The organism is Neisseria sp. P0008.S004 (genome assembly GCF_051962755.1).
GTDB lineage: Bacteria > Pseudomonadota > Gammaproteobacteria > Burkholderiales > Neisseriaceae > Neisseria > Neisseria subflava_A.
Genome location: NZ_JBQCUZ010000001.1, coordinates 1 through 115,343 on the forward strand (window position 1 = coordinate 1; position 115,343 = coordinate 115,343).

102 protein-coding genes, 2 tRNA genes, 2 pseudogenes and 1 riboswitch (1 of these 107 running past the window's edge) are annotated in these 115,343 nt (G+C 48.9%); of the genes and pseudogenes, 55 read left to right on the forward strand and 51 right to left on the reverse strand.

Features of this window, described 5'->3' with window-relative positions; genetic code table 11:
* The 10 genes from ACTHSW_RS00005 to ACTHSW_RS00050 all read right to left on the reverse strand — a co-directional run.
* Positions 1-2,225 (reverse strand): ESPR-type extended signal peptide-containing protein (locus tag ACTHSW_RS00005; RefSeq protein ID WP_440373721.1); only part of this gene is annotated, 2,225 nt, incomplete at its 3' end.
* A gap of 765 nt (positions 2,226-2,990) precedes the next feature.
* On the reverse strand, positions 2,991-3,272 hold the full coding sequence (locus tag ACTHSW_RS00010; RefSeq protein WP_083315937.1) for a hypothetical protein: 282 nt from the start codon (positions 3,270-3,272) through the stop codon (positions 2,991-2,993).
* Between the two features lie 47 nt (positions 3,273-3,319).
* Positions 3,320-4,900, reverse strand: a complete 1,581-nt coding sequence (gene purH, locus ACTHSW_RS00015; protein WP_070712166.1) for a bifunctional phosphoribosylaminoimidazolecarboxamide formyltransferase/IMP cyclohydrolase — start codon at positions 4,898-4,900, stop codon at positions 3,320-3,322.
* A gap of 277 nt (positions 4,901-5,177) precedes the next feature.
* The gene (locus tag ACTHSW_RS00020) at positions 5,178-6,053 is read right to left on the reverse strand and encodes a DMT family transporter (RefSeq protein ID WP_440373722.1); all 876 of its coding nucleotides are present in this window, start codon (positions 6,051-6,053) and stop codon (positions 5,178-5,180) included.
* Between the two features lie 180 nt (positions 6,054-6,233).
* Complete coding sequence (locus ACTHSW_RS00025; RefSeq protein ID WP_070459344.1) at positions 6,234-6,473, reverse strand: Fis family transcriptional regulator; 240 nt, start codon at positions 6,471-6,473, stop codon at positions 6,234-6,236.
* A 69-nt stretch (positions 6,474-6,542) separates the two neighbouring features.
* Positions 6,543-7,547 carry a tRNA dihydrouridine synthase DusB gene (gene dusB / locus ACTHSW_RS00030; RefSeq protein ID WP_440373723.1) on the reverse strand — a complete coding sequence of 335 codons (1,005 nt, stop codon included), beginning with the start codon at positions 7,545-7,547 and terminating at the stop codon, positions 6,543-6,545.
* Between the two features lie 131 nt (positions 7,548-7,678).
* Positions 7,679-8,329: a site-2 protease family protein gene (locus ACTHSW_RS00035; protein WP_371509514.1), complete on the reverse strand. Its 651-nt coding sequence runs from the start codon at positions 8,327-8,329 to the stop codon at positions 7,679-7,681.
* Positions 8,330-8,400: 71 nt separating this feature from the next.
* On the reverse strand, positions 8,401-9,645 hold the full coding sequence (locus ACTHSW_RS00040) for a hypothetical protein (protein WP_440373724.1): 1,245 nt from the start codon (positions 9,643-9,645) through the stop codon (positions 8,401-8,403).
* 210 nt (positions 9,646-9,855) lie between these two features.
* Positions 9,856-11,274, reverse strand: coding sequence for a type I glutamate--ammonia ligase (gene glnA, locus ACTHSW_RS00045; RefSeq protein ID WP_049328869.1), 1,419 nt, complete (start codon positions 11,272-11,274; stop codon positions 9,856-9,858).
* A 238-nt stretch (positions 11,275-11,512) separates the two neighbouring features.
* Positions 11,513-11,902, reverse strand: coding sequence for a surface-adhesin E family protein (locus tag ACTHSW_RS00050; RefSeq protein WP_440373725.1), 390 nt, complete (start codon positions 11,900-11,902; stop codon positions 11,513-11,515).
* Positions 11,903-12,092: 190 nt separating this feature from the next.
* Between ACTHSW_RS00050 and aroE the strand changes: the two genes are divergently transcribed.
* The 11 genes and pseudogenes from aroE (at position 12,093) to ACTHSW_RS00105 (ending at position 20,549) form a co-directional block, all read left to right on the forward strand.
* A complete protein-coding gene (gene aroE / locus ACTHSW_RS00055; RefSeq protein WP_440373726.1) occupies positions 12,093-12,902 on the forward strand; it encodes a shikimate dehydrogenase in 810 nt (269 codons plus the stop codon).
* A 2-nt stretch (positions 12,903-12,904) separates the two neighbouring features.
* On the forward strand, positions 12,905-13,606 hold the full coding sequence (gene mtgA, locus ACTHSW_RS00060) for a monofunctional biosynthetic peptidoglycan transglycosylase (RefSeq protein ID WP_003684244.1): 702 nt from the start codon (positions 12,905-12,907) through the stop codon (positions 13,604-13,606).
* A 133-nt stretch (positions 13,607-13,739) separates the two neighbouring features.
* On the forward strand, positions 13,740-13,958 hold the full coding sequence (locus ACTHSW_RS00065) for a hypothetical protein (protein WP_070459355.1): 219 nt from the start codon (positions 13,740-13,742) through the stop codon (positions 13,956-13,958).
* Positions 13,955-14,869 (forward strand): annotated as a pseudogene (locus ACTHSW_RS00070) (rolling circle replication-associated protein). Before ACTHSW_RS00065 ends, ACTHSW_RS00070 begins: the two are co-directional and overlap by 4 nt.
* A 20-nt stretch (positions 14,870-14,889) precedes the next feature.
* Positions 14,890-15,159, forward strand: a complete 270-nt coding sequence (locus ACTHSW_RS00075; RefSeq protein WP_070459358.1) for a hypothetical protein — start codon at positions 14,890-14,892, stop codon at positions 15,157-15,159.
* A gap of 87 nt (positions 15,160-15,246) precedes the next feature.
* Entirely contained in the window at positions 15,247-15,468 is a 222-nt protein-coding gene (locus ACTHSW_RS00080) for a hypothetical protein (protein ID WP_070459361.1), read from the forward strand.
* Between the two features lie 8 nt (positions 15,469-15,476).
* Complete coding sequence (locus ACTHSW_RS00085; RefSeq protein WP_070459364.1) at positions 15,477-15,779, forward strand: hypothetical protein; 303 nt, start codon at positions 15,477-15,479, stop codon at positions 15,777-15,779.
* On the forward strand, positions 15,769-17,565 hold the full coding sequence (locus tag ACTHSW_RS00090; RefSeq protein ID WP_070459367.1) for a virulence factor TspB C-terminal domain-related protein: 1,797 nt from the start codon (positions 15,769-15,771) through the stop codon (positions 17,563-17,565). Before ACTHSW_RS00085 ends, ACTHSW_RS00090 begins: the two co-directional genes overlap by 11 nt.
* 1 nt (position 17,566) lies before the next feature.
* Positions 17,567-17,848 carry a DUF2523 family protein gene (locus ACTHSW_RS00095; RefSeq protein WP_070459371.1) on the forward strand — a complete coding sequence of 94 codons (282 nt, stop codon included), beginning with the start codon at positions 17,567-17,569 and terminating at the stop codon, positions 17,846-17,848.
* 9 nt (positions 17,849-17,857) lie between these two features.
* Positions 17,858-19,030: a zonular occludens toxin domain-containing protein gene (locus ACTHSW_RS00100; protein WP_070459374.1), complete on the forward strand. Its 1,173-nt coding sequence runs from the start codon at positions 17,858-17,860 to the stop codon at positions 19,028-19,030.
* A 571-nt stretch (positions 19,031-19,601) separates the two neighbouring features.
* On the forward strand, positions 19,602-20,549 hold the full coding sequence (locus tag ACTHSW_RS00105) for an IS110 family transposase (RefSeq protein ID WP_070459379.1): 948 nt from the start codon (positions 19,602-19,604) through the stop codon (positions 20,547-20,549).
* A gap of 166 nt (positions 20,550-20,715) precedes the next feature.
* On the opposite strand, the gene pncB is transcribed toward ACTHSW_RS00105, so the two are convergent.
* Both pncB and ACTHSW_RS00115 read right to left on the reverse strand, forming a co-directional pair.
* Positions 20,716-21,936, reverse strand: coding sequence for a nicotinate phosphoribosyltransferase (gene pncB, locus ACTHSW_RS00110; protein WP_070459382.1), 1,221 nt, complete (start codon positions 21,934-21,936; stop codon positions 20,716-20,718).
* Positions 21,937-22,032: 96 nt separating this feature from the next.
* Positions 22,033-23,328 (reverse strand): M23 family metallopeptidase, encoded by a 1,296-nt coding sequence (locus tag ACTHSW_RS00115; protein ID WP_070459385.1) that lies wholly within the window; start codon positions 23,326-23,328, stop codon positions 22,033-22,035.
* A 363-nt stretch (positions 23,329-23,691) separates the two neighbouring features.
* On the opposite strand from ACTHSW_RS00115, the gene ACTHSW_RS00120 reads away from it, so the two are divergent.
* Complete coding sequence (locus ACTHSW_RS00120) at positions 23,692-24,672, forward strand: hypothetical protein (RefSeq protein ID WP_070459388.1); 981 nt, start codon at positions 23,692-23,694, stop codon at positions 24,670-24,672.
* 6 nt (positions 24,673-24,678) lie between these two features.
* On the opposite strand, the gene rfaQ is transcribed toward ACTHSW_RS00120, so the two are convergent.
* Positions 24,679-25,761 (reverse strand): putative lipopolysaccharide heptosyltransferase III, encoded by a 1,083-nt coding sequence (gene rfaQ / locus ACTHSW_RS00125; RefSeq protein ID WP_070459391.1) that lies wholly within the window; start codon positions 25,759-25,761, stop codon positions 24,679-24,681.
* 147 nt (positions 25,762-25,908) lie between these two features.
* Positions 25,909-25,953, forward strand: a riboswitch (PreQ1 riboswitch).
* 3 nt (positions 25,954-25,956) lie between these two features.
* Between rfaQ and queF the strand changes: the two genes are divergently transcribed.
* Together queF and ACTHSW_RS00135 are read left to right on the forward strand one after the other, a co-directional pair.
* Complete coding sequence (queF, locus tag ACTHSW_RS00130) at positions 25,957-26,430, forward strand: preQ(1) synthase (RefSeq protein WP_003748427.1); 474 nt, start codon at positions 25,957-25,959, stop codon at positions 26,428-26,430.
* A gap of 101 nt (positions 26,431-26,531) precedes the next feature.
* The gene (locus tag ACTHSW_RS00135; RefSeq protein WP_003748425.1) at positions 26,532-27,209 is read left to right on the forward strand and encodes a 7-cyano-7-deazaguanine/7-aminomethyl-7-deazaguanine transporter; all 678 of its coding nucleotides are present in this window, start codon (positions 26,532-26,534) and stop codon (positions 27,207-27,209) included.
* Positions 27,210-27,277: 68 nt separating this feature from the next.
* Here ACTHSW_RS00135 and ubiM read toward each other — a convergent pair whose 3' ends face one another.
* The 3 genes from ubiM to rplU all read right to left on the reverse strand — a co-directional run bounded on the left by ubiM (position 27,278) and on the right by rplU (position 29,345).
* Entirely contained in the window at positions 27,278-28,462 is a 1,185-nt protein-coding gene (ubiM, locus tag ACTHSW_RS00140) for a 5-demethoxyubiquinol-8 5-hydroxylase UbiM (protein ID WP_070459397.1), read from the reverse strand.
* A gap of 274 nt (positions 28,463-28,736) precedes the next feature.
* Positions 28,737-29,009, reverse strand: a complete 273-nt coding sequence (rpmA, locus tag ACTHSW_RS00145; RefSeq protein WP_002212328.1) for a 50S ribosomal protein L27 — start codon at positions 29,007-29,009, stop codon at positions 28,737-28,739.
* A 27-nt stretch (positions 29,010-29,036) separates the two neighbouring features.
* Entirely contained in the window at positions 29,037-29,345 is a 309-nt protein-coding gene (gene rplU / locus ACTHSW_RS00150) for a 50S ribosomal protein L21 (RefSeq protein WP_002216394.1), read from the reverse strand.
* A gap of 262 nt (positions 29,346-29,607) precedes the next feature.
* Here rplU and ispB point away from each other — a divergent pair, with 262 nt between their 5' ends.
* The 3 genes from ispB (at position 29,608) to ACTHSW_RS00165 (ending at position 31,126) form a co-directional block, all read left to right on the forward strand.
* Complete coding sequence (ispB, locus tag ACTHSW_RS00155; RefSeq protein ID WP_070459401.1) at positions 29,608-30,582, forward strand: octaprenyl diphosphate synthase; 975 nt, start codon at positions 29,608-29,610, stop codon at positions 30,580-30,582.
* Between the two features lie 4 nt (positions 30,583-30,586).
* Entirely contained in the window at positions 30,587-31,033 is a 447-nt protein-coding gene (locus ACTHSW_RS00160) for a DUF441 domain-containing protein (protein WP_063076159.1), read from the forward strand.
* 18 nt (positions 31,034-31,051) lie between these two features.
* Positions 31,052-31,126: transfer RNA gene (locus tag ACTHSW_RS00165), tRNA-Arg, on the forward strand.
* A 103-nt stretch (positions 31,127-31,229) separates the two neighbouring features.
* On the opposite strand, the gene ACTHSW_RS00170 is transcribed toward ACTHSW_RS00165, so the two are convergent.
* Together ACTHSW_RS00170 and ACTHSW_RS00175 are read right to left on the reverse strand one after the other, a co-directional pair.
* Positions 31,230-32,387, reverse strand: coding sequence for an NnrS family protein (locus ACTHSW_RS00170; protein WP_070459404.1), 1,158 nt, complete (start codon positions 32,385-32,387; stop codon positions 31,230-31,232).
* Positions 32,388-32,473: 86 nt separating this feature from the next.
* Positions 32,474-32,854 carry a hemerythrin domain-containing protein gene (locus ACTHSW_RS00175; protein ID WP_070459407.1) on the reverse strand — a complete coding sequence of 127 codons (381 nt, stop codon included), beginning with the start codon at positions 32,852-32,854 and terminating at the stop codon, positions 32,474-32,476.
* A gap of 146 nt (positions 32,855-33,000) precedes the next feature.
* Between ACTHSW_RS00175 and ACTHSW_RS00180 the strand changes: the two genes are divergently transcribed.
* Positions 33,001-33,459 carry an RrF2 family transcriptional regulator gene (locus ACTHSW_RS00180; RefSeq protein ID WP_049328858.1) on the forward strand — a complete coding sequence of 153 codons (459 nt, stop codon included), beginning with the start codon at positions 33,001-33,003 and terminating at the stop codon, positions 33,457-33,459.
* A 514-nt stretch (positions 33,460-33,973) separates the two neighbouring features.
* On the opposite strand, the gene ACTHSW_RS00185 is transcribed toward ACTHSW_RS00180, so the two are convergent.
* From ACTHSW_RS00185 to ACTHSW_RS00220, 8 genes are all read right to left on the reverse strand, one after another.
* A tRNA-Ile gene (locus ACTHSW_RS00185) sits at positions 33,974-34,049 on the reverse strand.
* Between the two features lie 93 nt (positions 34,050-34,142).
* Positions 34,143-34,994: a dihydropteroate synthase gene (gene folP, locus ACTHSW_RS00190; RefSeq protein ID WP_070459410.1), complete on the reverse strand. Its 852-nt coding sequence runs from the start codon at positions 34,992-34,994 to the stop codon at positions 34,143-34,145.
* An 84-nt stretch (positions 34,995-35,078) separates the two neighbouring features.
* Complete coding sequence (locus ACTHSW_RS00195) at positions 35,079-36,740, reverse strand: electron transfer flavoprotein-ubiquinone oxidoreductase (RefSeq protein ID WP_440373727.1); 1,662 nt, start codon at positions 36,738-36,740, stop codon at positions 35,079-35,081.
* 132 nt (positions 36,741-36,872) lie between these two features.
* Positions 36,873-37,307, reverse strand: coding sequence for an ExbD/TolR family protein (locus ACTHSW_RS00200; RefSeq protein ID WP_049328855.1), 435 nt, complete (start codon positions 37,305-37,307; stop codon positions 36,873-36,875).
* A 3-nt stretch (positions 37,308-37,310) separates the two neighbouring features.
* Complete coding sequence (locus ACTHSW_RS00205; RefSeq protein ID WP_049328854.1) at positions 37,311-37,970, reverse strand: MotA/TolQ/ExbB proton channel family protein; 660 nt, start codon at positions 37,968-37,970, stop codon at positions 37,311-37,313.
* Positions 37,971-38,072: 102 nt separating this feature from the next.
* The gene (locus ACTHSW_RS00210; RefSeq protein ID WP_070459416.1) at positions 38,073-39,020 is read right to left on the reverse strand and encodes an energy transducer TonB; all 948 of its coding nucleotides are present in this window, start codon (positions 39,018-39,020) and stop codon (positions 38,073-38,075) included.
* A 352-nt stretch (positions 39,021-39,372) separates the two neighbouring features.
* The gene (locus tag ACTHSW_RS00215) at positions 39,373-40,266 is read right to left on the reverse strand and encodes a tyrosine recombinase XerC (RefSeq protein WP_070459419.1); all 894 of its coding nucleotides are present in this window, start codon (positions 40,264-40,266) and stop codon (positions 39,373-39,375) included.
* 1 nt (position 40,267) lies between these two features.
* The gene (locus tag ACTHSW_RS00220; protein ID WP_070459421.1) at positions 40,268-40,696 is read right to left on the reverse strand and encodes an acyl-CoA thioesterase; all 429 of its coding nucleotides are present in this window, start codon (positions 40,694-40,696) and stop codon (positions 40,268-40,270) included.
* Positions 40,697-40,846: 150 nt separating this feature from the next.
* Here ACTHSW_RS00220 and fba point away from each other — a divergent pair, with 150 nt between their 5' ends.
* Positions 40,847-41,911, forward strand: coding sequence for a class II fructose-bisphosphate aldolase (fba, locus tag ACTHSW_RS00225; protein ID WP_003686828.1), 1,065 nt, complete (start codon positions 40,847-40,849; stop codon positions 41,909-41,911).
* A 128-nt stretch (positions 41,912-42,039) separates the two neighbouring features.
* A complete protein-coding gene (locus tag ACTHSW_RS00230; RefSeq protein ID WP_070459424.1) occupies positions 42,040-42,969 on the forward strand; it encodes a glycosyltransferase family 2 protein in 930 nt (309 codons plus the stop codon).
* A 65-nt stretch (positions 42,970-43,034) separates the two neighbouring features.
* Here the strand turns inward: ACTHSW_RS00230 and ACTHSW_RS00235 are convergent, their stop codons facing one another.
* On the reverse strand, positions 43,035-44,711 hold the full coding sequence (locus ACTHSW_RS00235) for a formate--tetrahydrofolate ligase (protein ID WP_070459427.1): 1,677 nt from the start codon (positions 44,709-44,711) through the stop codon (positions 43,035-43,037).
* A 179-nt stretch (positions 44,712-44,890) separates the two neighbouring features.
* Between ACTHSW_RS00235 and ACTHSW_RS00240 the strand changes: the two genes are divergently transcribed.
* Positions 44,891-45,322, forward strand: a complete 432-nt coding sequence (locus ACTHSW_RS00240) for an EamA family transporter (protein ID WP_003680126.1) — start codon at positions 44,891-44,893, stop codon at positions 45,320-45,322.
* Between the two features lie 75 nt (positions 45,323-45,397).
* On the opposite strand, the gene ACTHSW_RS00245 is transcribed toward ACTHSW_RS00240, so the two are convergent.
* A complete protein-coding gene (locus ACTHSW_RS00245; protein WP_070459430.1) occupies positions 45,398-46,540 on the reverse strand; it encodes an extracellular solute-binding protein in 1,143 nt (380 codons plus the stop codon).
* A gap of 308 nt (positions 46,541-46,848) precedes the next feature.
* Here ACTHSW_RS00245 and rpsT point away from each other — a divergent pair, with 308 nt between their 5' ends.
* From rpsT to lpxH, 6 genes are all read left to right on the forward strand, one after another.
* Positions 46,849-47,112, forward strand: a complete 264-nt coding sequence (gene rpsT / locus ACTHSW_RS00250; protein WP_002212556.1) for a 30S ribosomal protein S20 — start codon at positions 46,849-46,851, stop codon at positions 47,110-47,112.
* Between the two features lie 167 nt (positions 47,113-47,279).
* Entirely contained in the window at positions 47,280-48,419 is a 1,140-nt protein-coding gene (locus tag ACTHSW_RS00255) for a phospholipase A (RefSeq protein WP_070459433.1), read from the forward strand.
* 151 nt (positions 48,420-48,570) lie between these two features.
* Entirely contained in the window at positions 48,571-49,272 is a 702-nt protein-coding gene (locus ACTHSW_RS00260) for a DUF502 domain-containing protein (protein WP_070459792.1), read from the forward strand.
* A gap of 66 nt (positions 49,273-49,338) precedes the next feature.
* On the forward strand, positions 49,339-51,147 hold the full coding sequence (gene aspS, locus ACTHSW_RS00265; RefSeq protein WP_070459436.1) for an aspartate--tRNA ligase: 1,809 nt from the start codon (positions 49,339-49,341) through the stop codon (positions 51,145-51,147).
* 239 nt (positions 51,148-51,386) lie between these two features.
* Positions 51,387-52,772, forward strand: a complete 1,386-nt coding sequence (locus ACTHSW_RS00270; protein ID WP_440373728.1) for a PIG-L deacetylase family protein — start codon at positions 51,387-51,389, stop codon at positions 52,770-52,772.
* Between the two features lie 148 nt (positions 52,773-52,920).
* Entirely contained in the window at positions 52,921-53,631 is a 711-nt protein-coding gene (gene lpxH, locus ACTHSW_RS00275; RefSeq protein WP_440373748.1) for a UDP-2,3-diacylglucosamine diphosphatase, read from the forward strand.
* A gap of 71 nt (positions 53,632-53,702) precedes the next feature.
* Here the strand turns inward: lpxH and serB are convergent, their stop codons facing one another.
* The gene (gene serB, locus ACTHSW_RS00280; protein ID WP_083290021.1) at positions 53,703-54,533 is read right to left on the reverse strand and encodes a phosphoserine phosphatase SerB; all 831 of its coding nucleotides are present in this window, start codon (positions 54,531-54,533) and stop codon (positions 53,703-53,705) included.
* A 311-nt stretch (positions 54,534-54,844) separates the two neighbouring features.
* Here serB and ACTHSW_RS00285 point away from each other — a divergent pair, with 311 nt between their 5' ends.
* Positions 54,845-57,058: a TonB-dependent siderophore receptor gene (locus tag ACTHSW_RS00285; RefSeq protein WP_070459441.1), complete on the forward strand. Its 2,214-nt coding sequence runs from the start codon at positions 54,845-54,847 to the stop codon at positions 57,056-57,058.
* A 430-nt stretch (positions 57,059-57,488) separates the two neighbouring features.
* Entirely contained in the window at positions 57,489-59,696 is a 2,208-nt protein-coding gene (locus ACTHSW_RS00290) for a TonB-dependent siderophore receptor (protein ID WP_070459444.1), read from the forward strand.
* Between the two features lie 4 nt (positions 59,697-59,700).
* Here ACTHSW_RS00290 and ACTHSW_RS00295 read toward each other — a convergent pair.
* A pseudogene (locus ACTHSW_RS00295) lies at positions 59,701-59,832 on the reverse strand (IS5/IS1182 family transposase); the annotation flags it as partial.
* Positions 59,833-59,878: 46 nt separating this feature from the next.
* Between ACTHSW_RS00295 and ACTHSW_RS00300 the strand changes: the two are divergent.
* Positions 59,879-61,582, forward strand: a complete 1,704-nt coding sequence (locus ACTHSW_RS00300; RefSeq protein ID WP_107810962.1) for an ABC transporter ATP-binding protein/permease — start codon at positions 59,879-59,881, stop codon at positions 61,580-61,582.
* Between the two features lie 382 nt (positions 61,583-61,964).
* Positions 61,965-63,011 (forward strand): N-acetyl-gamma-glutamyl-phosphate reductase, encoded by a 1,047-nt coding sequence (argC, locus tag ACTHSW_RS00305; RefSeq protein WP_070459450.1) that lies wholly within the window; start codon positions 61,965-61,967, stop codon positions 63,009-63,011.
* Positions 63,012-63,087: 76 nt separating this feature from the next.
* Here argC and ACTHSW_RS00310 read toward each other — a convergent pair whose 3' ends face one another.
* A complete protein-coding gene (locus ACTHSW_RS00310; protein WP_003680156.1) occupies positions 63,088-63,363 on the reverse strand; it encodes a hypothetical protein in 276 nt (91 codons plus the stop codon).
* 261 nt (positions 63,364-63,624) lie between these two features.
* On the opposite strand from ACTHSW_RS00310, the gene ACTHSW_RS00315 reads away from it, so the two are divergent.
* From ACTHSW_RS00315 to ACTHSW_RS00325, 3 genes are all read left to right on the forward strand, one after another.
* Positions 63,625-64,311 (forward strand): S24 family peptidase, encoded by a 687-nt coding sequence (locus tag ACTHSW_RS00315; protein WP_003680158.1) that lies wholly within the window; start codon positions 63,625-63,627, stop codon positions 64,309-64,311.
* Between the two features lie 132 nt (positions 64,312-64,443).
* Positions 64,444-64,782 (forward strand): iron-sulfur cluster insertion protein ErpA, encoded by a 339-nt coding sequence (erpA, locus tag ACTHSW_RS00320; RefSeq protein WP_003680162.1) that lies wholly within the window; start codon positions 64,444-64,446, stop codon positions 64,780-64,782.
* A gap of 336 nt (positions 64,783-65,118) precedes the next feature.
* The gene (locus ACTHSW_RS00325; protein ID WP_070459453.1) at positions 65,119-65,793 is read left to right on the forward strand and encodes a hypothetical protein; all 675 of its coding nucleotides are present in this window, start codon (positions 65,119-65,121) and stop codon (positions 65,791-65,793) included.
* Between the two features lie 79 nt (positions 65,794-65,872).
* Here ACTHSW_RS00325 and ACTHSW_RS00330 read toward each other — a convergent pair whose 3' ends face one another.
* Positions 65,873-68,062, reverse strand: coding sequence for a primosomal protein N' (locus tag ACTHSW_RS00330; RefSeq protein WP_070459456.1), 2,190 nt, complete (start codon positions 68,060-68,062; stop codon positions 65,873-65,875).
* A gap of 135 nt (positions 68,063-68,197) precedes the next feature.
* Here ACTHSW_RS00330 and ACTHSW_RS00335 point away from each other — a divergent pair, with 135 nt between their 5' ends.
* Complete coding sequence (locus ACTHSW_RS00335; protein WP_107810961.1) at positions 68,198-68,989, forward strand: DsbC family protein; 792 nt, start codon at positions 68,198-68,200, stop codon at positions 68,987-68,989.
* 139 nt (positions 68,990-69,128) lie between these two features.
* On the opposite strand, the gene ACTHSW_RS00340 is transcribed toward ACTHSW_RS00335, so the two are convergent.
* The 7 genes from ACTHSW_RS00340 to ACTHSW_RS00370 form a co-directional block, all read right to left on the reverse strand.
* Positions 69,129-69,812: a 2,3-diphosphoglycerate-dependent phosphoglycerate mutase gene (locus ACTHSW_RS00340; RefSeq protein WP_070459462.1), complete on the reverse strand. Its 684-nt coding sequence runs from the start codon at positions 69,810-69,812 to the stop codon at positions 69,129-69,131.
* Between the two features lie 102 nt (positions 69,813-69,914).
* Positions 69,915-70,667 (reverse strand): class I SAM-dependent methyltransferase, encoded by a 753-nt coding sequence (locus tag ACTHSW_RS00345; RefSeq protein ID WP_070459465.1) that lies wholly within the window; start codon positions 70,665-70,667, stop codon positions 69,915-69,917.
* 48 nt (positions 70,668-70,715) lie between these two features.
* On the reverse strand, positions 70,716-72,344 hold the full coding sequence (locus ACTHSW_RS00350; RefSeq protein WP_107810960.1) for a sigma-54-dependent transcriptional regulator: 1,629 nt from the start codon (positions 72,342-72,344) through the stop codon (positions 70,716-70,718).
* Positions 72,337-73,923: a two-component system sensor histidine kinase NtrB gene (locus ACTHSW_RS00355; RefSeq protein ID WP_070459470.1), complete on the reverse strand. Its 1,587-nt coding sequence runs from the start codon at positions 73,921-73,923 to the stop codon at positions 72,337-72,339. Before ACTHSW_RS00355 ends, ACTHSW_RS00350 begins: the two co-directional genes overlap by 8 nt.
* A gap of 69 nt (positions 73,924-73,992) precedes the next feature.
* Entirely contained in the window at positions 73,993-76,296 is a 2,304-nt protein-coding gene (parC, locus tag ACTHSW_RS00360; RefSeq protein WP_107768731.1) for a DNA topoisomerase IV subunit A, read from the reverse strand.
* Between the two features lie 208 nt (positions 76,297-76,504).
* Entirely contained in the window at positions 76,505-77,827 is a 1,323-nt protein-coding gene (locus tag ACTHSW_RS00365) for an MFS transporter (RefSeq protein ID WP_070765650.1), read from the reverse strand.
* A gap of 195 nt (positions 77,828-78,022) precedes the next feature.
* A complete protein-coding gene (locus ACTHSW_RS00370; RefSeq protein WP_070765649.1) occupies positions 78,023-79,066 on the reverse strand; it encodes a LacI family DNA-binding transcriptional regulator in 1,044 nt (347 codons plus the stop codon).
* Positions 79,067-79,317: 251 nt separating this feature from the next.
* On the opposite strand from ACTHSW_RS00370, the gene pgi reads away from it, so the two are divergent.
* Positions 79,318-80,958 (forward strand): glucose-6-phosphate isomerase, encoded by a 1,641-nt coding sequence (gene pgi, locus ACTHSW_RS00375; protein ID WP_070765648.1) that lies wholly within the window; start codon positions 79,318-79,320, stop codon positions 80,956-80,958.
* Between the two features lie 171 nt (positions 80,959-81,129).
* Here pgi and ftnA (ACTHSW_RS00380) read toward each other — a convergent pair whose 3' ends face one another.
* Together ftnA (ACTHSW_RS00380) and ftnA (ACTHSW_RS00385) are read right to left on the reverse strand one after the other, a co-directional pair.
* Positions 81,130-81,627 carry a non-heme ferritin gene (gene ftnA, locus ACTHSW_RS00380; protein WP_003686798.1) on the reverse strand — a complete coding sequence of 166 codons (498 nt, stop codon included), beginning with the start codon at positions 81,625-81,627 and terminating at the stop codon, positions 81,130-81,132.
* 16 nt (positions 81,628-81,643) lie between these two features.
* Positions 81,644-82,129: a non-heme ferritin gene (ftnA, locus tag ACTHSW_RS00385; protein ID WP_003686837.1), complete on the reverse strand. Its 486-nt coding sequence runs from the start codon at positions 82,127-82,129 to the stop codon at positions 81,644-81,646.
* A 910-nt stretch (positions 82,130-83,039) separates the two neighbouring features.
* Here ftnA (ACTHSW_RS00385) and ACTHSW_RS00390 point away from each other — a divergent pair.
* Together ACTHSW_RS00390 and ACTHSW_RS00395 are read left to right on the forward strand one after the other, a co-directional pair.
* Entirely contained in the window at positions 83,040-83,213 is a 174-nt protein-coding gene (locus ACTHSW_RS00390; protein WP_225905495.1) for a hypothetical protein, read from the forward strand.
* A gap of 261 nt (positions 83,214-83,474) precedes the next feature.
* On the forward strand, positions 83,475-84,752 hold the full coding sequence (locus tag ACTHSW_RS00395) for an AmpG family muropeptide MFS transporter (RefSeq protein WP_234395504.1): 1,278 nt from the start codon (positions 83,475-83,477) through the stop codon (positions 84,750-84,752).
* Between the two features lie 73 nt (positions 84,753-84,825).
* On the opposite strand, the gene hpf is transcribed toward ACTHSW_RS00395, so the two are convergent.
* The 7 genes from hpf to ACTHSW_RS00430 all read right to left on the reverse strand — a co-directional run bounded on the left by hpf (position 84,826) and on the right by ACTHSW_RS00430 (position 90,201).
* The gene (gene hpf / locus ACTHSW_RS00400) at positions 84,826-85,140 is read right to left on the reverse strand and encodes a ribosome hibernation-promoting factor, HPF/YfiA family (protein ID WP_003686778.1); all 315 of its coding nucleotides are present in this window, start codon (positions 85,138-85,140) and stop codon (positions 84,826-84,828) included.
* Between the two features lie 49 nt (positions 85,141-85,189).
* Positions 85,190-86,545 carry an RNA polymerase factor sigma-54 gene (rpoN, locus tag ACTHSW_RS00405; protein ID WP_107810551.1) on the reverse strand — a complete coding sequence of 452 codons (1,356 nt, stop codon included), beginning with the start codon at positions 86,543-86,545 and terminating at the stop codon, positions 85,190-85,192.
* 184 nt (positions 86,546-86,729) lie between these two features.
* Positions 86,730-87,464: an LPS export ABC transporter ATP-binding protein gene (lptB, locus tag ACTHSW_RS00410; protein ID WP_070459483.1), complete on the reverse strand. Its 735-nt coding sequence runs from the start codon at positions 87,462-87,464 to the stop codon at positions 86,730-86,732.
* Between the two features lie 70 nt (positions 87,465-87,534).
* Positions 87,535-88,065, reverse strand: coding sequence for a lipopolysaccharide transport periplasmic protein LptA (gene lptA / locus ACTHSW_RS00415; protein WP_003748337.1), 531 nt, complete (start codon positions 88,063-88,065; stop codon positions 87,535-87,537).
* Positions 88,046-88,627 (reverse strand): LPS export ABC transporter periplasmic protein LptC, encoded by a 582-nt coding sequence (gene lptC / locus ACTHSW_RS00420; protein ID WP_003686789.1) that lies wholly within the window; start codon positions 88,625-88,627, stop codon positions 88,046-88,048. Before lptC ends, lptA begins: the two co-directional genes overlap by 20 nt.
* A complete protein-coding gene (locus tag ACTHSW_RS00425) occupies positions 88,624-89,160 on the reverse strand; it encodes a KdsC family phosphatase (RefSeq protein ID WP_300480735.1) in 537 nt (178 codons plus the stop codon). The genes lptC and ACTHSW_RS00425 overlap by 4 nt, the downstream gene beginning before the upstream one ends.
* A gap of 66 nt (positions 89,161-89,226) precedes the next feature.
* Positions 89,227-90,201 carry a KpsF/GutQ family sugar-phosphate isomerase gene (locus ACTHSW_RS00430; protein WP_440373729.1) on the reverse strand — a complete coding sequence of 325 codons (975 nt, stop codon included), beginning with the start codon at positions 90,199-90,201 and terminating at the stop codon, positions 89,227-89,229.
* Between the two features lie 134 nt (positions 90,202-90,335).
* On the opposite strand from ACTHSW_RS00430, the gene tal reads away from it, so the two are divergent.
* From tal to ACTHSW_RS00445, 3 genes are all read left to right on the forward strand, one after another.
* Positions 90,336-91,391 carry a transaldolase gene (tal, locus tag ACTHSW_RS00435; protein WP_440373730.1) on the forward strand — a complete coding sequence of 352 codons (1,056 nt, stop codon included), beginning with the start codon at positions 90,336-90,338 and terminating at the stop codon, positions 91,389-91,391.
* A 152-nt stretch (positions 91,392-91,543) separates the two neighbouring features.
* The gene (gene gluQRS / locus ACTHSW_RS00440; protein WP_070459492.1) at positions 91,544-92,431 is read left to right on the forward strand and encodes a tRNA glutamyl-Q(34) synthetase GluQRS; all 888 of its coding nucleotides are present in this window, start codon (positions 91,544-91,546) and stop codon (positions 92,429-92,431) included.
* Positions 92,432-92,669: 238 nt separating this feature from the next.
* Positions 92,670-93,404, forward strand: a complete 735-nt coding sequence (locus ACTHSW_RS00445; protein WP_070459495.1) for a LytR/AlgR family response regulator transcription factor — start codon at positions 92,670-92,672, stop codon at positions 93,402-93,404.
* 276 nt (positions 93,405-93,680) lie between these two features.
* Here ACTHSW_RS00445 and pilC read toward each other — a convergent pair whose 3' ends face one another.
* Positions 93,681-97,241: a PilC family type IV pilus tip adhesin gene (gene pilC / locus ACTHSW_RS00450; RefSeq protein ID WP_070459498.1), complete on the reverse strand. Its 3,561-nt coding sequence runs from the start codon at positions 97,239-97,241 to the stop codon at positions 93,681-93,683.
* 480 nt (positions 97,242-97,721) lie between these two features.
* Here pilC and carA point away from each other — a divergent pair, with 480 nt between their 5' ends.
* The 14 genes from carA to ispH all read left to right on the forward strand — a co-directional run bounded on the left by carA (position 97,722) and on the right by ispH (position 113,409).
* Positions 97,722-98,852: a glutamine-hydrolyzing carbamoyl-phosphate synthase small subunit gene (carA, locus tag ACTHSW_RS00455; protein ID WP_070459501.1), complete on the forward strand. Its 1,131-nt coding sequence runs from the start codon at positions 97,722-97,724 to the stop codon at positions 98,850-98,852.
* Positions 98,853-98,944: 92 nt separating this feature from the next.
* Positions 98,945-99,202: a SemiSWEET family transporter gene (locus tag ACTHSW_RS00460; RefSeq protein WP_003748323.1), complete on the forward strand. Its 258-nt coding sequence runs from the start codon at positions 98,945-98,947 to the stop codon at positions 99,200-99,202.
* A 56-nt stretch (positions 99,203-99,258) separates the two neighbouring features.
* Positions 99,259-100,518, forward strand: coding sequence for an endonuclease NucS (locus ACTHSW_RS00465; protein WP_049322554.1), 1,260 nt, complete (start codon positions 99,259-99,261; stop codon positions 100,516-100,518).
* Positions 100,519-100,557: 39 nt separating this feature from the next.
* Positions 100,558-103,773: a carbamoyl-phosphate synthase large subunit gene (gene carB, locus ACTHSW_RS00470; protein WP_070873723.1), complete on the forward strand. Its 3,216-nt coding sequence runs from the start codon at positions 100,558-100,560 to the stop codon at positions 103,771-103,773.
* 91 nt (positions 103,774-103,864) lie between these two features.
* Positions 103,865-104,632: a nucleotidyltransferase domain-containing protein gene (locus ACTHSW_RS00475; protein ID WP_440373731.1), complete on the forward strand. Its 768-nt coding sequence runs from the start codon at positions 103,865-103,867 to the stop codon at positions 104,630-104,632.
* Between the two features lie 14 nt (positions 104,633-104,646).
* Complete coding sequence (locus ACTHSW_RS00480) at positions 104,647-105,708, forward strand: DNA polymerase beta superfamily protein (protein ID WP_107868024.1); 1,062 nt, start codon at positions 104,647-104,649, stop codon at positions 105,706-105,708.
* A gap of 392 nt (positions 105,709-106,100) precedes the next feature.
* The gene (pilB, locus tag ACTHSW_RS00485) at positions 106,101-107,780 is read left to right on the forward strand and encodes a type IV-A pilus assembly ATPase PilB (RefSeq protein ID WP_070824176.1); all 1,680 of its coding nucleotides are present in this window, start codon (positions 106,101-106,103) and stop codon (positions 107,778-107,780) included.
* 78 nt (positions 107,781-107,858) lie between these two features.
* Positions 107,859-109,100, forward strand: coding sequence for a type II secretion system F family protein (locus ACTHSW_RS00490; protein ID WP_440373732.1), 1,242 nt, complete (start codon positions 107,859-107,861; stop codon positions 109,098-109,100).
* 1 nt (position 109,101) lies between these two features.
* The gene (locus tag ACTHSW_RS00495) at positions 109,102-109,989 is read left to right on the forward strand and encodes a prepilin peptidase (protein ID WP_440373733.1); all 888 of its coding nucleotides are present in this window, start codon (positions 109,102-109,104) and stop codon (positions 109,987-109,989) included.
* Positions 109,989-110,609, forward strand: coding sequence for a dephospho-CoA kinase (gene coaE, locus ACTHSW_RS00500; RefSeq protein ID WP_440373734.1), 621 nt, complete (start codon positions 109,989-109,991; stop codon positions 110,607-110,609). The genes ACTHSW_RS00495 and coaE overlap by 1 nt, the downstream gene beginning before the upstream one ends.
* Entirely contained in the window at positions 110,606-110,788 is a 183-nt protein-coding gene (yacG, locus tag ACTHSW_RS00505) for a DNA gyrase inhibitor YacG (protein ID WP_440373735.1), read from the forward strand. The genes coaE and yacG overlap by 4 nt, the downstream gene beginning before the upstream one ends.
* Before the next feature lie 81 nt (positions 110,789-110,869).
* Complete coding sequence (gene glyQ / locus ACTHSW_RS00510) at positions 110,870-111,769, forward strand: glycine--tRNA ligase subunit alpha (protein ID WP_003685919.1); 900 nt, start codon at positions 110,870-110,872, stop codon at positions 111,767-111,769.
* Positions 111,770-111,920: 151 nt separating this feature from the next.
* Complete coding sequence (gene lspA / locus ACTHSW_RS00515) at positions 111,921-112,427, forward strand: signal peptidase II (RefSeq protein ID WP_440373736.1); 507 nt, start codon at positions 111,921-111,923, stop codon at positions 112,425-112,427.
* Between the two features lie 13 nt (positions 112,428-112,440).
* Positions 112,441-113,409: a 4-hydroxy-3-methylbut-2-enyl diphosphate reductase gene (gene ispH, locus ACTHSW_RS00520; RefSeq protein WP_440373737.1), complete on the forward strand. Its 969-nt coding sequence runs from the start codon at positions 112,441-112,443 to the stop codon at positions 113,407-113,409.
* 119 nt (positions 113,410-113,528) lie between these two features.
* On the opposite strand, the gene ftsZ is transcribed toward ispH, so the two are convergent.
* The gene (gene ftsZ / locus ACTHSW_RS00525) at positions 113,529-114,728 is read right to left on the reverse strand and encodes a cell division protein FtsZ (protein WP_440373738.1); all 1,200 of its coding nucleotides are present in this window, start codon (positions 114,726-114,728) and stop codon (positions 113,529-113,531) included.
* 253 nt (positions 114,729-114,981) lie between these two features.
* Positions 114,982-115,343: the 3' end of a cell division protein FtsA gene (gene ftsA / locus ACTHSW_RS00530; RefSeq protein WP_070459535.1), read on the reverse strand. The gene runs 886 nt beyond the window's last position; the window shows 362 of its 1,248 coding nt (coding positions 887-1,248); its start codon lies off the right edge, out of view; its stop codon occupies positions 114,982-114,984.

Here is a 115,343-nt window from a genome sequence, read left to right on the forward strand (position 1 = left end):
CCGGCTTCACCTTGGTCACCTTTGTCGCCTTTTTCGCCTTTAGCGCCGGCTTCACCTTGGTCACCTTTGTCGCCTTTTTCGCCTTTAGCACCGGCTTCACCTTGGTCACCTTTGTCGCCTTTTTCGCCTTTAGCGCCGGCTTCACCTTGGTCACCTTTGTCGCCTTTTTCGCCTTTAGCACCGGCTACACCTTGGTCACCTTTGTCGCCTTTAGCGCCAGTAGCACCGTCTTTACCATCTTTACCGTTTTTACCGTCTTTAACGATGGTAGTAGTCACTGAGCCATCATCTAAATTAGTAATAGTAATAGTGTGAGTACCGTTTTCGTTATTATCTTCAACTCCAACAGCTAAGCCGCGAGCGCTATCACCTTTTTCGCCGGTATCGCCTTTAGGGCCAGCAGGACCAGCATCACCTTTTTCGCCTTTAGGGCCAGCAGGACCAGCATCACCTTTTTCGCCTTTAGCACCACCACCTACTACGCTCAGGGTGTATTCGTTAGTGCCGTTTGAAGTCATTTTCAGACCTTCACCAGCGATCAGTTTCAGGGTGTTATTGGCATTTGATTTAGGATCGTATCTGTATGTACCTGCAGCTGGTGAGCTACCGCTACCATCGTGGCCTTGGAATACAAATGGATTCAGATTTTCGATGCGGCTTGCTACGGCGAACAATTGAGAGCCGTTGATTGCATCGGTAGAAGTTTGAGAAATACGGCCTGCGGCAACGTTTTGGATTTGACGTTCTTTACCTGCAGAACCTACAGACAATACTGCGCCGTCATTTAAACCACTGGTTGCGCCTGCAAAACCACCGTAAGTGTAGCCGCGAACAGTACCGCTGCTAGTAGGTACGAAGTTGCTGGTTGTAGAACCGTTACCCAGAGCTACGCTGTTTTCGATAGTAGATTTAGCTTCAGTACCCAAAGCCAGAGTGTTTCTAGCTGTTGCTTGAGCATCGTTACCCAGAGCAGTTGCATATTCACCGCCATTGGCTTGAGCGCCACGGCCTAATGCAATCGCTTGCGTAGAAGCAGCGTTACTTTGTACACCCAATGCTACCGCGTATTGAGCACTTGCTTTAGCAGCAGGACCGAAGGCAGAAGCAGAAATGCCGTCAGCGACAGAACCGCGACCGATTGCTACGGCAGAACCTTTTTTAGCTTGAGCATCGCCACCCAATGCTACCGCACCGTTTGCCAGGGCTTGAGAACGTTGACCGATGGCAGTTGCTACGATACCGGTTGCTTGAGCATTAGTACCGATTGCCATAGCTGAACCGGCATTATTAGCACCCACAACACCATCACCATCAGCACCAGTAGAGGTACCATCAGCTTTTGCTTCAAAACCTACAGCAACGTCAGCAGCTTGGCTAGCAACTGCGTCATTACCATGAGCGACAGAGTTATTACCCAAAGCTTTTGCTGTAAAACCTGTTGCGAGAGATTGCTCGCCACTTGCTGTAGAACCAGCACCTGTTGCAATAGCTCGAGTACCGGTAGCAGTAGCACGCAAACCAACAGCAACCGCATTGGTAGCACTTGCAGTCGTATTTTTACCAACAGCTACAGCATTATTACCAGCTGCAGCAGACTCATAACCAACAGAAACTGCAGAAGAACCAGAAGCATTAGATGATTTACCTACGGCAATAGTAGCCTGACCAGATGCTTTTGATCCAGAACCAAAAGCAAGAGACTCGCCACCACTAGCATTTGCTTGCTTACCAATAGCTACGTCCATATCTTTGCCTGATGTTGCTTTTGTACCGATCGCAACAGAGTCAATAGACTGATTAGTTGCACCAAAACCAACTGCAACACCATTTTCTTGAATTGCTTTTGCATCTTTACCAATAGCTACTGATTTATCACCAGTACCAGTCGCACTAGAACCAATCGCAATTGCGTCATGAGAGACTACATTATTACCGTTGTTTCTGTAAGTATTTGCGCCAGTACCGATATTGATATTGCCAATACCTTGATTGGTACCAATGACATTCCCGGTATTATCTGATTTAATGGTAATCGTACTAGCAGATGTTTCCACACCTGCTTGAGCAGCACTAGAAGCCATCAAAGCACCTGCCGCTGCAACTGCAGCAGCTACGGCTTTACGCTTGTCAGAAGCGGATTTTTTGCCGTGTGCATGGCTGATCTCGGAAACCGCGGTCCATGTCTGGGTCGCGTGGTTCCAAATGACTTTAAAGACTTTATTCATATCGATTTTCCTGTAAGGGGTTTGATTTCTTTTGGGACGTGTTGCTCGGCTGTAAACTGCCTGTCCACACATTTGCCGCATTTCAGAGTTTCCCCTTTATGCGGTTTCATGCCGTAATCTCGTGTATGCAATTCCCGTGCCAAAAGTCTCTACTCGGCCGAATAGCAGCTAAAAGCCTGTTTTATGGGATTTTATGCTGATACATTTTGGGAAGCTTGTGAAGTTTGGGAAACGATGTGCCGTTTTTTGTCAGCTTGTTTCTTAACAAGTCACTTTTTGTCAACTTCCTTCAATGCATTCGGAATCCTTGTCCAAATTTTATATGCGTTTGGTTTCGCAAATCAACTCTTCCGATAAAGTGTTATTTTTTCGCTCTCAACGGTAATCCCCGTTAGATTTACTTGTTGCTTTATTTAAACGCTTTTTCTAGCTATTTGATTTTACGTTTTTATTCTTAAACAATAATGATTATTAAATAATATATGATTTAGATAGTTTCTATTGTAATAGATTTGAATATTGGATTTATTTAGGTAATTAATGAAATTTGTATTGAAAATTGGTTTGAAACGTGTAATGGCTTTGCATAGCCTGTTTTTAGACGGCCTTGACCTTTCCTAACATATAAATAGTGCGCAAATGACACGAATTTATGCGCTATTAAGCCGATAGATAACATTAAAAAGGCAAGTGTAAAACTTGCCTTTACGTTTGGGATTTGTTTGTGCTCTATTGTAGAAAACTGTGTTGTTTTTTCAGACGGCCTTACCAACGGAACGTTTGGGTCACGCCTGCGGAAGCGCCGTTGTTGCCGGCATAGCCGTAGCCACCGGTATGACTGGAGGCGCAGGCGGTGAGTGCGGCAAGGGCGAGGATGAGGAGGATGTGTTTCATGTTTCTTGCTCTGAGTGGGTTGGTTTTAACTTGGGCGGCATTGTGTTGCTGCATGAATCGGGCTGGCTGGAGCTTGGTTGCTTTGTCCTGATTTACAGTTAGGCCGCTAAATTGTTTGATGATTGAAGAAGGCCGTCTGAAAACGGGTTTCATGATATTGAAACTTTGTTTTCAGACGGCCTTTATTTTATATCAGCTTATTAGTGGCGGAAATGACGGATGCCGGTGACGACCATGGCGATGCCGTGTTCGTCCGCCGCGTCAAAGACTTCTTGGTCGCGCATGGAGCCTGCGGGATGGATGATGGCTTTGATGCCCTGCTCGGCAATGACATCTACGCCGTCACGGAATGGGAAGAAGGCATCGGAAGCGGCACATGCGCCGTTGAGGTCGAGATTGGCATCTTGCGCTTTGCGGGCGGCGATGCGGGTGCTGTCCACGCGGCTCATTTGGCCTGCGCCGATGCCGTAGGTTTGACCGCCTTTGCCGAAGACGATGGCGTTGGATTTGACGTATTTTGCGACGTTCCATACAAACATCAGGTCGTTCCATTCTTGCTCGGTCGGTTGGCGTTTGGAGACGACTTTCAAATCGGCGCGGCTGAGGCGGTGGATGTCGGGGGTTTGTACCAACAGTCCGCCGCCGACGCGTTTGAGTTCAAAGTGGTTGGCACCTGCTTCAAGCGGCACTTCCAATACGCGCACGTTTTTCTTGGCGGCGGCGATTTCGAGGGCTTCGGCGGTGAACTTCGGCGCCATGAGGACTTCCATAAATTGGTTGTCGGTAATTTGTTTGACGGTTTCGCCGTCAACTTCGCGGTTGAAGGCAATGATGCCGCCGAATGCGCTGGTGGTGTCGGTGGCGTAAGCGAGTTTGTATGCATCCAAGGTATTGGAGGCGATGGCTACGCCGCACGGATTGGCGTGTTTCACAATCACGCAGGCTGGCGCGTCAAAGGATTTGACGGCTTCCCATGCGGCATCGGCATCGGCGATGTTGTTGTAAGACAATTCTTTGCCTTGCAGCTGTTTGTAGGCGGAAAGGCTGCCCGCGGCTGGGTAAATATCGCGGTAGAACGCGGCGCGTTGGTGCGGATTTTCGCCGTAGCGCATATCTTGCACTTTAATCCAGCTTTGGTTGAACTGGCTCGGGAATTCGCCGATTTGGGGCTGGCCGCTCAAGACGTCGTCTGAAAGCGAGGTCAGGTAGTTGGAAATCATGCCGTCGTATTGGGCGGTATGGCTGAATGCTTTGCGTGAGAGGTTGAAACGGGTTTTGTCGCTCAATGCGCCGTTGTTGGCTTCGAGTTCGACGGCGATGGCCGGGAAATCGGCGGTATCGGTAACGATGGCGACGTGTTTCCAGTTTTTCGCGGCAGAACGCACCATGGTCGGGCCGCCGATGTCGATGTTTTCAATCGCGTCTTCCAGCGTGCAGTTTGGTTTGGCGATGGTGGCGGCGAAGGGGTAGAGGTTGACGCACACGAGGTCGATGTTGCCGATGCCGTGTTCTTCCATCTTGGCGACGTGTTCGTCCAAATCGCGACGGCCGAGGATACCGCCGTGGATTTTCGGATGCAGGGTTTTCACGCGGCCGTCGAGCATTTCGGGAAAGCCGGTATAGTCGGCAACTTCGATAACGGGAACGCCTGCATCAGCCAAGAGTTTTGCTGTACCGCCGGTAGAGAGAATTTCAACACCGAGCTTGGTCAGGGTTTGGGCAAATTCGACTGCGCCTGTCTTGTCGGATAGGCTGATCAGGGCGCGTTTGATGGAAGACATTTGGATTTCCTTTGTTGAAGGTTTAATCAGTATGGGATGAAATTTCAGGGCGGTATTATCCTCCAGTTTCGCATTTTTGGCAGTAGGTTTTTACAAATATTGTTAACAATTTTATTGCAAAAGGCCGTCTGAAACTTGGTTTCAGACGGCCTTTTGCTTTTACCTATTTAAATCCCATTTTCTTTTAAAAGTAGGGAAATAATGTGTTTCATAGAAATTTTCCCAAAATGTTTTATTGAAAATAATACTGCTTACTTGAGGCCGTCTGAAACCGTTTTCAGACGGCCTTTTTATGTTTGTTGCTCACACGCGTCAGCATACCGGCGACAAAAGTGGACGCAATAACGACGGTAATGCCCATCGCAGACATGGTACTTAAATGTTCGCCCAAAATTAACACCGCCATGATAACGCCGATGACCGGCTCAAGCGAGATCAGTAGGCCGGAGACGTTGGCAGGGACTGTGTTCATGCCTTTGTTCCACAACAGATAGGCAAGCCAACTGCAACCAATCCCCATATACAAAACCGACAGCGTACCGCCCCATGACCAATTGATTTGATAACTGTCTGCCAACACCAGCGAAAACGGCAGGCACAACACCGCCGCCACCGCCATGGAAACCGCGGTAAATGCAGGCGCACCAATACGGACAATCATCTGCTGGCTCGGACGTATCACGCCTGCAAAACCGAATCCTGCAAGTAAAATCAGCAAACAGCCGAACCAGTCAATCGTACCGCCCTCTTCCGCGCCGCCCATTACCATCATGCCCACGCCGGCAAACGCCACCGCGCAGCAAATCCAGTGGTAAAGTTTGGCTTTGTCGTTGAAGAAGAAATGACCGACAAAGACCACCAGCAAAGGCTCCAACCCCACCATGGTAACCGCGCTGGCGGCAGATGTATATTTCAAACCGATAAACTGGAGCATCAAAACGACAACGTAGTTGACAAAGGAAATCCACAACAACGGCTTCCATTCGCTCCGCGGAATCCTGCCCAAATGACGGCGGCACGACGGCAGCACCATCAATGCGGCAATCAACAATCGCGCCTCAACCATCAGCGTCGGATCGAGCATCTCGTAGGAATATTTGGCAGCGATAAACGAGCTGCCCCAGATTAACAGTGCGAGTATTTGGTAAAGCATGGTTCAACTCATGGTAAAAAAATTAATCGTTTCTTCTCTGGTCTTCAGACGGCCTGAAGCCTTTTCAAGCTGTTTTTATTTTGATTGTGTCAACAAATCCAAAAATATCCAACTAATGGATGAATGACCCGGCCGGCTCTTTCATGATAGGTAGGCAGCAATGCACCCTATTCCTCTCTATTACAACAAACCATGCTGCTGCAGCTTTTTACGCAGGGTATTGCGGTTTAACCCCAAAATGGCCGCCGCTTTAGATTGGTTGCCGCCGCATTGTTCCATCACGCAAATTAGCATCGGCTTTTCGACTTGGTGCAACACCATATCGTACACGCCGCAAGGTTCCGTACCATCCAAGTCTTTGAAGTATTGTCGTAAGTTTTGTTCAATACATTGCGCAATGTCAGTAGTCGTTTGATTCATCGTGATGTCTTTCTTTGAGTTTGTTTTTAAATAGATTTATTTTTAGATGATGAGGCCGTCTGAAACTCTTCAGCTTTCCCGATAGTGACACACCCAGCGGTCGGTTTTCTCTGAAAGCGTCTCAAGATAGGCGGCAAGGGTGTCGTATTGTGCTGCGGTGCTGTCCAAGCGGTTGATTTCCCGGCGTGTTTGTTCGCCTTCGGGCATTTCGTCGATGTACCAGCCGATGTGTTTTCGGGCGATGCGTACTCCGGCCACTTCGCCATAAAATTCATGCATGGCGCGGATGTGGTTCAAAATGGTGGTATTGCATTCTGCCAAGCTTAAGGCCGGAGGCAAAACGCCGTATTCGGCGTAATGTTTTAAATCACGGAAAAGCCACGGCCTGCCTTGTGCGCCGCGCCCTATCATGATGCCGTCGGCGGCGGTTTGCTTGAGGACGGCGGCGGCTTTTTGCGGCGAGGTAATATCGCCGTTGACCCAAACGGGAATGTTCAGACGGCCTTTGGTTTCGGCAATCAGTTCGTAACGCGCTTCGCCTTTGTACATCTGCGTACGGGTGCGGCCATGGATGGCAAGGGCTGCGATGCCTGATTCTTCGGCGATTTTGGCAATGGTCGGCAAGTTTTGATGTTCGTCATGCCAGCCTAGACGGGTTTTGAGGGTAACGGGTACGTCCACCGCGTTGACAACGGCTTCCAAGATTTCGGCAACCAAAGGCTCGTTTTGCATCAATGCGCTGCCTGCCTGCACATTGCAAACTTTTTTAGCCGGACAGCCCATATTGATGTCAATCACCTGTGCGCCCAAGCCGACGTTATACCGCGCGGCTTCCGCCATCTGCTGCGGATCGCTGCCGGCAATCTGCACGGCCACCACTCCGCCCTCGCCTTCAAAATCGCTGCGGCGCAAGGTTTTTTTGGTATGACGCAAGCTCGGATCGCTGGTCAGCATTTCGCATACTGTCCACCCCGCGCCAAACTCGCGGCAAATCCGGCGGAACGGTTTGTCCGTAATGCCTGCCATGGGGGCAAGTGCGATGGGGTTGTCAATGAAATAGCCGCCGATGTGCATGATGTGTGCGCCGAATTGAAAGGGCTGAAATTGTACAATTTTTAAGCAATTTTTCCAATCGTATTTACATGTTGCACAATGAAAAAGGCCGTCTGAAACTGAGTTTCAGACGGCCTTTTCAGCCAAAACATTTAAATAAACAACATAACAACCATCTGCACTGCTGCCTGAATCATGGCGATAATCGGCCAAATCAGTTTGGCCAGCAGGCCGGTAAACAACAGGATCAGGATAATCCATGTGCCGTATGGCTCGATTTTACGGAATTGCATGGACTGTTTGGCGTTAAGGAAGGTATCGATAAAAATACCGCCGTCCCAAGGCAAAATCGGAATCAGGCTGAATGCGACCCAAATCGAGTTCACCATCACGCCGTAACCGGCCATCTGCACCAACGGCGCTTGATAAGACTCAGGCACATACGCGGCAAGTACGACGACAAAACCCCAAAAGAACGCCAAAATCAGATTGGCAATCGGACCTGAAATCGACACCCAACGCCACGCACGGCGCGGATCGCGGAAATTGCGCGAATCGATGGGCATAGGACGCGCCCAGCCGAACAGAAAACTGCCAATCATCAGACACACCAGCGGCACGACAATCGTACCGACAGGATCGATGTGTGGCAGCGGATTGAGGGTCAAACGCCCGAACTGCTCGCCGGTATGGTCGCCCCAATACCGCGCCGTATAACCGCGTGCCACTTCGCGCACGGTAATGGCCAACAACACGGGCAATACTGCCAGCAAAAATACGCCTAAATCAAAATTTGCAAACATGGTTTTCCTTATCAAATATGCCGTCTGAAAACAAAAATATCCTTAAATATCCTTTCAGACGGCCTGAGGCTTTAATCTTCCTGTTTTTTGTCCGAACCGAAAAACTCTTTCAGCTCTCGCCAAGTAATGCCTTTACCTTGCGGATTAAATTTGAAGACTGGTTTGCCGTAATTGCTGTACACGTTGTCGCCGATAATATTGATGGCCTTATGCGTACCGTTAATTTGTATATACATGCGGGAAGCCAAAATACGGCCTTTGCGGTCAAGATAATAGTCGACAACAGGATTGTTACCGGATATACGCTGGAAGCTAAGTGGCTGGTTATCACTTATGCTGACAAACATACTGAAAAATTCCCGCGCATTTTTATAATCTTCTTCTGTTGACCCTGGTTGAGGCGTTTTCTGTAATTTCGACAATTCTTCATCAAAAGCCTTAGCCACTGCCTTCATTACGACAGAATCATACTCCGGTTTCATGACATGACGTACACGATAGCGTGCATGCTTTGCCTTACCAAAGGCATCCATTTCTTTAAATACATATGCATTGGCAGGCATAGCCTTATTGGCACTCAAAAAAGCACGTACTCCCGCCTCTGCAATATGATCAAAAGGCATACGTTTCGAATCACCGATTTCTTTCAAACTCAATTTTAAAGGTTCTTTGATTAAACGTTTACCGATTTTCTCATCGGTGTACACACTAATAATGGCAGCAACACTGGCAGGCGGATCCATATAAATTTCCCATTTTTCCGCATCCAGTTTCATAGGAAGTTTGATACTAAGTTTTTCATTGTGGTTGTTGATGGCCAATTCAGGAATCATCTCAAACTGACGCGTTGATAGGTCAACAGCTACCTCATAATTCAGATGAACCCCTTCCATGTAACTGGATATGGCAGGATATTTATCCAGATAATCAACGGCAACTTGTGCGATATTGCCGTCCGGCAAGGCATCAAGCATTGCATTGCGGAACTCAGCCTCTTCTCGTTCAGAAAACTCCTGCTTCAAAGCAGCGTCGTCTTCTTGAGCAACCTCCATAGAGGCTGCCGCCTCCCCCTCTTTGGCTTTGGCATCCTCTGCTTTCGCTTCGGTTTTCTTTTCCACCTTTTCATCTGCCAATACAGCTTCAGCCAATGGGCTGATATATACTTGAGAGCTGCCTGTGATGTTAAAGCTGTGGTCTTCTTTTAAAATACGGTCATTGGAAATCGACATGACCTCGTGCGCGGTTTTGTGATCCAAATTACTGCACGCGCTCAAACCAAATGCCGCAGCAATGGCCAAACCAATTATCTTCTTCATTCTGCCCAACCTTTTTGACGAAATGATTTTATTAGCACAATTTAACACAAGGAACTGATTCCATAAAGGCTTTCAAACAGCATGATTCATTGCTTCTCGCTATCATGCCCAATTCGAGCACCCTATCTATTTTAAGCCTAAAGGCCGTCTGAAACTTCAAATCCAGTTTCAGACGGCCTTTGATTTCCTATTTAAAATGCCTCAGCTGTTTTACAGGCTGTAATACATTTCAAATTCCAGAGGATGAGGCGCCATGCGGATGCGGCGGACATCTTCCTCTTTGAAGGCGATGTAGCTATCGATCCAGTCTTTGCTGAATACGCCGCCGCGCAGGAGGAATTCGTGGTCGGCTTTGAGGGCGGCCAGTGCTTCTTCCAAAGAAGCGCAAACGGTAGGCACCAATGCATCTTCTTCCGGAGGCAGGTCGTACAGGTTTTTATCGGCAGGGTCGCCCGGATGGATTTTGTTTTGAATACCGTCCAAACCGGCCATCAACAAAGCGGCAAACGCCAAGTATGGGTTGGCGGTCGGATCAGGGAAACGCGCTTCGATGCGGCGTGCCTTGCTACTGTTCACGGACGGAATACGGATGGAAGCGGAACGGTTTTTGGCGGAATATGCCAGTTTGGTCGGTGCTTCAAAGTGCGGCACGAGGCGTTTGTAGGAGTTGGTGGACGGATTAGTAATCGCGTTCAGGGCTTTGGCGTGTTTGATGATGCCGCCGATGTAATAAAGGGCGGTATCGGACAAACCGGCATAGCCGTCGCCTGAGAACAGGTTTTGACCGTCTTTCCAAATGGATTGGTGAACGTGCATACCGCTGCCGTTGTCGCCCATGATGGGTTTAGGCATGAAGGTGGCGGTTTTGCCGAAGTTGTGGGCAACGTTTTGAATCACATATTTCATGTCTTGGGTTTGGTCGGCGCGTTTAACCAAAGTAGCAAAACGGGTGCCGATTTCCATTTGGCTGCCGGTACCGACTTCGGCGTGATGCACTTCCACTTCGATGCCGAGTTCTTCCAAAACGTTCACCATGGCAGAACGCAGGTCTTGGCCGCAGTCAATCGGCGCAACAGGTGCGTAACCGCCTTTGACGGTCGGGCGGTGGCCGGTATTTTGACCGTCCATGTGCAGGCCGCTTGACCATGCGCCGCTTTCGGAAGTGATTTCGTAACGGGTTTTGTGCATATCGGTTTCAAATTCTACGCCGTCAAAAACGAAGAATTCAGGCTCAGGGCCGAAATAGGCAGTGTCACCGATACCGGAAGATTTCAAATAGGCTTCGGCGCGGCGTGCGATAGAGCGAGGGTCGCGGTCATAGCCTTGGCCGTCGGCCGGATCGATAACGTCGCAGGTAAAGACAACGGTGGTATCGTCGTAGAAAGGATCAACAAAGGCTGTAGACGCATCGGGACGCAACTGCATATCGGAAGCCTGAATACCTTTCCAACCGCCGATGGACGAACCGTCAAACGCTTGACCGTTTTCGAACCATTCTTCGGGATCGTCGAGGACGATGCGGGCGGGGATAGTAAAGTGGTGCTGCTTGCCTTTGGTATCGGTAAAGCGCAAATCTACGAAGCGGGCTTCGCTTTCTTCAATCAGTTTTACAGCGTCTTTGATGGACATCTTCAGCTCCTGAGGGAATAGGTTTAAGTTGTTATTCTACCACGGTAAGGCCGTCTGAAATACATCAGGGCACCCGTTTTTACGCAATGAAATATAGTTTCAGACGGCAAGATTGTCAACAATATGCTTCAGTTTGTCTGTTCAAAAGCGGAATGCCCGCCCTTTTGTCCGAATGCCGACAAAACAGATGCCGTCTGAAAGCAGTTCAGACGGCATCTGTTGTTTGGTTTGAAAACGGTCAGCGGGGATCGTGGTTGCAGACAAATTTGTACACACTCTCTCCACCCGTACCGGGAATAACATAACTCCATTCGGCATAGGATGGTGTATAAGAACCGATAGGGTTTTCCGATTCGGAATACCACGTTACTGTCAAAGCCCTAAAACGTTTACCACTGCAATCCATTTCTTCCAACGCTTTAGCTGTATTATAAAATTTTCCATTGCTAATCATCTTTTTCGGCTTGGCGTACCTTGTTTCAAACCATGCACTATTGTCCGTACGGCTGTCTGCATCACCAAATATGGTAGTATTGTTACTGTTAATACCTAGCAACACCCAATCTTCCGCCACCGCCGGCGTTGCCAACCCTAATGCAAATACTGCCAAGCACAACATCTTTTTCATGTCCGTCCCTTTCGTCCTTATCAACAAAATAAAGTTAAATTGTAAAAAAATAAAGTTAAATTGTAAAAAAATGACTTTTTTTCAAGAAACAAACATTCCATCATGCTACCTGACAACCGTTTCAGACGACATCGTTTCCATCTGTACGCCACCGTTATAAAATAGCCGTCCCGTCTTTTGGAACACGACCATGACTACCCTCCCCCGTTACGCCGTTTTCGGCAATCCCGTTGCACACAGTAAATCGCCGCAAATCCATCAACAGTTTGCGCTGCAGGAAGGCGCGGCTATCGAATATGGGCGCATTTGTGCCGAAATCGGTGGTTTTGCCGAGGCTGTTGCGGCGTTTCGTGCTGAGGGCGGGCAAGGTGCGAATGTAACCGTTCCGTTCAAGCAGGAAGCTTTTGCGCTGGCGGACGAACATTCCGACCGCGCCTTGGCTGCCGGCGCGGTCAATACGCTGGTGTGGTTGGAAGACGGCAGAATACGCGGCGACAATACCGACGGTATCGGTTTGGCCAACGACATCACGCAGGTTAAAAACATTGCCATTGAAGGCAAAACCATTTTGCTTTTGGGTGCAGGCGGCGCGGTGCGCGGCGTGATTCCGGTTTTGAAAGAACACCGCCCTGCCCGTATCGTCATTGCCAACCGTACCCATGCCAAAGCCGAGGAATTGGCGCGGCTTTTCGGCATTGAAGCCGTCCCGATGGCGGATTTGAACGGCGGTTTTGATATCATCATCAACGGCACGTCCGGCGGCTTGAGCGGTCAGCTTCCTGCCGTCAGCCCTGAAATTTTCCGCAACTGCCGCCTTGCCTACGATATGGTTTACGGCGACGCGGCGCAGACATTTTTGAACTTTGCCCAAAGCAACGACGCGGCCGAAGTTTCAGACGGCCTGGGCATGCTGGTCGGTCAGGCTGCCGCCTCCTACCATATTTGGCGCGGATTTACACCCGATATCCGCCCTGTTATCGAATACATGAAAGCCCTGTAACCATGTTCCGCATCATTAAATGGCTGATTGCCCTGCCCATCGGCATCTTCATTTTCTTCAACGCTTATGTGTACGGCAACATCATTACCTACCGCGCCGTCGCACCTAGCAAAACCGCCTTCATGTCCATGCGCATGAGCCAGTTTGCAAAAGAAGGCCGCGATGTCGAGCTGGACTACCGCTGGGTGCCTTACGACCAAATCTCCGTCAACCTCAAAAAAGCCCTGATTGCTTCCGAAGATGCCAACTTTGCCGAACACAGCGGCTTTGACTGGAACGGCATCAAATACGCTATGAAACGCAATAAGCAAAGCGGCGAAGTCAAAGCCGGCGGTTCGACCATCAGCCAGCAACTGGCGAAAAACCTGTTTCTCAACGAAAGCCGCAGCTACATCCGCAAAGGTGAAGAAGCGGCGATTACCGCGATGATGGAAGCCGTTACCGACAAAGACCGCATTTTTGAGCTGTATCTGAACTCAATCGAATGGCACTACGGCGTATTCGGCGCGGAAGCGGCGTCCCAGTATTTCTACAAGAAACCTGCCTCCGCCCTCACACGCCAACAAGCCGCCAAGCTCACAGCACGCGTTCCGGCTCCTCTGTTTTACGCAGACCACCCTAAGAGCAAACGGATGCACAACAAAACCAATATCATCCTGCGCCGCATGGGTTCGGCAGAATTGCCCGAAAGTGATATGGATTAATTAAAAAGGCCGTCTGAATATTTCAGACGGCCTTATATATTGCACTTATATATTGCACTCCGTTAAGGGAGTGTAAATTACAAAACAAACCCCTTGACAAGTTCCGATTAACCGAATTTTCAAGGGGTCTGAAATGTCAACATTTGCCTACTACACAATTACACCGCAACCTGAAAAAAATCCCGTTGCCTACATCTTCCGCCTGTTTTCCGAGACCTGCGGAACCATCGATTGCTTGGAAACCAGAGCTTTTCCTATCCGCAATCCCAACAATCCCCAAATCACTTATGGCGAAGCCGATTTATACGGTCAATTAAGCGTATCCGCACTGATGGCGGAGGTGCAATCATGAATCGTTCAGCTTCAGCAAGCGCGGAACGCGCTCTTCCTTGTCTAAATAGTAACAACTGCATTGAGGCAGAAAACCTTAATAAAAACAATGCAAAGCAAATTCCGATTGGTTACGAAAAATACCTGCCGAACACAGCAAAACCCGAATTCAACGAATTTTCCACCTCACACAAGAAATCCGCCGCCGCCCTTGAGATGAATGTACGCCAGTTCATCGAAGTTTTCGGAATTGAAAAGGTTGGATTCCTTACCCTTACATTTGCCGACGACGTATAAGACGTCAAAGAGGCAAGCCGCCGCTTTCACAGCCTGCGCACAAACTTTCTTAAAAAACATTTCGAACATTATGTCTGCGTATACGAGCGCATGAAAAGCGGTCGTATTCATTTCCATCTGATTGTGAACACACGCGAAGACATTCGCCGCGGCCTGAATTTTAAGCAAATTCAAGCCCGAAACTACACATCAGCAAACAAAGCACTCCGTCAGCTTTGGCAAATTCTTCGTGAAAACATGGATAAATACGGTTTCGGCCGTTCCGAACTTTTGCCGGTAAAGACCAACAGCAAAGGCTTGGCAAGATATGTGGCCAAATACATTTCAAAACACATTAACAGCAGACTTCCTGAAGACAAAGGCTATCGCCTGATTCGTACAACCATCGACAAAAAAAGTCTGTGGAAGATTGCAAACAGCAATTTTTCGTTTGTAAGTGCTGGTTCGCGCCTATGGCGCGAGAAGCTCCAGAAATGGATTATCTGCATTGAGCCATATTTAAAACAGTATGCAAAACATGAATTTAACAGAGAACTCAAAGCCATTACAGAAGAAAACTACAACCGTATTTTATCCAGCTTAATTAGCCCGAAATGGGCGTTTTATAACCGAGAAACCATCATCAATATGCCCTAAGTTGGCAGAAAGGAAACATCATGTCTCAAGAAACCGAACGCAAACAAGGTATTTTCGTCATTGCCGCATTTGACCGGATGTTCGCACGAGAACGCAAAAACCAAGACGGCACATTCAGCAAGACCCACTATGTCGGTTTGATTATCCGTTCAGATACAGAAACCCGCCTTTGCGAAGTTCGCACAAAACATCCAGAAAAGTACGAGCATTACAAACCGCAGCAAATCGTCTCAATGCAAGTGTTTCCTCGTGCATTTAAAGACAACATCTACTATTCGGACGAAGCATAAACCAGTTTCAGGGGTTCGGCGGTGTTCCCTGAATTGACCCCGAAACACCGCCACAACCATTTTTTTAACTCCATAAAGGAAAATATCATGAGTATTAAAACCAAATTTCAAAAAGCAGCCGCTTTTGTAACCGTTGCAGCATTGCCAGTATTAGCATTCGCAGAAGATAACGGCATGGTCGAAGCCGCTAAAACAGAATTGGGCTCATTGAAATCGGGCATTATTGCCGTCGGCGCGGTTGCCGTTGCTTTGGCCGTTGCCGCCGTTTCCATTAGTGTTATCAAATCCGCAGTGAAACGCTCTGCATAAGGTGCAACATGGGTTATCAGGTCGGCAGAATCTGTCATGAAACGGCAGAGCAGGCAACAAACGAAGTGATGACTCAAGTCGTACCGACCATAGACAAAGACGGGGTGTTGCATCACCCCGTTTTTAACGGACAGACTTGGACTTATAACGAACAGACCGTAAAACTTCAATTTCCGCAGTGCGACAGCATGAAATATTACCGTCTCGGCGAACAAATCGGCACACAGATGATGTATGCCATGATTGCCGTCTTTGCCGTTGTCGTTATTGTGAAACTGGTTTTATGGCAGAGAGAAAGAAATGAAGAATGACACCCGAATCAGCATTTTTATTGGGTATGGTAAAGCCCCTAACATTAGCCGTCTTTTTGTATGTCTTGGCTCGCTCTTGGTCGTAGAGCAGGCATGGGCAGAAGTAGGATTACCGCCGCCGGGACAACATCAAAACGCAGGCTTTCCGAGTGACCAAGCCTTGCAACGTCGTGGCTACGATCCAAAAACAGGCGTTTGGAAGGTTGACGTACAAAACAACGGCAAACCGACCGTAAACAAAGACGGTGGAACATACAACGGAAGTCAAAACAAGACTGTAACCGTTACGGGAAAGTACGGCGAAACTGGCAAAATGTATACAACTGTTAATCAAAGAGTTGGTACAAGCGCAATTCAGAAAACTGCTACGGGTGTATGGTTTGGCTCATCAATTGCAAATGCTTTAAGTAAAAATGGATCATATGTAGCAACTCAGTTAAGAGCTGGAAATTATAAGTCAGCATTTGAAGGTTCGGTACTTGCTTTAGGAGATTTCGGAAATAATCTATTTGGTGGATTGCCTGAATCAATTGTGAATTTAGGGCGATCTTTAGGGTTAGTAAATAATCCATCACAGCAACAATATAGAGATGCAGCAGAAAGATTTTATGCAGCACAACGCCAAGCAGAAGCCGAAGGAAACTACCAAAAAGCAGTAGCACAAGCAGCAGCTGGAAAAGCAGCAGAAGCAGCACAAAAAGCGCAACAACAAGACCAACAAAAGAAAGAAGAACAGAAGAAAGACGAAGAAGCAAAAAAGAATCGAATGATTAAATATCAATTGATAGTAAATATAAATGGCAGTTATCAAAATTATGTTTTCTATTCTAAATTTGGAATTAATTTAAATGGTTCAAAAAGTAATTCTTTGGACGTCTTTTCTGATAATCTAGGCCGTTTTTCTTCTCATGTTGATATTGACATTCCTAATTCATCACCATCAAGGATTACTGTTAGCACTCCATCAGATAAACGTGTCTATGTTTATTACAATACATATAAAGAAGGTACAGTTCCAGAATCAGAAAAAGAGAAGATTGCACAAAATCAAAGCCAAGTAAAACCTGAAGATTTCATGCTGACACAAAAAGAAATGTTAGACATTCTCAAGCGTATGCTTGAAAACAATCAGACAAACCATGCCGAGTTGATGAACCAACTGGCAAAAATGGGCGTTATGAATCAATCTGCCGAGCCAAGCACATTTAGCCCTGATACCGCACTTAGTGCGCCATATACCCCTGAAGGTAGTAGCACCCCTCAACAAACAAGATTCAAAATGAATCAAGATGGCACTGTAGGCGTTGATTATGTTCCGCGTCCAGATTTAAAGCCAAACAGTCCAGAAGCACCGAATAAGCCCGAAAAGACAACACCGAGCAGACAGGAGAGTCCAGACACGCCAAACGCACCAAATAGCCCGAATTCGCCAAATACACCGAATCAGCCGAACAATCCGACAGGGCAGCAAAATCAAAACGAAGAGAATCAGAAACAAGATTTTTGTAAGCAGAACCCGAATACTGCTCAATGTATTTTGGGAGGAAAGTCGGAAGATATTAAACTACCTGAACAGACCATAGACCTGAATTTCAAGCCTTTGGACGTGTTCCAGTCTGACGGGAAGTGTCCCGCTCCCCGCTCCGTAGATTTCGGTGCATTGGGACAGGTAGAGTTCAGCTATGACCCGTTGTGCGACTTGGCGCGCAAGCTGCGCCCCATCTTCATCGCAATATGCGTGCTGACATGTGCCTATTTTGTCTATGAATCCGTAAAGGAATTGTGAAATGAACTGGGCATCATTGATAACAGGCGTCCTCATGTCCGTAGCAGGGCGCATACTGACCGCCGTAGGTTTGAGTTTTATTTCAGTAACAGGACTGAATGCTTTGCAGGATTATTTCATTAACGAAATAAGCCGTAGTATCGGCGGTTTCCCCGACGAAGCCTTGCAAATACTGTATATAGCGGGATTCGGTGTCATTCTGAATTGGATATTTGGTGCGTTCAGCTTCGTAATATCCCTAAAAGGCTTTAAAAAACTGTCTACCATCATTCAGTCGAAATAGGAAGAAAACATGTTATATCTGTTAACAGGCGTACCGGGTTCGGGCAAAACCCTGAAAGTCGTTTCCATGCTTGCCAAGCAAAAAGACTTTATGAATCGTCCGCTTTATGTAGACGGCATTCTTGACCTGAAAATACCACATGAAGAAATACCAGAAGGAGAAAGCATTCAGACATGGCCGAAGTGGGCACCGCCGGGCGCGATTATCGTTGTTGACGAATGCCAACGCATATTCCGCCCACGTCCTAGCGGTTCGAAAGTACCTGACTACGTCGCCGAACTTGAAACACATAGACACCGTGGTCTTGATTTCCTCTTGATAACTCAACATCCCCGTCTGATAGACGTCCATTTGCGCGGACTGATAGAACACCACACCCATTTCGGCAAGACTAATTTAGGACTGCGCCGTAAGCTCGAATGGACGACAGGCGGCGCAAAAGACCCTGAAAGCAGGGCAAACATCAGGGAAGCCCTAATCAGCGTGTATAGGCTTGATAAAAGCGTGTATGGGCTGTACAAGTCCGCTGAAGAACACACCAAAATCAGAACCAAGCGCAGCAAGGTTCTTTATCTGATACCCATCGCAATAGCCTTGCTTGGTGGAGGTTTGTATTATTTCTCATCCTTTTGGAAAAATATGGAAAAACCAATAATAGAGGGACAAACGGCACAGGCACACATTGCCGCGTCAGCGGCAAGCCCCGAAGCGCAGGCGGCAGCCGCTCCCGCGGCGGACGACGGCGCAGCGGGGCAGTACGCAGCAGCAAAGGTGCAAACGCCGTCCGAACCGCCCAAGCCTCATTTGACAGAAGAAGACTATCAGCCCCGTATCGCAGAACGCCCCGAAACCGCCCCTATATACGACGGCATGAACAAAGCCGTAAAAGTCATGCCTTGGCCGTCCGCGTGCGTAAAAAGCGATAATGGCTGTAATTGCTATACAGACCAAGGGTCTAAAATTTCAGAAATTAGCAAAAAAACCTGTTTAAGCTATATTAAAGATGGCTTGCCCTTCAACCCTTATAAAACTAAACAAAACGAAGCATTAACGGCTGATTCAAATTCATCAGTATCAGAAAAACCGCAAGTCTTGACAATGGGTGGAAAGAGTCCGCAGAATTTAATGTATGACGGATACGAAGATAAAGCCCTAAGTAATGAGGGCGGAAAAATAAATTAGGGAAACGATGAACGCATTAGAATTTGTTATTTCGTGTTTGGTTGTTTATGCAATAATTCACATCCATAGAAAGCATGGCACGGCTTATTTCAAAATGTTGATTAAGGAATTTGGCATTTTTATTTTCGGTCTTGCTATTATTTTTCTTGTATTATGCGCAGCAGGGGTCTTAATGTTCGCAGTCCAATCGCACACCTAACCACAAGTCAGGGGGAGGACGTCCAGAAAGATTTGTAAAGACAGCTTTATCGTCTTTATAAATCTTTTTGGATACCCCTTGACGCTAGCCAACCCTAAAACGCTAGGGCAAAGGGGTGGGGTGGTTTTTTTACCCCACCCCCTGCCACGTGGCGAACGTCGCCGAAGGCAAAAACATTTAAAGCCCCAAGCCCTGAACGTGAAACCAGCATTTTCAGGGCTTGGCGTTTGACGAAACACCAAGCAAAGCCCGTGACTTCGTAAGTACGGCACAGCCACAAGGCTGTAACAAAGATTGAAGCACGGGTCTTCTAATAACCTGAATTTGAACACTATCTAGGGCAAAAAGCCCGTATTCATAAGGCAAAACCCCATGTACTTAGGCATAGACGTATCGAAATTAACAATAGATTGCTGTCTGATTTCAGACGGCCTTTTTTTTGAGCGTAAGTTCAAAAACAGCCAGGCCGGATTTCAAGACCTGAAAGACTGGCTAAAAGAAAACGGCGCAACAGAAAGGCTTCATTGCTGCTGCGAAGCAACAGGGAAATACTACGAAGCAGCAGCTGAATATTTGAGCAAATACTACCGAATGAGTGTAGAGAACCCACGTAAAATAAAAGGTTTCGGGACAGCCGTTTTACAAAGAACCAAAACAGACCGTCAAGACGCAAAAACTATAGCCCAATACTGCAAAGCACTAGAACCCCGACCGTGGCAGAAACCCACCGAAGCACAAACCAAACTGCGAGAACTGACACGATACCAACACCGTCTGAAACGCCAAAAAGCAGCCGAACAAACCAAACTCCAAACCGCCCCCGCCTACCTGCTCCCACTGATACAGTCCACCATTACCCATCTTCAACAGCAAATCAAAGCCGTTCAAAACCAACTGAACCAGTTTCACAAAGACAATCCCGACTACAAAATCCAAAAAGAGCGCCTGAAAACCATCACAGGCATAGGCGAAGCAGCGGCCAATAGCCTTTTATCAGTTCTGACCCAAACGGACCGGTTCAAGACCGCAGCGCAATTTGTAGCCTACCTAGGCTTAGACCCCAAGGAAAACCAGTCAGGAACAAGCCTAAAAGGCAGACCGCGTATTTCTAAGCTGGGCAATACCCATTTGCGAACAACCTTGTTTATTCCGGCTATGCACGCATACCGAAGCAGCACCTTTGCCAAGTATGTAAGCCGACTACAAAAGAACGGCAAAAGGCCGAAAGTGATAATTGTCGCACTCATGCGGAAACTGGCGGTAATAGCGTTCACACTTTTGAAGAACGGCCAAGATTTTCAAGTGGAAAGATATAAATGAAAAATTAAACCTGGTTTTCGCCGGCGATTTTTAATTTACTAAATAAAAAAATAAAACGCAAAACCATTTAATATCAAACAAAACACCCTGAACAAATCAGGGTGCGTATTATTGCAACTTTAAGAAATGTAAAGTTTATTGACTGTGAAATACACTATCTTTGTTTTTAGGCTTTCTCTTCCGGCTCAGGTACGTCAAACACTTGGCGCAGGTAAGCGAGGAAGGTGTTGTTGGTGGTCATGGTTTTGCCCGGGGAGTCGGAGAGCTTGGCGACGGATTGGCCGTTACACTCGACGAGCTTCAAGACAATGTTCAAAGGCGTGTGTCCCAAATCGTTGGTCAGGTTGGTACCGATACCGAAACTGGTTTTGAAACGGTCTTTGAAGTATTGGTGCAACGCCCATGAACGCTCAATATCGAGGCCGTCTGAAAAGGTCAGCATTTTGGTGCGGCTGTCGATTTTGAGTTTTTTGTAATGCTCGTAGGCTTTGTCGCCCCAAACATAAGGATCGCCGCTGTCGTGGCGCAGGCCGTCGAAGAGTTTGGCAAAGTACAGGTCGAAGTCGCGCAAGAAGGCATCCATGCCGACTACGTCGGTCAGGGCGATACCGAGGTCGCCGCGGTATTCGTGCACCCAACTTTCCAGCGCGGCTTTTTGGAAATTGCGCAAACGTACGTCCAAGGCTTGGAAGGCTTGGAGGAACTCGTGCGCCATGGTGCCGATGGGTGTGATGCCGATTTTTTTGGCCAGATAAACGTTGCTGGTACCGCGCACGATATCGGGAGCAGCTTCCAGCAAGGTGCGGATAACGTGTTCCTGCCATGCGAGGGTGTAGCGGCGGCGCGTGCCGAAATCGGAAATAAGGAACGGCGGATCATTTGGATTTTGTGTAGCTGCAATTTCTTTCAGCTGTTGCGCTTTGGCCTGCAAACGGCGCTCGCCTTCTTCGATGACGGCAGGCGTTTCCAAGCTGCGGAAATAGAGTTCGTTGACGATGGCAAGAATGAAAATCTCGAAGAACATCGCCTGTATCATCGGGCCTTCGATGCGGATGTTCAGACGGCCTTGGTCATCAGGGCTGACTTGGACGAAGCGGCGTTGGAGTTGGAAAAGTTCGAGATAATCGACAAAATCGCTTTTGATAAAACGCAGGCTGCGCAGATAGGCAAGTTCGTCATGGGTAAAGCGCAGCTGGCACAGGGAGTCGAGTTCGCGTTCCAAGTCTTCTTGAATATCGGCCAGCGGATACACCATCTCTTTGTTTCGACAGCGGAATTCGTAGAGGCTGTGGGTTTGCGGGAATTGGTGCAACACGACTTGCAGCATGGTGAATTTGTACAGGTCGGTATCAAGCAGGGATTGGATAATGGGCTGATAAGCAGACATAAGTTTTCTCTGAGTAAACGTAGGCTTGATGAGGATATCGATTTTAATAGGAAAGGCCGTCTGAAAGAAATCTTATTCAGACGGCCTTTACCTTATTTAATCCAGCTGCGCTACGGAAACCGGCAAAGAGCGGATGGTAGACAACATCGTGCTGGCATCTTTTTGCTGTTTGCGGAACGCGGCCATATTGGTCGGGGTCAATTTCGGCGTCGGCAAGGCGACGGTAGTCGGGTTGACCGGCTGGCCGTTGACACGTGCTTCGTAGTGCAGGTGCGGACCGGTCGAACGGCCGCTTGTACCCACAAAACCAATCACTTCGCCGGCGCGGACTCTGCCGTCGGCAGGGCTGAATGCGCTCATGTGGCCGTACAGGGTCTCCACACCGTTGGCATGGCGAATCATCACGGTATTGCCGTAACCGCCTTTCCAACCTTTGAAAATCACTTCGCCGTCGGCAGCGGCCTTAATCGGCGTACCGGTCGGCGCGGCATAGTCGATACCGGTGTGCATACGGACGGTATGCAGAACCGGGTGGACACGGTAGCCGAACGGAGAAGAAATGCGCGTGTATGCAACAGGCTCGGTATTAAAGCCTTCTTTTTGTTGCAGGGACTTACCGTTTTGGTCGTAGTAGCTACCGCTTTCTTCGTCGCCTTTGCCTTGGCTGTAATAATAGGCTTGATAAGTTTTGCCGTCTTTAACCACTTCAGCTGCCAAAATATCGCCGACCGCCATTTGCTGGCCGCGGAAATACATGCTGTTGTACAAAAGACGCACGGTATCGCCTTCGCCCAAGTCACTCATATTGAACGAATCGGCAAAGATTTCTTTGAGCTGGATATACACTTCGGAAGGAATTTCGGCACGGAGCATATCGCCGATGGCGGATGTGCGGATTTGCACGGAGCGCAGGGTCGGCATGGTTTTCATGTCAATTTCGGCATTGGAAATGCGCCATTTGCCTTTGACTTTTTCCAAAGCCACCAAGTTGCGTTCCAATTCTTCATCGGTAAAGAATTGAACGTCGGTCACTTGGCCTGAAGAGTCGATGCGGATGTTGACGGATTGGTTGGTCCGCAGGTTTTTCATGTCGAGGTTGGCATTGTTTTTCGCCATGATTTGCTTGATGTCTTCTTGGTTGACACCCATGCGCGTCAAAACGTCTGCCAAAGAGTCGCCGGCTTGGACGGCTTCTTGCGCCCAATAGCTGGATTGATAGGTATTGGTTTCCACATAAACGGCAGGCAGCTCTTCGGAAATACGCTCGACTTTGAAATCGGTCTGTGCAGGTTGAGGGTAGGTAATGGCGTATGCGGTCATGATGCCTGAAGCCGGCAGCAGAAACGCTAAGAGGGTTGCTTTAAATCGAGTGGAATATTTGTTTTTAATCACGCGTTATCCTTAATGGGGCGGTCTGTTTTTTGAGGTTTGCAGAATGCCGGCACATCCGGTCTGCCGCGACCGCCTGCTGGTTTAAACAGTTTTGGGGATAAAGGACTTTGAGTCTTTTTTCCGATCTGAAAATCAGGTTTTCATTCGGAATAAATGAGGTCGTGTTTGAGATTGACGTTATTATCAGGGCTATTGTGTTGATTTACACCCTGTTTTTCTGAAATTTACGCCACGCATTCTAGCATGACAGCCCGTTTTTTCCAAACCGACCGTCTGAACGGCTCTTTTTCAGGGCGTGAGGGCAAGGTTCCGAAACGCATCATTTGTCGCGTAAAATAACGGTTTTCCTATCTATTTGCGCTTATGAAGCTGACCCTCGCCCTCCCCTCGCTCAACCGCTTTGCCGACGAATCCGTGCCTGCGCTTGCCTTACCTGCTTTTAACCATCTTTTGCGTTACGGCATATTACGCAAAGAAACACTCAAGCCGTCTGAATTTTACGGACGCCATTTGTGGAGCGGCAGCCTTATTGCCCAAGTGCAACGTTTACGCCACACAAACCAAAAACGCGCGGCCGCTTTTGCCTCTCCGGTTTGGCAACAAATGGGCATGCACCATGTCAACATTATCAGCGGCGAGTTTATCGGCATCCCAAAAGAGGAGGCTCAGCGGTTATGTGCGGATTTGTCGGCGTTTTATCAAGATAAAGATTGGCAATTCGAGCCGCTTTGCGAAAGTATGTGGCTGCTCAGTATGTCGAAGATTGAAGATTGGGGCGCGGAATGTGTTTTGGATGTGTGCGGGCAGCCGGAAATGGACGGTCAGGCACATGGCGAAGATGCGGTGTCTTGGTTGGCCATGCAGACGGAAATCCAAATGTTTCTCCACACGCATCCGATTAACCAAGCGCGTGAACAACAAGGCTTTCCGGAAATCAACGGTTTATGGCTGTGGAATGACGCGGACGGTACACAGTCTGCGGATATTGTCGCTTCAGACAGCGCATGGGCGCGTTTTTCAGATACGCCCAAAATCAATGCACCATACGATTTGAAGGCTTGGTTTGAGATGGTTCAAGAAACAGGCAGCACAGTTTCAGACGGCCTTATCTTTTTGGACGACTTGGTTTCCACCTTGCAGACAGGCGATGTTTGGGCATACAAAGATATTTTGGAAAGCTGGGAAACCCGTTGGTTTGCGCCTTTATGGGACGCACTCGCTTCAGGCCGTCTGAAAACCGTGTGCATTGCCACAGACGGCGAAAACGGCGGCACGCTGGAAATCGGCCGCCGTTCCAAATGGGCATTTTGGCGCAAAGCTAAACCGTTTAACGGATCGTGGTAAGCGGTTTTAAGCCTCCAACGCCTCCAATTTGGCAGAAATTTTATCCCACACATCCTGCAACGGAATCGCTCTCAACAGACGTGTCGGATCGTTAGTGTCGATACTGTCAGGATGCGGTAATTCGGCATAATCGCCGGCATAAATGACTTCGGCCTGCTCGGAATACGGACGCCATTTATCCACCCATGACGCGCCAAACAAAGCAATTTGCGGTTTATCCAAAGCAGCAGCGATGTGCATCGGTGCAGAATCGACACCGACAAACAGTTTGGCTCCCTCAATGGCCGCCGCCAATTCACGCAGGCTCAAGCATCCGGACAACACATATACTTTTCTGCCTTCCGGAATATTCAGACGGCCTATAATTTCCTGAAGCATGTATTGTTCGACAGTGTCGGGAGAAGCAGTCAACACGACATTCTGCCCGCTGTTGAGCAGAAGCTGTACGATGGCGGCATTCTTGCCGTCTTCCCAACATTTGAAATGCCAACGCGCACCCGGGTGCAACAACACATAATCTTCGCCGCTCCAACCCTGCTCACGCAATTTCTGCCGCATGCTTTCCCTTGCATCTTGCGCCACCCAAAGGCGTACTTTCGCATCGGCCACGTCTTCCGGCTGGATAAGCGGCGCAAGGATATTCAATTGGTTCTCAACGATATGATGGCTGGTATCAAGCTCATGGTTGATAAAATCATGACAGAAACGCCACCAGAATCCGTCACGCTTGATGCAGTCCAAACCCACGCTGCAACGGGCGCACAGTTTGGCGATTACCGCCGCGCGCCATTGATCGGACAGGTTGAAAGCCCAGTCATAATCACGCGCCTTCAGCTTTGAAAAAAGGTTTTTCTCACATGCCAACTGCTTGAATACGCCCAGCTTCTTCCAATTTCGATCAATGGTAAAAATCTGCGTAATCTGCGGATTATCGGCAATCAGCTGCTCCGTACCGGCGTATACCAGCATATCGATTTCGCAATCGGGGAAACGGGTTTTCAGCGCATCGACCACCGGCGTGCTCAAAAGCACATCGCCATGATGGCGCAATTTGATGATCAGAATACGTTTGGGTTGGGCTAAAGACATACAAAACTTTCAGACGGCCTGTTGATTGGCTGCTATTGTAAAGCGGAAAACAGGTTTCATAAAATACAAAACAGGCCGTCTGAAACCTATCCTGCTGATTCATCGCTATAAAATCCGCACAAGCCATGCAATTTATATTACAATCCGCACCCCGTGGTTCGAAAACCTCCCACATTAAAAAACTAAGGAAACCTCATGTCCCGCAACAACGAAGAGCTGCAAGGCATCTCCCTTTTGGGCAACCAGAAAACCCAATACCCAAGCGAATACGCGCCTGAAATTTTGGAAGCGTTCGACAACAAACATCCCGACAACGACTATTTCGTCAAATTCGTCTGCCCCGAATTCACCAGCCTCTGCCCGATGACCGGCCAGCCCGACTTTGCCACCATCTACATCCGCTACATCCCCCATATCAAAATGGTGGAAAGCAAATCACTGAAACTCTATCTCTTCAGCTTCCGCAACCACGGCGACTTCCATGAAGACTGCGTCAACATCATCATGAAAGACCTCATCGCCCTGATGGATCCGAAATACATCGAAGTATTCGGCGAATTCACACCACGCGGCGGCATCGCCATTCATCCGTTTGCCAACTACGGCAAAGCAGGCACAGAGTTTGAAGCTTTGGCACGCAAACGCCTGTTTGAGCACGATGCACAATAATCCCGTTCAGACGGCCTAACCGCCCTTTTTATTGCGAGACTTTCTCTATTGCACGGTCTCGCAGGGCTTCATGCCGTCTGAAAAACTTCCGAAAGATTTCTATGTACGAATTTACCGCCGCACAGCAGAAGAAAGCGCTCTTCTGGCTGGTGCTTTTCCATATTTTTATTATTGCCGCCAGCAACTATCTGGTACAGTTCCCCTTTCAAATTTTCGGTATCTTTACCACTTGGGGCGCATTTTCCTTCCCCTTTATCTTCCTCGCTACCGACCTGACCGTGCGCATTTTCGGCGCACCATTGGCGAGACGGATTATTTTTTGGGTGATGTTCCCCGCCCTGCTGCTCTCTTACGTCTTCTCCGTCCTCTTTCATGACGGCAACTGGACAGGCTGGGCATCTTTGGCCGAATTTAACACCTTCGTCGGCCGTATCGCATTGGCCAGCTTTTCCGCCTATGCGCTCGGGCAAATCCTCGATATTTTCGTGTTCAACAGATTACGCCGTCTGAAATCATGGTGGATTGCCCCCACAGCTTCTACCGTTGTCGGCAACGCTTTGGACACGCTGGTGTTTTTCGCCGTTGCCTTTTATGCGAGCAACGATGAATTTATGGCGGCAAACTGGCAGGGCATCGCATTTGTCGATTATCTGTTCAAACTCGCCATCTGCACACTCTTCTTCCTGCCTGCCTACGGCATCGTATTGAGCATCTTGACCAAAAAACTGACTTCCTTAAACGTCCGCCAAGAAATGCCCGAATCGGTTTTAGCCAAATAAACAATAGATAAAAAACAAGGCCGTCTGAAACTGTAATCGTTCAGACGGCCTTTTATGTTTTCAAATGATTAACCGGTCAATTGTTTGGTAATCAGTTTTTTCAGCGGCGGGAAGTTATTGCTTGCACGCAATACCAAACCGCGCAGCAGTTTCGCCGGAGCAGTTTCATTGGTAAAGAGTTTCAGCAACATATTGGTGCCGTGGTAAATCGGATGGGCGTGGAACATATGCTTGGTACTGTATTTTTCCAGCAGGCTCTTCGCACCAATATCCTGACCGCGTTGCTCGGCTTCAAGCACCAATTTAGCCAAAAGATCGGCACTTGCCAGACCCAAGTTGAAACCGTGCGCAGTAACCGGATGCATACCGACCGCGGCATCGCCGATCAGCGCGCTGCGTTTGCCATAGAAACGTTGGGCAATCATACCGACCAAAGGATAATTGTGAATAGTGCTAACCAATTCCATATCGCCCAAACGGCCTTTGAGTTGCTCTTTCACGCTGGCTGCCAATTCTTCCGGCGACATGTTTTTAATCGTTTCGGCTTTATCGCTGTCTACCGTAATCACTGTATTGGTCAAGTGTTCTTCCAAAGGCAGCAACGCAATGGTGCGGCCGTAATGGAAGCATTCATATGCGGTATGCAGGTTGGACAAAGTATGCTTCATGCGGCACACAAACATGGTACGGCTGTAATCGTGCATATCGGAAGAAATGCCCAATTGACGGCGTGTTTGCGAGAAACGGCTATCGGCGGCCAACAACAGACGGCCGGTCAATACTTCGCCGCTTTCCAAAATAACTTGCGCCTCATCGTCAGAAGTTTTGACTTCTTTAACATTGGTGCCGGCCAGGATTTTCACGTTGTCCAATTTGGACACGACTTCATAAGCGGCTTTGCGGATATTGTGGTTGGAGATCAAATAGCCCAAGCAGTCCGCAGGCTCGCCACGCGCCTGAGTCGGTTGCGGGAAGTGGAGTTGGTAATCGGAATGACCGTTCAACACTTTGGCATCGCGCAAAGGATAAATTTCGTCTTTTGGAATCAAATCCCACATACCCAATCGCTGCATGATTTCACGCGACAGATGCGTCAGTGCGATTTCACGGCCGTCATACGGCGGATTTTGCAACACTTCTAAAGGACTTCTTTCAATCAGGGTTATGTTCAAACCGCTTCCGGCCAACTCTGCGGCAAAACTTAATCCGGCAGGGCCTGCGCCGACGACGAGAATATCACTGTGTAAGCTCATGGGAGGAATTCCTTGTATTCAACTGATACGGATTTTTTCAGACGGCCTTAAGTTTACTGTGTTTAGCTACATGAGGGTAAATCAAAGGCATTTGATAGATTATATAGAAAGAGTCAATAGAATAAAACAAAGGCCATCGATTATAAGCACGTTTTTACTTTGGCCTTAATATAAATCAACCTTCACGACATACAGATTTTATCAAACAGACAAAACAGTCTGACAAACAAAAACCGCATTCCGAAAAGGAATGCGGCTTTCAATCGTAAAACGATTATTCTTCAGAACCGGTGTAAGGACGGATGCTGACGGTTTTACGGTTCAGCGCGCCTTTGGTTTTGAATTCAACGTAACCGTCGACTTTAGCAAACAAAGTGTGGTCTTTGCCCATGCCTACGTTGTCACCTGCGTGGAATTTAGTACCACGTTGACGAACGATGATAGAGCCTGCCGGAATCAGCTCGTTGCCGTAGGCTTTAACGCCCAAACGTTTGGCTTCTGAATCGCGACCGTTGCGGGTGCTACCGCCTGCTTTTTTACTTGCCATTTGTAATACTCCTGAACTTACTTGAAATTAGGCGATTGCCACGATTTCGATTTGGGTGAAATTTTGGCGATGGCCTTGGCGTTTTTGGTAGTGTTTGCGACGACGCATTTTGAAAATACGTACTTTCTCGCCACGACCATGAGCAACGACTTTAGCTGTTACTTTTGCGCCTTCGATAAAAGGTGCGCCTACTTTTACAGATTCGCCGTCAGCAATCATCAAAACTTCAGTCAGTTCGATTTGGCTGTCGAGTTCGGCTGGTATCTGTTCTACTTTCAATTTTTCGCCAACGGAAACTTTGTATTGTTTACCGCCGGTTTTTACGACCGCGTACATACTCAACTCCATGAGAATTAGGTTAACATTCCGCACACCATGTGCGAAACGAGCTATTCTATTTCTATTTGCCTGTTTTGTCAAAATTTATTTTATTTACAAGTGAAAAGGCCGTCTGAAAGATATGTTGCATGCTTTTTAACTGATATAATCACGCGCTGGATTGCTGATATCTTTATGTAACGTTATTACCCCGACCGAATGTACGGGTTTAAACAGATTCATTGGAGCCCCGCTCCGTTTTGTCAACAGAGAATGTTTTATGTTCGAAAACCTGCCTTACTTCCAACGCCACCTGCCCGATGACCTTGCCAAAGTTAATGCGGTCATCAACCAAGCTGTTCAATCTGATGTTGCGCTGATTTCGCAAATCGGCACATACATCATCAGCGCGGGCGGTAAGCGCCTGCGTCCGATTATTACCATTTTGGCAGGCAAAGCAGTCGGGCATGACGATGAAAAACTGTACTCGCTGGCAGCAATGGTGGAATTCATCCACACCTCCACCCTCCTACACGACGATGTCGTCGATGAAAGCGATTTACGCCGCGGTCGTAAAACGGCAAACAACCTCTTCGGCAACGCGGCGGCTGTTTTGGTCGGCGACTTCCTCTATACACGCGCCTTCCAACTGATGGTTGGTTCGGGCAGTATGCGTATTTTGGAAGTGATGGCAGACGCGACCAACATCATCGCCGAAGGCGAAGTCATGCAGCTGATGAACATCGGCAATACGGATATTACCGAAGAGCAATACGTCCAAGTTATCCAATACAAAACAGCAAAATTGTTTGAAGCGGCAGCGCAAGTCGGCGCAATTTTGGGCAAGGCTTCCCCTGAACACGAGCAAGCCTTGAAAGACTACGGCATGTACGTCGGTACGGCTTTCCAAATCATTGACGATGTATTGGACTACTCAGGTGAAACCGAAGAAATCGGCAAAAACGTCGGCGACGATTTGGCGGAAGGCAAACCTACCCTGCCATTGATTTATCTGATGAGAAACGGCTCCGAGCAGGCAGCAAATGATGTGCGCCACGCTTTGGAAAATGCCGACCGCAGCTATTTTGAAAAAATCCACGACTATGTCGTCAACTCCGATGCTTTGCCGTATTCGATTTCCGAGGCGAAAAAAGCCGTCGACAAAGCCATCGCTTCATTGAACGTGTTGCCTGACAGCGAAGTCAAAGAAGCCATGATCCAACTGGCAAAAGAATCCTTAGCCCGAGTATCTTAATCCGATGAATTTCAGCTTTGTCCCTTTGTTTCTGGTTACGCTGATTTTTTTGGGCGTTGTCAGCAACAACAACTCGATTACGATTTCGGCGGCCGTCTTATTGCTGATGCAGCAAACCGCTTTGTCGCAATACATTCCCTTCGTGGAAAAACACGGCCTGCAAGTGGGCATCATTATACTGACCATCGGCGTATTGAGTCCGCTGGTTTCGGGCAAAATACAGATTCCGCCGCTGTCTGAGTTTCTCAATTTCAAAATGATTGCCGCCGTCCTTATCGGCATCTTCGTCGCTTGGCTTGCCGGACGCGGTGTTCCATTGATGAGCGAACAGCCTGTTTTGGTAACCGGATTATTAATCGGTACCGTCATCGGCGTTGCTTTTGTCGGCGGTATTCCGGTCGGCCCTTTGATTGCCGCCGGCTTATTGTCTTTTGTTGCCGGAAAGGTTTAAAATCCCTTCCTTTAACGCCTCGCCATAGTTCAACGGATAGAACGTATGCCTCCTAAGCGTAAAATACAGGTTCGATTCCTGTTGGCGAGGCCACAGTTTCAATAAAAGCCTTTCATACTTTGAAAAGCTTTTTTTATTATCAATAAATAAAGGCCGTCTGAAACTTTTCAGACGGCCTTTTCATTTTGCCAAACCGTTAACCCGGACGACCATCCGAACGCGGACGGATCAGCCAAGGAATATATTTCCATGCGTACAACAGCAGAGACACGGCAAACAAAGCGGCGGAGCAACGGATACTGTGCGTATATGCCGTACCGCTCACAAAGGTTGCCAAAACACGGACAACCGTTGCGGCTATCATCAACCAAAAGGCAACAGGAACCACTTTAGGCGGCGGATAAATAGAGTTGCCGGTATGGCCAAGCGCGGTTCGTGCCATCATGCCCAAAGTCAGCACGCCGATACCGCCAACGCCGATAAGGTGTACGCCCAAATTCAGGAAACTTGAAATCCAATAAGAAATACCGACAGCAATCAAGCCCAAGCCTGTAAACAGATAGCCGGCAAACAAAATCCAAAGCATAGGCTCTTTCAGTACGGCTTTATACCACCAGCGGTACACCTGCACAGTAAAAATCACACCGGCAGCCAGAGCAAACAACGCAGCCAGTCCCGGCAAAATATTATGCGCCATCATCATGGCGGTCAGCATAGGCAGCCAAAGTGAAGCGTGCGCTACCCATTGAGGGCTGGGAATTTGCGGCACATTCAGGCGCTTGGACGTAAAGAACGAGATAATCCGCATGCCGATCAAACCGATAAATCCGGCCACCATAATTAAACCGGATTGCAAACCGGTCATCAGCGCAATGGCATCAAACGGCTGCACTTTCAGATGGAAGGCGAAATGGGTGCCGCCCAAAACAAAAATAGCGAACACAGCAACATAGTTGCGCTTATTTTGAGAACGAATTACCGGCAAAGCCATGCATACCGCGCCATACCAGAAAAAGATCGTGCCGAATATGCCACTTGCCGTCGCACCCCAGCCGGGAATAAACACACATAAACGCGCAAGCAGCCAAAATGCGGTCAAACCTACCAACGCCTTACCGCGCGTGGGCGGCTGGCCAGTCCAAGTTGCCACGGCCGTCAGCAAGAATGCAATGACAACCAATCCGGCGTAGCCCCAAATCATTTCATGGGCATGCCAATACAAACCCGGCAATTCAGGCGTACCCTGATAGCCAAAGCCCCAAAGCAATATAGACAATGCGCCATACAAAGCCGCCAACGAATAAAACGGGCGGAAGGCCATTGCCCATACAGGATGTTTGAACAAATCGTTCATGGTGGTTCCTTCAATTTTTATATCATTATAAAACAGCAACAGAGGCCGTCTGAAACTTTTCAGACGGCCATCGATTCCCTTTCCTATTACACATTCTCAGGCAAAGGCAAAAAAGGTTCAATCGCAGGAAAAAGCTCGCGCTCCTCAAAACGCGCATGATCACGCAAAGTTACCGCAAAATCCTTATTCCATGATTCATTCATATATTCAGGATGAGCCATCATCGCACGCAGCTTGGCATGATCGCCTTCAAAACGCTGCCTCAACGCCGGATCAACCTTATCCCAATACGGCGCAAACATGGTTTCCTCCTCCAAAAAATGTGGCTCAAGCTCCACAAAATGAGGATCCAGCTCCGCTTGGTGGCTTTGCTCCGGCGTACGCAGGAGACGGACGCACAACGACAGCGAGCCATGATGCTCGCGGGAAAGTTCTATTAAGGCAGGGTGGCGTTTCAAGGGTTTCATAAGTTCGTTATAATGGCAACAGTTTGTCAAACTGGATTAATTCAAATGTTTCAGATATTATGAAACCCAATCCCACATAAAGTCAAACAACCCCTTACCAAACACTACCCTTTTGACATATAAGAAAAATATTCAAAGAGCCAGCTATGTATCTGACCCAACATACCGATTACGGATTGCGCGTATTGGTTTATACCGCCATTAATGATGACACCCTCGTCAATATCAGCACCATTGCCGAGACTTACAATATTTCCAAAAGCCATTTAATGAAAGTGGTTACCTCATTAGTCAAAGGCGGATTTCTGGTCAGCGTACGCGGCAAAGGCGGCGGTTTGCGCTTGGCGGATGTTCCCGAAAAAATCAACATCGGCGCAGTCGTGCGCCATCTGGAGCCGATGCAGGTTGTCGAATGCATGGGCGATAACAACGAATGCCTCATCACCCCATCCTGCCGACTGACCGGCATCATTACCGGCGCCATCAAAGCCTTCTTCAACCATTTAGATCAATACTCCCTGCAAGATCTTTTGGACAAACCAACCTACGACATACTCTATACCCCGCGTATCCCAATCAACGAAATACGCAGAATGGTTGATTAAATCTTCAGGCCGTCTGAAAAACAGTCCAGTTATATCGAAATAATCATCAGCCTCTCAATATAGGGCCATGTGGTATTACTCGGAAAAATAAAAAATGCCGTCTGAAATTAGGATTTTCAGACGGCATTGCTAATTTTAAAATAATAGAAAGATATCAACCAGAGCAAGCAAAAAGTAACTGTTCGCCATTTACTTATTCCCTAGTCAAAAAGTACGCCAAGTATCTTCCCAATCAACGTAACGGTCTTTTTCCAATACAAAATTGGGAACGTTATATACCAATCCCGGCTCAGGCGGCTGATAATCAAAATCAAATTTACCCTCAACGACTATAAGGGTGTCAATGTGATAAGCCCTTTTCAGCCTAAAAAAGCATTACCTAAATGTGCTTTAACCTTTTGTATTCATTTTATAGGTTGATTTTTATGCTGTTGTTCACATTATATTCCAACCCTTCAAAAATCAATAAATACAAAAATGCCCGAAGCCAAAAGCCTCGGGCATTTTTAATATTTGGTGGGTCCGGTGGGTTTCGAACCCACGACCAAGGGATTATGAGTCCCCTGCTCTAACCCCTGAGCTACAGACCCGTCAAGAGTAAAAGCGGATTATAGCATAACTTGTTGCTTGTTCAAGATGCCGGGCAAATGTTTCAGACGGCCTGTTGGTTTTCTATTCAGGTATTATGCCGATATGCCCAATGCTTCCCAAACTTTCAAAGCGTCCGATGTTGCTTTGACATCGTGAACACGGATGATTTGCGCGCCTCGGGCGACTGTGGCCAAAGCGGCTGCGACGCTGCCGTGTACGCGTTTAGAGGCATCTTGTTCTCCTGTCAGCTCGCCAATCATACGTTTGCGCGATACACCGATCAGAAGCGGGAATCCGGTTGCGTCCATCAACTCAGGCAAATGTTTTATCAGGGTGATGTTGTGTTGCAGGTTTTTGCCGAAACCGAAGCCGGGGTCTAACGTGATGCGTTCAGAGGCAATGCCTGCTTGAACGCATTCTGCCGCGCGTGCTTTTAAATAGCGCGCGACCTCTTCGACGACATCTTGATATTGCGGATTAAGCTGCATGGTTTTGGGCAAACCCTGCATGTGCATGAGACACACGCCTGTATTCGGCTGTTGCGCCAGCAATGCGACTGCGCCTTCATCACTCAATGCGGCAACATCGTTGATAATGTCCACGCCGCCTTGTGCCAAGGCTTTTTCCATAATCGCCGTACGGCGTGTGTCCAAACTGACGGGAACATTCCACTTGGCCACTTCCGCTAAAACCGGCTGCACCCTGGCCCATTCTTCTTCGAGAGAAACATCATCCGAACCCGGACGGGTAGATTCGCCGCCGATATCGAGAATATCCGCACCGTCTTTCAGAAGCTGCTCGGCATGTGCCAATGCTATTGGGACATTTTGCGAATAGTTGCCGCCATCGGAAAATGAATCGGGGGTCAGATTGACGATGCCCATAATTTTCGGTTTGTCTAAGGCGATTTCAAATCGGCCTGCCTGCCAAATGTGCGTGTTCATAATGCTTCCATTGATGAAATAATAGGATAGAGGCCGTCTGAAACTTTTCAGACGGCCTTTAGGTTTTGACTTCAAAACAGTAAATTACATTCCGCCGTAATTCGGTCCGCTTGCGCCTTCAGGGCAAATCCAAGTGATGTTTTGCGTCGGGTCTTTGATGTCGCACGTTTTGCAGTGGACGCAGTTGGCAGCGTTGATTTGCATACGCGGACTGCCGTTTTCTTCGACGATTTCATATACGCCGGCCGGACAATAGCGGGTTTCGGGCGAGGCGTATTCTTTGTAGTTTACGTCTATCATGACCTGCGGATTTTTCAGCACCAAATGGTCGGGCTGGTTTTCTTCGTGCGCAAGGTTGGCAAGGAAAACACTACTCAAACGGTCAAAGGTCAAAACACCGTCGGGCTTCGGATAATCAATCGGCTTGCATTCGGAGGCTTTTTTGAGCTGCTCGTTGTCTTTGCCGTGATGTTTCAAAGTCCAAGGGGCTTTGCCTCTGAAAATCATTTGGTCGATACCGGTATAGATTGAGCCGAGGTAAACGCCCCATTTGAATGACGGACGGACATTGCGCGCGGCGTAAAGCTCTTGATACAGCCAACTTTGTTCAAAGCGTTGCTGATAATCGGTGGCCTCTTTGCCGCTATCGAAGCTTTCCACTTCTTCGAGGTTTTCCAACAAAGGAAATACTGCTTCTGCGGCGAGCATGGCGGATTTCATCGCGGTATGAATGCCTTTGATGCGCGGCATATTCAGGAAACCCGCCGCATCGCCAATTAAAACGCCGCCTTTGAACGAGAGCTTCGGCAAACTTTGCAAACCGCCTTCAATCAGCGAACGCGCGCCATAAGCGATACGGCGGCCGCCTTCAAAGGTTTTGCGGATTTCAGGATGAGTTTTGAAACGTTGGAACTCTTCAAACGGCGACAAATAAGGGTTTTGATAATCCAAGCCGACCACAAAACCGACAGCGACTTTGTTTTCGTCAAAGTGATAAATAAACGAGCCACCGTAGGTTTTGCTGTCCAACGGCCAGCCTGCGCTGTGCATGACCAAACCGGGCTGATGTTTTTCAGACGGCACTTCCCAAATTTCTTTAATGCCCAAGCCGTAAGTTTGCGGCTCGCTGTTTTGGTCGAGCTTAAATTGTTCAATAACTTGCTTGGAAAGCGAGCCGCGACAGCCTTCGGCAAATATGGTTTGTTGCGCCCAAAGCTCCATGCCGGGCTGGAATGATTCGGTCGGTTCTCCGTCTTTGCCCACACCCATATTGCCGGTCGCAATGCCTTTGACCGAACCGTCTTCGTGATACAGCACTTCGGCAGCGGCAAAGCCCGGATAGATTTCCACACCCAAATTTTCCGCCTGCTCCGCCAGCCAGCGCACGACTTCGCCCAAGCTGGCAATATAGTTCGCATGGTTGTCGAAATTCGGGGTAACCGGCAAGTTGAAGGCTTTTTTCTCGGTCAGGAACAAAACCCTGTCCTTCGTCACTGTACGCGTCAGCGGCGCGCCTTTTTCTTTCCAATCAGGAATCAGCTCATTCAAAGAAATCGGATCGATGATGGCACCGGCCAGCGAGTGCGCACCGGCCTCCGAACCCTTCTCCACCACACAAACGCTGATTTCGCGTCCATTCTTTTCGGCAAGCTGCTTGAGTTTGATGGCGGCGGACAAACCCGACGGGCCTGCGCCGACAATCACGACATCGTATTGCATACTGTCGCGTTCGATGGTTTCTGTCATGGCGGTTCCTGTATTGTCGTTATTCAATTTAATCCGCTAATTATACAGCCTGGACATATAGTTACCAAATACAACAAAAGGCCGTCTGAAACTTTACTCAAATTTCAGACGGCCTTTACTATATTCAAAAGATTATTGCGCTTTGGTTTCCGTTACAAAACCGATTTTGCTGATACCGGCTTCGCGTGCCGCTTGCAGGGCTTGGTTAACATAATCGTATTCAACCGCTTTATCCGCCGCAATCGCCACAATCACATCTTCGTTTTTCGCTTTGGCTTCTTTCAGCTTGGCAGTTACCGTTGCCAAATCCACTTTGGTATCGGAATCGCCGCCAACGATATAGGCACCACTGGCATCAATGCTCAAACGCAAAGGATCTTTAGGCTGCTTATCCTCTTTCGCCGCTTTTTCCGAAGCAGTCGGCAACTCCAAAGGAATCGAGTGGGTCAGCACCGGCATGGTAATCATAAATACAATCAGCAACACCAGCATCACGTCCACTAAAGGCGTAACGTTGATATCCGACATCGGCGCATCATCGCCGGAATTCATTGATCCGAAAGCCATGGTTTAATCCTTTTGGTTCAGAAGGCGGACATGCAGGTCATGTGCAAATGCGTCCATATCTTGCGCGATGGTTTTCGTACCGCGATTGAGGAAGTTGTACGCCAATACGGCCGGAATCGCCACAAACAGGCCGACAGCAGTCGACACCAAAGCCTCACCAATCGGACCGGCTACCGCAGCAATGCTCATTTGACCGCTTTCGCTGATGCCGATCAGGGCATGGTAAATACCCCAAACAGTACCCAACAGACCGATAAAAGGAGCGGTTGCACCGATAGAGGCCAAAGCGGTCATACCGTAGTCAAACTGGCGCATGGTTTGAGCCAAACTGTTACGGATATGAACGACCAAGTATTCGTTCAAAGGCAATTCGTCAATCAGCGATTTGCTTGTCGTTTGACGGTAGTTTTGGTATGCGCGCAGAGACTCATCGGCAACATTGCTCATCGGTGCTTCTACCGCTTTGGCTTTTTGTACGGCGTCAGCCAGCGTAAACGCATTCAGCATCAACTCTTTTACCTGAGCATTGCCTTTTTTCGCTTTGCGGTATTTGATGCAACGGATCACGATGACGCTCCAAGTCACCACACTCATCAACAACATCAGGACAAATACACCAATCAGTACCACATCACCTGATTTGAAAACTAAACTTAAATCCATAATTTTTCCAAGTTAAAAATAAAATTAAAATTTCTATCGGGTCATTTAAAATCATTCCCCAACAGCATATATTTTCTAATCAATCAGCTTAGGCCTAGATACTTATTCGAGCGTGAATTTGACAGGTACTTTAAATTCAGTCCAAACACTTGCATGACAGCTACCATCTTTAACGGCTTTACGCGCTGCATTATCCAGACGACTATAACCACTTGATTTATTCACACTAATTGAATCCACTTTACCGCCAGGACCAACCAAGACTTTCAAAACAACCAAGCCCTCTTCACCATTTTCAGTGGACAGTGAAGGATACGGAGGTCTTGGAATATGGCAGGTTCCTTTTGCAGGATTGCCTTTACTGCTGCCGGCACCTGTACCGCTGCCACCACCTCCGCCACCGGTACCGGAGCCATGTTCGCCTTTCGCACCGCCGCTGCCGGATCCGCTGCCTTCGCCACGGCCGCTGCCTGTACCTTTCGTACCGCCGCCGTTGCCTTTTCCTTCTCCGCCCAAGGCTTTGCCTTCTCCGTTGCCTTTACCGTTTTCAGCAGTATTCGGCCCGGTTTTGCTGCCTGAGTGTTCAGATGCTTTGGGAGATGGTTTAGGTTCTGCCTTCGGCTCTGGTTTTGGCTCTGGTTTTGGCTCTGGTTTTGGCTCTGGTTTTGGCTCGGGCTTCGGCTCAGGTTTGGGTTCTGGCTTAGGCTCGGGCTTAGGTTTCTCGATAGGTTTCGGTTTTTCCTTTTGCTGTACGATATCCGCTTTTTCTTTTTTCGTTACCACAGGTTTGATAACAGGTTTGGGCGGCTCGACAGGCTTAGGTTTGGGTTTTGGCTTCGGTTGTTCGGGGGCAGGCTCGGGGGCGGCAGGTGCGCCTTCGCCCTCAGGACTACCGTCGCCACCGCCGAAATCGCCTAAATCGACAAATTCAATATTCGCTATTTCGACAGGAGGCGGTTTGTGCGCGTGCCATAAAAGTGCAACCAAACCGACGTGAATCAACGCAACGGAAGTCACGACGGCTGGAGTTAAAATTCGTTTTTTATCCATAATTCCGTTATGTTAATAGCAACAATTCCCGTTTGCAAGTCGTTTTACAGTCAAAATAAGCATTAATGCTTATAGAGAAAGTTTATAGACCTGCTGTTTTAAAGGCTGTATATCATAATATGATATTAGCTCTCATTACTAATATTATCAAACAAGCGGCCATCTGAAAAGATAAACGGTATTAAAAAAGCCATCGACTCTTACAATCTTTATGCCATCCGCACATCAGGCCAATATTTAAACCTCATCAGACCGATAAAAATTCAAATGGTTTCAAACCATCTGTATTTTTTATCCATAAAACATCAGGCCGTCTGAAAACATTCTTTCAGACGGCCTGATTCAAACAAAATCATTTTTTCCGTTTCGCCCTTGGGTGCGCCTCATCATAAACACGCGCCAAATGGTCAAAGTCCAACTTTGTATAAACTTGCGTAGCGGAAAGGTTGCTGTGCCCCAACAATTCCTGTACTGCACGGATATCGCCCGATGCCTGCAAAAGATGGGTTGCATAGCTGTGGCGCATCATGTGCGGCGAGATATGGCTGGCGCTGCCCACGCGCACTGCCCACGCCTGCAGGCGTTTTTGGATTTGACGTTGCCCCAGCCTGCTGCCGTTCTTATTGGTGAACAAGGCCTGCTCACCCTCTTTGGCAATACGCACTGCCAAATAATCACGCAATGCCGCAATGCTCTTGCCCACCAAAGGCACTTGCCGCTGCTTTCCGCCTTTACCCTTCACGCTGACCCAGCCTTCGTCCAAGACGATACTGTTCAGATTCAACCCTTGTATCTCGCTCAGGCGTAAACCGCTGCCATACATCAATTCAAACATGGCCTTATCGCGTACGTCCAACTCGTCATCAACCGGCGCATGGTCAAGGATATGGTTTAAAGGTTCTTGCGGCAAAGCTTTGGGCAGGCGTTCGGGCAGGCGCGGCGCTTTCATATTAAATGTCGGGTCGCTTTCCATAACTTCTATCTGCACCAGCCAACTGCAATACTGCCGCCACACCGACAATTTCCGCGCCAAGCTACTTTCGCTTAAGCCCTTTTGCGACAGCTTTTTCAATACCGCCACAAAATCACGGCGCGTCGGCAGGCCGTTTCCCAGGTTATCGGGCAACAGGCGCATCAACTCACTCAAATCGCGCCGATAAGCGGAAACGGTATGCTCCGACTTGCCTTGTTGCAGCAAGGTTTTCAGATAGCGTTCAAGATGAAGCGCAAAATTTGATTCCGCCATTTCAGACGGCCTCCAATGCCGTTTTCAATGCCGAAGGCAAACGGCAGACACGCTGCTTAACATAATCGAAACACACCATGCCTGTCTGCACTTTCGCCAGCACAAGGCCGTCTGAAATCCTGCAGATACGGTACAGCAAAGAAAAGCCCACACCGGCCACACCCGCCGCCCCCATTTCCACCGACAGCTCATCACCATGATGACCTTGCGCCAAATACTGCACCGCCGCATCCGCCATAATCAGGCCTGCCCCTCCGGCATCCATTTCGCTCCAACCCAGCTTCGCCAGCCAACGCATCCTCACTTCATGGCACAAACGCAACACAGCATCGTTCGCCAGATGACCTCCATAGTTCACATCGCCCACCTGCACCGTCAAGGCCGTCTGAAACAAAGGCTTACCACATTCGACCACCAAAATCCTATCCATTTTGCACACCCGTTTTCAATACTACGCCATTATAAACCGAGACCCTGTTCGTTAATATATAAAAACAATGTAGCAGCTTGTAGTTTTTCATTTCAAAAAACATTATAATTTATCGGATAAATTTACCCTTCACTACTTCAGGAGCTCCTCATGGCACTCGTATCCATGCGCCAATTATTGGACCATGCTGCCGAAAACAGCTACGGTCTGCCCGCATTCAACGTTAACAACCTCGAACAAATGCGCGCAATCATGGAGGCGGCCGACCAAGTCAACGCCCCCGTTATCGTTCAAGCATCCGCAGGCGCACGCAAATACGCAGGTGCCCCATTCCTGCGCCATCTGATTTTGGCCGCAGTCGAAGAATTCCCGCACATCCCTGTCGTGATGCACCAAGACCACGGCGCATCTCCTGATGTGTGCCAACGCTCCATCCAACTGGGCTTCTCCTCCGTAATGATGGACGGCTCGCTGATGGAAGACGGCAAAACCCCTTCTTCTTACGAATACAACGTCAACGCCACCCGTACCGTGGTTAACTTCTCCCACGCTTGCGGTGTGTCCGTTGAAGGCGAAATCGGCGTATTGGGCAACCTCGAAACCGGTGAAGCCGGCGAAGAAGACGGCGTCGGCGCAGTGGGCAAACTTTCCCACGACCAAATGCTGACCAGCGTTGAAGATGCCGTACGTTTCGTTAAAGATACCGGCGTTGACGCATTGGCTATTGCCGTCGGCACCAGCCACGGCGCATACAAATTCACTCGTCCGCCCACAGGCGATGTATTGCGTATCGACCGCATCAAAGAAATCCACCAAGCCCTGCCTAACACCCACATCGTGATGCACGGCTCCAGCTCCGTTCCGCAAGAATGGCTGAAAGTCATCAACGAACACGGCGGCAAAATCGGTGAGACCTACGGCGTACCGGTTGAAGAAATCGTCGAAGGCATCAAACACGGTGTCCGCAAAGTCAACATCGATACCGACTTGCGTCTCGCCTCTACCGGTGCCATCCGCCGCTTCATGGCAGAAAACCCATCCGAATTCGACCCGCGCAAATACTTGAGCAAAACCGTCGAAGCCATGAAACAAATCTGTCTTGACCGCTACCTCGCATTCGGTTGCGAAGGCCAAGCCGACAAAATCAAACCAATTTCTTTGGAAAAAATGGCAACCAAATACGCTAAAGGCGAATTGAACCAAATCGTTAAATAATCCGTATATCGGATTCACACTAAGGCCGTCTGAAAACTTGAAAATAAGGTTTCAGACGGCCTTAGCTTTTGGGAAATTTATAGTAAAATCTTCCACCGACTACACATCAAAACACATCGAAAGCAAACATGAAACTTGCCGTTATTTTGCCGGCCTATTGTGCCGAAGCTTATTTGACCGAATGCTTGGATTCGGTATTGAGTCAAACATTCCGCGACTTTTTCGTCATCGCCATCAACGATGCTTCAACAGACAAAACCGGCGAAATCCTCGAGGCTTACGCAGCCAAAGATTCACGTTTGCAGGTTTTCCATCTTCCGGAAAACAAGGGCGAGCCGTTTGCCTGCCAATTTGCCATGGATATGCTCAAAGACGTAGAGGTCGAATATGTGGCACGAATGGATGCGGACGATATTTGCGCCTTGGATCGTTTTGAAAAACAAATTCACTTCTTAGACAGCCATCCCGAAATCGATATTGTCGGCAGCCAAGCCACCATCTTTTTTGATGACCAAACCGGAAGAGAACCCGTTTTAAGCGACCTCCCCCTGCTCGACAAAGACATTAAAGCCTTTCTCTCCTTTGCCGCCCAAAACATGTTCAACCCCACCACCATGTGGCGGCACGACAGCATTAAAAACCTTGAGATAAACTACACCGCGACAGAAACCGCGCCCGATTTCCATATGTGGGTGCAATGCGCCCTACATGGCAAAACCTTTGCCAACCTGCCTGAGTCTTTGTTGTCTTACAGGATACACACAGCTCAAGAAAGCAAAAAAAAAGACAAAATCAACAGATCCGTCCAATACACCATGGAATTGTGGTTCAGTCACCTTTTCCCTGAATTGAACCCAGTAGAAATAACCCTCTTAAGCCGAATCTTGCATGAAAAGCAACTGCGTTTAACCACTGAAGAACTGAAAACCATTTTTGCCGCTTATGACAGAATCAGCAAAGACCGCAGCATTTCATTGTTTGGCGAAGACCGCAATACGTTGTTTGGCATGATAGACAAGTTCTTCAATTTCTTAAAAAGCCAATTGAAATTCACTTAAACCATAAAAGGCCGTCTGAAACCTCGGTTTCAGACGGCCTTTATCTATTTCAATATCAATCTAAATCAGAACAAGCCGTGAATCACGCCTTCTGCGTCCACATCGATTTTCTCGGCAGCCGGGACTTTCGGCAGACCCGGCATTTTCATCATATTGCCACACAGCGCAACAATGAAACCCGCACCGGAAGAAACGGTAATGCCGCGCACGGTAATGCGGAAGCCTTCAGGGCAGCCCAAGAGTTTGGCGTTGTCGCTCAAAGAATATTGGGTTTTCGCCATGCAGACAGGCATTTTGTCCAAGCCCAGTTTTTCCAGTGAAGCGATTTCGGCAGACGCTTCCGCGCTGAAATCGACATCTTCCGCGCCGTATACTTTTTGGGCAATCGCACGGATTTTGTCTTTAATGCTCAACTCAACATCGTAGGCGAAGCGGAATTCGTTGGGTTGGTTTTCGATGGCGTTAACAACTTTGTGCGCCAAGTCTGCACCACCCGCGCCGCCTTTGCCCCATACTTCGGTCAGGGAAACTTCAACGCCGTGTTCCGCACAAGCTTTTTCAATCATGGCCAACTCGGCATCGGAGTCGGACACGAAGCGGTTGATGGCAACCACCACAGGCAGGCCGAATACGTTTTTCAGGTTGGAAATGTGTTTCAGCAGATTAGGCAGGCCTTTTGCCAAAGCATCAAGGTTTTCTTCGCCGAGGTTGGCACGCTCCACGCCGCCGTTGTATTTCAAAGCGCGGACAGTGGCCACGACAACAGCCGCATCGGGTTTCAAATCAGCCAGACGGCATTTGATGTCGCAGAATTTTTCCGCGCCCAAATCCGCGCCGAAGCCTGCTTCGGTTACGGCATAATCGGCAAGATGTTTCGCCAAACGGGTAGCCGTTACAGAGTTACAGCCGTGGGCGATGTTGGCGAACGGACCGCCGTGTACAAAAGCCGGAGTGCCTTCGATGGTTTGCACCAAGTTAGGCTTAATCGCATCTTTGAGCAATGCCGCCATCGCACCATTCGCTTTCAAATCTTTGGCGTAAACAGGACTGCCGTCTTTGGCATAGGCGACAAGGATGTTGCCCAAACGCTCTTTCAAATCGCTGATGTCTTTGGCAAGGCAGAATACCGCCATCACTTCGGAGGCAACGGTAATGTCGAAACCGTCGGGGCGCATCACGCCGTCAACAGGCTTGCCCATGCCGTCGATGATGTTGCGCAACTGACGGTCATTCATATCGACCACGCGACGCCACAGCACGCGTTTCGGATCGATGTTCAACTCGTTGCCTTGGTAGATATGGTTATCAAGCATGGCAGCGAGCAAGTTATTCGCCGCGCCGATGGCGTGGAAGTCGCCGGTGAAGTGCAGGTTGATGTCTTCCATCGGCAAAACTTGGGCATAGCCGCCGCCTGCCGCGCCGCCTTTAACACCGAACACCGGACCCAAAGAAGGCTCGCGCAGGGCGATCACCGAATCTTTGCCGATATGGCGCAACGCGTCCGCCAAACCGATGGTTACAGTGGTTTTACCCTCACCCGCAGGAGTCGGATTAATGGCGGTAACCAAAATCAGACGGCCTTGTTTTTGAGGCAGCTTGAATGCCTCAGCCGGATTGATTTTGGCTTTGTAATGACCATAGGGCTCGATGTTGTCCACGTTCAAACCCAGCTTGGCGGCAATTTCGCCAATCGGGCGCATGGTGGAAGACTGGGCAATTTCAGCATCGGTTTTGAAGCTCATGATTTTCCTTTATTGAGAGAGGGAAAGGCCGTCTGAAACAATACAATTAAAGACAGCTGGAAGAAAAAGAATATTAGTTCTATTATAGCGTTTTCCAAAGACAAACCGCAGTGAAAATTTCGATATTTCATCAACAAGCGGATTCATATTGTCAACAATTTGAAACAAAGGAATAAAACATGAGCAGCAACGCATGGCTGTTTTGGGCATTGGCATCGGCAGGCTTCGCCTCATTGACCGCCATTTTCGCCAAAATGGGTTTACAGGGCATAGATTCAGATTTCGCTACCTTTATCCGTACCTTAGTTATCCTCGCCGCTTTGGTACTGTTTTTAACTTACACCGGCAAATGGCAGGGCGTGAACGGCTTTACCGGCCGTAACTGGACATTCCTCATCCTATCCGGCCTCGCTACCGGCGCTTCTTGGCTCGCCTACTTCAAAGCCCTGCAACTGGGCAACGCCTCGCAAGTCGCACCCGTCGACAAATTCAGCCTGGTCTTGGTCGCCCTGATGGCCGTCGTTTTCTTAGACGAACGCCCAAGCACTCAGGAGTGGATAGGCTTAGGTTTGGTAACGGCAGGCGTATTGACTTTGGCTTTGAAACGATAAAAATTGGGACATTAAAAAAGGCCGTCTGAAAAATTTCAGACGGCCTTTGCTTTGCTTCAAACAATCAGCTCACAATTAATTTGAACCGACTTTGATTTTTTGCCACAAGTTAACAGACAGTTTTTTCGCATCTGCGCTCATTTGAGGCATGACGAAACCGTCTTTCATGTCTTGTTCGTTCGGGAAAATAGAACGTGTATTCACCAGCTCGGCAGGCATTTTTTCTCGTGCAGGTTTGCTGGCCGGTGCGAAGGTTACGGCGATACCGTTTTTCGCAGCCACTTCGGGATCCAGCGTGTAGTTGATGTATTTGTGGGCATTAACGATGTTTTTCGCATCGGCCGGAATCAGCCAAGATTCAATCCAGAAGCCCATGCCTTTCGGCGTCAACACTTCAATGCCGACGTTGTTTTTCACTTCTTCGGAACGCGCTTTGGCCAAGTTCAAGTCGCCGCCGTTACCTGCCGCCAAGCAGATGTCGCCGCGCGCCAATTCGTCAATGATGGAAGGGCTGAAACGTTTCACGTCAGGACGGATGGTTTTCAAAACTTCCGCCGCTGCTTTCAAATCTTCAGGATTCGAGCCTTTAGGATCTTTACCCAAGTAATTCAACAAGATTGGGAACATTTCGCTCGGTGTATCCCACAAAGCGATGCCGCAAGATTTCAGCTTGTTGGTATATTCGGGTTTGAACAGTAAATCCCAGCCGTTTTCAGGCAATTTTCCGCCCAAAAGCTCCTTGCCCTTCGCGGTAATCGCCAAAGTGTTCACACCGGAGAAATAAGGAACGGCGTATTGATTACCCGGGTCGGCGGTTTCCAACATCTTCAGCAACTCAGGGTCGATGTTTTTGTAGTTCGGAATCAGATCCTTATTGATTTTTTGGTATGCACCTGCCTCAATTTGGCGCGGCAGGAAGGCAATACCGGGTACAACCAAGTCATAGCCGGATTTACCGGTCAGCATTTTGGCTTCCAGCGTTTCATTGTTTTCATACAAATCGTAAGTCAGCTTCAAATTGTTGGCTTTTTTGAAGTCTTCGACTGTACTTTCGTCAACGTAGTTTGACCAGTTGTAGATATTCAAAGTATCGGTAGCGGCTGCCTCGGCATTGGCAGCAGGCGCGCTGCCTGCTTGAGGTTGCTCGGCTTTTTTCTCGCCACCGCCGCACGCGGCCAAAGACAATGCGGCCAATACGGCTAATACAGATTTTTTCATACGGGCAGATTCCTGATGAAAGAGTGGTTAATGTCAATAAATAAGAAACCCTGCACCCCATAAACACCCCGGCGCAGAGTTAGGCTATTGTAATGGAAACGTAAGCAAACGCAAAGCAATATCCATCTGATTTTTATTGAAATAAGGCAAAGCAACACCATCTTTTTACCAAAAGCGTTGCACCGGCTGTCGTTTTTGGGCAAAATACGGCTGATTTGCGCGCGTTTATAGAGAAAAAGCTTGCATACAAGGAAATCTGTCTTTAAAATTGCGCGTTTACAGAATTTATTTTTCAGGAGATATTCAATATGGCAAACAGCGCACAAGCCCGCAAACGTGCCCGCCAGTCGGTTAAACAACGCGCCCACAACGCCAGCCTGCGTACTGCATTCCGTACCGCTGTAAAAAAAGTGTTGAAAGCAGTTGAAGCCGGCGACAAAGCTGCTGCTCAAGCAGTTTACCAAGAATCCGTTAAAGTCATCGACCGCATCGCTGACAAAGGCGTATTCCACAAAAACAAAGCAGCCCGTCATAAAAGCCGTCTGTCTGCTAAAGTAAAAGCTTTGGCTTAATACTGACGCAGATGCCGGAAATCCTGACAACCCAAGCAGGATAATCGAGCTGATACGATGCCCCTGAGGTCTTGCCTTTCAGGGGCATTGCCGTATTCACAGCCCAAACCGACCAAATAAAACCATTTACCCTTCATCAGGCCGTCTGAAAAACAACGGAAACTCTCATGAACAAGATGTTGAAACATTCCCTAAGTATCGGATTCATTACCGCCGCCCCGCTGGCCGCCGCCGATACCGCCCTACACTGCACCACCATTCAAGACAACGCCACCCGTTTGGCGTGTTACGACAACATCTACTCGGCGCAACTCCCCCCTCAATCCCCACTGCCGCAAGCGCAAACCGAAAGCACCAAAACACCGGTTGACCTCGAACAAAGCGTCCGCAAGAGCATTGAGAAAAAAGAAGCGGCCATCGTACTCGACAACCCTACCCATCCGAATATTTCAGACGACGTATTAAGCGAAACTGCCGACAGCTACACGCCTTTAAGCCTGATGTACGATTTGGATAAAAACGACACACGCGGCCTGTTGAGCGTACGCGAACACAACCCTATGTACCTCATGCCTGTTTGGTACAACAGCAGCCCCAACTACCACCCAGAATCCCCCAGTCGCGGTGTAACCACGCAGGAAAAATTCAGCGAGCAGAAACGCCTCGAAACCAAAATGCAGGTTTCCTTCAAAAGCAAGATTGCCGAAGATTTATTCAAAACCCGTGCCGACGTATGGTTTGGCTACACCCAAAAATCCGACTGGCAAATCTTCAACCAAGGCCGCAAATCCGCACCGTTCCGCAACACCGACTACGAGCCTGAAATCTTCATTACCCAACCCGTTAAAGCAGACCTGCCTTTCGGCGGCAAGCTGCGTATGGTCGGCGCAGGTTTTGTTCACCAATCCAACGGTCAAAGCCGCCCGGAATCGCGCTCATGGAACCGCGTTTACGCCATGACCGGCATGGAATGGGGCAAGCTGACCGTTATTCCTAGAGTTTGGATGCGCGCCTTTGACCAAAAAGGAGATGACGACGACAATCCGGACATCAACAAATACATGGGCTACGGCGACTTGAAAGTCCAATACCGCTTCAATGACAAACAAAATGTTTATTCCGTCCTGCGTTACAACCCCAAAAGCGGACGCGGTGCCGTTGAAGCTGCTTATACCTTCCCAATTAAAGGCAAACTCAAAGGCGTTGTCCGCGGTTTCCACGGCTACGGCGAAAGCCTGATTGATTACAACCACAAACAAAACGGCATCGGCTTCGGCCTGATGTTCAACGACTGGGACGGAATCTAATTCCCCCCATATTGTTCAGACGGCCTGTGCAATCAAGGTGGCCGTCTGAAACAATAAAACAAAACAAGCCATTCGTTTAAAATACTCGTTTCCTAGCGCCCAAACGCGTATAATGCAAAGTTTGGGCAAAACTTGCCGGAATGAAACAAAGATGACAGAAGCAGCAGCCGAAAGCGGAAAAATCGCCAAGGCTTTAAAGAAATACCTGATTACAGGCGTACTGGTTTGGTTGCCGATTGCCGTAACCATCTGGGCGATGACCTACATCATATCCGCCGCCGACAGACTGATCAGCCTATTGCCGGAAAGCTGGCAGCCCCAGCATTTCTGGGGATTCAACATACCCGGTTTGGGCATTGTTGCCGCCACCATCGTCTTGTTCGTTACTGGCGTATTTGCCGCCAACGTTTTAGGCAGACGGATTCTCGGCGCATGGGACAGCCTTTTGGGTCGGATTCCCGTCGTCAAATCCATCTACTCCAGCGTTAAAAAAGTTTCCGAATCCCTGCTCTCCGACAGCAGCCGCTCGTTCAAAACCCCCGTACTGGTTCCCTTTCCACAACCGGGCATTTGGACGATAGCCTTTGTTTCCGGTCATATCCCCGACAAACTCAAAGGCAGCCTGCCGCAAGATGAGGACTATATTTCCGTTTACGTCCCAACCACACCCAACCCGACCGGCGGCTATTACATCATGGTTAAAAAAAACGACGTTCGCGAGCTGGACATGAGCGTGGATCAGGCATTGAAATATGTAATTTCACTGGGCATGGTCATGCCGGACGACTTACCGGTTAAAGCCCTATCTGCCCAAAAACCGTCAGAAGACGGTGATACCGAACATAACAATTAAGGTCTTCTTTTTTTTCAGACGGCCTTTCCTTCTTTTTTAAATTGAACAATATAAAAAGGTGATTTTATGCGTACCAACTATTGCGGCCTTATCAGCGAGCAATACTTAGACCAAACCGTTACCGTCAAAGGCTGGGTACACCGCCGACGCGACCACGGCGGTGTGATTTTTATCGACCTGCGCGACCGCGAAGGCATCGTTCAAGTCGTTATCGACCCTGACACTCCGGAAGCATTTGCCGCTGCCGACTCCTCCCGCAACGAATACGTTTTGAGCATTACCGGCCGCGTACGCAACCGCCCTGAAGGCACAACCAACGACAAAATGATTTCCGGCAAAATCGAAATCCTTGCTAAAGAAATCGAAGTTTTGAACGCTGCCGCTACGCCTCCGTTCCAAATCGATGATGAAAACATCAGCGAAAACGTTCGCCTGACCAACCGTGTTATCGACTTGCGCCGTCCTACCATGCAACGTAACCTGCGCCTGCGTTACCAAGTCGCTATGGGCGTTCGCCGCTACTTGGACGCGCAAGGCTTCATCGACATTGAAACCCCAATGCTGACCCGCTCCACTCCCGAAGGCGCGCGCGACTACCTCGTACCAAGCCGCGTTCATCCGGGCGAATTCTTCGCTCTGCCGCAATCTCCACAATTGTTTAAACAATTGCTGATGGTTGCAGGTTTCGACCGTTACTACCAAATTACCAAATGTTTCCGTGATGAAGACTTGCGTGCCGACCGTCAACCTGAATTCACTCAAATCGACTTGGAAACCTCGTTCCTGAACGAGGATGAAATCATGGACATCACTGAAGGCATGGCCAAACAAGTCTTCAAAGATGCTTTGAATGTAGATTTGGGCAACTTCCCACGCATGCCTTACTCTGAGGCCATGTTCTACTACGGCTCTGACAAACCAGATATGCGCATCAACTTGAAATTTACCGAGTTGACCGACTTGATGAAAACTGAGGAATTCAAAGTTTTCCGTGGCGCAGCCGATATGAAAGGCGGCCGCGTGGTCGCTCTGCGCGTACCGAACGGCGCGAAATTTAGCCGCAAAGAAATCGACGAATACACTAAATTTGTCGGCATCTACGGCGCGAAAGGTCTGGCATACATCAAAGTAAATGATGTGAGCAACCTCTCCAACGGCGAAGACAGCGGCCTGCAATCTCCAATCGTGAAATTCCTGTCCGAAAACGCTCTGAAAGAAATCATCGAGCGTACCGGCGCGCAAAACGGCGACATCATCTTCTTCGGCGCAGACAAAACCAAAGTCGTAAACGAAGCCATCGGCGCATTGCGTATTAAAGTCGGTTTGGAACACGGCAAAGACAACGGCTACTTCGTAGACGAATGGAAGCCTTTGTGGGTGGTCGATTTCCCAATGTTCGAATACGACGAAGAAGCTGACCGCTACGTTGCCGTACACCATCCGTTTACCGCACCAAAAGAAGGTCATGAAGACCTGATGGTTTCCGACCCTGCAAACTGCCTGGCTCGCGCCTACGATATGGTATTGAACGGCTGGGAAATCGGCGGCGGCTCTATCCGTATCCACCGTGCAGACGTACAAGAAAAAGTGTTTGCCGCGCTGAAAATCAGCCCTGAAGAGCAACAAGAGAAATTCGGTTTCCTCTTGGACAACCTGAAATTCGGTGCGCCTCCTCACGGCGGTCTTGCATTCGGCCTCGACCGTCTGGTTACCCTGATGACCGGTGCAGAATCTATCCGCGACGTGATTGCCTTCCCGAAAACACAACGTGCACAATGTCTGCTGACCAATGCACCTAATGTGGTCGACGACAAGCAACTTCGCGAGTTGAGCCTGCGTCTGCGTCAGAAAGCAGTTGAAACAAAAGAAGCATAATTTACCGGCTTAACCTTTAAAATATCAAGGCCGTCTGAAATTTTTGAAATTTCTTTCAAATCTTTCAGACGGCCTTTCTACATTTTGGTCGTTTATATATAATCAACCCGAAAACTGTTTTATTTTAAACGTTTTCTTTAATGACGTTAGAGTACAAAAAACAACCGTTTGTAAGAAAAACAAACAAATAGACTTCGCAAGCAATATCATAGCTGTTATAACAATAAAGGAACCTGACAATGTTTCTGATACTAATTGGGCTGATACTGATTTTTTTTGTTACTTTGTTTATTATTACTTCTATTATTCATAAAAAACAGTTCGCCTACGACACACACCAAGATTATAACTATCCCTCCCTTCCCTCTACCGCGCATGCCACCCTCAAGGGTGGCAGCCTGACTTTGCCCGCCACTATCAGCGGGCAAGATACCGTTATTGCCAAAATCCGCATCAAATCGACTTGGGCAGGATTGCTGATACTGCCTTTTGTTGAAACCATTTCATCTAAAGGCAGATGGAAGCAATATTTCGAATACGGCGCAAAAGGCGTGCGCTATATCAATCTGAGCGACACCTTCTCCGACAGCGACAAAACCATCCGCCTGGAAGGCAAATACCTGTCCTTGCCAGATCAAGAAATCGAACTCTCTGTTTATCCGCGTGAAAACCTCGACGGCAAAAAAATCCTTGTCCTCGCGCCTCATGCTGACGATGCTGAACTCAGCGCATACGGCTTGTACGAAAAACACGCCGCCAATTCAATGATCTGCACTTTAACCGCCAGCGAAGGCGGCAGCTTTCACTATGGCAATCTTTACAGCACATGCGACTTCGACACCCAGGCACAATATCTGCAAAAAGGCCGGATGCGCGTTTGGAACAGCCTAGCCGTTCCCCTTTTGGCCGGCGTGCCGTCTGAAAACATCCTGCAGCTGGGCTACTTCGACAGCACATTGACCGCCATGCGCCAAAATCCGGAAAAAGAGATTAAATCGACCAAAATCGATACGACCGATGTCGATATTTTCCGCAGTGCCAATACCTCCCCATTGGCGAAACATCTCAAACCCGGCTCGACTTGGAACAGCTTGGTAGACAACCTTGGCTATCTGATAGAAACATTTCAGCCGGATATTATCGTGACGCCGTCCCCCAATATTGATGTGCATCCTGACCATCAACATACTGCGCTGGCCGCCATCGAAGCCCTGCGTAAAATCGATTACCGCCGCGGCAATCTGTTTTTGCACACCATACATTATCTGAGCGACGACTTCCCTATCGGCAAAGTAGGTTCTTCCCTCAGCCTGCCGCCGCCCTCCGAGCAACCGTTTTACTTCCGAAGCATCTATTCCCATCCTTTAGATAAAGAAGAGCAAAACCGCAAACTCCTCGCCCTTGATGCCATGAACGACATCCGCCCCAATTCAGACGGCTATATGCGTTGGAGCACCATGATATTCAAAGGCTTAAATAAACTGCGACACCACGTCCTCCATCTCGACAAAGATTTGGTCAACCGCTTTGTTCGTAGCAACGAATTCTTCTATACCGTCCCCATCAGCGACTTATACCAAGAAGATACACTGAAACAAATCACTTATCAGGGCAAAGCCCAATAAACCACAAAGGCCGTCTGAAAAGATGTTTCAGACGGCCTTTATCACATCAAAACAATAAAATCACCGCATTACAAACGAAAAACACCAAGCCCAAATCCAAACGCGGCAACCCAAGTTATAATAAAACCCTTCCCATACGTCCCATATCATCATGCCGATTTACTTCATCGCCGATTTGCACCTGAGCGAATCCTATCCTCAACTGACCGCACTCTTCCAGAAATTTATGCAAGAAAAAGCCGTTCATGCCCAAGCCGTATACATTCTTGGCGACCTTTTCGATTTTTGGATCGGCGATGACGAAAACAGCCCTTTGGTTCAAACCATCAAACAAACCATCCGCGACCTGACCAAGCGCGGCATCGCCTGCTATTTTATCCATGGCAACCGCGACTTCCTCATCGGTAAAACCTTCGCCCGCGATACCGGCATGACCTTACTGCCCGAGTATGCCGTTATCGACCTGTTCGGCACACCCACCCTGCTCTGTCACGGAGACACTCTCTGCACCGACGACCATTCTTATCAAAAATTCCGCCGTACCGTCCATCAAAAATGGCTGCAACGCCTGTTCCTGCTCCTGCCTCTCACACTCCGACTGAACATCACCACCAAAATCCGCAAGCAGAGCAAAGAGGACAAACAGCACAAAACCGCCGACATCATGGACGTCAATCCAACCTTTACCCACAAAACCGTCCAACGCTTCCACACGCCCCTGCTCATCCACGGCCATACCCACCGCGAAAATATCCACCGCAACGCCGATTACACCCGCATCGTGCTCGGCGACTGGCGCAACAATTACGCCTCCATTCTCGAAGTTGATGCCGAAGGCTACCGTTTTATCGCCTTATAAAACATCAGGCCGTCTGAAAACCGGTTTCCCGATTGTTCAGACGGCCTGACTGACAAACATCCTCAAACAGTTTACGCAAACCAACCGCGTATCCGCTCCAAACCACCAAAGCGCACACACGCATCCGCATTCGCTTCAGTTTTCAGTTTCGCCCGATAAGCAATGCCGAATCCCGCCTCCCTTATCATCGGAATATCGTTCGCACCATCACCCATCGCCACCACCTGCCACGGAGCCAAACCCAGACGCTCACGGTATTCACGCAACAAATCCGTCTTAGCCTGTGCATCGATAATCCGCCCTTTCAGACGGCCTGTCAGCTTGCCGTTTTCCACTTCCAACACATTCGCAAAATGGAAATCCAAGCCCAAACGCCGTTGTAGGCGTTCCGTAAAGAACGTAAATCCGCCCGACACCAGCATAAACTTCACATCATTCCGTTTACACTCTTCCAACAAAAATTCTGCGCCCGGCGACAGCTGCAACACATTCTTGTACACCTCTTCCAACACGCGCTCATCCAAACCGGCCAGCAAAGCCACACGCTTGCGCAAAGACTGCTCAAAGTCCAGCTCGCCGCGCATCGACTGCTCCGTAATCGCTGCCACCTCATCCTTCAGCCCAACACCGGCCGCAATCTCATCCACACACTCAATCGTAATCAGCGTCGAATCCATATCGCTGACAATCAGTCCCAAATCAGCAAAAGCCACATCCGGCAACACCGCGCCATCTATCTGCTGTGCAATCAACGCCGCACGCATCTCGTCCGTCAATTTAAAATCATCATCAACCGGCACACGCAACATCGACTTCCCTGATGACGCAGACACCAAACCGCCAAACGCCGACCAGTCGCACGCGCCCAAATCCCCATGCTGCAACACCAAAACTTTCTTCATCTCATTCTCCTCATACCCCAAAACCTTTGCAAACATATTGGGTACACATTCAGCCTAAAACCCCGAAACCGTATTTTTGCAAAGGCCTTAAAAAAACCAAAACAGCATTATAGCCGAACAACCCCAAAAATTTTCAGACGGCCTCTCGCTTGATTCCCTTAACTAGTTTAATTTCAAAAACACCTTCAAAAACCATAAAAACAACATAAATCCGCTAAAAACCCTCAAAATCTTGTTATTAAATTACAAAACAACAAAATTACCGTAAAATATAATTATTATTATTTTATTTTAATTATAGAAAGACGTTCATGAACGCCCCAACCCTTAAAACATTAGCACTCATTATTGCCACCCTGCCTTATGCAGCCTTAGCAGAAAACACTGCAACACCCCGACCCAAACAAACTTCCGAGCTACAAACCGTCAATGTAACCGGCAAAAACCGTTCCACCCGCACCGAAAACCGCGACTCCTACACAACTTCAGCCATGCGTACCACCACCGGGCTTGCCTTGTCTCCGAAAGAAACGCCGCAGTCGGTAAGCGTGATTACCAAGACACAAATCAATGAGCAGGGGATTACCAACTTGGTTGATGCCCTGAAAACCACCACCGGCGTAAACGTCATCCGTGATGCCGGCATTCCGCGCTTCCAATCGCGCGGGTTCTATATCGACCAAATCGAAGAGGACGGAATCTCATCTACCGTCCCCGGCGCCATCAACAATCCGATGTATGACGCGCAAAGCATGAACGACATCGCCGTTTACGACCATATCGAAGTCGTGCGCGGTGCGACCGGGCTGACGCAGGCAAACGGCGAGCCGGGCGGTACGGTGAACGCCGTACGCAAACGCCCCACTGGCGAACGCATTATTCAGGGCGAAGTCCAAATCGACCGCTTCGGTAAAGTCCGCACCACGGGAGACTTTTCAGGTCGTCTGAACGATGAAAGCACTTTGCGCGGCCGCGCCGTCGTCGCATTGGAACGCGACAAAAATTTCAAAGACCGCGTCAAAGGCGGCAATGCCACGCTTTACGGCGTGATGGACGCATCCGTCGGCGACAACACCAAAATCACTTGGGGCGGCCTCTATCAACGCAAACACACCAAGCCCGACGATTGGGGCGTGGCATTGAACCTGCCGCGCGATACTTATCTGGGCTACAACTGGAACAAAGGCGTTTACGACAAAGCGAACGCATTCGCCGAAGTGGAACATTATTTCAATGACAACTGGCGTTATACCGGCAAGCTGGATTACAACTACAACGAAAATACCAAGAAAAACAGCGGCATTTACAATACGTCCACGTCCTACGCAGGCTACACGCCCGGCAGCGCATTAGCCTCTGGCTGGTTAAGCCGTTACGACAATGATGAGAAACAACTGACCTTCAAAAATAATTTGAACGGCAAATTTGAAATTATAGGCGTGCCGCAGGAAATCTTTACCGAATACACTTACACGCACACCAAAAACAACGGCAGCCGCCGTCAATACAACCCGGGCGTTTCCTTCGACCCGATGACCTTTACCGGCAACGAAATCGCCGAACCCGCCGACTGGCACGCCACACCTTATCAGATGTATTGGGAAACCCATTCCAAACGCACCACCCACGCGCTGCTTTTAGGCTTCCGTTTCAATATGTTGAAAGAAAAACTGCATATCATGGCAGGTACGCGTTGGAACCACATCAAATCGAAATATATAACCGACTATTTCTACACGGGCGGCAAGATAGACAGCGATCCCGATTCGGTTACCGACCGCAAAACCGTCCGTTTCAATCCTTATTTCGCCGTTACCTACGATTTGACGTCGAACCAAAGCCTGTATGCCAGCTACACATCCATCTTCAAACCGAACAGCAATCAGCGCAAAGACAAATCCTATCTTGAACCCGTTACCGGCGCGAACTACGAAATCGGCTGGAAGGGAGAATGGTTTGACCGCAAGCTGAATACCTCGCTTGCCCTGTTTGACATCGAACAGAAAAACCGCGCGGTGCAGGTTTGGGATACGGCAGACCAAAAATGGTATTGGGAACCCGTCGGCAAAGTCCGCAGCCGCGGCATCGAAGCCGAAATATCCGGCAACCTGAGCGAAGATTGGAAACTGTTTGCAGGTTATACGTTCAACCGGTCCAAATATCTTGAAGCGGAAAGCAAAGGCACCGTCCCCGCAGGCACTAATTTCAGCCTGCACACGCCAAAACACATGCTGCGCCTCCACACCAGCTACAACCTGCCGTTTGACGGCAAAAAATGGACCATCGGCGGCGGCGTAACCGCACAAAGCAAAACCGCCAGCCTCTACGGCGTGAAGCGCGGCGGTCATGCGGTATTCAATGCCAACATTGATTATCAGGCATCGAAAAACCTGAAACTTGCACTGATTTCGACCAACCTGTTCAACCGTTACTACTACGAGAACAACAAAGTCAGCAGCAAAGGCGCGAACAACTACTATGGCCAACAGCGCAACGTCATGTTCAAAGTCGATTACAAGTTCTAATCTCACTTGATTCAAAGGCCGTCTGAAACCGATTCTTTCCGTTTTCAGACGGCCTTTTCCAATCAAACCTTTTTTTAAATCTTGATATAAAGCAAACAGTCTAAAAAATTTTCTCAACCGAAAAAAATTCCTGTTGATTTTTCTCACCGTTTCGATATAGTTCTTTATGGCTAGTTTGGTATTACCCATTATATCTAGCTTTCATTGCATTACCACCTCCATTCGTTGCCAACGGCTCCCTTTCCGATGGCAACCTTTTTTTGACCCGATGGTTTGGCAAAATCGAAATTGAATCAAATAAAATGATTCGGAGATTTAGATTTAATTTTTAAAACAAAACGGATTATAAAAAATAACCGCTCAATTTAAACAGATATTGCCGCCAATATTTAAAAACAAACAGATCTTTCTTTATCAAGGACCTCATCAAATGCATCATTCTGAGAAACTATTCAAACTGAGCACACTTGCTCTCTGCCTTGCCGCATTGCCCCAAGCCGCACAAGCTGCCGAAGAGGTACACCAGGCTGAAGTGGAACAAGTTACCGTAGTGGGTAAAAACAAAAGCCTGCGCACTGAAAGTCAAAACAGCTACACAGTATCCGCCCTGCGCTCAACCACAGGGCTGGTTCTCTCTCCGCGGGAAATTCCCCAATCCGTCAGTGTCATTACTAAAAAACAAATTGAAGACCAAGGCATCACCGACTTAGAAGGTGCGTTGCAAAACGCTACGGGCATCAATGTTTTCAAAAGCGGCGGACGCACGCATTTCATGTCGCGCGGCTATTTTATCGAACAGTTTGAAGAAGACGGTATTGCCACTCAACTCGGCTCTCCCGGTGGATTCGGCTTAGGCGGCCCGGCCGGCGACCCGACCAGTGCAACAGATATGGCAATGTACGACCACATTGAAGTGGTGCGCGGTGCGGCAGGTTTGACACAGGCAAACAACGAACCCGGCGGCACGGTAAACGCCGTCCGTAAAAAGCCGACTGCAAAACGCCAGCTTTCCGCCGATTTGATGGCAAACTCATGGGGCAAAGTAAACAGCGTCTTTGATGCATCCGGTACCTTAAGCCAAGAACACGGCCTGCGCGGACGCTTTGTCGGCTCGGTTGGCAGTAACAAAACTTTCAAAGATCAATCCGGCGGCCGCGACATCCTGCTTTACGGCGTGATGGACAAAGACATCGGCGACAACAGCAAACTTACTTGGGGCGTAAGCTATCTCAACCAAACCGAAACACCCGATCCTGACGGCCTGCCTATGCGTGCAGACGGCAAAGAGTGGAAACGCAGCCGCTATCTTGGTGCGGATTGGAACGAAGCCCGCCTGAAAAAATACAATCTCTTTGCCGAGTTTGAACATTATTTCAACGACAACTGGAAACTGAGCAGCAAGTTGGACTGGCGCAAGAACACCAGTTCAAAAGAATATTACACGCTGGGCGGCACAGGTAACGGCATCAGCACAGACGGCCTGGGAACCACATACAGCTTCGACCGTTACGATGCAGGCAACCGCCAGTTTACTTTTCAAAACAACCTGACCGGCCGCATCTTCGCCTTCGGACAAAGCCACGACCTCTTCTTCATGCACAGCTATTCCAAAGAGAAGATGAACACGGGCAACCGCTGGTTCGACGACAGCAGCACCTATAACGCAGATGCGTTCAACGGCAGCGAAAAAGCCAAACCCGATTGGGATGCCGATACCGCCAAGTCACGCGGCGGCAACGGCAGCTACCGCACCCACGCCTTCGGTTTGGGCGCGCGCATCAATCCTACCGACAAACTGCACGTCATTGTCGGCGGACGCTATACCAACTGGCACCGCAACCTCTATTGGGACAGAAACCTCAAAGACAGCTCGGAAGGCACCTATTATGCGCTCAAACGCAACCGCTTCATCCCCTATGCCGGCATCACTTACGATATCACGCCCAAGCAAAGCGTTTACGCCGCCTACACATCCATCTTCAAACAAACGATGAACCGCGACTACAACGACAACCTTCTGCCGCCGATTATGGGCCGCAACTACGAAATCGGCTGGAAAGGCGAATGGAACGAAGGTCGTCTGAATACTTCCGTCGCCCTCTACCGCACCGACAAAGACAACAACAACCAACGCGTCAATGCCCGTCCGCACCCTTATTGGGAACCGCTGGATCAAAGCAGCCGCGGCTTGGACGCCGAAATCTCCGGCAGCCTGACCGACCGTTGGCAGGTTTACGCAGGCTACACCTTCAACCGCAGCACCAACCGCAACAGCGTCGGCGACAATGTTGAATCGCGCCGAAAAGGCTACAACTTCAGCAGCCATACGCCGAAACATATGTTCCGTCTCTACACCAGCTATATCCTACCGATGGATGACGGCAAATGGACGGTCGGGCTGGGGGTAAAGAGCAGCAGCAAAACCGCCAATTCCTACGGCTCCATCAAGCAAGGCGGCTACACGGTTTGGAACACCAACGTCCAATACCGCCCGAGCAAAAACCTGCAACTGGGGCTGGCGGTCAACAACCTGACCGACAAACGCTACTACGAAAACCAATACAGCCGTGCCGCCAACAGCGGCAGCTTCTACGGCGAACCGCGCAACGCCGTGTTCAGCCTGAAGTGGAAGATGTAGTCGCCGTATGAAATAAGGCCGTCTGAAAGTATAGTGGCTTAACTTTAAACCAGTACGGCGTTGCCTCGCCTTGCCGTACTATCTGTACTGTCTGCGGCTTCGTCGCCTTGTCCTGATTTAAATTTAATCCACTATACAATCCCGATTTCAGACGGCCTTTCATTATCGATACAAACACCCCCATGAACATCCTCAAAAAATTCTTCCGACTCGCCCGTCCTTTCTGGACGGGGGCGCACGGGCGCATCCAATGGCTGATGCTCGCCGTCCTCATCGGCTTCACCCTTTGTTCCATCACCATCAGCGTTTGGATCGCCGCGTGGGACAAACGTTTCTACGACGCGCTGGCTGCGTTTGACGGCGCGTCCATGCCCGCGCTCATCGTCGAATACCTCGGCTACATGGCGATGATTATCGGCTGCATCGTCTGCGGCGACTGGCTGCAAAAACGCCTCATCTTCCGCTGGCGCACCCACCTGACCGAACAATTCCAGCAAAACTGGCTCGAAGGCCACAAACACTACCGCCTGCGCCTGACCGGCGAACCCGACAACCCCGACCAGCGCATCGCCGAAGACATCTACCTCATCGCCGACAAAAGCATCGGGCTGTTCCGCTCCTTCATCAATAATATTGCCAAATTCAGCGCGTTCGTCGCCGTATTGTGGACGCTCTCCGGCGTGCAGACCTTCAACATCGGCGGGCGCGACATCACCATACACGGCTACCTCGTCTGGGTTGCCCTGATTTATTCCGTCATCAGCACCCTGATTGCCCACCTCGTCGGCCGCAAACTCAAAAACCTCAACATCGACCGCCAGCACCGCGAAGCCGACTACCGCGCCGCCCTCCTGCGTGTGCGCGACCACGCCGAACAAATCGCCTTTTACAACGGCGGCGAAGCCGAAACAGGCCGTCTGAAACAACGTTACCTCCGCATCCGCGACAACTGGCGGCGGCTTACCAACTGCGAATTCCGCCAAGAAACCTTCTGGGCGACCTACGTGCGCATCAGCATCTTCATCCCCATTCTCGCCACCCTGCCCATGTACCTCGCCAAAACCATGACCTTCGGCGACATGATGCAGACGCGCACATCGTTTGCCCGCGTTCAAGACAGTTTTGGCTGGTTTACCGATGCATACCGCCGCCTGATTGAATGGGCGGCAGTCATCGAACGGCTTTCCGGTTTTCAGACGGCCTTGGAACAAGCAGAACAAAAAAGCCCCTCCCTTCAGTCACACCAAACAGATTTGCCGCATCATCGCGGCAAGGCAGTCCTGCAAAACCTTACCATCCACACCCAAACCGGCAGTCCCCTGCTTACTGATATTCACCTCCAAGCCCGTTCTCCGGAATGGGTATTGCTTGAAGGGCGAAGCGGCATCGGCAAATCCACGCTGCTTCGCGTGCTTGCCGGTTTATGGCCGTATTATCACGGCAGTTTTTCCCTTGAAGGCAGCCGCCTGTTTTTCCCGCAACGCCCTTACCTGCCTGCGGACACATTGCGTCAAACTGTCAGCTATCCCTATGCGGCCTGCCAAGACGACCATTTGATTCAAACCGTTTTGGAACAAGTCGGCTTAAGCAGCCCCACGGGTAGGCTGCACACGTTGATGAACGATTTGGACACTTCATACGAATGGCACAGCATCCTCTCCGGCGGCGAACAGCAACGCCTCAGCCTTGCACGCGCACTGCTGCACAAACCGCAAATCCTGTTCCTAGATGAAGCCACCAACCAGCTTGATGACGAATCCGCCCTGATGTTGATGCAGACCCTCAAGCAACATTTGCCCGATACTTTGGTCATCGGCATCAGCCACCAACCCAAGATTAAAGCCCTGTTTGATAGCTCACTGAATTTGAATGAAAAAATTATTTAAATGTTAAAATGTGCAAAACTCTTGCTTTCAATCCTAACAAGGGATATAGTACCAAGTAACTAGTTCTTATTGATGAGAGCTACTCCTTGGATACTTGCCTCCGGTTCTCCAACCCGGGGGCATTTTTTTGCGTTTTTATTTTGTGTCTGTATGAATAGGATAAAGACGAAACACCCACCACAAATCAACAGACAAATCGAACCGCAAACTGCGTTTTCCAAACGCTCAGGCCGTCTGAAATCCTCTCTCCAATATCGTTAATCCCATATTTCAGACGGCCTGTTTAACCGTCCCTTGCAAAGCTTGGCACAAGCACCGCTGACCGACGGCAATTAATTACTATATAATCAAATGCATTGTTACCCTACAAAGGAGCCACACCATGACCACAAAAATTAAAATTGGTATCGTCGGTGCAACCGGTTATACAGGCGTTGAATTGTTGCGCCTGCTCAGCAGCCACCCCAACGCAGAAGTCACTGCCGTCACCAGCCGAAGCGAAGCCGGTATTGCGGTTGCCGACTACTTTCCCAGCCTGCGCAGCATTTACGACCTTGCATTCCAAACGCCCGAAGATGCAGGGCTTGACCGTTGCAACCTCGTGTTCTTCGCCACGCCCAACGGCGTGGCCATGAAAGAAGCACCGGCCCTTGTCGAAAAAGGCGTACGCGTGATTGACCTGTCTGCCGACTTCCGCATCCGCGACATCCTAACATGGGAAAAATGGTACAAAATGACCCATGCCGCGCCGCAACTTGTTTCCCAAGCAGTGTACGGCTTGTGCGAACTTTACAAAGACGACATCTCCAAAGCCATGTTGGTGGCCAATCCGGGCTGCTACCCTACCTGCGTTTCCCTGCCCTTATTGCCACTGCTTCAGGCTGGCCGTCTGAAAACCAACGCGCCTCTGATTGCCGACTGTAAATCCGGTGTTTCCGGTGCAGGCCGCAAAGCCAGCACCCATGCCCTGTTGTGCGAAGCAGGCGATAACTTCAAAGCCTACGGCGTCAGTGGCCACCGCCATTTGCCTGAGATCCGACAAACCCTGTCCGGACTTCAAGATCATGTTTCAGACGGCCTGATTTTCGTGCCACACCTTGTTCCGATGATACGAGGCATGCATGCCACCCTGTATCTGCACCTGCAAGAACATACCGATCCTGAAGCCTTACTGCGCGAATACTACCGCGACAGTCCTTTTGTCGATATCCTGCCTTCAGGTTCGACACCTGAAACCCGCAGCGTGCGCGGCGCCAACCTTTGCCGTATCAGCGTTCAAAGAGCGCCCGATCAAGACGATGTGTGGATTGTTCTTTCCGTCATCGACAACTTGGTTAAAGGCGCAGCCGGTCAAGCCATGCAGAATATGAACATTATGTTCGGTCTGCCCGAAACCACCGGCCTGACTAATGCACCATTGATGCCTTAATATCATCTTATTGAAAACACAAGGCCGTCTGAAACTTTGATTGTTCAGACGGCCTTTATCAATTCATTCACAAACATCACTCATACACCACGCCGGCAAGCATTTCTTCTTCATTCAAGTTGCCGTACTGTTGCTCCCAATCGTGGGTAGCCTCCACCATATCACATTCTTTAGCAAAAGCCAGCAGCCTGCCATCCATCTGATCCAGACTCAAGCTGCCCAAGCGTTCGCATTCCGAAGCCGTCAGATTACCGTCCGCCTCATGCGCCTCCGAAGATCCGAAAGGCAGAGCAAAAAAACCCAGTACCAACGCCAGCAGCACCCAAAAAGTATTTTTACGCGAACGAGTCATTTCACACCTCTCATCATAATCATATAGCAGGTTTAAATCAGAAAAACTAAACCAAATAAAATTAAACTAAGAAAAATCGAACAGAAAATTAGAAATATCGATTTATCTAAGACAAATCGAATAATACTAAGAAAAAATAGAATATGCAATACTTTTTCTTAGATGAAGTAATTTTTTTCTTACAATTTTATAAAAACTAAGGTAAAATACACTCAAATCGTCCAAACCATATAAAAAACATACCTCCATAAAGGCATAAACATGGATACCTTTAAAGACCGCCTGGCTTTCTTATGGAAAGATGAAGCCCGCCAAGCCAAAATCGCCGCCGACATCGATATGACCATCGCCGGATTCAGCCGTATCTGGAACGAAGGCGGCCTGCCGAAATCAGAAACACTAAAAAAAATCAAACAACTTAAAGGCTGCAGCATAGACTGGCTGTTGACAGGCGAAGGTTCTCCCTTCCCCGATTCCGAAGCCCCAAAAGCCACGGCAACCGACACACTGGGCAATCCTGTCGATATAGACGAATTTGTCTTCGTACCGCGTTACGACATCCAGGCCGCAGCCGGACACGGTCAGCTCGTCGGCGACGAACAGCCCATGTTCGCCATGGCGTTCCGACGTTATTGGATTGAAAATTATGTGACGCGCGACATCAAAAACCTTTCCGTTATCTCAGTCAAAGGCGACTCGATGGAAGGCGTGCTGAATGATGGCGACACCATCCTCATCAATCACGGCCAAACCACACCGCGCGACGGCCTCTATGTTTTGCGCCTCAACGAAAACCTTTTGGTCAAACGCCTGCAACTGATACCCGGTGGCATCGTCAACGTCATTTCCGCCAACGAAGCCTACCCTACTTTTGAAATCGACTTGAAAAACCCGACCGACGACGTTGCCATCATCGGCCGTGTCGAATGGTTTGGCAGAAGCATCTAAATCTGACATACTGGTGCTTGAAATTTCTGCCATGCCCTCCATGTAAGCTGGCAGACCCTGTCTGCACAAGCTTGCCTTGACTAACGGTTTGCGCGACAATAGTAAAAATATTCATATAAAAGGAATCACATCATGTCAGACGAAAGCCCTATTATCTTTACTGACAGCTGCTGCACCAAAGTTGCCGACCTGATCGCCGAAGAGAACAATCCCGATTTGAAATTGCGCGTATTCGTCAACGGCGGCGGTTGCTCCGGCTTCCAATATGGTTTTACCTTTGATGAAATCAAAAACGACGACGATTTTGAAATCCAGAAAAACGGCCTGACGTTCTTGGTTGACCCGATGAGCTACCAATATTTGGTTGGTGCGGAAATCGACTACACCGAAAGCCTGCAAGGTTCTCAATTCGTCATCCGCAATCCGAATGCAGAGACAACTTGCGGTTGCGGTTCGTCCTTCTCCGTATAAACAATCCGTTTTTGCCACAAAAACAGGCCGTCTGCATCTTCAGACGGCCTGTTTTTGTGAATTTATTTTAAACAATTTTAGATTTACTTTATAATAATAATATCGGGCGTGAATATTTACTCTACAATAGACATAACATTGGACATGTATGTTTCCATATAAATAAAAAATTATTGTCCAGCCGATTAACGACACAAAGGCAAACCGTACCTGGTCTGCCTGAGACTGCAGCCTCTGTTTTGGCTCGTATCATAAGCCAAAACAGCTCAAACACAATAACAAAACCTTAGGCTAAACCCATTTGGTTGACGCAGTCGAAATACTCATGGGATATTAATGAACAAACAAGAAAAATTTTTCGACGTATACGTTTCCTATCCTCCGAACACGGATAGGGAGCTCATCCACGCCTGCCTGTATGAGAACCTGCCCGAAAACGAAGTCGAGAGCCTGATTCAAGCCTTGGCTGAGCGTCCGCAAGCGATTGTGGCCGAAAAATGTACCCAAGATGAGCGCGAAAATGCGCAGCATTACTTCAGCTATTTGGGTTTGGACGTGATCGTCCGTCAGTCTATGGAATTGGAAGCAGTTGAAGAAGAAACTGTATCGGCAGCCAATACTCCCGACCCTATCCAATGCCCCGTCTGCATGACGATTATTGACGAACTAGATGCACAGGAATGTAAAACCTGCCACTTTGATTTGACAGAAAAAAATGAGCTGGCCATCCAGCGCAAACGCATTGAATGGCAGGAAAAAATCTCTTTCGAGCATAAAAAACAAACCGAAATTGCCCACAAGCTCAAATACGAACGCGAGCAGGAAGAGAAAAAGCTGCGCAAGAAAATCCGTGCCGAGTTGGAATCCCAATTACGCGAAGAGTTAGGCCAAAATCCTGAGCTGGCCGCACTTGCAGCGAGGAAGAAAACACAGTTTCTGCTTACAATGGCTATCGTATTCGCCGTTTTGAGCCTGCTTGCACTCGGCTATATCGCTGCAAAATTCTTCTAAACTGATTTCAAAACTTAAGGCCGTCTGAAAACAGATTTTCAGACGGCCTTTTATTTCCTTATGGATTGAATCATTTCAATCAAGCCTCTTGCACATCCACATCCACCGACCATCTGATTTTGCCGTCGCGGTTTTGCTGCAACACCTGCACCCACAAACTTACGGCGCGGTGCAAATCCTGTCGGGATGTTGATTCAAGGAAGATTTGCGCGCGTTCGCGTTCAGCGAGGCGCACCATCAGCATCGGAGCGGCACCAAACTGGGAGACGCTTTCGGGCAAAAGCGGAGCGAGGGTTTCTTTAGCGGCGTTGAGAAATTCCATCGCATCGGCAACGCGCGGCGCATCGGCACGGACGGCCGTCTGAAAACCGAAAGGCGGCATGGCGAACATTTTTCGCTCGTTCAATTCGTTTTCGGCAAACACGGCGTAGTCCTGCGCTTTGACGGCGGCGAAGACGGGATGTTCGGGCAGTTGGGTCTGTATCAACACCTTGCCAGGTTTGTCAGCGCGCCCCGCCCTGCCGGACACTTGCATCAGCTCGGCAAACAGCCTTTCCGGCGCGCGAAAGTCCACGCTGTACAGGCTGCCGTCGGCGTTCAACACGATAACGAGGTTGAGTCGCGCGAAATCATGGCCTTTGGCGAGCATCTGCGTGCCGACCAGAATGTCGATTTCGTTGTCGGCGATACGGCGGTACAAATCCGCCCAGTCGTTTTTGTGCGCCGTGCTGTCCCTGTCGACGCGGACGACGGTTGCTTTAGGGAGAAAGGCGCGCAGGGTTTCTTCGACGCGCTGCGTGCCGTGGCCGACGGCGGTCAAGTCTTGGTTGCCGCAGTCGGGGCATTTAAACGGGATGGGTTCGCGGTGGTCGCAGTGGTGGCAGCGTAGTTGACGGGCGCGTTGGTGCAGCACCATTTTGGCGGAGCAGTTCGGGCAGCCGAAGGTATGGCCGCAGTCGCCGCAAAACAGCGCGGGTGCAAAGCCGCGCCGGTTGAGGTACACCAGCGACATGCCGCCTGCTTCAAAGTTCTGTTTCAAAAGCTGCAAGGCTTGCTGAGAGAAGCCGTTGTCGAGTTTCAGACGGCCTACATTAAGTATTTCCACTTGCGGCAGTTGCGCTGAAGCATGGGCGCGCTCGGTCAGTTGCAACAGGCGGTAGGCGCCGCTTTGTGCTTTGTGCCAGCTCTCCAAGCTGGGCGTGGCGCTACCCAACACGACGGGACAGCCGCTCTGCTTCGCCCGCCACACCGCCAAATCGCGGGCGTGGTAGCGCAATTCGTTGTCTTGTTTGAACGAGCCGTCGTGTTCCTCATCGACCACAATCAGCCCGACATCAGGCAAAGGTGTGAACACCGCCAACCGTGTGCCAATCACCAGCTTCGCCTGCCCCAACATAGCGCGCAAATAATCCTGCGTGCGCTTGCCCGCAGCCATCTGGCTGTGCAACACGGCGGTCGGCACATCGGCAAAACGGTTTTCCACCCGCTTCAAAAGCTGCGGCGTGAGGTTGATTTCCGGCAACAAAAACAACACTTGCCGCCCCTGCGCCAACACTTTCGCCATCGCATCGAAATACACTTCGGTCTTGCCGCTGCCGGTGATGCCGTACAGCAAAAACGGTTGAAATTTACCAAAGGCCGTCTGAATTTCATCGGAAGCCTTCTGCTGGTCGGCATTTAATACAAATTCAGAGTGCGAAGCCTGGCCATTACACGACCTTAAAACGGGCTTCGCCGCTTCCGTCGTTTTAATCCAACCCTGTTCCGCCCAATCTTCGATTAATTTCGCCGCCTGCGCGTTCACCTGCTTCAACGCCGCCATCGTCATTTCGCCCGACAGCAACGCGTCCCACAAAGCCGCTTTTTTGTTGAACCGAGCCGGCGGCGGCGTTTGCGCCCTGCCCGCTTCGTTCAAAGCATAAAACAACGGCGGCTGCGGCATTTCCACCGCGCGCGTTTCCTTCAAACCCTGCGGCAGTGCGGCAAACACCGCCTGCCCCATCGGATAGTGGTAATAACGCGACGTAAATGCCAACAAATCACGCCAGCTTTGAGGCAACGGCTTTTCTTCTACAAAGGCCGTCTGAACGCTCAAAATCCGCGCCGTATCCATATTAGGCGCGATATCCGTTTCCCACACAATCCCGACAACGGTTTTATTGCGAAAAGGCACAAGCACCCGCGTTCCCGGAGGAAGCGGCTCGGAATGCGAATAAGTCAAAAGGCCGTCTGAAAGCGGCACGTTTACGGCAATACGGTGGTAGAACATACAAACAAATCAAATTATTTTTTCGTATTTTAACAGCCGAAAGCTATTTTCAGACGATAATTTGAGCCTTAGTACAATGCAGACATGACGGAGGTTTGATACAATGCCTTATTTCAACACACGCAAGTCTCTCGCATGAAAACCAAGTTAATCAAAATCTTAACGCCGTTTGCCGTCCTTCCTTTGTTGGCATGCGGTCAACCTGCCGTATCCAACGCCAACGCAGCGCCTGCACCGGCTGCCAAAGCGGAAGCGCCTGCCGACAAATCCGTTGCCGCTTCTTTGAAAGCGCGTCTGGAAAAAGTCTATGCCGCCCAAGATTTGAAAGTTTTGAGCGTCAGTGAAACACCGATTAAAGGCATTTATGAAGTTGTCGTTAGCGGCAAACAAATCATCTATACCGATGCCAAAGGCGACTATATGCTTGTTGGCGACCTCATCAACGTCAACACGCGCCAAAGCATGACTGAAGAACGCGCCGCCGATTTAAACAAAATCGACTTCGCTTCCCTGCCTTTGGACAAAGCCATCAAAGAAGTACGCGGCAACGGTAAACTAAAAGTCGCTGTTTTCTCCGATCCGGACTGCCCGTACTGCAAACGCTTGGAGCATGAGTTTGAAAAAATGACCGACATCACGATTTATACCTTCATGATGCCGATTCCAAGCCTGCACCCTGATGCCGCGCGCAAAGCCGAGCTGTTGTGGTGCCAACCTAATCCGACCCAGGCATGGATCGACTGGATGCGTAAAGGCAAACTCCCAAGCGGCAAAGCAAACTGCGAAAACCCTGTTGCAAAAACCACTTCATTGGGCGAACAATTCGGCTTCAACGGTACACCAACCGTGGTCTTCCCTAACGGCCGCAGCCAAAGCGGTTACAGCCCTATGCCTCACCTCAAAGAAATCATCGAGAAAAACCAGTAATACTTTTCAGGTTTTAATCTCCATAAAGGACGCTTTACGCGTCCTTTTTTCATTTCGTCCGCCATCAATTGCTTTCAGACGGCCTCAAACAGACAAATACAAAAAAGGACGTGTCCGCCACGTCCTTTTTCCCTTTACCTTACAGGTAGAATTTTTCAATTACTTTCAGGTTTTCATCCAATTTGTACACCAGCGGCTGACCGGTTGGGATTTCCAAGCCCATGATGTCTTCGTCGGAAATGCCTTCGATGTGTTTGGCCAAAGCGCGCAGGGAGTTGCCATGTGCCGCAACCAATACACGTTTGCCGCTCAAGATGGCCGGAGCGATTTGGTCTTCCCAGAAAGGCAGGACGCGCTCAAGGGTAACTTTGAGGTTTTCGCCATCAGGTACAACATCGCTAGGCAGGTTGGCATAGCGGCGGTCGTTGTGGGCGGAGTTAGGGTCTTTAGGATCGAGCAGCGGAGGCAGGGTGTCGTAGCTGCGGCGCCAGATGTGGACTTGCTCGTCGCCGTATTTTTCTGCAGTTTGCTTTTTATCCAAACCTTGCAGCTGGCCGTAGTGGCGCTCGTTCAAACGCCATGATTTGATTTGTGGAACAAACAGTTGATCAGATTCTTCCAAAACGATGTTACAGGTTTTGATGGCACGAGTCAGAACGGAGGTAAAGGCGATGTCGAACTCGTATCCCTTCTCTTTCAGCTTTTTACCTGCTGCTGCGGCTTCTGCCAAACCTTGCTCGCTCAGCTTGACGTCGCGCCAGCCGGTGAAAAGGTTTTTCGCGTTCCATTCGCTTTGTCCGTGACGGATGAATACTAATTCCATGATAGTTTGCTCCAATGAAGTTTGGGAAAGGGTATTTATATCACACTTTGCCACCGCACTGATAACACCGGCGGTTTCTTTTGATATGTTGCAAGTTTGCTTCTAGTCTTCAGACGGCCTTGTCGGAAGGTAAACGTCAAACCGCGTGCTTTTGCCTGTGTATTGATAAGCAGGTTTGCGCCCGTCAAGAAATTCGCCCAAGCGCGGGCGTTTGACGACAATACGCTTTTTGGCGGTATTCAATGCCACATCCAATAACTCGGCTTCATCTTGTGCCGAGCCGACCAAGTCGTGAAAGTAAGCCATTTCTTTTTTCACAGCGGCGGTTTTGCGACGCTCCGGGTACATCGGGTCAAGGTACACCACATCGGGTCTGCCGTTTTTCGTTGCCAATTCCTGCATTAAATCAACGGCATTGCCGAAGTGCAAAGTAATACGCTGGGCAATCTCCCGTGTCTCTTCACTTTGCACTGCCCTGTTGAGGCCGTCTGAAAGTAGATAGGCAACGGCAGGATTTTGTTCAAAAGTTTGCACCTTCAAACCCAACGAGGCAAGCACAAAACTGTCGCGCCCCAGTCCGCCGGTAGCGTCCCAGACAGTCGGTTGCGCAGTGTGGTTGATGGCTTTGGCAATCAATTCGCCTCCGCCTTTAGTACGCCGATAATGGGCGGCACCGCCATCAAAATCAACGCGGACACGGCCTTTTTCACCGGCGCGGCACAAGCTGATGCCGCTTTCGTCAGCGATAAGGAAACTGCCTTCTTCAGGCTGCCGGTCGATAACGGTCAGCCCGAAAGGCGCAGCAAGGCTGCGAAGTTCGGCAGATGTGGTTTCGTCAAAATAAATCTTGTACATAAGGCTTATGTTTCAGACGGCCTTGAAAACTCAGGCCGTCTGAACGTTTTAATTGATGTCTAGGCGTTCCATGCGGTAGCGCATAGAGCGGAAGCTGATGCCCAAAAGTTTGGCGGCTTGGGTACGGTTGTAACGGGTTTGCTGCAAAGCCTGCTCGATGATGCTGCGTTCCACTTGGTCAAGGTAATCCTGTATCTGCATGGTACGCGGATCAAACGGCGGAATGGGGCTGTGATTGAGCATAGTTTCGCGCGCATCAGGTTCGGCAATATCGTCAAAGGAGAAGCCGCTGCGTTCTGCCTTAACCTGAGGGGCGTTTTGAATCTGCAAGTCGTCCACTTGTATCACTTGGCCGACCGTCAGCGCAACGGCGCGTTCGAGGATATTCTCCAACTCGCGGAAGTTGCCGGGATAGCTGTAATGCAACAGGGCTTCTTGGGCTTTCGGGCTGAGTTTGTAGGTTTGATTGCCGTGACGGTGTTTATACAGCAGATACAGAATCAGCGCGCCCAAGTCTTCGCGCATTTCGCGCAAAGGCGGCATGTGTAGAGTGACAACGTTGAGGCGGTAATACAAGTCCTGACGGAACGCGCCGCTTTCAACCAAAGCTTCGAGGTTTTTGTGGGTCGCACAAATAATGCGCACATCCACAGAGGTTTCCCGCGCATCGCCGATACGGCGCACGGCTTTTTCTTGAATGGCACGCAGGAGTTTGACCTGCATGGCAAGCGGCAAATCGGCAACTTCGTCAAGGAACAAAGTGCCGCCGTCAGCATGTTGGAAAAAACCTAAACGGTCTTGATCCGCGCCGGTAAAACTACCTTTTTTGTAACCGAAAAATTCGCTTTCCATCAGGTTTTCAGGAATGGCACCGCAGTTGACGGCAATAAACGGTTTGTCGGCACGGTCGGACAGCTCGTGAATCGTGCGCGCTGCCTGCTCTTTACCCGTACCGGACTCTCCGGAGATATAAACGGGAACAAGGCTGTGGGCCAATCTGCGAATCAGGTGGCGTACTTCGACCATTTGCGGCGAGGTGCCCAACAGGCGCGGCATATCGTCCTCGCCTTCCAATATGGGTGCGTCTTGTTGCAGAGCAGGATTAATGCTGCCGGCCGAAAAACGCTCTTTTAAGGAATTGAGCCCTTCCGGAACAGTCAAAGGCCGGTTAAATTCGCTCTGTACGCTCTTAGGAGGCGTCACGACAGGCTTGGCCGGCTGAGGTTCGGGTTTATACAGGGCGGCAGAAACAGGCGCAGGCTGCGATTTGACTTTTTCAGACGGCGTGGGTTCGGCAGTATTGTCTGAAACCGATACTGCCGATTTAACCAATGAACGCAACTGCGACAGCGTAATCGGTTTTTGCAGATAATCAAACGCCCCTGCTTTCAAGGCTTCAACGGCTTGGTCGGCATTGCCGAAAGCCGTAATCACGGCGACGGGTGTGTCGAGCATCAATTCATCGATGTATTGGACAACCTCGAGGCCGGAGCCGTCAGGCATACGCATATCAGTCAACACCAGTGAATAATCGTTGTTGTCCAGCTTGTCTTTGGCTTCTTCAACACCAGCCGCAGTATCGACGCGCAGACCCATTTTCATCAGGGTCATTTCCATCAGGTCGCGGATGTCTGCCTCGTCATCGACAACCAAAACCGGCTCTTGCAATTTATTCATCCTGCACTTGCTCCTTCGGTAAAATCAATTCAAACCCGTTCATTTCAGGGTGATAATGCAGCTGCCCCATATTGGCGTGTGCCAACTCGCGTGCGACATAAAGCCCTAAGCCGGTGCCTTGTTTTTCGGTGGTGTAAAACGGCTCAAACAAATGATTTCGTACATCGGGCGGAACGCCTTTGCCGTTGTCCGCTACTACGATGGAAATATGCATCCTGCCGCTTGAACGGATCAGGACGGTAATGGCGTTTTCGTCCTGACGGCTGTGTCGCCACGCATTGTTGCACAAGTTCCACATCACTTGCTGCAAATGCATGGAGTCAACCAATACGGTCAGGTTGTTGCCGTCCATATTCATGCGCAAACAGCCGATGGCATCGGGATTATTCAAGGTAAATTCCTGCTTGAATTCCAACCAAAATTTCATCAGATTAATCGGCTGGCGGCTGATGTTGTCTCGTTTGTTAAGCAGGGATACATCTTCCAACATCTTGTCGATGCGTTGGATATTGCTGTCGATGATGTTGTAGAGCTTGGCCTTGAGCGGATCTGCCTCATCACCCTCTTGCAACAAATCGCTGGCATGACGGATGGCGGACATCGGGTTGCGGATTTCGTGGGCAAGGTTGGCAGTCAACTGTCCAAGCGAAGTCAGCTTGGTGGACATGGCCTCCGCAGCCACTTCACGCAATGAACGGACGTACAACATCAGCAGCTCGGTCTGCTCCTGAATCAGCGGAACGGCACGGACGTGCATGGCGTGTTGGAAAATATGGATATCGGTTTCAAAAGGTTTGTCGGGTTGACGTTGCCAGCGTGCGACTAGCTCGCCAAACACGATTTCCTGCTGATCGATAATCAGGCTGGGGAAATAGATTTTTGCCTGTTTGTTAAACAGCCACACGCGTTGGGTCGCATCAATCACCACAACCGCTTCCTGTACGCGGTTCAAAACCAAATGGTTCAAGCCGCTGATACGGCGGTAGGCCAGTTGATGGCGGCTGGCGGACTCTGTGGCCTGCTCCAAATAACGGGCGGCAAACGATGTCAGCATCGCCACCAGATAGCCTGCGCCGATCAGCATCGAAGAATTCACCATTGATTTTGCGTCCCAATTAAATGAATCGAAACGCATACTGCCATCTAAAAACAGGTTCAAAATAAACAACATTGCCGTATAGCCTGCATACAGCATAGGATAGTGGCCATAACTGAGCAGACACGACGTGGCGACAAACGGCAAAACCAAAATCCCGAAACCAGAAGCCGTACCGCCGGAGATATACACCAAAACCATCATCATGGTGATGTCGACCACGGCACTGGCATTGGGCAAATCCAAAGACTGCCACTGCCAGCCCGGGCGGAACACGGAGAGCATAATCAGGAGGAAATACAGCGTTACCCAGATATAAAACTCAACGTCCGGCAACGAAATGCCAATCAGGTTGCCGCCTGTGTAGCTGCCGAAAGCGTGCAAAACTAAAAGCGGTAAGACGATGGCTATTCGGGCAATGTTGATTACACCGGGAATCCGCTCCCTCAGATTACCCAGTTCTTGAAGATTGGCTCTGTTCATAAGTGAACCTTTTTTATTATCATGCAATGTCGTATAAATTTAATTTATTTAGATATATTTGTTCTTGTTTCAGGACAAACTTTTCAGATGGCCTGATATTTCCAATACCTTGCCTTTTTTACCGCGCTTGCCGTCAATATCGGCAATCCGCAGTTTTTCCTGATGCTCGGCGCTGCGGCGGCCGACCGATACAACGGTAAACTCAGGAGAGGTCGTCACCATAATGTGTTCCAAAGATGCACCATCGGCCAACGACATCAGCTGCAAACCGCGGCCTTTAGGCATGACTTTAAGCTCGCCGATGGAAAACGCCAAGAGGCGGTGGTCGCTGCTGGCCAGTACGATTTTGCAGTCGGGATTGATGAGCGAAGATGCATAGACGGCAACGGGCAGCAGGACGGTTTCGCCGCTGTCCACGGTCATTACCACTTTGCCTGCTTTCACGCGTCCGACCATATCGCCCAGTTTGGCGATGAAGCCGTAGCCGCCACTGCCTGAGAGCAGGTAGTGCTGTTCGGGCTGACCGGTAAGCATGGCAACGGGTTTCGCACCGTTTTGCAGCTCGACTAACGATGAAACCGGCACGCCGTCACCGCGTCCGCCGGGGATTTCGGCGGCATCGAGCGTGTAGGTTCTGCCCAATGAATCCAAGATGATGACAGGCAAAACGGTGCGGCCTTCGAGGGTTTGTTTGAGGCGGTCGCCTTCTTTGAACGCGGTCTGGCTCAAATCAAGGTTGTGTCCGGATCGGCTGCGTATCCAGCCTTTTTCCGACAAAATCAGCGTGATGGGTTCGTCGGCGGTAGTCTGCGTCAACACGGCGCGTCCGGCCTCCTCCACCAGCGTGCGGCGCGCGTCGCCGAACTGCTTCATGTCCGCCTGCATCTCTTTGATAATCAGCTTGCGCTTTTCGTTTTCGTCGCCCAAAAGGATATTCAGACGGCCTTGTTCTTCGCGCAACTCGTTCAATTCTTTTTCGAGTTTGAAACCTTCCAAACGTGCCAACTGGCGCAGGCGGATTTCCAAAATGTCTTCGGCTTGGATTTCGGTCAGCCCGAACACCGCCATCAAATCGGCTTTCGGGTCGTCTGATTCGCGGATGACTTTAATCACTTCGTCGATGTGCAGAAAGACTTTCAGACGGCCTTCAAGGATGTGCAGCCGTTTTTCCACTTGGTTCAAGCGGAATTTCAGACGACGTGTTACGGTAACAACGCGGAAATCCAGCCATTCCTGCAAAATCGTTTTCAGGTTTTTCTGCGCGGGGCGGTTGTCCAAACCCATCATCACCAAGTTCATGGACACATTGCCTTCCAGCGAAGTTTGCGCCATCAGCGTGTTGATGAAGGTATCCGTATCAATGCGGCTGGATTTCGGCTCGAACACCAGTCGCACGGGATGTTCGCCGTCGGACTCGTCGCGCACGCGGTCGATTAAATCCAGCATCAGCTTTTTGGTATTAAGCTGGTCTTGGTTCAGCTGCTTTTTGCCTGCTTTCGGTTTCGGGTTGGTTTGTTCTTCGATTTCGGCAAGGATTTTGGCGGAATTGGCGTTCGGCGGCAGCTCGGTCACAATCACGCGCCATTGTCCGCGCGCCAGCTTCTCGATTTCGTAACGCGCACGCACGCGCACGCTGCCCTTACCGGTTTCGTAAATCCGGCGCAATTCGTCCGCCGGCGTGATGATTTGACCGCCGCCGGCAAAGTCGGGCGCTGGGATGTACTGCATCAGGTCGGCGGTTTCCAGCGTCGGTTTCTTCAACAGCGCAATCGCCGCCTGCGTGACTTCGTTCAAATTGTGTGATGGGATTTCGGTCGCCATGCCCACCGCGATGCCCGATGCGCCGTTGAGCAAGACCATAGGCAGACGGGCTGGCAGATGTACAGGTTCGTCAAACGCGCCGTCGTAGTTCGGTACAAAATCCACCGTACCCTGATTGATTTCGGACAACAGCAATTCCGCAATCGGCGTCAGCCGTGCTTCGGTATAACGCATCGCCGCCGCTCCGTCGCCGTCGCGTGAGCCGAAGTTGCCGATGCCGTCGATTAAGGGATAGCGCAAGGTAAAATCCTGCGCCATGCGAACCATCGCTTCATAGGCAGAACTGTCGCCGTGCGGGTGATATTTACCCAAAATCTCGCCGACCACGCGCGCGGATTTCACCGGCTTCGCCCCCGCCGTCAAACCCATATCGCGCATGGCAAACAAAATACGTCGTTGTACAGGCTTTTGGCCGTCTGAAACTTCAGGCAGCGCGCGACCTTTAACCACGCTCATGGCGTATTCGAGATAGGCGCGTTCGGCGTATTGACCTAACAGCAGGTAGTCTTCGCCGATAGGAGATGGGCTTGGAGCGGAAATGTGTTCTGTCATCAGGATGGTAAAACGAAATAAATTAAAGAAGGATATTGTAAAGCAAAATCGGTAGTCATAGCCAATTTGAGTGATGAACGGTAGTGCAGCGACAATAAGGCTTACCGAATCAGGTCAGCAAATGGAATCCGTTTCGACAAAAAAGGCCGTCTGAAACCATTTCATGTTTCAGACGGCCTTTTCATTTTGGTTTTAAATCAAAACTTCGTTATTCTGCAGTAGCCGGTTTGGCCGCAGTTTTAATGGTTAAGGTCAACGCGGCGGCAATAGCGAGGAAAACACCGGCAAACGTCATCGCGTTGGCAGGATTTGAACCCAAGAAGGTTTTGTACACCCAGCCGAAAGATACGGTTTCAATCAGCATTGGAATCACAATCATCATGTTCACAATACCCATGTACACGCCATAACGTTCTTTCGGAATAGAACCGACCACAATCATAAACGGCACGCCCATCATACTTGCCCAACCGACACCGAAACCAATCATTGGGACAAACATTAAGTATTTATTACCGATGTGCGGAATGCTAAGCAAGGCCAGTGCGGCAAGGGTTACGGCAAAGGCATGAACATATTTGGCGGCATATTTGCGTGCCATCCACATCAAGCCAAAAGCAGAGATAAAGGTTACAACGTTGTAGGAAGCGTTTACCAAACCGGTCCATGCAACCGCTTGACTATACGCTTCGGTATTTTCAACAGTCGAATCCCAAACGGATTGGACGATACTGTGAGAAATATATTGCCAGTAGATAAAGAGTGCGTACCATTGGAAGAGATACACCAAAGCCAGTTGCCTCAGGGCAGTCGGCATTTCGCGTACAGCAACGATAATATCTTTAACAGCATGAGCCGGACCACTTGGTTGCGCTTTAATGGCTGCCATTTCTGCAGGACTAGGCTCGCGTTCGGATGTCGATAAAACGGTAACCAAAACCGAACCGATAGAGCAAACCGCACCAATATAGAACGAACCGAATACCCAATACGGGATACCCGCTTCGGAAGTTTGTTTCAACCAACCGATTTGCTGGAAGATATAGAGGGAAACGTTGGCCAGTGTAATACCCAAACCGGTAAACACAGACTGCATCAAGAAACCGGTAGATTGCTGATGTTCAGGAACCGTATCGGCAATAAAGGCACGGAAAGGTTCCATTGCAGTATTGTTACTGATGTCCAAGAGCCACAGCAACAATACAGCTACCCACAATGCGGTAACGTGCGGATAGATAAAGAGACAGAGGCTGCAACCGATGGCGCCAATCAAGAAATACGGGCGGCGGCGACCCAATCCAGGCACCCAAGTGCGGTCACTCATCGCACCAATCATCGGCTGCACCAGCAAACCGGTAATCGGGCCTGCCATATTCAAAATCGGCAACTGGCTCGGATCGGCATGAAGAAAGCTGAAAATCGGGTTAATCGCAGTTTGCTGCAACCCGAAGCTGTATTGAATGCCGAAGAAACCGAAGTTCATCAGCATAATCTGGCGAAGTGTCATCGCCACTTGTGGGGAGATTTTCATAGGAAGGCTACTCCTGGATAATAAACTATGGAAACAACAAACTCCAATTTCAGCAGTATGACGCTCTTATTGTATTGGGCCGCCTTTTTCAATGAGGCAACCCTGTTTTCAGACGGCCTTCATTTTGACCGTTTATATAATCTTGTTTTGATGTGTGTTTGTGTTGTTTGAAGCTTATTTTTAGGCCGTCTGAAACTATTTATTCATCACAGACTGACGCCAGATGGTTTCCCCAACGACCTTGACGGGCCGAACCGTACCGGCCGGATGTTCGATGTATTGGAACAGCAAATCCGCCGCCATCGCACCCATGCGCAAATAGGGCAACTCAGTACTGGTCAACGGCGGAAACAGCGTTTCCGCAATCGCGCTGTGGTTATCATATCCAGCAACAGAGACTTGCTCGGGAACCCGCATGCCGCGCGTCCTCAAAATCCCGTACACGCGTACTGCCATTTCATCGTTACCGCAGCAAATTACCGTCGGCGGAAGCGGCAAAGACAACAGTTTCAAAATAGCCGAAATCAAAGATCCGCTGTCATTGCTGAAGTCAGGATAACCAGTTTGCACCAAATCAGGATCGAAGACAATATCCGCATCAGCCAAAGCACGGCGGTATCCGGCCAATCTCAATCTTGTCGCTTCCACGCCCGGCTGCAAAGTCACATAAGCAATCCGTTTGTGTCCGCTTTGGATAATCCGGCGCACCAAGCCATACTGCCCTGCTTCGTCGTCCGGCAAAACCGACGGCGTACCTGCCAAATCAAAACAGTTGACCAACACCATCGGGCAACGGTTGAGCACTTCCGGCAGCAATACTTCCTGATGGAAACCTGCCACATATAAAATCCCCTCGGCACGATGCTCCATAAAGGTACGGATCAGTGGCTCCATCTGACCGGGCTGACCCGGCTTGTTGTCGATGTCGGCAATCATCAAAATCTTGCCTTGTGCGCGAATCCGCTGCTGAATGCCCTTAATCAAGAACATATCCGGTATGCCGTGTCCGCCCGTATTCTCGCCTGTCCGCGAAATGGCGCCGGTAATCAGACCGATCAAGCCAGAACGGTGTGACCGCATAATCCTCGCCGCAGAAGACGGAATATAGCCCAAAGCAGCAATCGCTGTTTCTACTTTAGAACGGGTTTTATCACTGACCGACGCATCGCCGTTAATCACCCGGCTGACCGTCTTGGGAGATACCCCGGCATAAGCAGCGACATCATAAATTGTAGCCATCTTACGGACCTGTCCCGACAAGATTTCAATAATGTTACATAGGATAACACAGCAGACATCGGTGTCATACCCCCTTTTTTACAGAAACTTGATGATAATCAACCGTTTTCATTGCATTTCGCATACATTTCTTAAACAAAACCGACCCTCCCACCTCCCAAAAGTTGTCCAAATTTGTTAAACTACAAACAACTACAAAAAGCAGAAAATAGATACCCTGCTTGTTTACCGTTACATACTAAGGAAACGAAATGTCCGCATACTCAGACGCATGGCAGGCCTTGGAAACCCATCATGCCGGTACTCAACACGTTACCCTGCGCGAACGCTTCGCCGCAGATGCCGAACGTTTCAACAATATGCACGAAATTCTGCACGGTTTGTTATTTGATTACAGTAAAAACCGCCTAGATGAAAACACCCTTGACTTATTGTGCCAACTCGCCGAAGCAGCCGATTTGCCACAATATATGCAGGCCATGAACAGCGGTGAAAAAATCAACACCAGCGAACACCGCGCCGTCCTCCACACCGCCCTGCGCCTGCCTGCCAATGCCAAACCTGTTTACGTTGACGGCGAAAACATCGTGCCAAATGTTCATCACGAACTCAACCGCGCATTCGAGTTCGCACGCCAACTTTTAGACGGCACGCACGCAGGCATTACCGGTAAAGCGATTACCGACTTGGTTCACATCGGTATCGGCGGCTCCGATTTAGGGCCGCGCATGGCCACACAGGCGCTGCAGCCTTATTGGCAAAACATACGCGTCCACTTTGTCAGCAACTCCGATGATGCCGACCTGGCCCAAACCCTTCTCGGCCTCAACCCCGAAACCACCGTATTCAGCATTGCCAGCAAATCGTTCCGCACACCGGAAACCCTGCTCAATGCCTACGCTGCGCGTACTTGGTATCGAGATGCAGGTTTGCCTGATTCCGGCATCTACCGCCACTTCTGCGCCATTTCCGCCGATGTGGCCGCAGCCCAAAACTTCGGCATCTCCCCCGACAAAGTCTTCGCCATGTCCGACTGGGTTGGCGGCCGCTATTCCGTCTGGTCGCCCATCGGCCTGCCGCTGATGGTTGCCGTTGGCGAAAAAGCGTTCCGCAAAATGCTTGCCGGTGCACACGCGATGGATACCCACTTCTTCGAAACGCCATTCCGCCGCAACATTCCCGTCCTGATGGCGCTCATCAATGTTTGGTACAACAACTTCCAACATTCAGACGGACAAACCGTTGTCCCATACAGCCACAACATGCGCCTCTTTACCCCGTGGCTCAACCAGCTCGATATGGAAAGCCTCGGCAAACAGCGTACTTCAGACGGCCAACCCGTTTCCTGCACCACCGGCGGCATCGTCTTCGGCGATGAAGGCGTCAACTGCCAACATGCCTACTTCCAGCTTCTACACCAAGGCACGCGTCTGATTCCCGTCGACTTCATCGTCCCCATGACCACAGTCTACGGCAACCACCGCCAACACCGCTTTACCGTTGCCAATGCCTTCGCCCAAGCCGAAGCGCTGATGAAAGGTAAGACCTTAAACGAAGTACAAATCGAATTGGCCGCCCTGCCCCAAGACGAACGCAACCGCCTTGCACCGCAAAAAGAATTCCCCGGCAACCGTCCGAGCAACAGCCTGCTCATCGACAGCCTGACGCCTTTCAACCTCGGCATGCTGATGGCTGCTTACGAACATCGTACTTTCGTTCAAGGCGTGATTTGGCGTATCAACCCCTTCGACCAATGGGGCGTGGAATACGGTAAAGAGCTGGCCAAAACCATCGAACCCGAACTCGAACGCGGCACGCCTGCACACGACAGCTCCACCAACGGTCTGATCGCCTTCTACCGCAGTTGCAACGCAAGATCGAAGGCCGTCTGAAAATAAAATGCCCGTAAGACAAGCATATCTGCCTGTCTTACGGGCATTTCAAAACCTAATCGGCGGTAAGAATGAACCGTTAAAGCACCGCACTTTTAGACAAAAGTAGCTAGATTTTGATATAAAAAAAGGCTAAATCGATAATGACTTAGCCTTTTTCATCAGACTTGATTAGTTGTTTGTTGTTAATGCGCCTAAATCTTTATCAACTAAGAACAAACCTTTACCATCTTCACCAAGAAGATTTAATTTATCCAAAATTCCACTGAATAATTTTTCTTCTTCATGTTGTTCAGCCACATACCATTGTAAGAAGTTAAAGGCAGAGTAGTCTTTCTCTTCAAAAGTTCTACCAACTAATTCATTGATTTTAGAGGTAATTAACTTTTCATGTTCATAAGTTAATTCAAGTACTTGTTTCAATGATGAAAATTGATGAGGTGGTTCATCAATTTGTGTGATGATAGCCAATGCGCCGGTCTCATTTAAATAAGTGAAGAGTTTACGCATATGCTGCATTTCCTCAGCCGCATGCTCTGATAAAAATTTTGCAGCTCCTTCGAAACCTTGTTGTTCGCACCAGGCGCTCATTTGTAAATATAAGTTAGAAGAATAAAACTCTAAATTCATTTGATCATTTAATAGTTTAATCACGCTATTTGATAACATTTTATTTCTCCTATTCTTATAAAGTTTTTAATTCACGATCAATGTAGTAGAGCGCTGTACCACTTTCACCAAGAAGTTTGAATTTATCAACAATACTGTTAAATAATTTTTCTTCTTCATGCTGTTCAGCTACATACCATTGTAAGAAGTTAAAAGTAGAGTAATCCTTTTCTGCAAAAGTACTCTCAACTAACTCATTAATTTTAGATGTCACTAGTTTTTCGTGTTCAAGTGTTGTTTCAAAAACTTCTTTTAATGAAGCGTAATCGTGTTTAGGGGCGTCAATTTTACCTAACAAAGGCATTCCACTGGTTTCGCTCACATAAGTAAACAACTTTTGCATATGTTCCAATTCTTCATCGGCATGACGAAGTAAAAATGCTGCAGCGCCTTCATAACCATGTTTATGGCACCATGCACTCATTTGCAAATAGACATTTGATGAATACAACTCGAGATTAATTTGTTCGTTTAATTTTGCTGTAATTGACTTACTTAGCATAACTAACTCCTTTTCTCAATGCGGTTAATAGATGTATCACAATAAAAAATTTGTATTTGCGGATGAATTTTACTCATTTTATTGAGAATAGTCAATTTTATTTTATCAATTTTTATGTAACCCATTAATTTAAAAGGATTTTAAAAATAAATCATTCTCATTTGGTTCAATTTAATGAAATGAGTTATCAATATCTCCTTTGCCTAAATTCTCTAGAGAAATGATGAGGTGTTGGAAGGAGAATCGTAGATTTCCAAAGTTTTTTGCTCTCACTTATCAACTCCAAAATACTGGATAAATAGAAAACATGAAAATTCAATGTTTTTTATAGAATTACGCATCAAAGCGATATAGTTTCAAAGTAGGTTATCCTTAATATTTGAATGTGACAATTACCATTTATTATTTAACATAATATACATATTGTTGAAAAATCTACTGGTTAACTTCAATCAGGGAAAGCATGAAGAAGTTAGGAAGTTGGTTGGAAAGTTGATTAGGGTAGATTTTATTCAAATGAAAGACTAGGCTATGAAATCAAAATTTGTGTATAAGTTACTGGTAATTTCAAAGTACCTGTATATTTTAATTTGTATATCAATACCAATCGTTTTTATTTATGAAAGCTACCAAGGAGATAATGTTGATTTTATGATTTATATTCATGCTTTTATTATTTTTTCCATATTGGGTGTATTGACTCAATATTCTACATCTAATTTTTTTGAAAAGGAAAAATAACATGATTGAACTATCCATTGAGGATCTGGAACTAATTTATGGAGGAGGCTTAGGAGAGAGAATCCTTCAAGGAGGAGCAAATGGTGCATAAATAGGGGGATCAATTGGTGCAGGTATTGGTCTGGGTGTCGGTATAGCTTTTGGCAGTATTCCTGCCGGACCAGCTATTATGGTCGGTGGCACAATTGGTGCTGCTGTTGGTGCTGCAACTGGTATGGGTGTTGCAGCATATGAGTATTACCAAGAAACTCAGCCTAAAGGGACAGTAACGATCGGTCCGATTTCTGCTTTTGCTGTGGACAAATCAGGAAACGGCTACACTGACGGCACAAATTACCACTGATATTTCTCATCGTTCAAACGATCTCTAGGGGTCGTCTGAAACTTTCTTAACTTCAATTTTATGAATACACCCAAGCAACCCTTCTTCCGTCCTGAAGTCTCCGTTGCCCGCCAAACCAGTTGTTCCAACAAAAGGCCGTCTGAAACTTAATTTGTCAAAGTTTCAGACGGCCTTTTATTATTCAATAAAGATAGCAGAAGTTGATTCGCCATATCCCCCATCTTTGCTACAATATCCCTTTTCTTTTTTATTGATTCCACTATGACAACCGCACCCCAACCCAGCACTTGGCGCAAGATTTTTTCGCGCAAAATGCTGATCTGCATTTTCACAGGCTTCACTTCGGGGTTGCCGCTTTATTTTCTATACAGCCTGATTCCAGCATGGCTGCGTAGCGAACACATTGATTTGAAAACCATTGGACTATTTGCATTGATTGGTTTCCCCTACACTTGGAAATTCATCTGGTCACCTCTTTTGGACACCGTACGCCTGCCATTTTTAGGTTTACGGCGCAGTTGGATGCTGATTACCCAAATAGCACTCCTATTGCTTTTGGCTTCCTATGCATTTGTCCGACCGCAAGAACATTTATCCATCATCTTAGGCTTAGCTTGTGCTACAGCATTCTTCTCCGCCAGCCAAGATATTGTGATTGATGCATTCCGACGCGAAGTACTGTCAGATGAAGAATTGGTATTAGGCAACTCGCTGTATGTGAATGCCTACCGTATTTCTTCATTAATTCCGGCCTCATTAAGTCTGATTTTGGCCGACAGATTGCCTTGGTCAACCGTCTTCATCATTACTTCCCTGTTTATGATCCCAGGTTTACTTGCGACCTTGTTCATAGCACGCGAGCCAGATCACTCAACTCTTGAAACCAAAGGCTTAAAAGAAACCGTTATCGAACCATTTCACGATTTCTTTACCCGCCAGAGTGTGAAGCAGGCTTTGACTATTTTGGCGTTCATCTTGCTGTATAAACTGGGCGACAGCATGGCAACTGCTTTGGCTCAACCGTTTTATCTCGATATGGGCTTCTCTAAAACCGATATTGGTCTGATTGGAAAAAACGCAGGTTTATGGCCGGCTGTAATTTTTGGCGTTATCGGCGGCATTTGGATCACCAAACTTGGGGTTAATCGTGCTCTGTGGTTATTCGGTTTGATACAGTGGGTCACCATTTTAGGCTTTGCATGGCTGGCAAGCTTCGGACATTTTGACCATGTCGGTGCATCGGAACGAATCTTTTTAGCGGTTGTAATTGCGGCTGAAGCAATCGGCGTCGGCTTAGGCACAGCAGCGTTTGTCTCGTATATGGCGCAACAAGCCAATACGGCATTTACGGCAACGCAATTAGCCCTTTTTACAAGCCTATCTGCCGTACCGCGTACATTTATGAACGCAACGGCAGGCTATCTGATTGAAGCGATGGGTTACTTCAATTTCTACTGGCTGTGTTTTGCTTTGGGCATACCGGGCATGTTGCTGCTGTTTAAAGTGGCACCGTGGAATGGTCAAAAAGTGAGTAACTAGATTGCCAGTCTAAAACTTCTAGCAAAACAAAAGGCCGTCTGAATATTCAGACGGCCTTTATCATACAAAAACTTTATTCTGCTTCAGGTTTGACAGTGCTGCGGACATCGCCGCTTTTTTCTTTATGTTTCAAAACAGCGCGGTCGAGCTTGTCCATCAAAACATCAATCGCGGCGTACATATCCTGCTCAATCGCTTCAACGTGCAAATCTTTGCCTGCCAGATGCGCATCGGCTTCGGCTTTTTGATTGACTTTTTCCACCGAGAGCGTAATGGTCACAGAGATGATGTTGTCGGCGTGGCGATTGATTCGTGCCAACTTGTCGGAAACATAGTTTTTGATGGCTTCGGTAACATCAAAATTCAGACCGGTGATTTTCAGATTCATGATACAGCTCCTTCGGTTGATTAGTCCGTCAAAACGGATCGGAATATATCTACTCGGTAAATTTTCGTTTGTGTGCCGGTGGTATGTCTAATGATTCTCTATATTTAGCAACTGTACGTCTGGCGATTTCAATGCCGCGTTGTTTTAATAATTTGACGAGGGCCTCGTCCGAATAAGGTTTGCTGCTGTCTTCGCTTTCAATCAGCTGGCTCAAGACAGCTTTGATTGCGCCTTGACTGAACCCTTCGCCGTCATCATCGGCATTGACTGCCTGTGTGAAGAAATAGCGTAACGCAAACAGGCCGCGCGGGCAAGACAAATATTTCTGGTTGGCAGCGCGCGAAATGGTGCTTTCCGCCAAACCCAATTCGGCGGCGGCATCTTTCATCAGCATGGGCGACAGGCCGATTTCTCCGAAGATGAAAAAATCTTCCTGATTTTTGACAATATACTCGGCAAGGCGGAGGACTGTGCTTTTGCGCAGTTCCAAAGAATCAATGCGCTGTTTGGCTTCACTGATTTTTTCCTTCCACTTCGGCGCGCCCTCTTCCGCCGATTTCATCAGGTCGCAATATTCCTGATTGAGCTGCAGCTTCGGCCAAGCCGCCTCGTTGCTGATGACTTCCCAGCCGTCCTTGCCCTCTTTGACCCAAACGTCAGGCTGAATATAAGGTGTAGGCGTGGCAGAGGCGAAACCGTAGGCCGGATAGGGATTGAGCTCGGCAATCATATCGAGCGCGGCTTCTATGGTTTCGCTGTCGGTATCGGGATAGAGTTTGCGGAAACGCAGAACGTTTTGTTTGCGGTTTTTGCCTAACTCTTGAAGCGAACTTTGCACCAAATGCGCGGCCATTTGTCGGGCAGGAGAAGCCGGCAAACGCATTAATTGCAGCATGAGCGACTCGGTCAAATCGGCCGCCGCTACGCCGGGCGGCTCAAAGGTTTGCAATACATCCAGCGCATTTTGCAGGGCTTCTTCGTCCAGCATCCAATCCAACGGCGTGTGGTCGATGATTTCTTCGAGACTGTCGGTGAGGTAGCCTTGTTCATCCAAAAAATCAATCAAGACGTGAACATAGGCCGCTTCCACTTGCGAGAGCGGATGCTCGCACACTTGGGCATGCAGATAGTGTTTGAAATCCTCTTCTTCGGCGATGTTGCTCCAAATATCTTCGGCATCGTCGCCACTCAACTGCTGACCTGCGCGCGGCATGGTTACCGCACGGTTGAGCCCGCTATCGGCAAACTCATCAGTTTCCGGACGCTCAAGCAGAGGATTGTCCAACAACCAGTCTTCCACTTCGCGCTCAAGCTCAAGACCCGACATCTGCAAGATGCGCAAAGACTGCTGCAGCCGCTGGTTGAGCTGCTGGGTCTGTTTGAGTTTAAGGACGAGTGAAGACATAGCGTTTTTTTTCGAAGTGTATAGATAGTTTTTCAGACGGCCTTTGTACGGAGGGCCGTCTGAAAAACTAGGTTATAGGTATTATATTTGTATTCTTAGTAATTATTTCAATATTTACAGTTACCCTCAATTGAAATGAGAGCCTCGTGTGAAACCGGTTTTACGATTGCCGTCAAATATGCATTCAATATTTGAAATTTTCACCCAAGTAAACCGAACGGACTTGTTCATTGTTGACCAAGTCGTCCGGCTTGCCTGAAGCCAATACCGTACCGTCGCTGATGATGTAGGCACGGTCGCAGATGCTGAGGGTTTCGCGCACGTTGTGGTCGGTAATCAATACGCCAATACCGCGTGATTTGAGGAACTCGATGATTTTCTGAATATCGATGACGGCAATCGGGTCAACGCCGGCAAAAGGTTCGTCCAACAAAATGAAACGCGGCTGCATGGCCAACACGCGCGCGATTTCGACACGGCGGCGTTCGCCACCGGATAAAGACGGCGCGGGGTTGTTGCGCAGGCGTTCGATGTTCAAATCGGCCAACAGTTTTTCCAGTTCGGCATCGATGCGGCTTTTGTCCTTCATGCTGATTTCCAAAATGGCGCGGATATTTTGTTCCACGGTCATTTTGCGGAAAATCGAGGCTTCCTGCGGCAGATAGCCGACGCCGAGGCGGGCGCGTTCGTGAATGGGCAGGTGGCGCAACTCTTGTCCGTCCAGCATCACGCTGCCTGCATCGGCGGCAATCAGGCCGACAATCATGTAAAAGCTGGTGGTCTTACCTGCGCCGTTGGGGCCAAGCAGGCCGATGACTTCGCCACTTTCGATTTCAAGGGAGAAGCTTTTGACGACTTGGCGTTTTTTGAAACTTTTTTGCAGGTCTTGAACCACAAGACGGCTGTTGTTTGCGCTCATATTCTGTTGACTTTCGATATTGACCTCAGGCCGTCTGAACCTTTTTCAGACGGCCTTTTTGTGTGTTTTCTTATTTGTTTTTCTGCGTGCTGGACGGCTGGATGACCACGCTGACGCGGCCGGATTTGGCGGCGGATTTCACACCGGATTTGGCGCTGCCGTTAATGGTGTAAACCTCGGTTTTAGTGTTGTACGTAATGACCGCACCTTCGGCTACATCGCCGCCGCGCTGTACTTTGGCATTTCCGGACAGGGTAACCAGGTTGGCTGCGGAAGAATACGTTACAGTATTGGCTTGGCCGTTGACCACGCCTTTACCGCCGTCCAACTCTTGGCTGAATTTGACGGGAGAGCCGGTGGCTTTCATCAACTGCTCGCTTTTGTCGTTGCGTGAAACGGTTACGCTGCCGGCACGGATATTGAGCGTGCCTTGTTTGATGATGACGTTGCCGGAAAAGGTGGTGCTTTGGTTGTTTTGGTCAAGCGAGCCTTGGTCGGCTTCGATTTGAATCGGCTGCTTGCTGTCGCTTTGCAGGGCAAAGGCCGGGCTGGCGGCAAAAACGGCAACAAGGGCTAAGGTTTTACAAATTTTTTGTATCATAAATTGTGGCTTTCACTTTGGAAGGGAAATTCAGCAAACCGGTTTTGTGGTCATAAGTCATGCCGTTTGCCTGACCGCCGGACTGTCCGTATTGGAAAGTAACGGGGCTGTCGGTATGGGCGTATTGCGCCTCGGTATCGACATTCAAACGTTCGGTTTTGACGATGCCGGCCAAACGCTTGGCATCTGCTGCTTTGTTTAAGACAACATTCTGTTCAAAAACGACTTTTTTGTTTTGAATATTGTATGCTGCCTTGTCGCTGCCGACTTCGTACAACAGGCTGCCGTCGCGGTAAAACGAAAGGTGTGGTTTATCCAAATGCACATCCGCGCTATTCGGATATTGGACGGCATCGACCGCACTCAGGTTTTCTTTCAGACGGCCTTCTTGGTCAAAACGTTTGCCGTTGATACCTTTCATCGAATATTGCGGCTCATTCGGATTGAGGACGACTTCTTCGACCTGCACTTCGCTGATGCGGCCGAGCCACGCCGCCAATGCGCCGAGTGAAACGGCCAACACCAGCGGAAAAGCGATTCCGTAACGCCATCTGATTTTCATCGTACATACTCTTTCAAAGCAGGTTCAAGCGTACCTTGCGCCTGCATAATCAAATCGCACACTTCACGCACCGCGCCTGCGCCGCCGGAACGTCGGGTTACATAATGGGCGTATTGCAAAGTAAACCAATGCGCTTCAGGGACGGCGACCGCCAATCCGCAACGCACCATCACGGGCAAATCGACAACATCGTCGCCGACAAAGGCGCACTCATGCTCCTCCACACCGGCCTGTTCGCGTAATTGGGCATAGGCGGCACGTTTGTCGTGAATGCCTTTGAAGTAATAGTTGATACCGAGCTGCTTCACGCGGATACCGACGGAAGGCGCATCGCGGCCGGTAATAATCGCTGTTTGCACGCCGCCGGCCTGAAGCATTTTCAAACCGTGTCCGTCCAAAGTGTGGAACGATTTAATTTCTTCGCCGTTGTCACGGATAAAAATGCGGCCGTCGGTCAAAACGCCGTCCACATCCAGTATCAGCAGTTTGATGCCTGAAGCGCGTTGTTGCAGGTCGGAAGAGAGGTTTTGCATAAGGTTTCCTTATTTCAGACGGCCTATTCTAGCATAAGGCCGTCTGAAAACGTTTTTACCGTCGATTCAGACAATTCGTGCCATCAATAAATCGTGCATATTCAGCGCGCCAATCAGCATGCCGTTTTCTTCGACCACCAACAAACCGTTCACATGGCCGCTCTGCATGGCTTTCAAAGCTTCGGTGGCAAGACGGTCAGCGGAGATGGTTTTCGGCGAAGCGTGCATGATGTCGTCCACTTTCAAACCGGCAAAGCTGTCGCGTTCTTGAAACAGACGGCGCAAGTCGCCATCGGTAAATACGCCTTTCAGACGGCCTTCGGCATCGATTACCGCCAACATGCCCAAACCTTTTTCACTCATGCGGACAATGGCCTCTTTCAACGGCGTACCCAACAAAACGGCAGGCAGGGCTTCGTCTTTGTGCATAATATCCGCCACGCGCAACAGCAGGCGTTTGCCCAAGCTGCCGGCCGGATGGCTTAAAGCAAAATCGTCGGGCGTGAACGCTCGTGCGCGCAGCAATACAACCGCTAACGCATCGCCCAAGGCCATTACGGCAGTCGTACTGGAAGTCGGCGCAAGACCGAGCGGGCAGGCTTCTTTGGAAACCGCCGCGGTAATGTGAATATCGGCATGCCGCGCCATGGTGGAAGTCGGATGGGCAGTGATGCAGATAAGCGTGATGTTTTTGCGTTTCAACGCTGGAATAATCGCCGCAATTTCATCGCTTTCGCCGGAATTGGAAATGGCAACCACGACATCGTGGTCCACAATCATGCCCAAATCGCCGTGCGCCGCTTCGGCTGGATGGACGAAAAACGCAGGCGTACCGGTGGAAGCCATGGTTGCCGCCATTTTGCGGCCGATGTGTCCGGACTTGCCCATGCCGGTAATGACCACCCTGCCCTTGCAGTGCAACAACGCTTCCGCCGCACGGACAAAATCATGGTTCAAAGCTGCCGCAATTTCACGCAAACCTTCGGCTTCCGTATCTAATACATCGCGTGCCCAGTCGAGATAAATTGTGTTTTCCGCCATCAAAGCCGCCTTTCATGCTTGAATTTAGGTTTGTTTTGCCCAAATTAATCAGCTGTAAACTGTTCAAATTCATCGAATCGGCGTAGCATTACCGCCACTTCACAAACAAACCTATTATGTAAAAGGAATCAGAGATGACTATTTTATCGGACGTTAAAGCATTAGGACAACAAATCTGGTTGGACAACCTCTCCCGTTCGCTGGTACAAAGCGGCGAATTGGCCGAAATGCTCAAACAGGGCGTGTGCGGCGTAACTTCCAATCCTGCCATTTTCCAAAAAGCCTTTGCAGGCGATGCCCTGTACGCCGATGAAGTAGCCGCACTCAAACAACAAGACCTGACCCCGAAACAACGCTACGAAATCATGGCGGTTGCCGACGTACAAGCCGCCTGCGACGTGTGCCTTGCCGAACATGAATCCACCGGCGGCAAAACCGGCTTCGTCAGCCTCGAAGTTTCGCCCGAATTATCCAAAGACGCACAAGGCACGGTTGAAGAAGCGCACCGCCTGCACGCCGCCATCAGCCGTAAAAATGCCATGATTAAAGTACCGGCAACCGACGAAGGCATCGAAGCACTCGAAACCCTCGTTTCAGACGGCATCAGCGTCAACCTAACCCTGCTTTTCTCCCGTGCCCAAACCCTCAAAGCCTATGCGGCCTACGCGCGCGGCATTGCCAAACGTTTGGAAGCGGGACACGACGTTTCCCATATCCAAGTTGTCGCCAGCTTCTTTATTTCCCGTGTCGATGCCGCATTGGACGCTACCCTGCCCGACCACCTCAAAGGCAAAGTTGCCATCGCGCTGGCCAAAGCCGCCTATCAAGATTGGGCGCAATACTTCAGCAGCAGCGAATTTGCCGCACTTGCCGAAAAAGGTGCCAACCGCGTTCAACTTTTGTGGGCATCCACAGGCGTGAAAAACCCTGCCTATCCTGACACGTTGTACGTTGACAGCCTGATTGGCGCCCATACCGTCAACACCGTTCCCGATGCGATACTCAAAGCCTTTATCGACCACGGTACCGCCAAAGCCACGTTGACCGAAGGTGTGGACGAAGCCCAAGCGCAGCTTGCCGAAACCGCCAAACTCGGCATTGATGTCGAAACTTTGGCAACGCGTTTGCAGGAAGACGGTTTGAAACAATTTGAAGACGCTTTTGCCAAACTGCTGGCTCCCTTGGCTTAAGCGGATTGAACAGACGGCCGAGAAACTTAAATCATTTTGAAAAGTCTCAGGCCGTCTGAAACCCAAATTCGGGCGTGTACGGCACGCCCTTTTCTATCATGATTTGAATACCGTGCAGGCATACTTACCCTGCCCTACACAAACACCCTGCCATGTATATAGGACGTTTCGCCCCCAGCCCTACCGGCCTGCTTCATATCGGCTCCCTGCTGACCGCCGTCGCCTCCTATGCTGACGCGCGCGCTCATCAGGGTAAATGGCTGGTCCGCATTGAAGACCTTGACCCCCCGCGTGAAATGCCCGGCGCCGCCGACGACATTTTGCGCACGCTTGAAGCTTTCGGCTTTGAGTGGGACGGCGAAATCGCCTATCAAAGCCGCCGTTACGACCTATATCAAGACACCCTCGACCGCCTTAAAGCAGCCGGGCTGGTGTATCCCTGCTATTGCAGCCGCAAAGACTGGCAGGCGGCGGCAACACATGGCGCAGACGGATTTGTGTATAACGGCCGTTGCCGCAATCCTCAGCAAAGACCCGACACGCAAAACAAAACGCCGGCATGGCGCATTCAAGTGCCCGATCGCGTAATCGGTTTTCCAGACGGCATTGTCGGACATTACGCACAAAATCTGGCGCACGACATCGGCGATTTTGTCCTACTTCGTGCCGACGGCTATTGGGCATATCAGCTTGCCGTGGTTGCTGACGATGCCGACCAAGGAATAACGCATATTGTCCGCGGTCAGGACTTGCTCGTTTCCACGCCACGCCAAATCTATCTGCAACAATGCCTCGGCGTTCCCACACCGGCCTACGCCCACCTTCCCCTATTGACCAACAACCAAGGGCAAAAATGGTCGAAACAAACCCTTGCCCCGGCTTTGGATTTGAATCAAAAAGAACAACTCCTACGCCAAGTCCTAACCTACCTCAACCTACCCGATGCACCTACCGTGAACCGTCCGCAGGAATTGCTTGATTGGGCGGTGGTACACTGGCAAATGGACAAAATCCCAAAATCGTCCATTATCACGGACTGAATTAGCGCAATTACAACAAAATTACTCTAGGTATTACAATATTTCATAAAATTATGTAAGTAATCTTCCGATTCATCCCAAACCATGCCCAAGAAGCGAAAAATCATGTATATTTTAAAAATTTCCTAAAATTGTCACAAACTGATAATTTCAAGCTGACAACAACATACGGCTGACGCGTTATCAAGGACGACAAAGCGCGACAGATCTCCCACGATACAACAAAAAGAATACCGCTATGCCAAGTGCCATTATTGTAGAAGACGAAGTATTAGCAGCAGAACGCTTACGTGTATTATTGGAAGAGTGCAATGTCGTACTGCTCAACGTCTTTCACCATGCCATGCCAGCATTGGAGTGGCTGAGCGTCCACGAAGTTGACATCGTCTTTGCCGACATCGGCATGCCGGAAATCGACGGTCTCGAATTTGTCGAACGCATTAAGCGTACCGCCAAGCGCCAGCCGGAAATTGTCTTCACCACAGCCTACGAAGAACACGCCCTGCGCGCATTTGAGCTGGCTGCCGCAGACTATCTGCTCAAACCGATCAAAATGACCCGCCTGCAAACCGCGCTTGACCGCATCATCGAGAAAAACCGCGAAAAAGCAGACAGTTTTACCCATTTCAAAGTGTACAACCGCGAACGCATGGTTGAAATTCCATGGCAACAGGCGCGTTACCTGATGGCGGAACACAAAACCGTCTATCTGTTTACTGGCGACGGCCAAAGCTACGAATTACCGAAGACCTTGGTTTACTGGGAAGAATTGCTGGGCGACAAAGTCATCCGCATCCACCGCAATGCCCTCGTCTTCCGCCACACCCTCGACAGTCTGATTCGACTGGACGATGACGAAAACGATGAATCCGCATCCACGTGGAGCGCTAAAATTCTCGATATTCCGACCCCGTTGCCCGTCAGCCGCCGGCAACTCTCCACCCTGCGGAAAATCATTAAAAACAGCATCTAACAATGCGCTCCTTGACTCGTTCTCTTTAAATCAAAGGCCGTCTGAAAAGATACTTTTCAGACGGCCTTTTAACTTATCAGCCAAATGGTAGAAATTTAAAAAAAGAATAGTCCAAATCTGTCGTTTAGCTCTATCCAAGCTTTCAATTTGATCAAAGCTTGTTTTGCCCTCAAACAAGCTTTTCTATCCACCAATCCAACATTTTTGAATTACTACTACTCAACAGAAAAGGCCGTCTGAAAAATTCAGACGGCCTCGATATTCAAGCCTTACAAATTAAAAGAACAATTCACGCCAGCTGATACGTTTGAGTCCGCATGTACGGCCTTCTACTTTTAGGCTGACCAGTTGGTTAGACAAGAGACTGCGATCACCTTTGGTTGCAAAACATTTATTATTTGGCACGCTCGGCGTGGCGTTCAGCTCCTTATCCGTACCCGTGCCACCACTATCGCCATCGGCAGTTACCGGAGAATCGTCGGCTTTACTGGAATTCATATAAGTAAAGTTGATAACGCCATCAAAAGTCATACCGTTGGCGTAATCAATCTGGCCATTATTCTCGCGCCTGATAAACTTACGATCCTTACTGGAGATACGAGCATCACGCAAGCCCAAACGGCCGCCGTTTTCGGCATTTACGCCCAGAATAATCGTTTTCGCTGTCGTTTGTGTGGACGTGCTGTCCGGCAAACAAACATCGGTACTGGAAGAATCAGTATGAATTGTTTTGCTTTCATACTTACGAATGGTCAGAACAGCTGTACGCAAAATCATCGTCGGTTTGACAGTCACACGTTCATTCGGACCTAAAGTCAGACTCCAGCCTTTTTTGCCTTCACCAACCTTATTGTTGCTGACATAAATATGTTCGCCGTCACTTTCTCTGGTTTGCTGCTCCAACTCACTGCTGTTTGCCAAAACCGCTTTTTTAGATTCATCAGTAGACACATCGTCGTAAATACCATAAACGGCATTGATTTGTCCGTTGGTACCTTCTAGTTCATTCTGATAAATCTCGCTACCCGTACCAAAAATGACGACATACTTGTCTTTACCACGACGTGATACCGCAGGCGCAGACGTAATCGGTTGATTACCCGAACCTTGGAAAATCATTTGCGCCGACCATTCAGACGGGGTTTTACCTCTCAAGTCGAAGCGGAACATATTGCCATAACGGTCGCCTGCATAGGCAATATCGACAATACCGTCAAAATCGGTGTCTACCAAAGTGGGGGTGGAGAGGCCACCTTTGCCATTCGGTGCAGGAATTTTAGCCAAGAGATTACCGGCACTAGAAACATTTTTGCCGGTATCTTGCGTACCAGCTTCTTTACCTGTCATATCATAGACATATAAAGCCGTTTCATTGTCGACACTGTTCACATCTTCAGTACGATAGCCGCTGGCCAAGAAACCCGCATAGCGCACATCAGATTTCAAATTGACCGGAGTGGTATCGCGCTTGATGGAAACACGGCCGATTTGTGTCGAACCAATGGTATAACCCAGCTTATTGCCAGTGCCTTTTTTTGTTTCAAACAAAGGCACAGTCGTATTCCAACTACTACGATCACTGTTAGCTACCGCATCAATATTCAACGCATATGCACCGCGTCCGCCCTGACCCATTGCACCAAACATAAAGGTTTGTTTATCAGGTGTTTGACGGAGAACAAAGCCACCATTGACCATATAGCGGTGTGGCGTGCTGGAGCCATAGCCCTCACGAGCAATATCCTTCAGGACTTTGCCCAAAGTTGTTGCTTGACCTTTCTCGTCCTCACGTTCCATACCTGCCGGAATATAGCTGAGTTTCAAGTCATAAGGATTGCTAGGCGTACCATTACGGAAAATATGTACCATACCGTCATTGGCAGCGGCAACCAAAAACTCTTGACGGTTGTCGCGCTTATTGCCAATAGCCGCAACCGAACCGTCTAAAATATCGCCCAAATTACGTTCATCTTTATTTGGATCATTAGGGTCAGTCGGACGGATACGATAAGACTGACTATAACCTTTTGCCTCTGCATCCGCTTTGATGGCTTCATCACTACCTGCTCGGCCAGTCCATTTCAACAATGCATTTTTCCATTCCAACTTCAACTCATCTTTCGCACTGCCGTCTGAAATGCCAAAATCGGCGTTTGAAGCCTCATTATCTGCAACGCTATCGATGAAATAGGTCTTACTGCCATCATTAACCAAAGTAAGACGGTTATTAAATGATGGCTGAACAAACTCAGTCGTATTAATAGGCGTACCATTGCGGTTTAATTTATAAAACCGCAACTGACTGCTCCAAGAGCCGGTATTTAAATGAACCGTTGCCGCCATATTGGGAATACCTGTACTGGTCGTCACCGGCGCAGTTGAAGCTGCCCCTTCAAATTTCATTATTTTGCTGTCAGTTTCAATATTGTCGATAATGGTTTTAAAGGCCTCAAGCAACTTTTCAGGTTTTGAGGCATTGAAATACCATTCCGGGCGACTGGCACCCTTTTCCAGATAATCTCTCCCGACTTTAGAGATTCCCTCACCAAAGCCCACGGTAAAAGTCTGAACCAATTGCTTGCTATAATCTACGCCCTTAGGATCGCTTGGATCACCATCCCAGCTCTTGCCTGCAGCATCTCGACGATCCTCTGGCTTAATCGCAGCATCTAGACGATTTTCTGACTTAATCGCAGGTTTAATATCTTTTTCTGCCAAAGTCTGGCTAAAGAAACGCATACCGCGTTTTTCATCCTCATAGTTCCTATCCCAATAAGGAACAATAATTTCGCCAATGCCTTTGACTTCTCGTTTACCATCTTTTTCACCTAAAAGCACCCAATCCCCTGAATCATCATCTTTTGCATAATCAGTATATTGGCATTGAAACTTTTTCTTCCCTTCAGGAGTATCCAATCTCGGATCATAATTTGGCAGATCAAAATATACTTCACCTTTAAGGCCGATTCCTGAAAATTCCTTACCTTGCCCATGTTTATTTTCATAAGCTTTTACTTCAGACGGCCCAAAATATTCATAGACCTCATCCGAGCTACGATCAATAGCACGGTAATAGTTTGAATAATAATATTTTCGGTCATAATTGAAGTTAGTATTGGGAGATTTACGTGGGTCTTCTCCAGAGGCCTGATTGCTACAACTCATATTGGCATCGCCATCAGAAACCACGACAACATAGGATTTTTGACAACGGTATTTAATATTTGGAATAACGAAATTTTTGACAACTTCATAATAACGGCGCGTTGTCGGCGTAGCTTGGTAAGCCAACATCTCGTCTACCTTTTTCCTGACATATTCCCAGTTTCGACCGGCAGAACCATCCGTAAAGCCATCAGAATCCTTCATATCGCCTTTGTCATCGTCGGGGCTAGACAATTCTGCATATGCGTAAAGAGCATTATCCTTTTTCCTTTTTTCCTCATCCCATTTCCAATACCGAGGATTATTATGTAAAGTCTGCAAGCCCCAGTTAAACTGATCTTTATACCGCTCCAAAATCTTCTTTAATGCCGATTTTGCAATATTGATTTTTCTATTCTTATCATCTACATGATATTCACCCTTAGCATCAGCCAACATACTGCCCGAGTCATCAATCAAAAACATAATATTGTGTTTGACTCTGGGCTGGCCAATAGGCTCGTTTACGTTTTTCAGGTAAAACGGAATTTCGGCAAAACCATTCTTTTCTTTAGATTGCTGGGGATTTGCCTGAACGGAAAAGCTAATGAGGGCTAAAGCGGAAGCGATGCTTGCATGAATGAGGCGATGGCGGCCTGATGGAGCGTTTTGCATAATGTGTTCTTTTTTCATCGGATAATCTCAGTTAAAAATGACGTTGTTTTTATTTTTTATGGGGCTACGATTTTAGCATAAACAGCCTGTTTCATGTTTGATTCGGCTGAATTTCCCTAAGCGCGCATTTCAAGCACAACAAAAATGAAACAATCTGCCTGCTCAGTTTTCAGACGGCCTGACTGAATATTTAGTTCAACCTTATTCATCAGGCATTCCAAAAGCAAGGGACTGTACCGTAAAGATAAAACGTTTTTAAATTATCGATTATTGGCTCTACGCTTGAAATTCCTATTACTTTGACTTAAAATACACTGCTTCTACGGCATAGACCGCTATGTCTGAAAAAGCACGTTACACAGCAAAATCAAAGCTGCGGAGCGTGTTTTTTTTTAGCCGAGATTTCCGAAGGCTGTCTTTTTTGTAAACAATTTTATTTTTCAGACGGCCCGACCCATTTTTTCGAACCGACCATCATCAGGCAAACAGGATTCCATCATGACCACTCCGGCTCTTCTCGTTCTCGCTGACGGCAGCGTATTTCACGGCACATCAATCGGTTACGAAGGTTCGACTTCCGGCGAAGTCGTGTTCAACACTTCCATGACCGGCTATCAGGAAATCCTGACCGACCCTTCCTACTGCAAACAAATCGTTACCCTCACCTACCCCCACATCGGCAATACCGGCACCAACGCCGAAGATGAAGAAAGCCGCAGCGTTTATGCCGCAGGCTTGATTATCCGCGACCTGCCGCTCTTGCACAGCAACTTCCGCGCCTCCGAAAGCCTGCACGACTATTTGGTACGCAACAAAACCGTCGCCATCGCAGATATCGACACCCGCCGCCTGACCACCCTGTTGCGTGAAAAAGGTTCACAAGGCGGTGCAATCTTGACCGGTGCAGATGCCACCGTTGAAAAAGCACAAGAACTGATTGCCGCATTCGGCAGCATGGTCGGCAAAGATTTGGCAAAAGAAGTTTCCTGCACAGAAACTTACGAATGGACCGAAGGCGAATGGGAATTGGGCAAAGGTTTCGTTACCCCTTCCGAACAGCCTTACCACGTCGTCGCCTACGATTTCGGCGTCAAAACCAACATCCTGCGCATGCTCGCCTCACGCGGCTGCCGCCTGACCGTCGTTCCCGCACAAACCAGCGCGGAAGAAGTATTGGCACTCAATCCTGACGGCGTATTCCTGTCCAACGGCCCCGGCGACCCCGAGCCTTGCGACTACGCCATCAAAGCCGTACAAAAACTGATGGAAAGCGGCAAACCGATTTTCGGCATTTGTTTGGGACACCAGCTGATCAGCCTCGCCATCGGCGCCAAAACCCTGAAAATGCGCTTCAGCCATCACGGTGCCAACCATCCAGTACAAGATTTGGACAGCGGCAAAGTCGTCATTACCAGCCAAAACCACGGTTTCGCCGTCGATGCCGACACCCTGCCCGCCAACGCACGGATTACCCACAAATCCTTGTTTGACAACACCTTGCAAGGCATCGAGCTGACAGACAAACCTGTATTCTGCTTCCAAGGCCACCCCGAAGCCAGCCCCGGCCCGCAGGATGTCGGCTATCTGTTCGACAAATTCATTGACAATATGAAAGCGGCGAAGCAATAAAGCGAATTTTTCAGACGGCCGTCAAATCCGGCAGGCCGTCTGAAAATCAAGCAGTTCAAAACCCTGTAACTCAAGTCAGAAAGGAAACTCCCATGACTGAAAAACAAATGCGCATCCTCTCCGTAGTCGCCACCCTGGCCGCCGTCGGTATGTACGTTTCTTATATCCCGCAAATCCAAAACAACCTTGCCGGCAACCCCGGCTCGCCGTTGCAACCCCTCGTCGCCGCCATCAACTGCACATTATGGTTTGCCTACGGCTTTTTGAAAGAAAAACGCGACTACCCCATCATACTGGCAAACGCCCCCGGTATCATTTTGGGTTTGATTACGTTTGTCACTAGTTTTTAAGGAAGTTTTCAGACGGCCTGTGCAACATAAAAACGCAAAAGGTCGTCTGAAAAAGAATGCCCGAAATATCAACAGCAGGAATTTTTCAGGCGGCCTTTATCGCAAGGCATATGGAACAAACGCCGCGAGCGTTTTTTCAGACGACCTTTGAACCCGTCGGTAGGGTGTGTGCCGCAAGGTACGCACGCGGTGGGTTGAGGTTGCAGGGAAAATGGAGAACGCGTGCGTGCGTACCGCACACACCCTACATGCGGGCTACGGGGCTTGCTACGCTTACTACAGATAATAGAACAACACTAAAACAGCGGAACGAAATTAACCATATGAGCATCTTTAAAATTAATAAAATTGATCAAACTGCTACTGTACAGAATTTAATAGCATTCAAAGACAATCACATAAAAGAGCGGGATGTACAGAACATTATTAAATCCAATCCTAAAATTTTAGGCGAAGATTTACTTATTATCAGCGAAGAACTGTCCCCATGTGAAGATTCTAAGAAACGGTTAGATTTATTAGCACTGGATAAATCTGGGAAACTGGTTGTAATAGAACTGAAGCGGAATGACGACGGTTTCCACATGGACTTACAAGCCATCCGCTATGCCTCAATGATTAGGCTATTTAGTATCCAAGACGTTATAAGGCATTACCAAGATTACGCACAGGGAAATGCAGAGGAAGATATTACCTATTTCTTAGACCAAGAAATCGACAAATTAGATTTTGATAACATTAGAATTATTCTGGTCAATCAAGACTTCTCTAGAGAATTAACCAATTCTGTATTATGGTTAAATGAGCAGGGCTTGGATATCAAATGTATCAAGATTACTCAATATGAAATAAACAATGACCTGATTTGGGATGTAGATACTATCATTCCTGTTAAAGAGACCGAAGAATATCAGCTAAAAATCAAAGAAAAGAAAAATTCAGATCAAGAAATAAAACGTGAATTTAACAGCAGAGATTATACAAAATATATATTTAATGGTGAATCTAACCTAACAAAAGGCCGTTTGGTTTTGGAAGTTGTTAAAAAATATTGCAAAGACAACCCAGAAACCAACTTTACCCAATTGAGTCAAATTTTCCCTAAAAAATTACAAGGCTCAAATGGTGTATTGAATATATTTAGCGAGCTTAAAGATTATCAAAAAGAAGGTAGATTTTATATTAAGGATAAAGAAATCATTCAATTAAAAAATGGTGAACAAATATCAGTTTGTTCCCAATGGAGAAAAGATAGTATTGACAATTTTATTGAACATGTTAAGCAGACTCTTGGTTATGAAATAGTTGCTCAATAATGAAATTTAAAAACCTGAATATCTTGTGAGAAAGTAAAAATGCCTAAACGTACCGACCTAAAATCTATCCTTATCATCGGCGCCGGCCCTATCGTTATCGGTCAGGCCTGCGAATTTGACTATTCGGGCGCACAGGCCTGTAAGGCTTTGCGTGAAGAAGGCTATAAAGTCATTCTGGTGAATTCCAACCCCGCCACCATCATGACCGACCCTGAAATGGCGGATGTTACCTACATCGAGCCGATTATGTGGCAGACGGTGGAAAAAATTATTGCTAAAGAGCGTCCTGACGCGATTCTGCCTACCATGGGCGGCCAGACTGCGCTGAACTGTGCGCTGGATTTGGCGCGCAACGGCGTGCTGGCGAAATACAATGTCGAGCTGATTGGTGCGACGGAAGATGCCATCGACAAGGCGGAAGACCGCGGCCGCTTTAAAGAAGCGATGGAAAAAATCGGTCTCTCCTGCCCGAAATCTTTTGTCTGCCACACCATGAACGAAGCCTTGGCGGCACAGGAACAGGTCGGCTTCCCGACGCTGATTCGTCCGTCTTTCACCATGGGCGGTTCGGGCGGCGGCATTGCCTACAATAAAGACGAGTTTCTGGCGATTTGCGAACGCGGTTTTGATGCGTCACCTACGCATGAGTTGCTGATTGAGCAGTCCGTTCTCGGCTGGAAAGAGTACGAGATGGAAGTTGTACGCGATAAAAACGACAACTGCATCATTATCTGCTCGATTGAAAACTTCGACCCTATGGGCGTGCATACCGGCGACTCCATCACTGTTGCGCCTGCACAAACATTGACCGACAAAGAATACCAAATCATGCGTAATGCTTCGTTGGCAGTGTTGCGCGAAATCGGCGTGGACACGGGCGGCTCGAACGTTCAGTTTGCGGTAAACCCTGAAAACGGCGAGATGATTGTGATTGAGATGAACCCGCGCGTGAGCCGTTCGTCCGCGCTGGCTTCCAAAGCGACGGGCTTCCCGATTGCGAAGGTGGCGGCGAAGCTGGCTGTCGGCTTTACGCTGGACGAGTTGCGCAACGATATTACAGGTGGCCGCACGCCTGCGTCGTTCGAGCCTTCCATCGACTATGTGGTAACCAAAATCCCGCGTTTCGCATTTGAAAAATTCCCTGCCGCAGACGACCGCCTGACCACGCAGATGAAATCGGTGGGCGAAGTGATGGCGATGGGCCGTACCATTCAAGAAAGCTTCCAAAAAGCCTTGCGCGGTTTGGAAACAGGCTTGTGCGGCTTCAATCCGCGCAGCGAAGACAAAGCGGAAATCCGCCGCGAACTGGCGAACCCCGGCCCCGAACGTATGCTGTTTGTAGCCGATGCGTTCCGTGCAGGCTTCACGCTGGAAGAAATCCACGAAATCTGCGCCATCGATCCTTGGTTCTTGGCACAAATCGAAGACTTGGTGAAAGAAGAAAAATCAGTTTCAGACGGCCAATTACAAGACTTGGATTATGCCGCTTTACGCCGTCTGAAACGCAAAGGCTTCTCTGACAAGCGTTTGGCACAATTATTGAACGTAAGCGAAAAAGAAGTCCGCGAACACCGCTACGCGCTGAACCTGCATCCGGTTTACAAACGCGTCGACACCTGCGCCGCCGAGTTTGCCACCGAAACCGCCTATCTCTACTCTACTTACGAAGAGGAATGCGAAGCGCGTCCTTCCGACCGTAAAAAAGTGATGATTCTCGGCGGCGGCCCGAACCGCATCGGTCAGGGCATCGAGTTTGACTACTGCTGCGTTCACGCCGCGCTCGCCCTGCGCGAATCGGGCTTTGAAACGATTATGGTCAACTGCAACCCCGAAACCGTGTCCACCGACTTCGACACCAGCGACCGCCTCTATTTCGAGCCGCTGACGCTGGAAGACGTGTTGGAAATCGTCCGCACCGAAAACCCGTGGGGCGTGATTGTGCATTACGGTGGTCAAACCCCGCTCAAACTCGCCAACGCATTGGTTGAAAACGGCGTAAACATCATCGGCACATCCGCCGACAGTATCGACGCCGCCGAAGACCGCGAACGTTTCCAAAAAGTGTTGAACGACTTAGGCCTGCGTCAACCGCCTAACCGCATCGCCCACAACGAAGAAGAAGCCCTCGTTAAAGCCGAAGAAATCGGTTATCCGTTGGTTGTCCGTCCTTCTTACGTACTCGGCGGCCGCGCCATGCAGATTGTTCACTCTGCCGAAGAGTTGCAAAAATACATGCGCGAAGCCGTACAAGTTTCCGAAGACAGCCCCGTATTGCTCGACTTCTTCTTGAACAACGCCATCGAAGTGGATGTAGACTGCGTTTCAGACGGCCAAGATGTCGTGATCGGCGGTATCATGCAACACGTCGAACAAGCAGGTATCCACTCCGGCGACTCCGGCTGCTCATTGCCTCCATACTCATTGGACGAAGAAATTCAAGACGAAATCCGCCGTCAAACCAAAGCCATGGCATACGCACTGGGCGTGGTCGGCTTGATGAACGTACAGTTTGCCGTACAAGACGGCGTGGTCTTCGTACTGGAAGTGAACCCACGCGCCAGCCGTACCGTACCGTTCGTATCCAAAGCCACCGGTGTACCGCTCGCCAAAGTCGGCGCACGCGTGATGGCAGGCATTTCGCTGAAAGAGCAAGGCGTAGAAAAAGAAGTTATCCCGGACTTCTATGCCGTTAAAGAAGCCGTGTTCCCATTCATCAAATTCCCGGGTGTGGACACCATTCTCGGCCCTGAAATGCGCTCTACCGGCGAAGTCATGGGCGTAGGCGCAAGCTTCGGCGAAGCCTACTTCAAAGCCCAACTCGGCGCAGGCGAACGCTTGAGTACAACAGGCAAAGTATTCCTCGCCGTACGCGACGAAGACAAACCGCTCATCGTCAAAACCGCACAAAACTTCCAAGCACTCGGCTACGGTGTCTGCGCCACACGCGGTACCGCCGAATACTTGAAAGAACACGGCATCATCGTGCAAGCGGTCAACAAAGTGCAGGAAGGCCGCCCACACATCGTGGACGCAATTAAAAACGGCGAAATCGCACTGGTGGTCAACACCGTCGGCAGCACAGTGCAATCTGTTACCGACAGCCACAGCATCCGCCGCACCTCCCTCACCCAACGCGTACCGCAATACACCACCATCGCCGGCGGAGAAGCCATGAGCGAAGGCGCAAAAAGCCGCGAGCACTTGGGCGTGTACAGCGTACAGGAATTGCATGGCCGTCTGAAAAACAAAGCCTAATCAATCCTATCGGATTTAAATAGTTAAAAGGCCGTCTGAAACCTGATTACTCAGTTTCAGACGGCCTTTCTGTAAAAATTAGGAAAACGTAATGAAACAAACTATTCAAGAAAAACTGACTCAAATTTCACTTGCCGAACCACTGCATTTTCTGCTGGCGGCGGAGAGCGGAAGCCGCGCATGGGGCTTTGCTTCGCCCGACAGCGATTATGATGTACGCTCCATTTATATCCGTCCGCAAGAACATTATCTGCAAATTGATGAAGCAAAAGATACGTTTGAATTTATTGAAAACCAATGGTTTGACGTAGGCGGCTGGGACATCCGCAAGGCTTTGCGCCTGTTGAGAAAAAGCAATGCCGTATTGCTGGAATGGCTGCGTTCTCCGATTGTTTATACACAAGATGAGGCATTCATAGGCCGTCTGAACAAACTTGCGCCCCAATACGTCCAAGCCGCCGCGTTGTTGCACCATTATCGCGGTATCGCCGGCAATGCTTTGAAAGCCATGGATTTGGCGCAGCCGATTAAATTGAAGAAATGGTTTTACGTCTTGCGTCCTTTATTGGCGGCACGCTGGGCAGTGAAACAAGGCGGTATTCCGCCAATGACTTTGGTTGAGTTGATGAATGAGTGGCAGACAGATTGTGCTACCCAAATTACTGATCTAGTCGCATTGAAAACAGGACAAGACGAAAGTTATCTGCACACATTATCGCCAGAGCTGCAAAAGCTGACTATTGATCTATATAACGAAGTTTCTGCCTTGTCTGCCTCTACTGCCGAACCTGCCGAACCTGCCGATAGTGGGCCTTTGAACGAATTATTCCGTTCCACCTTGGCAACCATTTATCCGTAAAAGGCCGTCTGAATATGCTGACCCTCGAAGACTTGCACACGCAAAACCTGATTCTGCTTGAAGCCGTGTCCGGCAGCCGTGCCTACGGTTTGGCAACGCCCGAGTCCGATACCGACATCAAAGGCGTGTTTTACCTGCCCAAATCCATGTTTTACGGTATGGAATACATCCCGCAAATCAGCAATGAAACCAACGATATTGTGTATTACGAACTGGGACGGTTTATCGAATTGCTGCTGCAAAGCAATCCGAACACGCTGGAGCTGCTGGCTTCCCCTTCCGACTGTGTGCGATACCGTTCGCCATTGATGGATGCGTTCAAAACCGAATGGTTTATCTCTAAAACCTGCCAGCAAAGTTTTGCAGGCTATGCCTACGGACAAATCAAAAAAGCACGGGGATTGAATAAAAAAATCAGCAATCCGATGCCGTCTGAAAAGAAAAGCATCCTTGATTTCTGCCACATCGTAGAAGGCAGGCAAACCGTACCGTTACAGTACTGGCTTGCACAACGCGGAATGGAACAAAGGCGTGCAGGCTTAATCAAAATAGCCCACGCCCGAGAACTTTATGCCCTGTTTTACGATGCCGACGGCACACTTGGCTACCACGGTATTGCACCCAAACCCGAAGCCACAACGCTTTCACTCAGCACCATTCCAGAAGGCGAAACACCGCTTGCCCATCTGTCCTTCAACCAAGACGGATACAGCAGCTACTGCCGCGAATATGCCTCTTATCAACAATGGCTGGCAGAACGCAACGAAACACGCTATCAAGGCACGCAGGCGCACGGTCACGGTTACGATGCAAAAAATATGATGCACACCTTCCGCCTGCTTGAAACCGCGCGCGATATTGCCCTTCATGGCGAAATCCGTCCACGCCGTCCCAATCGTGACGAATTGCTGGCCATCAAGCGCGGCTCTTTTCCTTACGATGGACTGTTGGTGCGTGCAGAAACCTTGATTAACGAAGTAGAAAATTTGTTCGCCCAGTCCGATTTACCGGAAGCTGTAAACGGCAGTTTGGCAATCAATGCCCTCGTTGAAATCCGAACCAAGATTTACGGATAAGAGAATCAAAAACAGAGGCCGTCTGAAATTATGTGTTTCCGCTTTTCAGACGGCCTTTTCATATTTCAAACTCTAACCGTCTGTCCATCAAAACAACCTTTTCTGCCATCTCCAAACAAGCAATAACAACATGAAATATAATTTCGTTATTGATTGGATTCATACGACAAAATTGTTGTTTTTTCATCATAATCCAAAAATATCGAGTTTAACGCCTATTCTCCTTGCTTTATAATGGCCGTCTGAAATAAAAATACAATTAAAGCAGAAGCATGTCTTTGCAACTTAAGCAGATTTGCATAATTAAATATATGCTTTAATCATAATAATGATAAAATAATACGGCTTTCCTCTAAATTAAAGGGAAAACTGCACAAGAAACGGAAAATAAAATGAGTGTCGGATTATTGCGTGTTTTGGTTCAAAGCCAGACCATCTCAAATCAACAAGCGGAACATTACAACAGCCTTTTACAATCGGGCAAAGAAATCCTGCCCAACCTGTTTTCAGACGGCATCATCTCCCCTAAAGCTTTGGGAGAATTAGTCGCGCGCGTATTCAGCTATCCTCTTTTGGATTTGCGCTACTACCCACGCAATAATGTAGTCAGCGACATTCTGACGGAAGAGCAAATGGTGCAAAACCGTTGCATTCCGATTTTCAAACGCGGACGCAAGGTTTATTTCGCCGTATCCGATCCGACCCAAATCCAAAACTTTCAAAAAATCGCTTTTGCTTCAGGTTTAAGTGTCGACTTGGTCGTAGTGCCAGATGACCAGCTCAGCTCATTGCTGGAATGGCTAGGCCAACGCTCGACCACCATTCTGAAAGAAATCAACGACGAACATGAAGCAACGCAGCAATCTCAATCGCTTTATATCGACAATGAAGAAGCTGAAGACGGCCCTATCCCCCGCTTCATCCACAAAACTTTATCCGATGCCCTGAACGCGGGCGCATCGGACATCCACTTTGAATTCTACGAACAAATGGCGCGTGTCCGTTTCCGTGTGGACGGACAATTGCGTGAAGTCGTACAGCCGCCTGTCGCCGTACGCGGCCAGTTGGCATCGCGCATCAAAGTGATGGCACGTTTGGATATTTCTGAAAAACGTATTCCGCAAGACGGCAGAATTCAAATTGCCTTCCATAAACACGGCCGTCCGATTGACTTCCGTGTCAGCACATTGCCGACATTGTTCGGCGAAAAAGTGGTGATGCGTATCCTAAATTCCGATGGCACATCGCTCAATATCGACCAGCTCGGTTTAGAGCCTTTCCAAAAAGAAATGCTGCTTGAGGCCATCAACCGCCCTTACGGCATGGTATTGGTTACCGGTCCGACAGGTTCGGGCAAAACCGTTTCGCTCTATACCTGCCTGAGCATTTTGAACACGGAAGATGTGAATATTTCAACGGCAGAAGATCCGGCCGAGATTAACCTGCCGGGCGTCAACCAAGTCAACGTCAATGAAAAACAAGGCCTGACGTTTGCTGCCGCACTCCGATCCTTCTTGCGGCAAGATCCTGATATTATTATGGTCGGTGAGATTCGTGACTTGGAAACCGCCGACATCGCCATTAAAGCCGCCCAAACCGGCCACATGGTTTTCTCTACCCTGCATACCAATAATGCACCGGCCACGCTGTCCCGCCTTTTGAACATGGGCGTAGCGCCTTTCAACATCGCCAGCTCGGTCAGCCTGATTATGGCGCAAAGACTGTTGCGCAGACTGTGCCCAAACTGCAAACGCGAAGTGGAGCGCCCGCCGGTTCCGGCATTGAAAAAAGCCGGCTTTACCGATGCGGACTTGGCTCAAGATTGGAAACTCTACCGCCCGGTTGGTTGCGACAGCTGCCGCGGCAAAGGCTTTAAAGGCCGCGTCGGTATTTATGAAGTCATGCCGGTCAGCGATGAAATGCAAAAGGTCATTATGAACAACGGTACAGAAGTTGATATCATGAACATGGCCTATCAGGAAGGCATGGTAGATTTGCGTCGCGCCGGCCTCATGAAAGTCATGCAAGGCCTGACCTCGTTGGAAGAAGTGACTGCTCATACCAATGACTAAACTGCCATATTTTCAAAATTAAAATAAAGCGGCACGGGGAAACAGTCCGCTTTATTTCTTACTAACAAGGGATAACTCATGGCTCAAGCAGAGCAAAAAAGAAGTCTGTTCGGCTCAAGAAGCAAAGGCAAGCGTTTTACATTTGAAGGAAAAAATACCGAGACCGAACGTCTTGTCCGTGGTGAAGTAGTTGCCAAAGACGAAGAAGAAGCACGCAAAAAACTCCAACGCAGAGGCATTCGCCCTTTGCGTATCAGCAAAGTCAAAACCGCACGCAAACGCCGTATTACCCAAGAAGACATTACAGTGTTCACCCGCCAACTGGCAACGATGATGAAGGCAGGCTTACCGCTGATGCAGGCTTTTGAAATCGTTGCGCGCGGCCACTCCAATCCGAGCATGACCGAAATGCTGATGCAGGTTCGCTCCGATGTCGAACAAGGTAGCGCATTGGGTAAATCATTCTCCAAATATCCAAAATATTTCGACCGTTTCTATTGCAATCTGGTCAGCGCAGGCGAATCCGGCGGCGTACTGGAAAGCCTATTGGACAAACTGGCTGTCTATAAAGAAAAAACCCAGGCCATTAAGAAAAAAGTTAAAACCGCACTGACCTACCCGATTGCCATTATCGTGGTGGCGATTGCGCTTATCTTCATCATGATGATGTTTGTACTGCCTGCCTTTAAAGAAGTTTATGCCAATATGGGTGCAGAGCTGCCAAGCCTTACCCAACTTGTCATGAACTTGTCCGATTTATTCGTCGATTATGGCTGGATTATGATCATCCTTTTGATTGTTTCCGCCTTCGGACTGTACAAACTCCATGAAAAATCGCCTACTTTCCAAAAACGAATCGATGCTTTGATTTTGAGACTGCCTGTTTTTGGCACCATCGTCCGTAAAGCGACCATTGCCCGTTGGGCGCGTACGACTTCTACCCTCTTCGCAGCCGGCGTTCCTTTGGTGGAAGTATTAGATTCAGTTGCAGGCGCATCCGGCAATATTCTCTATGAAGAAGCCACTCAAGACATCCGCGCCAAGGTAACCCAAGGTCTGTCGCTGACATCCAGTATGCAAAGTACAGATATGTTCCCAAATATGGTGATCCAAATGGCGGCCATCGGCGAAGAGTCAGGCTCTTTGGACGATATGCTGAACAAAGCCGCCGAATTCTATGAAGATGAAGTAGACAACTCCGTCTCCCGATTGTCTCACTTGATGGAGCCTATCATCATGGTGGTATTGGGTTCGCTCATCGGTATCTTGCTGATTGCCATGTATCTGCCGTTGTTTAACTTGGGTAATGTCGTAGGTTGATATGCTTAATAGTATTTACTCTGCCATTGACACCCTCTCCGTTCTTGCGCCATTCGCCATTCCTTTAGCCGTTATTTTGGGATTACTGATTGGCAGCTTTCTGAACGTCGTCATTTATCGCACGCCGATAATGATGGAGCGTGAATGGACACAATTTTCCAAAGAACATTTGGGCATCGAGCTGACAGACGAAGAAAAACAGCCATTTAATCTGCGTAAACCGAATTCACGCTGTCCTGAATGCAAAAGTCCGATCAGATTTTGGCAAAATATACCCATCCTCAGCTATGTTTTCCTAGGTGGGAAATGCCACGCCTGCAAAACCCATATCAGCATACGCTATCCGTTGATTGAGCTGCTGACAGGCGTCTTATTCGGTATTGTCGCGTGGCAATACGGCTGGTCATGGGTGACTATTGGCGGATTAATTTTGACTGCCATATTGATTGCGCTGACCTTTATCGATGCCGATACTCAATATTTACCCGACAGCCTGACTCAGCCCCTAATTTGGATCGGCCTGTTGTTTAATCTGAATGACACATTCGTACCCCTGCCTTCAGCCGTTTGGGGCGCAATTGCAGGCTATATGAGCCTTTATGCTTTATGCGCCGTCTATAAACTTCTGACCGGTAAAATCGGCATGGGCAATGGCGACTTCAAACTTTTGGCCGCGATCGGGGCATGGCTGGGCGTAGGAATTTTGCCTGTTCTGATCTTCATGGCTGCCTTGGTCGGACTGGTGGGCGCACTCATTGCCCGCGTCGGTAAAGGTCAATATTTTGCTTTTGGTCCCAGCCTTGCTGTAGCAGGATGGATTATTTTGGTTGCCAATGCACCTATTACCCAACTGGTACAATGGTGGCTCGTACAATCAGGATTCCGATAATGACATTATGGATAGGCTTGACCGGCGGTATCGGTAGCGGCAAATCATCTATCGCCCAAATGTTTGCCGAGCTTGGCGTACCCATTATCGATGCCGATGCCATCAGCCGTTCACTGACCGCTGAAAACGGCGAAGCCCTTCCTGCCATCCGCCAGCTTTTCGGCGATGAGGTTTTTGATCATGAAGGCCGTCTGAATCGTATGGCTTTACGGGAAGAAGTTTTCAGACGGCCTCAATCCAAAAAACAACTGGAAAACCTGCTTCTACCGTTAATCTTAAACAAAATCCAACGTCAGAAACAACAACTTGCCTCCTCTACTTACGGCATTGTCGATGTACCGCTTTTGATTGAGAATCCGGCATTTAAAGCGGAGACCGACCGCATTTTGGTTGTAGATGTTCCGGAGTCCGTCCAAATCAAACGCGTACACCAACGCAATGGTTTTTCAGAAGAACAAACGCGTCAAATCATGGCAACCCAAGCTTCCCGATCTGACAAACTGCTTCATGCCGACGATGTATTAGACAATACCCATAGCTTGGAAGAAGCAAAAATCAAGGTTGCCCGCTTGCATCAATACTATCAATCTATTGCACAATCACTGAAAGAAACTGCATGACTACTCCTGTTGTAAAATGTCCGACCTGCCACAAAGAAGTCGTTTGGAACACCGACAGCCCCTACCGCCCTTTCTGCAGCAAACGGTGCAAACTCATTGATTTAGGCGAATGGGCGCAAGAAAAATACACTGTTTCTTCGGAAGACGACCCCTTTTCAAACCTGTTGGACGGCAAATAAACTGCGCTGCTTCCTTCAGCCTATCCAAAACAGGCTCAAAACAGTAAAATACCCTTTTTATTACAATCTATTCCATCCACCATGCTCACCTTCCAACAAATTATTTTCAAATTACAAAATTACTGGGCAGACAAAGGCTGCACCGTTATCCAACCTTTCGATATGGAAGTTGGTGCCGGTACTTCACATCCAGCCACCTGCCTGCGTGCATTAGGCCCGGAGCCTTGGTTTGCCGCTTACGTTCAACCCAGCCGCCGCCCCAAAGACGGCCGCTATGGCGACAACCCCAACCGCCTGCAACACTACTATCAATTCCAAGTTGCGCTCAAACCTGCGCCAGCCAATATTCAAGACCTATACCTCGACTCCCTGCGCGAATTGGGTATCGACCCTAAAGTACACGATATCCGCTTTGTCGAAGACGACTGGGAAAACCCTACTCTCGGCGCTTGGGGCTTGGGTTGGGAAGTTTGGCTTAACGGCATGGAAGTAACCCAATTCACCTACTTCCAACAAGTCGGCGGTATCGACTGCTCCCCTGTACTCGGTGAAATCACCTACGGTATTGAGCGTCTCGCCATGTATCTGCAAGGCGTGGAAAACGTATACGACCTTGTTTGGGCAAAAACCCTTGATGGCAACATCGTCACTTACGGCGACGTTTATCATCAAAACGAAGTCGAACAATCCACCTACAACTTCGAATACAGCGATGCCGATTGGCTCTTGCGCCAATTCAACGACTATGAAGAACAAGCCAAACGCCTGCTTGCAGTTGAAGACACCAGTCTTGCCCTGCCTGCTTACGAGCTTGTACTCAAAGCCGGCCACACGTTCAACCTCTTAGATGCACGCGGTGCCATTTCCGTTACCGAACGCGCAACCTACATTGGCCGTATTCGTGCACTGAGCCGCATCGTTGCTCAAAAATTCGTTGAAAGTCGCGAGAAACTGGGCTTCCCATTGCTTAAGAATCAATAAGCCCGCACATGCTTATCACGCCGCCGCCCTTTGATATATTCAAGTGGCGGCGTTTCTATTTTCAGACGGCCTTAACGCCGATACCATCGCAAACACTTCCAGCCTGCTTTCAGGTAAAATAAGCCCTTTATTACATAAACCGCCTGAAAACATGAGTTCATCCTCTTCTGCAAAAACGCCCTTTTTCTTACTTTCCCTCGTTGCCATCATTCTTGACCAACTGAGCAAATGGGAAATCTTGAAACACTTTACCGAAGGCGAACGTCTCAACATCATTCCAGACTTTTTTGACCTGACCCTTGCCTATAATCCAGGCGCGGCATTCAGCTTTTTGGCCGACCAAGGCGGCTGGCAAAAATTCTTCTTTTTAGGTCTGGCAGTCGTTATCAGCCTGTATTTGGCCCGAGCTATCTGGCGTGATGAGTTTGGCCGCTGGGGTAAACTGGGGGCTGCCATGATTATCGGTGGCGCGATTGGCAATGTGGTTGACCGTCTGATTCACGGCCACGTTGTCGATTTTCTGCTTTTCTATTGGCAAAACTGGTTCTACCCCGCATTTAACATTGCCGACAGCTTTATCTGCGTTGGCGCAGTTTGCTTGGTAATAGATGGTTTGCTGCACAAAAAAACACCTTCAAACGACACAAAGCCCGTCTGAAAACGGAACACACATGACTCAAAAAACCATTATCCTTGCCAATCCCCGCGGCTTCTGTGCCGGTGTTGACCGTGCCATCAGCATTGTTGAACGTGCACTCGAAGAATTCGGCGCGCCCATTTACGTCCGCCATGAAGTCGTTCACAACAAATTCGTCGTGGACAATCTGCGGGCAAAAGGTGCTATATTTGTCGATAACTTGGCGGATGTCCCAAAGGGCGCAACACTGATTTACTCTGCTCACGGCGTATCCAAAGCCGTACAGGAAGAAGCGGCACAACGTGGTTTCCGCGTTTTTGATGCCACCTGCCCTCTGGTAACCAAAGTCCATAAAGAAGTAGCCCGCCTCGATGAGCAAGATTACGAAATTATCATGATCGGCCACAAAGGCCACGTCGAAGTGGAAGGCACGATGGGACAATTACCTCCGGGTAAAATGTTTCTGGTTGAGACAGTGGAAGATGTAGCCGGACTGAACGTCAAAAATCCTGACAAACTTGCCTACGTCAGCCAAACCACTTTATCGGTGGATGAAACCAAAGACATTATTGCGGCCTTAAATCAACGCTTCCCCAATATCCGCAATCCACACAAAGAAGACATCTGCTACGCCACAACCAACCGCCAAACTGCCGTTAAAGAATTGGCCGAAGAATGCGATCTCGTGATTGTTGTCGGCTCGCCCAATTCTTCCAACAGCAACCGCTTGCGTGAAGTAGCCGCATTGCGCGGAGTTGATGCCTATATGGTCGATAATGCTACCTATCTGAAAAAAGAATGGTTTGAAAACAAAACCAAGGTCGGTGTCACTGCCGGGGCATCTGCGCCCGAAGTCTTGGTTCGAGAAGTCTTACAAACCATTCAAGATTGGGGACATGAGACCATACGCGAAGGAGAAGGTGCAGAAGAAAGCATTGTATTTGTCTTACCCAAAGAGTTGCGTCGCGAGGGCGAAAACAAACAAATTCTAAATAAAGGGTAAGCTTGTTATTTGCTTTATTTGAACTTAAGGCCGTCTGAAAATTTTCAGACGGCCTTAAGTATATTTTACTAATAAAAAAGACCTGCCTTTAAAGCAGGTCTTTTCATACATGATCCTGATTATTTATCAGAAATATGTTGCTGACGGCGCAAGATAGCCGGAATTTCAAAGTCATCCAGTACAGACTGGTTGCTGAAATCAGCCGCAGTCAGATTCATAGAACGGATATTGCGGTTGGTACGAACCAAGCTTTCAGCACTGCTTTGGCCTTGAGCTTGAGGCGCTTCTTCCGCACCGCGTACCAATTGTTGGGTACGGGCAGCAGCACGCAGTTGGTTGTCAGTACCGTTTTCTTTCAAGCCGGTAGCAATGATGGTAATACGGATAGCATCTTCGCTCATGCTCTCGTCTTCGGCAGCACCAAATTTGCATTCCACTTCAGGGTGTGCATTTTGGTTGACGATACGCATAATCTCGTTGAACTCAGACATTTTCAGGCAACCAGGAGCAGTGGTAATGTTTACTAATACACCGCGTGCGCCATCCAAAGTAACGTTATCCAAGAGCGGGCTGGAGATAGCTTGATCGGTAGCCAAACGGGCACGGTCGATACCTTGTGCAAAACCTGAACCCATCATGGCGATACCGCGATTGCTCATCACGGTTTTCACGTCGGCGAAGTCCAAGTTGATCATGTCGCTAGGGCAAGTCACCACTTCGGAAATACCGGCAACCGCATCACGCAGTACATTGTCTGCCGCACGGAAAGCTTCGCGCATGGTCACGTCTTCGCCCAAGGCAGTCATCAATTTATCGTTCGGGATAATAATCAGGGAATCGACGCGCTCTTTGAGTTGGTCCAAACCTGCTTGAGCGATATGTACGCGTTTACCTTCATAAGCAAACGGACGGGTTACAACCGCAACAGTCAGGATACCCATTTCTTTAGCGATTTCAGCCACAACAGGAGCAGAGCCGGTACCTGTACCACCACCCATACCGGTAGTGATGAACAGCATGTTTGCACCACGGATGGCATCTTCGATGGCTTCGCGATCTTCTTGAGCAGCGGCGCGACCGATTTCAGGATTTGCGCCGGCACCCAAACCGCGTGTCAGGTTTGTACCCAATTGAATGCGTTTAGCCGCATTGTTTTTAGCCAATGATTGCGCATCGGTATTGGCACTGATGAACTCAACACCATGAATGGTGTTGGCAACCATGTTGTTGATAGCATTACAGCCACCGCCACCCAAACCGATAACTTTAATAACAGCAGGGCTTGTTGCTGATTCTGCTACGTCGTAAACAAATTCCATTCAATAATCCTCCGCGCCCCGCTTTATTAAGGACGGTTCAAAAATAACTCATTATCCGTATTATATAAGAAGTATCCAGATACTGGCAAAAATCTTCTTACCATTCGGCTGTCGGCGTTATATTTTTACTACATTTTTTAACAGAAAATATACAAGTTTTAAATTATTCACTTAGCAATTATTTAAAACCGTTTAATCTCACTTAAATATTCAGGACAAACGGTTGCTACACCGCCTGCCCTGAAAACTTTTATCAGAAATTTTCTTTAACGAATTTCATCAGTCTTGCCCACAGACTGATTTTTTCAGCCTGATCATGAACCACAATGGCACCTGTCACCGGCGCGCCGTCTTCCTCTCCCCTTGCCGCCTGCAAAAGACCGATGGCGGTTGAATAGCGTGGATTGCGGATACGCTCGGATACGCCGCCCATTTCTTGTGGAACACCGATACGCGCCGGCAGGTTGAAGACTTCTTCCGCCAACTCAACAATACCGGTCAACATAGAAGCACCACCGGTCAAAACGATACCTGAAGTCAGCACTTCTTCAGGGAAGCCGGAGCGGCGCAATTCGTTAAGCGTCAATTCCAAAATCTCTTCTACGCGCGGGCCGA

Coding starts and splice junctions, on each gene's coding strand:
- ubiM (WP_070459397.1), bottom strand. CDS start 28,462: ATGAGCTTACACAGTGATATTCTCGTCGTCGGCGCAGGCCCTGCCGGA.
- pncB (WP_070459382.1), bottom strand. CDS start 21,936: ATGTCTGCTTATCAGCCCATTATCCAATCCCTGCTTGATACCGACCTG.
- ACTHSW_RS00065 (WP_070459355.1), top strand. CDS start 13,740: ATGTCAACATTTGCCTACTACACAATTACACCGCAACCTGAAAAAAAT.
- folP (WP_070459410.1), bottom strand. CDS start 34,994: ATGAACACGCACATTTGGCAGGCAGGCCGATTTGAAATCGCCTTAGAC.
- ACTHSW_RS00340 (WP_070459462.1), bottom strand. CDS start 69,812: ATGGAATTAGTATTCATCCGTCACGGACAAAGCGAATGGAACGCGAAA.
- ftnA (WP_003686798.1), bottom strand. CDS start 81,627: ATGTTATCAAATAGCGTGATTAAACTATTAAATGATCAAATGAATTTA.
- rpoN (WP_107810551.1), bottom strand. CDS start 86,545: ATGTCTTCACTCGTCCTTAAACTCAAACAGACCCAGCAGCTCAACCAG.
- ACTHSW_RS00035 (WP_371509514.1), bottom strand. CDS start 8,329: ATGTTTGCAAATTTTGATTTAGGCGTATTTTTGCTGGCAGTATTGCCC.
- ftsZ (WP_440373738.1), bottom strand. CDS start 114,728: ATGGAATTTGTTTACGACGTAGCAGAATCAGCAACAAGCCCTGCTGTT.
- ACTHSW_RS00105 (WP_070459379.1), top strand. CDS start 19,602: ATGTACTTAGGCATAGACGTATCGAAATTAACAATAGATTGCTGTCTG.
- parC (WP_107768731.1), bottom strand. CDS start 76,296: ATGACAGAACACATTTCCGCTCCAAGCCCATCTCCTATCGGCGAAGAC.
- carB (WP_070873723.1), top strand. CDS start 100,558: ATGCCTAAACGTACCGACCTAAAATCTATCCTTATCATCGGCGCCGGC.
- ACTHSW_RS00325 (WP_070459453.1), top strand. CDS start 65,119: ATGAACAAACAAGAAAAATTTTTCGACGTATACGTTTCCTATCCTCCG.
- lspA (WP_440373736.1), top strand. CDS start 111,921: ATGAGTTCATCCTCTTCTGCAAAAACGCCCTTTTTCTTACTTTCCCTC.
- hpf (WP_003686778.1), bottom strand. CDS start 85,140: ATGAATCTGAAAATCACCGGTCTGAATTTTGATGTTACCGAAGCCATC.
- ACTHSW_RS00230 (WP_070459424.1), top strand. CDS start 42,040: ATGAAACTTGCCGTTATTTTGCCGGCCTATTGTGCCGAAGCTTATTTG.
- ACTHSW_RS00175 (WP_070459407.1), bottom strand. CDS start 32,854: ATGAAACCCTTGAAACGCCACCCTGCCTTAATAGAACTTTCCCGCGAG.
- ACTHSW_RS00090 (WP_070459367.1), top strand. CDS start 15,769: ATGAAGAATGACACCCGAATCAGCATTTTTATTGGGTATGGTAAAGCC.
- lptA (WP_003748337.1), bottom strand. CDS start 88,065: ATGATACAAAAAATTTGTAAAACCTTAGCCCTTGTTGCCGTTTTTGCC.
- ACTHSW_RS00095 (WP_070459371.1), top strand. CDS start 17,567: ATGAACTGGGCATCATTGATAACAGGCGTCCTCATGTCCGTAGCAGGG.
- ACTHSW_RS00445 (WP_070459495.1), top strand. CDS start 92,670: ATGCCAAGTGCCATTATTGTAGAAGACGAAGTATTAGCAGCAGAACGC.
- ACTHSW_RS00025 (WP_070459344.1), bottom strand. CDS start 6,473: ATGAATCAAACGACTACTGACATTGCGCAATGTATTGAACAAAACTTA.
- ACTHSW_RS00160 (WP_063076159.1), top strand. CDS start 30,587: ATGAATTTCAGCTTTGTCCCTTTGTTTCTGGTTACGCTGATTTTTTTG.
- ACTHSW_RS00330 (WP_070459456.1), bottom strand. CDS start 68,062: ATGTTCTACCACCGTATTGCCGTAAACGTGCCGCTTTCAGACGGCCTT.
- ACTHSW_RS00205 (WP_049328854.1), bottom strand. CDS start 37,970: ATGGATTTAAGTTTAGTTTTCAAATCAGGTGATGTGGTACTGATTGGT.
- ispB (WP_070459401.1), top strand. CDS start 29,608: ATGTTCGAAAACCTGCCTTACTTCCAACGCCACCTGCCCGATGACCTT.
- ACTHSW_RS00195 (WP_440373727.1), bottom strand. CDS start 36,740: ATGACAGAAACCATCGAACGCGACAGTATGCAATACGATGTCGTGATT.
- ACTHSW_RS00430 (WP_440373729.1), bottom strand. CDS start 90,201: ATGGCGGAAAACACAATTTATCTCGACTGGGCACGCGATGTATTAGAT.
- rplU (WP_002216394.1), bottom strand. CDS start 29,345: ATGTACGCGGTCGTAAAAACCGGCGGTAAACAATACAAAGTTTCCGTT.
- ACTHSW_RS00270 (WP_440373728.1), top strand. CDS start 51,387: ATGTTTCTGATACTAATTGGGCTGATACTGATTTTTTTTGTTACTTTG.
- ACTHSW_RS00240 (WP_003680126.1), top strand. CDS start 44,891: ATGAGCAGCAACGCATGGCTGTTTTGGGCATTGGCATCGGCAGGCTTC.
- ACTHSW_RS00300 (WP_107810962.1), top strand. CDS start 59,879: ATGAACATCCTCAAAAAATTCTTCCGACTCGCCCGTCCTTTCTGGACG.
- ACTHSW_RS00480 (WP_107868024.1), top strand. CDS start 104,647: ATGCTGACCCTCGAAGACTTGCACACGCAAAACCTGATTCTGCTTGAA.
- mtgA (WP_003684244.1), top strand. CDS start 12,905: ATGTTCCGCATCATTAAATGGCTGATTGCCCTGCCCATCGGCATCTTC.
- rpmA (WP_002212328.1), bottom strand. CDS start 29,009: ATGGCAAGTAAAAAAGCAGGCGGTAGCACCCGCAACGGTCGCGATTCA.
- ACTHSW_RS00020 (WP_440373722.1), bottom strand. CDS start 6,053: ATGCTTTACCAAATACTCGCACTGTTAATCTGGGGCAGCTCGTTTATC.
- aspS (WP_070459436.1), top strand. CDS start 49,339: ATGCGTACCAACTATTGCGGCCTTATCAGCGAGCAATACTTAGACCAA.
- carA (WP_070459501.1), top strand. CDS start 97,722: ATGACCACTCCGGCTCTTCTCGTTCTCGCTGACGGCAGCGTATTTCAC.
- glyQ (WP_003685919.1), top strand. CDS start 110,870: ATGCTCACCTTCCAACAAATTATTTTCAAATTACAAAATTACTGGGCA.
- ACTHSW_RS00135 (WP_003748425.1), top strand. CDS start 26,532: ATGTACGAATTTACCGCCGCACAGCAGAAGAAAGCGCTCTTCTGGCTG.
- ACTHSW_RS00100 (WP_070459374.1), top strand. CDS start 17,858: ATGTTATATCTGTTAACAGGCGTACCGGGTTCGGGCAAAACCCTGAAA.
- ACTHSW_RS00170 (WP_070459404.1), bottom strand. CDS start 32,387: ATGAACGATTTGTTCAAACATCCTGTATGGGCAATGGCCTTCCGCCCG.
- fba (WP_003686828.1), top strand. CDS start 40,847: ATGGCACTCGTATCCATGCGCCAATTATTGGACCATGCTGCCGAAAAC.
- rpsT (WP_002212556.1), top strand. CDS start 46,849: ATGGCAAACAGCGCACAAGCCCGCAAACGTGCCCGCCAGTCGGTTAAA.
- ACTHSW_RS00335 (WP_107810961.1), top strand. CDS start 68,198: ATGAAAACCAAGTTAATCAAAATCTTAACGCCGTTTGCCGTCCTTCCT.
- ACTHSW_RS00425 (WP_300480735.1), bottom strand. CDS start 89,160: ATGCAAAACCTCTCTTCCGACCTGCAACAACGCGCTTCAGGCATCAAA.
- ACTHSW_RS00210 (WP_070459416.1), bottom strand. CDS start 39,020: ATGGATAAAAAACGAATTTTAACTCCAGCCGTCGTGACTTCCGTTGCG.
- ACTHSW_RS00465 (WP_049322554.1), top strand. CDS start 99,259: ATGCCCGAAATATCAACAGCAGGAATTTTTCAGGCGGCCTTTATCGCA.
- ispH (WP_440373737.1), top strand. CDS start 112,441: ATGACTCAAAAAACCATTATCCTTGCCAATCCCCGCGGCTTCTGTGCC.
- ACTHSW_RS00080 (WP_070459361.1), top strand. CDS start 15,247: ATGAGTATTAAAACCAAATTTCAAAAAGCAGCCGCTTTTGTAACCGTT.
- yacG (WP_440373735.1), top strand. CDS start 110,606: ATGACTACTCCTGTTGTAAAATGTCCGACCTGCCACAAAGAAGTCGTT.
- dusB (WP_440373723.1), bottom strand. CDS start 7,547: ATGCACATCGGCGGCTATTTCATTGACAACCCCATCGCACTTGCCCCC.
- ACTHSW_RS00235 (WP_070459427.1), bottom strand. CDS start 44,711: ATGAGCTTCAAAACCGATGCTGAAATTGCCCAGTCTTCCACCATGCGC.
- pgi (WP_070765648.1), top strand. CDS start 79,318: ATGTCCGCATACTCAGACGCATGGCAGGCCTTGGAAACCCATCATGCC.
- ACTHSW_RS00310 (WP_003680156.1), bottom strand. CDS start 63,363: ATGACTCGTTCGCGTAAAAATACTTTTTGGGTGCTGCTGGCGTTGGTA.
- ACTHSW_RS00255 (WP_070459433.1), top strand. CDS start 47,280: ATGAACAAGATGTTGAAACATTCCCTAAGTATCGGATTCATTACCGCC.
- ACTHSW_RS00050 (WP_440373725.1), bottom strand. CDS start 11,902: ATGAAAAAGATGTTGTGCTTGGCAGTATTTGCATTAGGGTTGGCAACG.
- ACTHSW_RS00345 (WP_070459465.1), bottom strand. CDS start 70,667: ATGTACAAGATTTATTTTGACGAAACCACATCTGCCGAACTTCGCAGC.
- argC (WP_070459450.1), top strand. CDS start 61,965: ATGACCACAAAAATTAAAATTGGTATCGTCGGTGCAACCGGTTATACA.
- ACTHSW_RS00245 (WP_070459430.1), bottom strand. CDS start 46,540: ATGAAAAAATCTGTATTAGCCGTATTGGCCGCATTGTCTTTGGCCGCG.
- ACTHSW_RS00290 (WP_070459444.1), top strand. CDS start 57,489: ATGCATCATTCTGAGAAACTATTCAAACTGAGCACACTTGCTCTCTGC.
- lptB (WP_070459483.1), bottom strand. CDS start 87,464: ATGAGCGCAAACAACAGCCGTCTTGTGGTTCAAGACCTGCAAAAAAGT.
- ACTHSW_RS00390 (WP_225905495.1), top strand. CDS start 83,040: ATGGTCGGTGGCACAATTGGTGCTGCTGTTGGTGCTGCAACTGGTATG.
- ACTHSW_RS00220 (WP_070459421.1), bottom strand. CDS start 40,696: ATGGATAGGATTTTGGTGGTCGAATGTGGTAAGCCTTTGTTTCAGACG.
- ACTHSW_RS00365 (WP_070765650.1), bottom strand. CDS start 77,827: ATGAAAATCTCCCCACAAGTGGCGATGACACTTCGCCAGATTATGCTG.
- ACTHSW_RS00460 (WP_003748323.1), top strand. CDS start 98,945: ATGACTGAAAAACAAATGCGCATCCTCTCCGTAGTCGCCACCCTGGCC.
- ACTHSW_RS00010 (WP_083315937.1), bottom strand. CDS start 3,272: ATGAAACCCGTTTTCAGACGGCCTTCTTCAATCATCAAACAATTTAGC.
- aroE (WP_440373726.1), top strand. CDS start 12,093: ATGACTACCCTCCCCCGTTACGCCGTTTTCGGCAATCCCGTTGCACAC.
- ACTHSW_RS00285 (WP_070459441.1), top strand. CDS start 54,845: ATGAACGCCCCAACCCTTAAAACATTAGCACTCATTATTGCCACCCTG.
- ACTHSW_RS00180 (WP_049328858.1), top strand. CDS start 33,001: ATGTATCTGACCCAACATACCGATTACGGATTGCGCGTATTGGTTTAT.
- purH (WP_070712166.1), bottom strand. CDS start 4,900: ATGTCTTCCATCAAACGCGCCCTGATCAGCCTATCCGACAAGACAGGC.
- ACTHSW_RS00350 (WP_107810960.1), bottom strand. CDS start 72,344: ATGAATAAATTGCAAGAGCCGGTTTTGGTTGTCGATGACGAGGCAGAC.
- ACTHSW_RS00495 (WP_440373733.1), top strand. CDS start 109,102: ATGCTTAATAGTATTTACTCTGCCATTGACACCCTCTCCGTTCTTGCG.
- lptC (WP_003686789.1), bottom strand. CDS start 88,627: ATGAAAATCAGATGGCGTTACGGAATCGCTTTTCCGCTGGTGTTGGCC.
- ACTHSW_RS00215 (WP_070459419.1), bottom strand. CDS start 40,266: ATGGCGGAATCAAATTTTGCGCTTCATCTTGAACGCTATCTGAAAACC.
- ftnA (WP_003686837.1), bottom strand. CDS start 82,129: ATGCTAAGTAAGTCAATTACAGCAAAATTAAACGAACAAATTAATCTC.
- ACTHSW_RS00395 (WP_234395504.1), top strand. CDS start 83,475: ATGACAACCGCACCCCAACCCAGCACTTGGCGCAAGATTTTTTCGCGC.
- ACTHSW_RS00355 (WP_070459470.1), bottom strand. CDS start 73,923: ATGAACAGAGCCAATCTTCAAGAACTGGGTAATCTGAGGGAGCGGATT.
- erpA (WP_003680162.1), top strand. CDS start 64,444: ATGTCAGACGAAAGCCCTATTATCTTTACTGACAGCTGCTGCACCAAA.
- serB (WP_083290021.1), bottom strand. CDS start 54,533: ATGAAGAAAGTTTTGGTGTTGCAGCATGGGGATTTGGGCGCGTGCGAC.
- ACTHSW_RS00490 (WP_440373732.1), top strand. CDS start 107,859: ATGGCTCAAGCAGAGCAAAAAAGAAGTCTGTTCGGCTCAAGAAGCAAA.
- tal (WP_440373730.1), top strand. CDS start 90,336: ATGACTATTTTATCGGACGTTAAAGCATTAGGACAACAAATCTGGTTG.
- pilC (WP_070459498.1), bottom strand. CDS start 97,241: ATGAAAAAAGAACACATTATGCAAAACGCTCCATCAGGCCGCCATCGC.
- coaE (WP_440373734.1), top strand. CDS start 109,989: ATGACATTATGGATAGGCTTGACCGGCGGTATCGGTAGCGGCAAATCA.
- ACTHSW_RS00075 (WP_070459358.1), top strand. CDS start 14,890: ATGTCTCAAGAAACCGAACGCAAACAAGGTATTTTCGTCATTGCCGCA.
- pilB (WP_070824176.1), top strand. CDS start 106,101: ATGAGTGTCGGATTATTGCGTGTTTTGGTTCAAAGCCAGACCATCTCA.
- queF (WP_003748427.1), top strand. CDS start 25,957: ATGTCCCGCAACAACGAAGAGCTGCAAGGCATCTCCCTTTTGGGCAAC.
- ACTHSW_RS00040 (WP_440373724.1), bottom strand. CDS start 9,645: ATGAAGAAGATAATTGGTTTGGCCATTGCTGCGGCATTTGGTTTGAGC.
- ACTHSW_RS00315 (WP_003680158.1), top strand. CDS start 63,625: ATGGATACCTTTAAAGACCGCCTGGCTTTCTTATGGAAAGATGAAGCC.
- ACTHSW_RS00260 (WP_070459792.1), top strand. CDS start 48,571: ATGACAGAAGCAGCAGCCGAAAGCGGAAAAATCGCCAAGGCTTTAAAG.
- ACTHSW_RS00475 (WP_440373731.1), top strand. CDS start 103,865: ATGAAACAAACTATTCAAGAAAAACTGACTCAAATTTCACTTGCCGAA.
- gluQRS (WP_070459492.1), top strand. CDS start 91,544: ATGTATATAGGACGTTTCGCCCCCAGCCCTACCGGCCTGCTTCATATC.
- glnA (WP_049328869.1), bottom strand. CDS start 11,274: ATGTCCATCAAAGACGCTGTAAAACTGATTGAAGAAAGCGAAGCCCGC.
- ACTHSW_RS00120 (WP_070459388.1), top strand. CDS start 23,692: ATGAAGCTGACCCTCGCCCTCCCCTCGCTCAACCGCTTTGCCGACGAA.
- ACTHSW_RS00085 (WP_070459364.1), top strand. CDS start 15,477: ATGGGTTATCAGGTCGGCAGAATCTGTCATGAAACGGCAGAGCAGGCA.
- ACTHSW_RS00370 (WP_070765649.1), bottom strand. CDS start 79,066: ATGGCTACAATTTATGATGTCGCTGCTTATGCCGGGGTATCTCCCAAG.
- rfaQ (WP_070459391.1), bottom strand. CDS start 25,761: ATGTCTTTAGCCCAACCCAAACGTATTCTGATCATCAAATTGCGCCAT.
- ACTHSW_RS00200 (WP_049328855.1), bottom strand. CDS start 37,307: ATGGCTTTCGGATCAATGAATTCCGGCGATGATGCGCCGATGTCGGAT.